Source organism: Lentzea sp. NPDC005914 (assembly GCF_040629405.1).
Taxonomy (GTDB): Bacteria; Actinomycetota; Actinomycetes; order Mycobacteriales; family Pseudonocardiaceae; genus Lentzea.
In genome coordinates this window covers 27,621-142,963 of record NZ_JBEXVQ010000003.1, presented here as the reverse complement: position 1 = coordinate 142,963, position 115,343 = coordinate 27,621, and the positions used below count along the sequence as shown (strand labels likewise).

General features: G+C 69.3%; 92 protein-coding genes and 2 pseudogenes (1 of these 94 only partly in view). 62 read left to right on the top strand and 32 right to left on the bottom strand.

Translation table 11 applies throughout. The features are described 5' to 3' along the window. Positions 1 to 136 carry the 5' portion of an AraC family transcriptional regulator gene (locus ABZ345_RS05795; RefSeq protein WP_359843363.1) on the bottom strand. 815 nt of this gene lie to the left of the window's left edge, so the window shows 136 of its 951 coding nt (coding positions 1–136); it begins with the start codon at positions 134 to 136; its stop codon lies off the left edge, out of view. 85 nt (positions 137 to 221) lie between these two features. Between ABZ345_RS05795 and ABZ345_RS05790 the strand changes: the two genes are divergently transcribed. Beyond that, on the top strand, positions 222 to 1,064 hold the full coding sequence (locus ABZ345_RS05790) for a patatin-like phospholipase family protein (RefSeq protein WP_359843361.1): 843 nt from the start codon (positions 222 to 224) through the stop codon (positions 1,062 to 1,064). 88 nt (positions 1,065 to 1,152) lie between these two features. Here ABZ345_RS05790 and ABZ345_RS05785 read toward each other — a convergent pair whose 3' ends face one another. The 6 genes from ABZ345_RS05785 to ABZ345_RS05760 are packed head-to-tail and all read right to left on the bottom strand — an operon-like array spanning position 1,153 to position 7,178. Continuing rightward, positions 1,153 to 2,337, bottom strand: a complete 1,185-nt coding sequence (locus tag ABZ345_RS05785; RefSeq protein ID WP_359843359.1) for an alpha/beta fold hydrolase — start codon at positions 2,335 to 2,337, stop codon at positions 1,153 to 1,155. Between the two features lie 37 nt (positions 2,338 to 2,374). Next, on the bottom strand, positions 2,375 to 3,121 hold the full coding sequence (locus tag ABZ345_RS05780) for an SDR family oxidoreductase (protein WP_359843357.1): 747 nt from the start codon (positions 3,119 to 3,121) through the stop codon (positions 2,375 to 2,377). After that, entirely contained in the window at positions 3,118 to 4,089 is a 972-nt protein-coding gene (locus ABZ345_RS05775) for a fumarylacetoacetate hydrolase family protein (protein WP_359843355.1), read from the bottom strand. The genes ABZ345_RS05780 and ABZ345_RS05775 overlap by 4 nt, the downstream gene beginning before the upstream one ends. Next, complete coding sequence (locus ABZ345_RS05770; protein ID WP_359843354.1) at positions 4,089 to 5,027, bottom strand: VOC family protein; 939 nt, start codon at positions 5,025 to 5,027, stop codon at positions 4,089 to 4,091. The genes ABZ345_RS05775 and ABZ345_RS05770 overlap by 1 nt, the downstream gene beginning before the upstream one ends. A 23-nt stretch (positions 5,028 to 5,050) precedes the next feature. Continuing rightward, entirely contained in the window at positions 5,051 to 6,181 is a 1,131-nt protein-coding gene (locus tag ABZ345_RS05765) for an FAD-dependent monooxygenase (protein WP_359843352.1), read from the bottom strand. 16 nt (positions 6,182 to 6,197) lie between these two features. Then, positions 6,198 to 7,178 carry a cyclase family protein gene (locus ABZ345_RS05760; RefSeq protein WP_359843350.1) on the bottom strand — a complete coding sequence of 327 codons (981 nt, stop codon included), beginning with the start codon at positions 7,176 to 7,178 and terminating at the stop codon, positions 6,198 to 6,200. An 88-nt stretch (positions 7,179 to 7,266) separates the two neighbouring features. On the opposite strand from ABZ345_RS05760, the gene ABZ345_RS05755 reads away from it, so the two are divergent. The 3 genes from ABZ345_RS05755 (at position 7,267) to ABZ345_RS05745 (ending at position 11,428) form a co-directional block, all read left to right on the top strand. Next, positions 7,267 to 8,223 (top strand): LysR family transcriptional regulator, encoded by a 957-nt coding sequence (locus ABZ345_RS05755; RefSeq protein ID WP_359843848.1) that lies wholly within the window; start codon positions 7,267 to 7,269, stop codon positions 8,221 to 8,223. 84 nt (positions 8,224 to 8,307) lie between these two features. Further along, positions 8,308 to 9,534: an MFS transporter gene (locus ABZ345_RS05750; protein ID WP_359843348.1), complete on the top strand. Its 1,227-nt coding sequence runs from the start codon at positions 8,308 to 8,310 to the stop codon at positions 9,532 to 9,534. A 136-nt stretch (positions 9,535 to 9,670) separates the two neighbouring features. After that, positions 9,671 to 11,428, top strand: a complete 1,758-nt coding sequence (locus tag ABZ345_RS05745) for an ABC transporter ATP-binding protein (protein WP_359843346.1) — start codon at positions 9,671 to 9,673, stop codon at positions 11,426 to 11,428. A gap of 22 nt (positions 11,429 to 11,450) precedes the next feature. Here the strand turns inward: ABZ345_RS05745 and ABZ345_RS05740 are convergent, their stop codons facing one another. Further along, positions 11,451 to 12,353 carry a LysR family transcriptional regulator gene (locus ABZ345_RS05740; RefSeq protein ID WP_359843344.1) on the bottom strand — a complete coding sequence of 301 codons (903 nt, stop codon included), beginning with the start codon at positions 12,351 to 12,353 and terminating at the stop codon, positions 11,451 to 11,453. A gap of 74 nt (positions 12,354 to 12,427) precedes the next feature. Here ABZ345_RS05740 and ABZ345_RS05735 point away from each other — a divergent pair, with 74 nt between their 5' ends. From ABZ345_RS05735 to ABZ345_RS05680, 12 genes are all read left to right on the top strand, one after another. Continuing rightward, on the top strand, positions 12,428 to 13,723 hold the full coding sequence (locus ABZ345_RS05735) for an ArgE/DapE family deacylase (protein WP_359843342.1): 1,296 nt from the start codon (positions 12,428 to 12,430) through the stop codon (positions 13,721 to 13,723). A gap of 87 nt (positions 13,724 to 13,810) precedes the next feature. Next, positions 13,811 to 14,557 carry a DUF2306 domain-containing protein gene (locus ABZ345_RS05730; protein ID WP_359843340.1) on the top strand — a complete coding sequence of 249 codons (747 nt, stop codon included), beginning with the start codon at positions 13,811 to 13,813 and terminating at the stop codon, positions 14,555 to 14,557. A 199-nt stretch (positions 14,558 to 14,756) separates the two neighbouring features. Further along, entirely contained in the window at positions 14,757 to 16,802 is a 2,046-nt protein-coding gene (locus ABZ345_RS05725; protein WP_359843338.1) for a BTAD domain-containing putative transcriptional regulator, read from the top strand. Between the two features lie 95 nt (positions 16,803 to 16,897). Continuing rightward, positions 16,898 to 21,784 (top strand): amino acid adenylation domain-containing protein, encoded by a 4,887-nt coding sequence (locus tag ABZ345_RS05720; RefSeq protein ID WP_359843337.1) that lies wholly within the window; start codon positions 16,898 to 16,900, stop codon positions 21,782 to 21,784. Positions 21,785 to 21,789: 5 nt separating this feature from the next. Next, positions 21,790 to 24,765, top strand: a complete 2,976-nt coding sequence (locus ABZ345_RS05715; protein ID WP_359843335.1) for a type I polyketide synthase — start codon at positions 21,790 to 21,792, stop codon at positions 24,763 to 24,765. Further along, positions 24,762 to 24,959, top strand: a complete 198-nt coding sequence (locus ABZ345_RS05710; protein ID WP_359843333.1) for an MbtH family NRPS accessory protein — start codon at positions 24,762 to 24,764, stop codon at positions 24,957 to 24,959. The genes ABZ345_RS05715 and ABZ345_RS05710 overlap by 4 nt, the downstream gene beginning before the upstream one ends. After that, the gene (locus ABZ345_RS05705) at positions 24,956 to 31,078 is read left to right on the top strand and encodes a condensation domain-containing protein (protein ID WP_359843331.1); all 6,123 of its coding nucleotides are present in this window, start codon (positions 24,956 to 24,958) and stop codon (positions 31,076 to 31,078) included. Before ABZ345_RS05710 ends, ABZ345_RS05705 begins: the two co-directional genes overlap by 4 nt. A gap of 35 nt (positions 31,079 to 31,113) precedes the next feature. Next, positions 31,114 to 32,475 (top strand): MFS transporter, encoded by a 1,362-nt coding sequence (locus ABZ345_RS05700; protein WP_359843329.1) that lies wholly within the window; start codon positions 31,114 to 31,116, stop codon positions 32,473 to 32,475. Further along, the gene (locus ABZ345_RS05695) at positions 32,472 to 32,720 is read left to right on the top strand and encodes an acyl carrier protein (RefSeq protein ID WP_359843327.1); all 249 of its coding nucleotides are present in this window, start codon (positions 32,472 to 32,474) and stop codon (positions 32,718 to 32,720) included. The genes ABZ345_RS05700 and ABZ345_RS05695 overlap by 4 nt, the downstream gene beginning before the upstream one ends. Further along, positions 32,717 to 35,233 (top strand): 3-oxoacyl-[acyl-carrier-protein] synthase III C-terminal domain-containing protein, encoded by a 2,517-nt coding sequence (locus ABZ345_RS05690; protein WP_359843325.1) that lies wholly within the window; start codon positions 32,717 to 32,719, stop codon positions 35,231 to 35,233. Before ABZ345_RS05695 ends, ABZ345_RS05690 begins: the two co-directional genes overlap by 4 nt. Positions 35,234 to 35,246: 13 nt before the next feature. Further along, on the top strand, positions 35,247 to 37,118 hold the full coding sequence (locus ABZ345_RS05685; protein WP_359843324.1) for an HAD-IIIC family phosphatase: 1,872 nt from the start codon (positions 35,247 to 35,249) through the stop codon (positions 37,116 to 37,118). Continuing rightward, positions 37,111 to 37,359 (top strand): acyl carrier protein, encoded by a 249-nt coding sequence (locus ABZ345_RS05680; RefSeq protein WP_359843323.1) that lies wholly within the window; start codon positions 37,111 to 37,113, stop codon positions 37,357 to 37,359. The genes ABZ345_RS05685 and ABZ345_RS05680 overlap by 8 nt, the downstream gene beginning before the upstream one ends. A gap of 17 nt (positions 37,360 to 37,376) precedes the next feature. Here the strand turns inward: ABZ345_RS05680 and ABZ345_RS05675 are convergent, their stop codons facing one another. Next, positions 37,377 to 38,066 carry a hypothetical protein gene (locus ABZ345_RS05675; protein ID WP_359843321.1) on the bottom strand — a complete coding sequence of 230 codons (690 nt, stop codon included), beginning with the start codon at positions 38,064 to 38,066 and terminating at the stop codon, positions 37,377 to 37,379. Positions 38,067 to 38,300: 234 nt separating this feature from the next. Here ABZ345_RS05675 and ABZ345_RS05670 point away from each other — a divergent pair, with 234 nt between their 5' ends. Both ABZ345_RS05670 and ABZ345_RS05665 read left to right on the top strand, forming a co-directional pair. Then, positions 38,301 to 39,161: an SAM-dependent methyltransferase gene (locus tag ABZ345_RS05670; RefSeq protein WP_359843319.1), complete on the top strand. Its 861-nt coding sequence runs from the start codon at positions 38,301 to 38,303 to the stop codon at positions 39,159 to 39,161. Positions 39,162 to 39,214: 53 nt separating this feature from the next. Beyond that, entirely contained in the window at positions 39,215 to 39,457 is a 243-nt protein-coding gene (locus ABZ345_RS05665; RefSeq protein ID WP_359843317.1) for a hypothetical protein, read from the top strand. Here the strand turns inward: ABZ345_RS05665 and ABZ345_RS05660 are convergent, their stop codons facing one another. Beyond that, complete coding sequence (locus tag ABZ345_RS05660; protein WP_359843315.1) at positions 39,458 to 42,355, bottom strand: substrate-binding domain-containing protein; 2,898 nt, start codon at positions 42,353 to 42,355, stop codon at positions 39,458 to 39,460. A gap of 174 nt (positions 42,356 to 42,529) precedes the next feature. Here ABZ345_RS05660 and ABZ345_RS05655 point away from each other — a divergent pair, with 174 nt between their 5' ends. After that, positions 42,530 to 44,797: a glycoside hydrolase domain-containing protein gene (locus ABZ345_RS05655; RefSeq protein WP_359843313.1), complete on the top strand. Its 2,268-nt coding sequence runs from the start codon at positions 42,530 to 42,532 to the stop codon at positions 44,795 to 44,797. Continuing rightward, on the top strand, positions 44,794 to 46,071 hold the full coding sequence (locus ABZ345_RS05650; protein ID WP_359843311.1) for a glycosyltransferase: 1,278 nt from the start codon (positions 44,794 to 44,796) through the stop codon (positions 46,069 to 46,071). The genes ABZ345_RS05655 and ABZ345_RS05650 overlap by 4 nt, the downstream gene beginning before the upstream one ends. Positions 46,072 to 46,083: 12 nt before the next feature. Here ABZ345_RS05650 and ABZ345_RS05645 read toward each other — a convergent pair whose 3' ends face one another. Continuing rightward, positions 46,084 to 46,656 carry a hypothetical protein gene (locus ABZ345_RS05645; protein WP_359843310.1) on the bottom strand — a complete coding sequence of 191 codons (573 nt, stop codon included), beginning with the start codon at positions 46,654 to 46,656 and terminating at the stop codon, positions 46,084 to 46,086. A 32-nt stretch (positions 46,657 to 46,688) separates the two neighbouring features. Continuing rightward, the gene (locus ABZ345_RS05640) at positions 46,689 to 49,907 is read right to left on the bottom strand and encodes a hypothetical protein (RefSeq protein ID WP_359843308.1); all 3,219 of its coding nucleotides are present in this window, start codon (positions 49,905 to 49,907) and stop codon (positions 46,689 to 46,691) included. 197 nt (positions 49,908 to 50,104) lie between these two features. Between ABZ345_RS05640 and ABZ345_RS05635 the strand changes: the two genes are divergently transcribed. Further along, positions 50,105 to 50,569 carry a hypothetical protein gene (locus ABZ345_RS05635; RefSeq protein WP_359843306.1) on the top strand — a complete coding sequence of 155 codons (465 nt, stop codon included), beginning with the start codon at positions 50,105 to 50,107 and terminating at the stop codon, positions 50,567 to 50,569. 161 nt (positions 50,570 to 50,730) lie between these two features. Continuing rightward, positions 50,731 to 51,534: an SDR family oxidoreductase gene (locus tag ABZ345_RS05630; protein WP_359843304.1), complete on the top strand. Its 804-nt coding sequence runs from the start codon at positions 50,731 to 50,733 to the stop codon at positions 51,532 to 51,534. A 15-nt stretch (positions 51,535 to 51,549) separates the two neighbouring features. Here the strand turns inward: ABZ345_RS05630 and ABZ345_RS05625 are convergent. After that, positions 51,550 to 52,418 (bottom strand): IS5 family transposase gene (locus ABZ345_RS05625; protein ID WP_359843302.1). Its coding sequence is split into 2 segments (ribosomal slippage): positions 51,550 to 52,038 and positions 52,041 to 52,418, totalling 867 coding nucleotides; the frame shifts between segments, so codons are not numbered across the junction. 122 nt (positions 52,419 to 52,540) lie between these two features. On the opposite strand from ABZ345_RS05625, the gene ABZ345_RS05620 reads away from it, so the two are divergent. After that, on the top strand, positions 52,541 to 53,434 hold the full coding sequence (locus tag ABZ345_RS05620; protein ID WP_359843300.1) for a helix-turn-helix domain-containing protein: 894 nt from the start codon (positions 52,541 to 52,543) through the stop codon (positions 53,432 to 53,434). A gap of 58 nt (positions 53,435 to 53,492) precedes the next feature. Here the strand turns inward: ABZ345_RS05620 and ABZ345_RS05615 are convergent, their stop codons facing one another. From ABZ345_RS05615 to ABZ345_RS05590, 6 genes are all read right to left on the bottom strand, one after another. Continuing rightward, the gene (locus tag ABZ345_RS05615) at positions 53,493 to 53,738 is read right to left on the bottom strand and encodes a hypothetical protein (protein ID WP_359843298.1); all 246 of its coding nucleotides are present in this window, start codon (positions 53,736 to 53,738) and stop codon (positions 53,493 to 53,495) included. Next, positions 53,735 to 54,670, bottom strand: a complete 936-nt coding sequence (locus ABZ345_RS05610; RefSeq protein WP_359843296.1) for a hypothetical protein — start codon at positions 54,668 to 54,670, stop codon at positions 53,735 to 53,737. The genes ABZ345_RS05615 and ABZ345_RS05610 overlap by 4 nt, the downstream gene beginning before the upstream one ends. A 4-nt stretch (positions 54,671 to 54,674) precedes the next feature. Further along, the gene (locus tag ABZ345_RS05605) at positions 54,675 to 54,983 is read right to left on the bottom strand and encodes a WXG100 family type VII secretion target (RefSeq protein WP_359843294.1); all 309 of its coding nucleotides are present in this window, start codon (positions 54,981 to 54,983) and stop codon (positions 54,675 to 54,677) included. An 86-nt stretch (positions 54,984 to 55,069) separates the two neighbouring features. Continuing rightward, positions 55,070 to 57,583 (bottom strand): hypothetical protein, encoded by a 2,514-nt coding sequence (locus ABZ345_RS05600; protein WP_359843292.1) that lies wholly within the window; start codon positions 57,581 to 57,583, stop codon positions 55,070 to 55,072. Between the two features lie 55 nt (positions 57,584 to 57,638). Further along, positions 57,639 to 57,980, bottom strand: coding sequence for a hypothetical protein (locus ABZ345_RS05595; protein ID WP_359843290.1), 342 nt, complete (start codon positions 57,978 to 57,980; stop codon positions 57,639 to 57,641). 119 nt (positions 57,981 to 58,099) lie between these two features. Further along, positions 58,100 to 59,503 (bottom strand): alpha/beta hydrolase, encoded by a 1,404-nt coding sequence (locus ABZ345_RS05590; RefSeq protein ID WP_359843288.1) that lies wholly within the window; start codon positions 59,501 to 59,503, stop codon positions 58,100 to 58,102. Positions 59,504 to 59,760: 257 nt separating this feature from the next. Between ABZ345_RS05590 and ABZ345_RS05585 the strand changes: the two are divergent. From ABZ345_RS05585 to ABZ345_RS05555, 7 genes and pseudogenes are all read left to right on the top strand, one after another. Then, positions 59,761 to 60,935: pseudogene (locus ABZ345_RS05585) on the top strand (aromatic acid/H+ symport family MFS transporter). Next, positions 60,932 to 61,566, top strand: a pseudogene (locus ABZ345_RS05580) (nuclear transport factor 2 family protein). The pseudogenes ABZ345_RS05585 and ABZ345_RS05580 overlap by 4 nt, the downstream one beginning before the upstream one ends. A gap of 11 nt (positions 61,567 to 61,577) precedes the next feature. After that, complete coding sequence (locus ABZ345_RS05575) at positions 61,578 to 63,377, top strand: maleylacetate reductase and hydroxyquinol 1,2-dioxygenase domain-containing protein (RefSeq protein WP_359843286.1); 1,800 nt, start codon at positions 61,578 to 61,580, stop codon at positions 63,375 to 63,377. Further along, positions 63,260 to 63,607, top strand: coding sequence for a hypothetical protein (locus ABZ345_RS05570; RefSeq protein ID WP_359843284.1), 348 nt, complete (start codon positions 63,260 to 63,262; stop codon positions 63,605 to 63,607). The genes ABZ345_RS05575 and ABZ345_RS05570 overlap by 118 nt, the downstream gene beginning before the upstream one ends. 64 nt (positions 63,608 to 63,671) lie before the next feature. Continuing rightward, positions 63,672 to 64,151 carry a DoxX family membrane protein gene (locus ABZ345_RS05565; RefSeq protein ID WP_359843282.1) on the top strand — a complete coding sequence of 160 codons (480 nt, stop codon included), beginning with the start codon at positions 63,672 to 63,674 and terminating at the stop codon, positions 64,149 to 64,151. A gap of 15 nt (positions 64,152 to 64,166) precedes the next feature. Continuing rightward, positions 64,167 to 64,934, top strand: a complete 768-nt coding sequence (locus tag ABZ345_RS05560) for an IclR family transcriptional regulator (protein WP_359843280.1) — start codon at positions 64,167 to 64,169, stop codon at positions 64,932 to 64,934. A gap of 227 nt (positions 64,935 to 65,161) precedes the next feature. Further along, entirely contained in the window at positions 65,162 to 66,193 is a 1,032-nt protein-coding gene (locus ABZ345_RS05555) for a S1 family peptidase (RefSeq protein WP_359843278.1), read from the top strand. Between the two features lie 26 nt (positions 66,194 to 66,219). Here the strand turns inward: ABZ345_RS05555 and ABZ345_RS05550 are convergent, their stop codons facing one another. Next, the gene (locus ABZ345_RS05550; RefSeq protein ID WP_359843276.1) at positions 66,220 to 69,744 is read right to left on the bottom strand and encodes a CHAT domain-containing protein; all 3,525 of its coding nucleotides are present in this window, start codon (positions 69,742 to 69,744) and stop codon (positions 66,220 to 66,222) included. Positions 69,745 to 69,816: 72 nt separating this feature from the next. Between ABZ345_RS05550 and ABZ345_RS05545 the strand changes: the two genes are divergently transcribed. Next, positions 69,817 to 70,167, top strand: coding sequence for a hypothetical protein (locus ABZ345_RS05545; protein ID WP_359843274.1), 351 nt, complete (start codon positions 69,817 to 69,819; stop codon positions 70,165 to 70,167). Beyond that, positions 70,164 to 71,021, top strand: a complete 858-nt coding sequence (locus ABZ345_RS05540; protein ID WP_359843272.1) for a hypothetical protein — start codon at positions 70,164 to 70,166, stop codon at positions 71,019 to 71,021. Before ABZ345_RS05545 ends, ABZ345_RS05540 begins: the two co-directional genes overlap by 4 nt. Here the strand turns inward: ABZ345_RS05540 and ABZ345_RS05535 are convergent. Then, positions 71,018 to 71,710, bottom strand: a complete 693-nt coding sequence (locus ABZ345_RS05535; RefSeq protein WP_359843270.1) for a ferritin-like domain-containing protein — start codon at positions 71,708 to 71,710, stop codon at positions 71,018 to 71,020. The genes ABZ345_RS05540 and ABZ345_RS05535 overlap by 4 nt on opposite strands. Before the next feature lie 77 nt (positions 71,711 to 71,787). Further along, positions 71,788 to 71,997, bottom strand: coding sequence for a hypothetical protein (locus ABZ345_RS05530; RefSeq protein ID WP_359843268.1), 210 nt, complete (start codon positions 71,995 to 71,997; stop codon positions 71,788 to 71,790). Positions 71,998 to 72,439: 442 nt separating this feature from the next. Here ABZ345_RS05530 and ABZ345_RS05525 point away from each other — a divergent pair, with 442 nt between their 5' ends. From ABZ345_RS05525 to ABZ345_RS05495, 7 genes are all read left to right on the top strand, one after another. Then, positions 72,440 to 72,919 carry an AAA family ATPase gene (locus tag ABZ345_RS05525; RefSeq protein ID WP_359843266.1) on the top strand — a complete coding sequence of 160 codons (480 nt, stop codon included), beginning with the start codon at positions 72,440 to 72,442 and terminating at the stop codon, positions 72,917 to 72,919. Between the two features lie 406 nt (positions 72,920 to 73,325). Further along, positions 73,326 to 73,730 (top strand): hypothetical protein, encoded by a 405-nt coding sequence (locus ABZ345_RS05520; RefSeq protein WP_359843264.1) that lies wholly within the window; start codon positions 73,326 to 73,328, stop codon positions 73,728 to 73,730. Positions 73,731 to 73,782: 52 nt separating this feature from the next. After that, positions 73,783 to 76,311 (top strand): CHAT domain-containing protein, encoded by a 2,529-nt coding sequence (locus ABZ345_RS05515; protein WP_359843262.1) that lies wholly within the window; start codon positions 73,783 to 73,785, stop codon positions 76,309 to 76,311. Between the two features lie 7 nt (positions 76,312 to 76,318). Beyond that, a complete protein-coding gene (locus tag ABZ345_RS05510) occupies positions 76,319 to 77,422 on the top strand; it encodes a hypothetical protein (protein WP_359843261.1) in 1,104 nt (367 codons plus the stop codon). Between the two features lie 12 nt (positions 77,423 to 77,434). Further along, complete coding sequence (locus ABZ345_RS05505) at positions 77,435 to 78,295, top strand: hypothetical protein (RefSeq protein WP_359843259.1); 861 nt, start codon at positions 77,435 to 77,437, stop codon at positions 78,293 to 78,295. 244 nt (positions 78,296 to 78,539) lie between these two features. Next, the gene (locus tag ABZ345_RS05500) at positions 78,540 to 79,100 is read left to right on the top strand and encodes a snapalysin family zinc-dependent metalloprotease (protein ID WP_359843257.1); all 561 of its coding nucleotides are present in this window, start codon (positions 78,540 to 78,542) and stop codon (positions 79,098 to 79,100) included. A gap of 257 nt (positions 79,101 to 79,357) precedes the next feature. Then, a complete protein-coding gene (locus ABZ345_RS05495; protein WP_359843255.1) occupies positions 79,358 to 79,966 on the top strand; it encodes a DUF4360 domain-containing protein in 609 nt (202 codons plus the stop codon). 68 nt (positions 79,967 to 80,034) lie between these two features. On the opposite strand, the gene ABZ345_RS05490 is transcribed toward ABZ345_RS05495, so the two are convergent. Both ABZ345_RS05490 and ABZ345_RS05485 read right to left on the bottom strand, forming a co-directional pair. Then, positions 80,035 to 83,340 carry a CHAT domain-containing protein gene (locus ABZ345_RS05490; protein WP_359843253.1) on the bottom strand — a complete coding sequence of 1,102 codons (3,306 nt, stop codon included), beginning with the start codon at positions 83,338 to 83,340 and terminating at the stop codon, positions 80,035 to 80,037. Positions 83,341 to 83,344: 4 nt separating this feature from the next. Continuing rightward, positions 83,345 to 83,683, bottom strand: a complete 339-nt coding sequence (locus tag ABZ345_RS05485) for a hypothetical protein (protein ID WP_359843251.1) — start codon at positions 83,681 to 83,683, stop codon at positions 83,345 to 83,347. A gap of 153 nt (positions 83,684 to 83,836) precedes the next feature. On the opposite strand from ABZ345_RS05485, the gene ABZ345_RS05480 reads away from it, so the two are divergent. Together ABZ345_RS05480 and ABZ345_RS05475 are read left to right on the top strand one after the other, a co-directional pair. Beyond that, positions 83,837 to 84,673 (top strand): alpha/beta hydrolase, encoded by an 837-nt coding sequence (locus ABZ345_RS05480; RefSeq protein ID WP_359843249.1) that lies wholly within the window; start codon positions 83,837 to 83,839, stop codon positions 84,671 to 84,673. Continuing rightward, positions 84,666 to 85,247 carry a WHG domain-containing protein gene (locus ABZ345_RS05475; protein ID WP_359843247.1) on the top strand — a complete coding sequence of 194 codons (582 nt, stop codon included), beginning with the start codon at positions 84,666 to 84,668 and terminating at the stop codon, positions 85,245 to 85,247. The genes ABZ345_RS05480 and ABZ345_RS05475 overlap by 8 nt, the downstream gene beginning before the upstream one ends. A gap of 22 nt (positions 85,248 to 85,269) precedes the next feature. Here ABZ345_RS05475 and ABZ345_RS05470 read toward each other — a convergent pair whose 3' ends face one another. Then, complete coding sequence (locus ABZ345_RS05470) at positions 85,270 to 86,373, bottom strand: hypothetical protein (protein WP_359843245.1); 1,104 nt, start codon at positions 86,371 to 86,373, stop codon at positions 85,270 to 85,272. Positions 86,374 to 86,412: 39 nt separating this feature from the next. Further along, positions 86,413 to 86,631 (bottom strand): hypothetical protein, encoded by a 219-nt coding sequence (locus tag ABZ345_RS05465; RefSeq protein ID WP_359843243.1) that lies wholly within the window; start codon positions 86,629 to 86,631, stop codon positions 86,413 to 86,415. Positions 86,632 to 86,977: 346 nt separating this feature from the next. Here ABZ345_RS05465 and ABZ345_RS05460 point away from each other — a divergent pair, with 346 nt between their 5' ends. Further along, complete coding sequence (locus ABZ345_RS05460; RefSeq protein WP_359843241.1) at positions 86,978 to 87,931, top strand: trypsin-like peptidase domain-containing protein; 954 nt, start codon at positions 86,978 to 86,980, stop codon at positions 87,929 to 87,931. 29 nt (positions 87,932 to 87,960) lie between these two features. After that, on the top strand, positions 87,961 to 88,221 hold the full coding sequence (locus ABZ345_RS05455) for an iron-sulfur cluster biosynthesis protein (protein WP_359843240.1): 261 nt from the start codon (positions 87,961 to 87,963) through the stop codon (positions 88,219 to 88,221). 72 nt (positions 88,222 to 88,293) lie between these two features. On the opposite strand, the gene ABZ345_RS05450 is transcribed toward ABZ345_RS05455, so the two are convergent. Both ABZ345_RS05450 and ABZ345_RS05445 read right to left on the bottom strand, forming a co-directional pair. Beyond that, complete coding sequence (locus ABZ345_RS05450) at positions 88,294 to 88,446, bottom strand: hypothetical protein (protein ID WP_359843238.1); 153 nt, start codon at positions 88,444 to 88,446, stop codon at positions 88,294 to 88,296. 55 nt (positions 88,447 to 88,501) lie between these two features. Next, positions 88,502 to 88,684: a hypothetical protein gene (locus tag ABZ345_RS05445; protein ID WP_359843236.1), complete on the bottom strand. Its 183-nt coding sequence runs from the start codon at positions 88,682 to 88,684 to the stop codon at positions 88,502 to 88,504. Between the two features lie 30 nt (positions 88,685 to 88,714). On the opposite strand from ABZ345_RS05445, the gene ABZ345_RS05440 reads away from it, so the two are divergent. The 7 genes from ABZ345_RS05440 (at position 88,715) to ABZ345_RS05410 (ending at position 95,704) form a co-directional block, all read left to right on the top strand. Further along, positions 88,715 to 89,851: a glutathione-independent formaldehyde dehydrogenase gene (locus ABZ345_RS05440; protein WP_359843234.1), complete on the top strand. Its 1,137-nt coding sequence runs from the start codon at positions 88,715 to 88,717 to the stop codon at positions 89,849 to 89,851. Positions 89,852 to 89,999: 148 nt separating this feature from the next. Next, on the top strand, positions 90,000 to 90,329 hold the full coding sequence (locus tag ABZ345_RS05435) for a hypothetical protein (protein ID WP_359843232.1): 330 nt from the start codon (positions 90,000 to 90,002) through the stop codon (positions 90,327 to 90,329). A gap of 73 nt (positions 90,330 to 90,402) precedes the next feature. After that, entirely contained in the window at positions 90,403 to 91,677 is a 1,275-nt protein-coding gene (locus ABZ345_RS05430; RefSeq protein WP_359843230.1) for a glycosyltransferase, read from the top strand. A gap of 406 nt (positions 91,678 to 92,083) precedes the next feature. Further along, complete coding sequence (locus tag ABZ345_RS05425; RefSeq protein WP_359843228.1) at positions 92,084 to 93,577, top strand: sialidase family protein; 1,494 nt, start codon at positions 92,084 to 92,086, stop codon at positions 93,575 to 93,577. 253 nt (positions 93,578 to 93,830) lie between these two features. After that, complete coding sequence (locus ABZ345_RS05420) at positions 93,831 to 94,676, top strand: hypothetical protein (protein WP_359843226.1); 846 nt, start codon at positions 93,831 to 93,833, stop codon at positions 94,674 to 94,676. A 171-nt stretch (positions 94,677 to 94,847) separates the two neighbouring features. Next, positions 94,848 to 95,609 carry a phosphatidylinositol-specific phospholipase C/glycerophosphodiester phosphodiesterase family protein gene (locus ABZ345_RS05415; protein WP_359843224.1) on the top strand — a complete coding sequence of 254 codons (762 nt, stop codon included), beginning with the start codon at positions 94,848 to 94,850 and terminating at the stop codon, positions 95,607 to 95,609. Next, positions 95,546 to 95,704: a hypothetical protein gene (locus tag ABZ345_RS05410; protein WP_359843222.1), complete on the top strand. Its 159-nt coding sequence runs from the start codon at positions 95,546 to 95,548 to the stop codon at positions 95,702 to 95,704. Before ABZ345_RS05415 ends, ABZ345_RS05410 begins: the two co-directional genes overlap by 64 nt. 49 nt (positions 95,705 to 95,753) lie before the next feature. On the opposite strand, the gene ABZ345_RS05405 is transcribed toward ABZ345_RS05410, so the two are convergent. The 3 genes from ABZ345_RS05405 to ABZ345_RS05395 form a co-directional block, all read right to left on the bottom strand. Continuing rightward, positions 95,754 to 98,012, bottom strand: coding sequence for an FG-GAP-like repeat-containing protein (locus tag ABZ345_RS05405; RefSeq protein WP_359843220.1), 2,259 nt, complete (start codon positions 98,010 to 98,012; stop codon positions 95,754 to 95,756). Positions 98,013 to 98,383: 371 nt separating this feature from the next. Continuing rightward, positions 98,384 to 99,715: an RICIN domain-containing protein gene (locus ABZ345_RS05400; RefSeq protein ID WP_359843218.1), complete on the bottom strand. Its 1,332-nt coding sequence runs from the start codon at positions 99,713 to 99,715 to the stop codon at positions 98,384 to 98,386. Between the two features lie 410 nt (positions 99,716 to 100,125). Next, the gene (locus ABZ345_RS05395) at positions 100,126 to 101,154 is read right to left on the bottom strand and encodes an AraC family transcriptional regulator (protein WP_359843216.1); all 1,029 of its coding nucleotides are present in this window, start codon (positions 101,152 to 101,154) and stop codon (positions 100,126 to 100,128) included. Between the two features lie 126 nt (positions 101,155 to 101,280). Here ABZ345_RS05395 and fabG point away from each other — a divergent pair, with 126 nt between their 5' ends. Both fabG and ABZ345_RS05385 read left to right on the top strand, forming a co-directional pair. Then, on the top strand, positions 101,281 to 101,985 hold the full coding sequence (gene fabG, locus ABZ345_RS05390) for a 3-oxoacyl-ACP reductase FabG (protein ID WP_359843214.1): 705 nt from the start codon (positions 101,281 to 101,283) through the stop codon (positions 101,983 to 101,985). Beyond that, the gene (locus ABZ345_RS05385; protein ID WP_359843212.1) at positions 101,985 to 102,617 is read left to right on the top strand and encodes a response regulator transcription factor; all 633 of its coding nucleotides are present in this window, start codon (positions 101,985 to 101,987) and stop codon (positions 102,615 to 102,617) included. The genes fabG and ABZ345_RS05385 overlap by 1 nt, the downstream gene beginning before the upstream one ends. On the opposite strand, the gene ABZ345_RS05380 is transcribed toward ABZ345_RS05385, so the two are convergent. Next, on the bottom strand, positions 102,601 to 103,881 hold the full coding sequence (locus tag ABZ345_RS05380; protein WP_359843210.1) for a beta-ketoacyl-[acyl-carrier-protein] synthase family protein: 1,281 nt from the start codon (positions 103,879 to 103,881) through the stop codon (positions 102,601 to 102,603). The two genes, ABZ345_RS05385 and ABZ345_RS05380, sit on opposite strands and share 17 nt — an antisense overlap. Positions 103,882 to 104,027: 146 nt before the next feature. Here ABZ345_RS05380 and ABZ345_RS05375 point away from each other — a divergent pair, with 146 nt between their 5' ends. From ABZ345_RS05375 to ABZ345_RS05330, 10 genes are all read left to right on the top strand, one after another. Then, complete coding sequence (locus ABZ345_RS05375) at positions 104,028 to 105,710, top strand: fatty acyl-AMP ligase (RefSeq protein WP_359843208.1); 1,683 nt, start codon at positions 104,028 to 104,030, stop codon at positions 105,708 to 105,710. Further along, positions 105,710 to 107,455, top strand: coding sequence for a fatty acyl-AMP ligase (locus ABZ345_RS05370; protein WP_359843206.1), 1,746 nt, complete (start codon positions 105,710 to 105,712; stop codon positions 107,453 to 107,455). The genes ABZ345_RS05375 and ABZ345_RS05370 overlap by 1 nt, the downstream gene beginning before the upstream one ends. 457 nt (positions 107,456 to 107,912) lie before the next feature. Next, positions 107,913 to 108,380, top strand: a complete 468-nt coding sequence (locus ABZ345_RS05365) for a CBS domain-containing protein (protein ID WP_359843205.1) — start codon at positions 107,913 to 107,915, stop codon at positions 108,378 to 108,380. Next, complete coding sequence (locus tag ABZ345_RS05360; RefSeq protein ID WP_359843203.1) at positions 108,377 to 109,675, top strand: ArsB/NhaD family transporter; 1,299 nt, start codon at positions 108,377 to 108,379, stop codon at positions 109,673 to 109,675. Before ABZ345_RS05365 ends, ABZ345_RS05360 begins: the two co-directional genes overlap by 4 nt. A 101-nt stretch (positions 109,676 to 109,776) precedes the next feature. After that, positions 109,777 to 109,908 carry a hypothetical protein gene (locus ABZ345_RS05355; protein ID WP_359843201.1) on the top strand — a complete coding sequence of 44 codons (132 nt, stop codon included), beginning with the start codon at positions 109,777 to 109,779 and terminating at the stop codon, positions 109,906 to 109,908. Then, complete coding sequence (locus ABZ345_RS05350) at positions 109,905 to 110,816, top strand: ABC transporter ATP-binding protein (protein ID WP_359843199.1); 912 nt, start codon at positions 109,905 to 109,907, stop codon at positions 110,814 to 110,816. The genes ABZ345_RS05355 and ABZ345_RS05350 overlap by 4 nt, the downstream gene beginning before the upstream one ends. Then, positions 110,813 to 111,592, top strand: a complete 780-nt coding sequence (locus tag ABZ345_RS05345) for an ABC transporter permease (RefSeq protein WP_359843197.1) — start codon at positions 110,813 to 110,815, stop codon at positions 111,590 to 111,592. Before ABZ345_RS05350 ends, ABZ345_RS05345 begins: the two co-directional genes overlap by 4 nt. Positions 111,593 to 111,859: 267 nt before the next feature. Continuing rightward, positions 111,860 to 112,198: a YciI family protein gene (locus ABZ345_RS05340; RefSeq protein ID WP_359843846.1), complete on the top strand. Its 339-nt coding sequence runs from the start codon at positions 111,860 to 111,862 to the stop codon at positions 112,196 to 112,198. Beyond that, positions 112,195 to 113,406 (top strand): DUF6596 domain-containing protein, encoded by a 1,212-nt coding sequence (locus ABZ345_RS05335; protein ID WP_359843195.1) that lies wholly within the window; start codon positions 112,195 to 112,197, stop codon positions 113,404 to 113,406. Before ABZ345_RS05340 ends, ABZ345_RS05335 begins: the two co-directional genes overlap by 4 nt. Positions 113,407 to 113,591: 185 nt before the next feature. Further along, positions 113,592 to 115,244 carry a choice-of-anchor B family protein gene (locus ABZ345_RS05330; RefSeq protein ID WP_359843193.1) on the top strand — a complete coding sequence of 551 codons (1,653 nt, stop codon included), beginning with the start codon at positions 113,592 to 113,594 and terminating at the stop codon, positions 115,242 to 115,244. Positions 115,245 to 115,343 lie beyond the last annotated feature (99 nt).

Sequence of the window (115,343 nt, the reverse complement as noted above, 5' to 3'; positions counted from 1 at the left end):
GCGCGTACGGGTCGACGCCGTGTGAGCGCGCCCTGGCCAGAAGCTGCGGGAAGTCGAGCACCTCCATCCCCGGCGGCACACCGACGCCGGCGCGGTAGGGCAGCGTGAAGATCGAATCGTGTCCGATTTTGCCCATCACCCGTCTCCAAAATGCCATTTGGACAGCGATGAACGACCCTAGCCTCGACTTCGGCAGACCGAAAAAGTCGAGGAGCGAGCACATGGACCGGGACATCTCTCGCAACGACCCAGCCTCGCGTCGCGCGGTGGTGCTGGGAGGCGGCGGGCCGGTCGGCGCGTCGTGGGCGGCGGCGCTGGTGAACGGTCTCGTGTCGGCCGGAGTTGCGCTTCCCGAAGCCGATGTGGTGCTGGGTACCTCTGCCGGTGCCGTCGTCGGTTCTTGGCTGACGATGCACCCCGAAGGTCTCTCCACGATTCCGGAACGGATGCGTGAGCGGGCGGCCTGGCACGCTCAGGCCGGAGGAGCGGGCAAAGCCCCGTTGCGACGCACGGCCACAGCGCGCCCGGACGACCCGCGCGCCATCGGGCAGGCCGCGCTCGCCGCGATGCCGCCCATCTCCGCCGAGCAGGCGGAGGGGTTGTGGAAGGCCGCCCTGCCGCAGGGACGGTGGCCCGACCGGCTCGGCGTCTTCGCCGTCGACACGAGCACGGGGACCGCGCGCCAATGGGGTGCGCGAGACGGCATCCCGCTGCCTGTCGCGGTGGCTTGTTCCACCGCCGCTCCCGGCGTCGCGCCCCCGGTGACGGTCGGCGATTCCGTCTGGGTGGACGGCGGTGTCCGTTCCGGCACCAATGCCGACCTGCTCGTGGGCGACGGTCCGGGCCGAGTGCTGATCGTGGCGCCCATGTCGTCGCCCAGCATCGCCCGCGAGGAGGCGATCCTCACCGAGCGCGGCCACAGCGTTCGCGTGATCATCTCCGACCCGTTCATCACCAGGCCGGCCGACCTCATCGACGCGAACTTCATCGAAGCCGCGATCGCGGTAGGCGCGAGGCAGGCGGAGGACCTCGCCGCGGACCTGGTGGAGTGGTGGCGAGCGTGATGTTTCCACTGTGGACAGAGCCGTCTGCATGCCACTTGCGTTCGTGGCGCACTTGAACGACGAGCTCAGCAGGCACCCAGGGCGCGGCTCACGGTCGTCGTGAGAGGCGATCAGCCGCCAACTCGGCGAAGGTGTCGGCGACCCAGTCGGCGATGAACGTGCTCGCGTGCGGCAGGTGGTCCAGCCCGATGTGCTCGGTCGCGCCTTCCTCCGGCGTGAACACCCGCAACTCGCGCTTGGGGGAGTTGACGGCCTGGTCGTAGGAGCGGTGCGCGTGCTCGAGAGGGATCTGCCGGTCGTTGGCGCCGTGGGCGACGAGGAACGGAACGGTGATCTCGGCGACGACGCCGTCGAGGTGCACGTCGTCGGCGAAGGCGATGAACCGGTCCAGGTCGGTGTGCCCCCACACCCACAGCACGTGCTCCCAGTAGTGGGGGACGGGGCGCTCACCCTCGCGCTCCAGGCGGCGTCGTTGCACGGCGCCCCAGTTGTGGTTGGCGCCCCAGGCGACGACCAGGGCGAAGCGCTTCTCGAACGCGGCGGCGCGCGGGGCGTAGTAGCCGCCGAGCGACCAGCCGACGATGCCGATGCGCGACGGGTCGACGTCCTCACGCGTCTGCAGGTGGTCGACTGCGGCGCCGGCCCACGCCTCGGCGTCGATGCGGGCGGGAATGTTCTGCAGGCGCAGGGTTTCCCCGGTGCCTGGTTGGTCGAGCATGAGGCACGAGATGCCGCGGGCGGCGAGTTCCGCCCAGTGGCGGGAGGTGTACTGGTGCTCCTTGCTCGAGTCCAGCCCGTTGACGAGGACGACGACCGGGGCCGGACCGGTGTCGGCGGCCGGAGCCTGACTGAAGTAGGCGGGCAGTGTCGTGCCCTCGTAAGGGATCTCCACCCGGCTCACCCGAGGACTGTGCAGGTCGAACGCCTTCTGCGTCAGGTGCAGCAGCCGCTGGTAGGCAGGGATCCGGTTCGGATCGGAATGGGCCAGCATCCGCTCGGCCTGGGAGAGGTAGTTGGTGGCGCGGAAGTACAACTGCCCGGCCGTGCGGGTGTGGCCGGCTTTCTCCGCCGCCTCGGCCTGCCCGACGAGCTGGTCGGTCAGCGCCGTCCAGGCCCGCAGGAACTCGGGCGTTCCGGCGTCCTCGCCGTTCGCGGCGGCGTCCCGGATCGGCCGGCAGGCGCGGTCGACCTCGTCGATGAGGCCGCCGGAGTTCAGCGTGGCGACCACGGCCAGGTTGTAGGTGTACGGGCCGTCGGAGAAGTACTCGAACACAGCCTGTCGTTCCTTTCAGTTGACGGATGATCCGACGCTACGACCGCGGGCCGACGACAGCGTCGCGAATGGACTTGACGCCACCGTGCGCAGTGAGGCCGCCGTCGACGGTGATCTCCGCACCGGTGATGAACGAGGCTTCGTCGCTGATCAGGAAGACGACCAGCGGCGCGACCTCGTCGACGGTTCCGGTGCGTCCCAGCGGCGTCTCCGCGATGTTGGCGGTGCGAAACGCCGGGGAGGCCGACGCGGTCATCGGTGTCTCGACGTAGCCGGGGTGGATCGTGTTGACCCGGATCCCGCTCGGGCCGAGCTCGAGACAGGCGGTCTTGGCCAGGCCGCGCAGCGCCCACTTCGAGGTCGTGTACGCCACGGGGAAGTGCCCGGTGAGCGCGGCCGCCGAGCCGACGACGACCACCGAGCCCCCGCCCGCCATCAGCGGCGTGAGGGCCTGGATGCCCAGCAGCGTGCCGGTCACGTTGACCTCGCAGACCCTGGCGAGGTCGGCCGGGGCGAGGTCGGCCAGCCGGGCCCGCCACGTGACGCCGGCGTTGGCGACCAGCCCGTCGACTCGGCCGTACCGGTTCGCCAGGTCGTCGGCCAGGGCGGCCCATCCGGTCGCGTCCGCCACGTCGAACTGCCGGCAGTCGAGGTCGTTCCCGGGCTCGAGGTCGCAGCCGATGACGGTGGCGCCCTCGGCGGCGAGCAACCGTGCCGCCGCGGCGCCCTGCCCTTGTCCGGCACCGGTCACGACCACGACCTTGCCGGCGACGCGGCCTGTCACGTGGAGCGCTTTCGCCGGCGCGACCGGGGGCGCGCAGGTTGCACCGGGGGAAGATCGGCCCCGGCCACGACGCGGTTCCGGATCGTGCCGAGCCCTTCCACGGTCATCTCGACGACGTCGCCGGGGCGCAGCGGTGGCGGATCGAGCCGGCCGCGCCGGCCCCAGAGCTCGGCCAGACAGCCACCGTTGCCGCAGGTGCCCGAGCCGAGGACGTCACCGCTGCGCACCCAGGTGCCCCGGGAGGCGTAGGCCACCAACTCCTCGAACGGCCAGCCCATGTTGGACAGCAGGTCCTGGCCGACCTCGGTGCCGTTGACCGACACCCGCATGTCCAGCGCCAGAAACCCCTCGTCGTCGCGGTAGGGCTCCAGTTCGTCGGCGGTGACCAGCCAGGGGCCGAGCGTGGTGGCCGAGTCCTTGCCCTTGGCCGGCCCGAGATTGACCTTCATCTCCCGGCTCTGCAGGTCGCGGGCCGACCAGTCGTTGAGGACGGTGTAGCCGAAGATCGCCTGGCCGGCCTGCTCGGGCGTGAGCGAGGTGCCGTCCCGGCCGACCACCGCGGCGACCTCGAGCTCGAAGTCGAACCGCTCGCACCCCGGCGGCACCGGCACGTCGTCGTAGGGGCCGACTGTCGCGTACGGGTTGGTGAAGTAGAACGTCGGTGCCTGGTACCACTCGGGCGGCACCCCGCCCACGCCGTCGACGCTTCTGCGCACGCCCTCGACGTGTTCCTCGAAGGTCACGTAGTCCCGGACGGTCGGTGGCGTCAGCGGCGGCAGCAGCCGGATCCCGCCGTCGAGCGGTGTGGCCGGCTCCCCGAGGGCGGCGGTGCCGGCGTCGCGCGCGGCCGGCAGCCCGGCGCGCACCAGATCGAGCACGGTGGTGCCCTCGGGGAGGGGGTGCAGTCCGGCGTCGGAGACGACCGCGGCGCGCACCTGCTCGCCGGCGGCGAAGGTCGCGAACCGCATCAGACCGGCGGGGCCACGAACAGGCCCTTGTCCACGTCGTTGAACGACTGCTTGGCGACGAACTCGTTCATCGCGTTCGCCGTTCCCCACTGGTCGGCCACCTCTGGCTGGCTGATGTCGTAGAGGTGCGGGTGCCAGGTGTCCTCGTCGACGTGCTCCAGCTCGGTGGTGTACTCCATGGTGTTGCCGCTGGGGTCGAGGAAGTAGCTGAAGGTGTTGTTGCCGGCGAGGTGCCGGCCGGGACCCCAGATCTTCTCCCCACCGGCGCGCAGCACCCGGCCGGTGCCGCGCATGTACTCGTCCAGACCGCGCATCTCGAACGAGGCGTGGTGGAGTGAGGGATGGGGGCCGCGTGCGATCGCCATGCTGTGGTGCCAGCTGTTGACGCGCATGAACCACATCATGTCGCCCATGCGCGGATGCGTCAGCGTGTCGGACAGGGCGAACGACAGGTGCTTCTCGTAGAAGGCGCGAGTGCCCAAGGGGTCGGCGGAGTTGATGACCACATGCGACAGTCGCACCGGGATCGACTCGCCGAGCTCGATCGCACGGTGCCGGCGGACCGCGACGTCGGCGGAGATCTCGACGGTGCGCCCTTCGTTGTCGAAGAAGCGGAAGCCGTAGCCCGCGCCGGGGGTCTGCAGTGAGCCGGGCTCGGTGATCAGGCGAACGCCGTCGCGGGCCAGCCGGGTGGCGAGCGTGTCGACGTCGGCGGTCGTCGCCGCGCCGAAGGAGATCAGGTCGAGGCGCTTCTCGGTGGCCTCGCGGAGCCGGACGACGTACTGCTCGGGGGAGCCCTCGGCGGCCAGGAAGGTCAGCCCGGTGTCGCCGGCCTCGGCCTTGAGGCCCCAGGTGGAGGTGAAGAAGTCGAGTTGCCTGGCGTAGTCGGGCACGGCGAGGTCGACGTGTCGCAGGTGGGTGATCAGGCGCTGGGTCATGGAAACGGGCTCCCCGAGTGCGTTCAGGCGGGTTGGCTGACGAGGACGGCGATGTCGCGCATCAGGCTGGGCAGGTCGCCCTGCTCGTGGTCGAGCAGCCACCGGGCAATCTGGTTGGAGGCGTTGACGACGGCTCGCACGCGGTCGTACCGGCGGGCGTGGAACGCGGCCCACAGCCGCGGACCGAGGACGTCGAGTGTGAGCAGGAGATCGGCGAGAACCGCGGCGTCCTCGAGTGCCTGCGCGCCGCCCTGGGCGATGGTGGGCGGGCAGGTGTGCGCGGCGTCGCCGATCAGCACCACGCGACCCCGGTGCCACGGAGGATCGAGCAGGTGGGTCTCGAACCAGGTGTAGTTGACGCGCGAGGAGTCGGTGAGCGAGGCCCGGATGTCGTCCCACGGCCCGTGGTAGGCCCGGGACAGCTCGATCATGGTGTCGAGCCGCTGCTGCGGGGTCAGGGCGGACCGGTCCTGTGCGGGCTCGACGATGTAGGCGTAGAGCGAGTCCTCGCCGGTGGGGCAGTAACCGGCGATGTAGGACGGGCCGCCGTAGTAGAGGTCGGTGCGGGTGACGCCGGCCGGCCGGGGACCGAAGGCGCGCCAGATGCCCATGCCGACGCGTTTGGTCTCGAGATCGGCGCCGATCAGCTGCCGGGTCTGCGAGCGGATGCCGTCGGCGCCGATCACCAGGTCGTACCGGCCGGTCGAACCGTCGGCGAAAGCGACGTCGACGCCGGCGTCGTCCTGCCGCAGCTCGGTGAACGTGGCGCCGAACCGCGTCTTGACACCGACGAGCGTGGCGCGGTCGTGCAGGATGCGGGCCAACTCCGGCCGGCTCATGCCCATCACGGCGGGATAGTCCGGGCCACCGGTCCTGGCGTCGGGCACCTCGAACAGCACCCTGCCCTGGGGATCCGGCGCGCGGATGCCGGTGACGTCGAACGGGAACCCGCGTTCGCGCGCGGCCTCCCAGACACCCAGCCGGTCGAGTTCGCGCAATGCGTTGCCCTGCAAGGTGATCCCGGAGCCCAGCGCCGTCACCTCGGGCTTGACCTCCACCAGATCGACGGCGACACCACCCCGCGCCAGGTGGATGGCCGCGGCCGTGCCGGCCAGGCCGGCGCCGACCACGAGAACGTTGTTCACGGCAGGCATGTCGGGAACTCCTCGGTCATTTCACGGCGATGGGGTTGACGGGGGCGCCGACGGCCCCGGTCACCGGGAGCGGGGCCGCGGTGAGCAGGAACTCCCACACGCCGTCGGCCGCGCAGTCGGCGGCGAGCGCGTCCAGGTCCCACATCTCGCCGAGGAACAGCCCGATGTGCGGGATGCACACCTGGTGCAGCGGCTGGAACGCGTTGTCGAACTCGTTGGGGCGTACCTCGAAACCCCAGGTGTCGGTGGCGATTGCGGCGATCTCGCGGTCGTGCAGCCACTCGGCGGTGGTGAACGACAGGCCGGGGGAGTCCCCGCCGGCGTAGTCGCCCCACCCTTCCCGGCGGGCCCTGGCCAGCCGGCCCGTGCGCACCAGCACGAGATCGCCTCGGCCGACCTGGGCGGTCTGTCCCTGGGCGGCGATGGTGGCGTCGAGGTGTGCGGTGGTGATGGCGAAGCCGTCGGGTAGTTCGCCGTCGTGGCCGATCGCCCGGCCGACGTCGAGCAGCACGCCGCGGCCCACGATCGGCGACGCCGCGGTCTCGATACCGGTCACCTGGTCGCCCTCACTGGTGACCACGTCTCCGGCGCGCCGGCCGTTCCAGGCCGTGCCGTGGTCGAAGATGTGGCCGAGACCGTCCCACTGGGTCGAGGCCTGCAACGGCATGAACACGACGTCGTCGGCGCCGCCGATCCCGTGCGGAAATCCCTGCGTGCCGCGCTCGGCGTCGACGCCGGTGTCGAGCATGGTGTGCACCGGGTTGGTGCGCCGGCGCCAGCCCATCTGGGGGCCGTTGGCGTCGAACGACTGAGCCAGGCTGAAGCTCACGCCGCGGCGCACGCAGGCGGCGCCGGCGAGCCGCTTGACCTCGTCCAGGAAGTTGAGCGTGCCGAGCACGTCGTCCGCGCCCCAGCGTCCCCAGTTCGAGCAGCGCTTCGCCGCCGCGGCGATGGCTGCCTCGGGGTCGGCGGGGTCTGGCCGCGGGGTTTCCGTCATGTTTCCCACCGTCGACAATCCGGAGACTTCCGGGAAGACGAGATGTGTGATGGCGGCTATCAGCGGCACTGATACTGGGCACGTGAACATGGCCAGCCTCGACCTCAATCTCATGGTGTCGCTCGACGCGTTGCTCGAGGAGCGCAGCGTCACCAGGGCCGCCGCCCGCATGGGCCTGTCCCAGCCGGCGCTGTCGGCGTCGCTGGCTCGGTTGCGCCGCCACTTCGACGACGAACTCCTCACCCGCGTCGGCAACGACTACCGGCTCACCCCGTTGGCGGTGCAGCTCAGAGAGCTGGTGCGCATCGCGATGACCGGCGCGGAGCGGGTCTTCACCGCCCAGCCGCTGTTCGATCCCCAGTCGTCGACGCGCGAGTTCGTCCTGCTGGTCAGCGACTACGCGACCGTCACCCTCGGCGACACGGTCGCGGGTCTGCTCACGGCCGAGGCGCCGCACACCCGGTTGCGGATGTCCGCTCACACACCCGCGGTCATCGAGCGTGCCGAGCAGGCGCTGCTGAGTGCCGATCTGCTGCTGATGCCACACGGGTTCGTCACGGACCTGCCGCACCGCGACCTCTACCGCGACGAGTGGGTCGCCGTCGTCGCGTCGGACAACCCGATCGCCGAGCGCGGCCTCACCGTCGCCGACCTGCACCGCCTGCCGTGGGTCGTCACCTATCACGGGCAGACGGCCTCGACGCCGGCCGTGCGCCAGATGCGCATGCTCGGCATCGAGCCGCGCATCCAGGTCGTCGTCGAGAACTTCCTGGCCGTGCCCGCACTCGTCGCCGGCAGCGACCGGATCGCGCTGCTCCAGCGCCGTCTCGTCGACCTGCTGCCGCTCAACGTCGGTGTACGCGCGCTCCCACTGCCGTTCGACGTAGCCCCGTTGATCGAGGCGATGTGGTGGCACCCCGCCTACGACCACGATCCCGAGCACCTCTACCTGCGCGACGTCCTGGCCCGGGCAGCGCGACAGGCGGTCGGCGACCCGGCGGCAGAGGACATCAGCCCGGTTGATAGGGGACCTCAGAACAAGTGATTTCCGCTCGACCCGTTCGCTGCCGAGACTCTCCGCAGTGCTGCAGGTCGTAGGCGATCGGCAGCCCGACCGCCGGAGGGCACAGTGTCGGAATCCCTCGCCAGTTCCAGACCCGTCCAGCGGCTCGCGCAGACCCGCGGTCCCGGCACGGCACAGCTGCTCGTGCTGCTGGCAGCCAGCTGCCTGTCGGTGCTCGGCGCCGTGCTCATCGCCCCGGTGCTGCCGCAGATGCAGGCGGCCTTCGCCACCGTGCCCGGCGCCGACGTCCTCGTGCCCGTGGTGCTGACCGTTCCGGCGCTGATGATCGGCCTGGCCGCGCCGTTCGCCGGTCTGATCGTCGACCGGGTGGACCGCAAACGGCTGCTGCTGATCGCGTTGGCGGTGTACGCGGTCGTCGGCACCGCCCCGCTGTATCTGGCGTCGCTGCAAGCGATTCTGATCAGCCGCGTCCTGGTCGGCGTGTGCGAGGCAGCGATCATGACCTGCGCCACCACGTTGATCGGTGACTACTGGTCCGGTGCCCGGCGCAGTCGTTACCTCGGCTTGCAGACCCTGGTCGCTTCGCTGTCCGCGACGGTGTTCCTGGGTCTCGGCGGCGTCCTGGGCACGCTCGGCTGGCGGACGCCGTTCTGGGTGTACGCCGTCGCCGTCGTGCTGGTGCCGCTCACCGCGGTGCTCATCCGGCAGCCCGCGGAACACGGCCGACGGCCGGCCTCGCGCCGCCTGCAGCCGCTGCCGTGGCGCTCCCTGCTGACCCCGTGTGCGGTCAGCTTCGTCGGCGGCATCGTCTTCTACACCTTGATCGTCGAACTGTCCTTTGTGCTCACCGGCGTCGGCCTCACCTCTTCGGCGGCGATCGGCGGTATCAGCGCGCTGATGTCGGTGGCCACGGCCGCCGGGTGCGTCGTGTTCGCCCGGCTGACGCATCGGACGCCTCGCGCGCTGCTGCCCGTGGAATTCCTGTTGTCCGCCATCGGCTTCGGCCTCGTGTTCGCCACCACCTCGGTACCCGTGATCTCCCTCGGCGCGGTCTTCGCCGGCTTCGGCACCGGCATGCTCCTGCCCACGCTGCTGACGTGGGCGGTCAATCGCCTGGACTTCGAGCAGCGCGGTCGCGGCACCGGCCTGTGGACGGGCACGCTGTTCGTCGGCGAGTTCGTCTGCCCCGTGCTCATCGCGGCGATCGGCACCGGCGTCGGCGGCCTCCGTCCCGCCATCGGTGTGCTCGGCGTGCTCGCCGCCGTCATGGCGGTGGTCTGCGTGCTGGTCACTCGCCGCACCAACGTTCCGCTCGACATCACCAACGACTGACGTCGACAGTCCGATCACTGGCACGCGATATTCGATCGCCGCCACCCGGCCCTCTGCGGCAACATGAGGAGGCCGAGGTGTCCGGAGGGGGCGGATGGTCTTGCCAGGATCGGAAAGGCCTGTCCGCAGGAACGCGGTGCCGCTTGCCCTGCGCCTGTACGGAAAAGAACTGCGGCGCCACGGATTCCACTCCGCGGGCGCACTCGGGTTGCCCGCGCTGGGCGTCACGTGTCAGCTCTATCTCGCGCCGTTGGCGGTGGGCGGGCTCGTGGGAAAGCTCGCGGGTGGTGGCGACACGAGCCTCGGCACCGTCCTGCCGTACGTGCTGGCCTTCGGCGGTTTCATGCTGCTCTCGGAACTGTTGTGGCGCATCGGCCTGCACTGCCTCAACCGCGTGGACGGCCGCGGGATCGAGAACCTGTCCGCCCTCGCGATGGACGAGCTGCTGAAGAAGGACGCGGCGTTCTTCCACGACAACTTCGCCGGGTCGCTCACCAAGCGGGTGCTGAGCTTCGCGTTTCGCTTCGAGGACTTCGTGGACACGCTGACGTTCAAGATCTTCGCCAACCTCATCCCGCTGGGTTTCGCGTGCGTCGTGCTGTGGAGCTACAACCCGATGCTCGTCGTGGTGCTGGTCGGCCTGATCCTGGTCACGGGATGTGTGGTCGCTCCGCTCATCCGCCACCGCCAGCGGCTGGTCGACGAGCGCGAGGCCGCCATCGCCCACGTGGCCGGCCACGTCTCGGACACACTCACGAACATGGACACGGTGCGGGCGTTCGCCGCCGAGCGGCGTGAGGGCGCGGAGCACCGGTCCCGTGCCGCCAAGCAGCGAACGCTGGCACTGCGGTCGTGGGACTACAACAACCTGCGCATCGACACCGTGATCGCGCCGCTGTCCGTGCTCACCAACGTGCTCGGCCTCGTGGTCGCGATCGGGGTCAGCGGTGGGCTCGCCGTGGAGGCGATCGTGGTGACGTTCACCTACTTCGCGAACGCGACGCGGATCATGTTCGAGTTCAACCAGATCTACCGGCAGGTGGAGAGCGCGCTCACCGAGGCGGCTCAGTTCACCGAACTGCTGCTCGACCCGCCGACCGTGCTCGACCTGAAACTCCCGGAACCGTTGCGGGTGAAGGATTCCCGGGTCCAGTTCGAGAACGTCGTGTTCACGCACGGCGGCGGCGAGCCGTTGTTCGACGGGCTCGACCTGGACATCCCGGCGGGTACGCGGCTGGGGCTCGTCGGCCGTTCTGGTGGCGGCAAGACCACGCTCACCCGGCTGCTCCTGCGGCTGATGGACGTCGACCGGGGCCGCGTCCTCATCGGCGGACAGGACATCGCGCGCCTGAGTCAGGCCGACCTGCGCGGCCTGATCGCGTACGTGCCCCAGGACCCGGCCATGTTCCACCGGACGCTGCGCGAGAACATCGCGTTCGCACGGCCAGGCGCGACCGATGCCGAGATCCACCGCGCCGCGCAGGCCGCGCACGTCACGGAGTTCGTGGACGCGCTGCCCGACGGCTTCGACACGATGGTCGGCGAACGCGGCATCAAACTGTCCGGTGGACAGCGGCAGCGGGTCGCGCTGGCCCGCGCCATCCTGCGTGACGCGCCGATCCTGCTGCTGGACGAGGCGACCAGCGCGCTGGACTCGGAGAGCGAGATGCTGGTCCAGGAGGCGCTGTGGAGGCTCATGGAGGGCCGCACCGCGATCGTCGTGGCACACCGGCTGAGCACGGTCGTGCGGATGGATCGGCTGATCGTGCTCGACCGGGGCCGGATCGTCGAACAGGGCACCCACGCGGAACTGCTCGACATCGAGGGGACGTACGCGAAGCTGTGGCGCCACCAGTCGGGCGGCTTCCTCGACGAGACGGTCGGTACTCGGTGAGCACTCCTCGAGTTCGCCGCCGTCACGCCTGCTGTCGTGGCAGAAGCTCCATCAATATCTGCTGAAGCTCGACGACAGCGGGTGGGACGGCGCTGCCACCGTGTACAAAGGACGTTCGTCGCAGTCCGAGCTCCTGGACGGTCGGGCGCGGTTCTACGGCAAAGCGGGTGTCGACGGCCGAGAGGGTGGTGAGGGTGCAGCCCAGTCCTTCGGCGACCAGGCCGTGGATCATGTTCAGGTCGTCGGTGCGCATCAGGACTTTCGGCTGGAACCCGAGCAGATGACACGCACGGCGCAGCACCCGGTCGGAGGCTTCGTTCTCGTCCCGGCTGCAGACCCAGTCGGCGTCGGCGAGCTCGGCCAGGTCTATCTCGGGGAGATCCGCGCAGGGGCCGTCGCGGGCGACGAGCACCCGGTAGTCCTCTTCGAGCAGCACCGTGAGCTCGAGGTCGGGGGAGGTGAAGGCGGGATCGTCGGCGGAGTCGTAGATCAGGCCCGCGTGCAGGTCTCCCGCGTGCAGGAGCTCGACGACGTCGGTGGGTTCGGCTTCGACGACTTCGACCTTCACCTGCATCCGTGCACCCAACTGCCGGATGGCGCGGGGCAGCAGTTGCGACCCGATCGACGCGAACGTGCCGACCCGGATGGTGGCCAGCCCGAGATCGCGCTGTGTCGTCACGAGGCGTTCGGCCTGGTCGAGCCGGATCAGGATCTGTTCGGCCTCGGCGACGAAGACCGTGCCCAGCGCCGTGAGCCGTGCGCCGCTGCGGTCGCGCTCGACGAGCTGAACCTTGAAGTGCCGTTCGAGCGCCGCGAGGTGGTGGGTGATGGTCGGAACCCCGTACCCCAGCGCCCGCGCGGCCGCGGTGAGCGATCCGTGGTCCCGGACGGCGACGAGGACTCGGAGCTGCTGAGGCTGAATCACCTCATAGATTCTATGAGGCCCTCCCCGATTTCGTGCTATATCCGCGGGGTCGAACGATCGCTACTTTCAGCGTCGTGAACCGAACCCACGGGGCAGACGCCGGCTTGTCGGCCGCGGAAGCACGCGTTCTCGACGCCATTGACGACCAGGCACTCGTCGACGAACTGGTCGCGCTGATCCGGGTTCCGAGTGTCACCGGCAGCGACGCCGAGTCCGACCTGCAGCACTGGCACGCCGGCCGGCTCACCGAGCTGGGCTTCGACGTCGACACGTGGAAGCTCGATCTCGACGACCTCGCCGCCCACCCGGACCACCCCGGCACCGAGGCGGCCCGCACCGAGGGCTACGGAGTGGTGGGCGTCCTGGGACCGGCCGGCGTCCCGGCGCTCGTGCTGCAGGGGCACGTCGACGTGGTGCCGACCGGCGACCTCGACAACTGGGCTGATCGGGACCCGTGGAGCGGCGCGATCAAGCAGAACGTCGTCCACGGGCGCGGTGCCTGCGACATGAAGGCCGGCGCGGCCGCGAACCTCGCCGTCGCCCGAGCGCTCGTCTTGTCCGGGGTGAAGCTGGAGAAGCCGTTCGCACTCCACGCGGTGATCAGTGAGGAGGACGGCGGCATCGGCGCGTTCGCGACCATGCTGCGCGGTCACCAGGGCGAGGCAGCGGTGATCACCGAGCCCACCAGCGGCAACGTCGTGGTCGCCAATGCCGGAGCTCTGACCTTCGCGCTGCGAGTGCACGGCCAGGCGACCCACGGAAGCTCCAGGCTCGCCGGCCACAGCGCTCTCGACGCGTTCCTGCCCGTCCACGCCGCGATCAGGGAGCTGGAACGGGAACGCAACGCGCACCCCGACGCCCTGTTCGACGGCAACGTGCTGCCCTACCCGATCTCGATCGGCACCGTCCGCGCGGGGGACTGGGCGAGCAGCGTTCCCGATCTCCTCGTCGCCGAAGGACGGCTCGGCGTCCACCTCGGCGAACCACCGGCCGAAGCACGGGCCGCGCTGGAACGAGCGATCGCCGACGCCTGCTCCCGAGACCCGTGGCTGCGCGACCACCCCGTCGAGGTCACCTGGCCGGGCGGGCAGTTCGCCAGCGGGCGCATCGACACCGGGCATCCGTTGGTGGACGAGGTGGTCGACTCGATCCGGGTCGCGGAGGGTCGTGACGCCGGCCTCGTCGCAGCGCCGTACGGCAGCGATCTGCGCCACTACACCGGCATCGGTGGCATCCCCACCCTCCACTATGGACCGGGTGACGTCCGCCTGGCGCACGGACCGCGGGAGCAGGTGGACATCGGCGAACTGCTGCGGGCCACGCGCGCCCTCGCCGTACTCACGGCGCGCCGCTGCGGCGTGCACCTGTAGTTCACCGTTCGCACCGGCACAGACCGAAAGGCTGCCGTCAGCCTTCGCTAAACCCGCTCTAAGGGCTGGTTTCTAGCGTTGCGCAGCATGACACAGCACGTTGACAACGCGGATACCGCGGTCGAGCGGATACATACGCCAGGTGTCGCGACGCCTCCGGTTAGCAGACGTTGGCGTCGTCCGGCAATGATTGTCTTCGCGGTGGCCGCCATCGCTTATGTCGCCTATAAACTGCCGCCATACCTCGGTCTTGATCCGAACGAGGCTCCGATCCCGACAGACTCCCCGGCGCACTACGCGGTTCTCGTCGGCCATGTGTTCGCCGGCTCGATCGCGCTCCTTACCGCAGTGCTTCAACTTTGGCCATGGCTACGCCGGAAACATCCCGCTGTCCACCGATTCACCGGACGGGTCTACCTCGTCGCGGGCGCGTTACCTGCCGCAGTGCTGGCCGTCAGCGCCTATCCACAGGTGCCCGGGGCCGGTCGTGTCGCCGTCGTCGTAGCAGGCACATTGTGGTCGGTGACAGCCGTTCTCGGCTGGATAGCCGCACGACGGAAGCGGTACGCCGAGCACCGTCGGTGGATGGTCTACAGCTTCGCGATCATGTGGGGCTACGGGGTCTGGGTCTTCGTGTTCGCCAACGCGTTCTACTACGTCGTCGGGTTGGACGAGGCCACTTCCATGGAAGCGGCCCGCTGGGGCGGTTGGATAAGCAACCTCGTGATTGCCCATTGGTGGATGGAACGAACCGCGGGCCGGACGATCATCGGCACGCCGAGGCGGTCACGTAAGCGCAGGGAAACCGTCGAGTCGGCACCTGACGTGCGATGACGTACTGGTTGCGTGGCTTGGCGGATGAGCCGAATCCGGGCCATTGCCCGGACGGCTGCCCGTTGGTGCATTGCCGGCGGAGCCGTTGTATCCAGACGGGACCACCGGGGTCCTAATGTCCCGTGACCAACCAACTTCTGTGTTCACGAACGAGAACGGCCTTCCTTCGAACGGTGTTATTCCTCTTGAGGTTCTTGCCGTGTCTGAGGTAGCGCACGGCGGGGAACCGTTGTCCGCTGGGGACGTCCGGTCGATCCTGTCCGGCGATGTCGCTCGGGGCGACCGGGTCGCGGCGGAACTTTTGGTTCTGTGCACCGACGATTTCGCTGCCACGGCGTTGATCCCGTACGTGGCCAAAGGTGTGTCGGACGCCCTTGCCGCACTGGAGAGGGCACGGCCCGACGAGTCGGCGACCAGGGACGCCGTGCTGAGCATGTGTTTCGCGACCGTCTGGTACCGCGCCAAGGGAAACGCGCGCTGCAGCAGGGAACTGGCGCTGCGCGCGCTTGAGCTGGCGCAGGACGTGGACGACGACGTGCTGGCCATCTGCCACCGCAGCATGGCACTGGTCGCCAGCCGGGACGGCGACCACGCCAAAGGCGACACGCACTACCAGATCGCCCTCAACCTGGCGCCGGGCAACGTGGACAACCTGCTTGCTCTGATGATGACGTTGCACAGGGCCAAACACGCCCTCGCGCACGAGCAGTTCGCCGAAGCCGTGGCCGAGTCCGAAGCCGCTGTCCGGCTCGGCAGGATGGCCGGACACGCCGGATACGAGCCGTTCGCGCTCAGCATCGGGGCCGCGGCCAAAAGTCACCTCGGCCGACTGGACGAGGCGTTGACTGACGCCGCCGGCGCGCTACGGCTGCGGCGGTCGCTGGGAGTCCGGCACGACGGAGTTTTCGTTCAGGTCGTGCTCGGCGTGATCCATCGCAAGCGCCGGGAAGTGCGGCAGGCCCGCGAAGTCCTGGAAGAGGCCGTGCTCGAGGAGCGCGAGAAACCAGGTCTGCGGGCCATCGCACTGGCTGAGCTCGGCCGGGTGTGTGCCGCGGACGACATATCACTCGCCCTGCACTACGCCGAACGCGCGGTCACGGCGAGCGAAGGGGCGGGCCGGATCGGTGCTCTGCTCGCCCGCGCCTGGGTGTCGCTGGTGAGCGGCGCCGCGGCGGCCGCCACGTTCGACGCGGAGGAGGCCAGGACCGCCGCGACGATGACCAAGCGCCCCGCCGCCGCGGCAGAGGCGGTGGAACTGCTGGGACTGGTGACGTCGGACCCGAACGCCGCGGCCGCCCTGCTCGACGACGCCGCCGGCTACTACCGCGACGTCGGCGACCGTCCTGGTGAGGCACGGGTCCGGATGGTGGCCGCCGCGATTCCCGGGTCGCGCGAGACCCGCTCGACGCGGTTCGAGGAGGACACGTTGCGGCGTTACGGCGTCCGCCTGGAAGCGGGTGTCGCCGACGCCCTCACCGTGGTGGCGAACCGGGCTCCGCTGATCGCCGTGCACAGCCTGGGCGGGTTCCGGGTCGTTCGCGGTGGGGTCGAGGTCCCGGCGAAGGAGTGGCAGTCCAAGAAGGCGCGTGACCTGCTGAAGATCCTGATCAGTCATCGGGGCGTCCCCGTGCCCCGCTCCCGTCTGATGGAACTGTTGTGGCCCAACCAGTCACCGGCCACCGGAGGCAATCGGTTGTCGGTGTTGCTGTCCACGCTCCGCCGGGTGCTCGACCCGGATCGACGTGGTCAGCACCCGCCCTTGACCGCGGACCGCGCGGCGGTCGCCATCAACCTCGAACTCGTCGACGTCGACGTGGAACGGTTCATCGTCGCGGTCTCGGAAGCGTGTGACGCACACCGACGTGGGGATGACGACGCCACGACGTTGTTGTCCGCAGCGGAAGCGATGTACGTCGGCGAGTACCTGCCCGATGACCCGTACGTGGACTGGGCACTGGAGTTGCGTGACGAGGCCCAAGGCGCCTACATCAGGGTGCTTCGCGCCCAGGCCGCGCGCGTGTCGGACATCGACCAGAAGGTGTCGAGTCTGCTGAAGATTCTCCGGTGCGACTCGTACGACGAGGAAGCACACGTTGAGCTGATACGTGTTCTGGGTGAGGCCGGCCGGCACGGTGAGGCGCATCGGCGTTATCGCGTGTATGCGCGGTGCATGTCCGAGATCGGTGTCACGCCGATGCCTACGAACGTTCTCCAGCGCGGCGGTGCTCCTTCACCTGCGGCTTGAAGGAGCACCACAGATCGCCCGCACGAAACCTGAAGGCAACTGAAAGCCGTCTGTGGAGACTAAGTCCCACAACACATCCAGCAGGAGGGACCGCGGTGAGTGACCGGCTGTATCCGCGTGAAAACACCGTCCACGAGCTGTTCGAGCAGTGGGCGGACCGGACACCCACCGCCACGGCGATCCTGAGCGGCGGCGTCGAACTGTCCTATCAGGAGCTCGACAAGCGGGCGAACCAGCTCGCGCATCACCTGCGCCGGCACGGGATCGCAGACGAGGCACGCGTGGGGTTGTTCCTTCGTGACACGGCCGACTGGGTTCTCGCGGCGTTGGCGACGTTGAAGGCCGGTGGTACTTATGTGCCGCTCGACCCGTCGTATCCGTTGGAGAGACTGCGGTTCATGAGCGAGGACGCGGACGTTCAGGTCGTGCTCACCGCCCGCGATGTGTTCGCGGAACTGCCGGGGACGAAGCTGGCCGTCGACGATGACGCCATCGCCCTCGAACCGGTTTCCCGCCTGACAGGGAAGATTTCGCCGAAGGCGCTGGCCTACGTGATGTACACGTCCGGATCGACCGGCGTTCCGAAAGGTGTCGCGGTCGGTCACCGCAACATCGTCCGGCTGGTGCGCAGCCACGACTCCATCCCCATCAGCGAGAACGACACCGCTGTCCAGGCGGCCAACATCTCGTTCGACGCCGCGACCCTCGAGGCGTGGGGCGCGCTGCTCAACGGCGCGCGACTGGTCGGTCTCGGCCTGGACGACGTGCTCGTCCCGGAACGCTTTCAGGAAGCGCTGCGCCACCACGAGGTGAGCGTGCTGTTCCTGCCGACCGCGTTGCTCCGGCAGATCGCGATCGACGACCCAGGAGTTCTCAGCACCGTTCGCCATCTTTCGTTCGGCGGCGAGCAGGCGGACATGCGTGCGGTGACGAGCCTTTTGCGACACTGCCCGGACACCGAGCTCGTCAACCTGTACGGCCCGACGGAGATCACGACCTACGCAACGGCCTATCGGTGCAACGACCTCGCCGGCACCGAGACCACCGTCCCGATCGGCCGGGCCGCCGCGAACAGCCGCACGTACGTGCTGGACGACGATCTGGAGCCGGCCGCGACGGGCCAGCTCCACATCGGCGGCGACGGGGTGGCCAGAGGATATCTCGACAGGCCAGGGCAGACCGCGGAACGGTTCGTGCCCGACCCGTTCGCCGCCACGCCGGGGGAGCGGATGTACGCCACGGGTGATCTCGTGCGCACGCGAGCGGATGGCGAACTGGAGTTCGTCGGCCGAGCCGATCGTCAGGTCAAGATCCGCGGCCACCGGATCGAGCCGGCCGAGATCGAGGAACACCTGCGGGGTTTCCCCGGACTGGCCGAGGTGGTCGTCCGGGCGGACCGAACCGGGGACGTGCGGCTCATCGCCTACGTCGTGCTGGCCGACGGTGCCGAGGTCGACGATCTGCGGACATATCTGGCCGGCCGGGTGCCGGGTTATCTGGTGCCCGCGGTCTTCGTCGAGATGTCCCGCCTGCCGCTCAACCCGAACGGCAAGATCGACACGGACGCGCTGCCGTTGCCGGCCGCCGAGGACCCGGTGGCTGACGACCCTGAGACTGACGATTCTGAGACCGGGGGGACACCGACCGAACAGGCCGTCCGGGCGATTTGGCGCGAGGTTCTCGGCCACGGCCCGGCCGACGGGAACTTCTTCGAGCTGGGTGGGCACTCACTGGCGGCGGCACGGGTGCGGTCCCGGCTGTCGGCGGTGTCCGGAGTGGACGTTCCATTGCGGCTCGTATTCGACCACCCGACGATCACCACGCTGGCGGCGGCGGTCGACGGGCTGGCGGGGAACGCCCCGGACAACCGGCCCCTGCGGGCCGCACACCGGTTGTGCGACAGGGACCTGTATCCGTTGACCCCGGCCCAGCGCCGGATGTGGCTGCACGACAAGCTGATGCCCGACAGCCCGATGTATCTCGTGACCTACCGGATCGAACTCGCCGGCGCGCTGGACGTGCCCGCGTTCACTCGTGCGTTCGACGAGGTGCTCGCCCGTCACCAGGCCCTGCGGACCGTTGTCGTGGAGAAGGACGGCGATCCGCGGCAGCTGATCCTGCCGGAGGCGCCGGAGATCACCAGGCTGCACGTGACCAGTTCTCCCTCGTCCCCGCCTCCGGGCCTGCACGGCGCGCCACCCGTACGGGCGACGCTCACCGCCGAGGGACCGGACCGGTGGCTGTTCCAGTTGACCCTGCACCACATCTTCTGCGACGGCTGGAGCATGGGCCTGATCTTCGACGACCTGTCGCGGATCTACTCGGACCTGCCCGTCGAGCCGGCGCCGCGGCACGTGGACGTGGCCACACCGCCGGTCGACGAGAGCCTGGTCGCGTTCTGGCGGGACCAGCTCTCCGGTGCACCGGCCACATTGGACGTCCCAGCAGACCGTCCCCGGCCGGAGGTCCTCGACGAGCGCGGGGACGAGGTGTCCTTCGACTGGCCCGCGCGGCTTGCGCAAGGCGTGACCGGCTTTGCTCGCGAGCTCGGCACGACACCGTTCGTGGTCCTGCTCGCGGCGTGGGAAGCGGTACTGCACCGGTACACGCGGGAGAACGACTTCGTCGTCGCTACTCCGGTAGCGGGACGGAACGCGCTGGCGACCGAGAACGCGGTAGGGCTGTTCGTCAACACGCTCGCTCTCCGGGCAGCCGTGGACGATCGGATGACCTTCCGGGATCTGGTGAACCGGGTCCGCGACACCACCCTCGCCGCGCTGGCCCGTCAGGATCTCCCGTTCGACGCGCTGGTCAAGGAACTTCGGCTGGACCGCGACCCGAGCCGCACTCCGCTCGCGCAGGTGATGTTCGCGGTCGAGGACCGCTGGGAGGACCGGCTCCAGCTCCCCGGTGTGATCGCCCGCTGCGTCGAACAGCCCACCGGCACCGCCACTTTCGACCTGACCCTGACGCTCACGCCTCGGCCGTCGGGGATCGCGGGGCGGTTGGAGTACCGGACATCGCTGTTCGACCGGACCACGGCCGACCGCGTGGTGGACCATCTCGAGACCCTGCTCACCGCCGCGGTGGCCGAGCCGGAATGCCTGATCGCCGACCTGCCGGTGCTGACCGAGCCGGAACGCTCTGACATCGAAGCCTGGAGCGGCACCCGGCCGCCACTGGACGACCGGTCCGCGCACGCACTGATGTCGGACGTCGCGAGTGATCGCGTCGCGATCGTCTGCGAGGACCGTCGCGTCACATACGGCGAGCTGGACCACCGGTCCGGCCAGATCGCCTCGATCCTGCGGGGCAGGGGAATCACCGCGGAGACCCCGGTGGGTGTGTTGCTGCCGGTTTGTTCCGATGTGGTCGCCGCGTTCCTCGGTGTGCTCAGGTCCGGCGGGATGTACGTCCCGCTCAACCCGGAGCTTCCCGCCGACCGCCTCCGGTACATGGTCGAGGATGGCGGGGTCGAGGTCGTCCTCGCGCACAGCTCCACGATGTCGTTGGTGCCGGCGGGAACGAGCGCCATAGCGCTGGATCGGCTGGGCGACGAGACGGGCCTGCCGATGGGTGACGCGGGCGTGTCTCCCGACCAGGCCGCGTACCTGATCTACACGTCCGGCTCGACCGGCCGGCCCAAGGGCGCGGTGGGCACGCACCGCGGGCTGGCGAACCTCGCCAGGGCCAACCGCGACCTGCTCGGCGTCCGTCCGGACGACCGGGTCCTGCAGTTCCACTCACCGGGCTTCGACGTGATGGTGTCCGACATCATGACCGCGTTGTCCGCCGGGGCCGAACTGCACCTGGCCTCCCGGCACGACCGGATTCCCGGTCCGGACCTCGTCCGCACGCTGCGAGACCGGCGGATCACGGTGGCCGACCTGCCACCGGTCGCGCTGCAGGCGATGGATCCGGCCGACCTGCCCGATCTGCGTGTGCTGGTCGTCGGCGGCGAACACTGCCCGGCCGACGTGGCCGCGGCCTGGTCGCGTGGACGGGAGTTCTACAACGCGTACGGACCGACCGAGACGTCGGTGACGGTGACGTGCGGCCGTTACGTCGACGGCCCCACTGTCCCCATTGGACGACCGCTGGCCGGTTGCCGGATCTACATCCTGGACGACGAGGAGCGGCCCGTGCCGGTCGGGGTGACCGGTCAGCTGTGTGTCGGTGGAGCGGCGGTGGGACGCGGGTACCTCGGCCGGCCGGCGTTGACCGCGGCCGCGTTCGTGCCGGACCCGTTCGCCGGAGCCGGGCAACGCATGTACCGCACCGGAGACCTGGCGTGCTGGCGTCCGGACGGGACGGTGATCATCCAGGGCCGGGCCGACACGCAGGTGAAGATCCGCGGCCACCGGATCGAGCTCGGTGAGGTCGAGGCGCGGTTGCGTGAATGCGCCGGTGTGAGCCGTGGAGTCGTGATCGTGCGGGAGGACCAACCGGGGGAACGGCGACTGGTGGGCTATTTCGTGGCCGATCCGTCGCACGATGTCGGCACGGACGGCCTGCGGCGTGAACTGAAGGGCCTGTTGCCGGACTACATGGTTCCCACCGTGTTCGTCGAGGTGCCGGACCTGCCCATGACGCCGAACGGCAAGTTGGACCACCGGGCGCTGCCTGTTCCGAGTGCGAGCAGGCCGAGTCTCGGCACGGCCTACAAAGCACCGCGCAGCAGCATGGAGAAGGCGGTGGCAGCGGTGTGGCAGTCCGTGCTGGGGCTCGAGCGGGTCGGTGTGGAGGACAACTTCTTCGATCTGGGTGGCAGTTCCATGCTCCTGGTCAAAGTCCACACAGGACTAAGGGAGACCACGGGCGCGGAAGTGGCGGCAGCGGAGCTGTTCCGGTTCCCGACCGTCGCGCAGTTGGCGCGCTTTCTGACCGAGGGCGAATCGAGTCCGGTCGCGGCCCGCCCGGTACCGGGCGGCAGACGGGCACTTGCTGAGCGCACCCGGCGGGTGCGCGGGGGACGGGGGTAGAGGAGATGGTGGACGACGAGGGGCTGGACATCGCGATCGTCGGCATGGCGGGCCGGTTTCCCGGTGCCGCCGACGTCGACGAGTTCTGGCGGCGTGTCCTGCGGGGCGAACCGACCGTGTCGACGTTCACGCCGGAGGAGCTCGCCGCCGATGGCGTGCCGCGGGCGGAGTACGAGCATCCCGACTACGTGCCGGTGTTCGGCGTGCTCGACGACGTGGACCGGTTCGACGCCGGCTTCTTCGGCTACACACCGAGGGACGCTCGGCTGCTCGACCCGCAACAGCGCGTGTTCCTCGAATGTGCCTGGCACGCACTGGAAAGCGCCGGGCACCTCACCCGGATCGGCGACGAACTGGTCGGCGTCTACGCGGGTGCGTCCCTGAGCACGTATCTGCTGCGCAATCTGATGACCCCGAATGCCGCGTCCGAGTACGAGCTCTTCATGGCCAACGACAAGGACTCGATCGCGACCCGAGTGTCCTACCACCTCGGGCTGCGAGGCCCGGCGGTGGCGGTGCAGACCGCGTGCTCTTCGTCCCTGGTGGCCGTGCATCTCGCGAGCCAGGCACTGCTGGCGGGCGAATGCGACGTCGCGCTGGCCGGCGCGGCACACGTCAGGCTGCCGATGCGGAGCGGATATCGGTACGAACCCGGCGGGATCATGGCCCGCGACGGTGTGTGCCGGCCGTTCGACGCGCAGGCCTCTGGGACCGTCGGCGGCAACGGCGCGGCGATCGTCGTGCTGCGGCGGCTGGCCGACGCCGTCCGGGACCGCGACACGATCTACGCGGTCGTCAAAGGGTCGGCGATCAACAACGACGGCTCGTCGAAGGTCGGCTACACCGCGCCGAGCATGGACGGTCAGGTCGCCGTCATCCAGATGGCACAGCAGGCCGCCGACGTCGACCCGGCCACGATCGGCTACGTCGAGACGCACGGCACGGGGACCGCTCTCGGCGACCAGATCGAGTTCCAGGCGTTGACGCGGGCGTTCCCCCGTGAAGGCAAGCGTGCGCTGGGGTCGGTGAAGGCCGTCACCGGGCACCTGGACGTGGCGGCGGGGGTGACCGGGCTGATCAAGGCCAGCCTGGCCGTGCACCACGGGGTGATCCCGCCCAGCCCGTACTTCACCGCCCCGCATCCCGATCTCGCGTTCGACGGCAGTTCCTTCTTCGTCAACACCGAACCGGTGAACTGGTCCGAGCCCAGGCGGGCCGCGGTGAGCTCGTTCGGGATCGGTGGGACCAACGCGCACGTCATCCTCGAACAAGCTCCGGACGCGGGTCGGCGGCCGGCCGAGCGCGGAGAGTATCTCCTGCCCTTGTCGGCACGCACGCCGGGCGCACTGGCGAAGGCGGGCGATGACCTGAAGGAACACCTGAGCTTCCACGACGTGCCGCTGGCCGATGTGGCGCACACGTTGCAGACCACTCGCCGCAAGTTCGAGCACCGGCTCGTGGTGGTCGGCCGTGACCGGGACGAGGCCGTCGCCCGACTCGCTCTGAAGTCCGATGTGGACACAGCAGTTGGCGATGCCACGGACGGCACGGTGGCGTTCCTGTTCCCCGGGCAGGGTTCCCAACACCCGGACATGGCGCGCGACCTCTACCGGGCCGAGGCGGTGTTCCGACGCCATGTGGACGAGTGCGCGGAGGCACTGCGTCCGCATCTGGAACTCGACCTGCGTGACGTGGTGTATCCCCGAGGCGATCGGGAACAGGCCGAGGAGTTGTTGCGGCAGACCTGGCTGACTCAGCCCGCTCTGTTCGTCGTGGAGTACGCGCTGGCCCGGTTGTGGCAGAGCTGGGGTGTCCGGCCGAGCGCGATGCTCGGGCACAGCATCGGCGAGTACGTGGCGGCAACTCTGGCCGGAGTCTTCGACCTGCCGGACGCGTTGGCCGTCGTGGCTGCTCGCGGCCGGCTGATGCAGTCCGTCCCGGCCGGCGCGATGCTCTCGGTTCCGTTGCCCGCGGCGGAACTGGCCGACCGGCTGCCGCATGATGTCGAACTGGCAGCGGCGAATGCACCGCGACTGTCCGTTGTGGCCGGTCCGCAACCTCAGATCGCCGCTCTGGCCGAGGTGTTGCGCGGCGACGGCGTGAAGTGCCGGGAGCTGCGCACCTCGCACGCGTTCCACTCGTCGATGATGGAGCCGGTCACCGCCGAGTTCGCCGAGTACGTGAGCCGGTTCGAGCTCCGGCCGCCCGCGGTGCCGGTGCTGTCCAACGTGACGGGGGACTGGCTCGACGCCGCGGACGCCACGGACCCGAAGTACTGGGCACGGCAACTGCGTGAGCCTGTGCGGTTCAACGAGTGTGCCGAGCGGCTCGTGCGGGAACCGTGCGCGGTGCTGGAAGTCGGGCCGGGCACCACCTTGACCACACTCATGCACCAACACCCCGGCGCGCTGGGGCGGAGTGTGGCTTCGCTCGGCGGCCCGAAATCCGACCAGACGGCCGGTATCACGGTGGCCCGTGCACTGGGCCAGCTCTGGCTGGCCGGCGTCGAGGTCGACTGGGACCTGATGTGGGGCGCGGAACGTCCGGGGCACGTGGCCTTGCCGGGCTATCCGTTCGAGCGGGACCGGCACTGGGTCGACGCGCGCCACGAAGACACGCCAGTGGAACAGGTCGTCCAACCGGAACCTGAACGGCTGTCACCGCTCGAGACGATCCGGCGGATCTGGGTGGAGCTGCTCGGGATTGCGGACATCGGCCTGGACCAGGACTTCTTCGAACTGGGCGGTCACTCGCTGCTCGGTACCAAGGTGGTGGCCCGGATCCGCGAGGCCCTGGACGTGGACCTGCCGGCGAGCGCCATGTTCACCACGCCGACCATCGGCGGTCTCGCCGCCGCCGTCGAAGATCTCCGCGCCGACCAGCCGGACGAGCTCGGCGATCTGCTCGCCGAGATCAAGGCGATGTCACCGGCGCAACTGCGCGAACAGCTAGCCGAGACCAGGAGAGACGAAAACCCATGACGCAGCAACCGAACTACAGGGTCGTGGTGAACGACGAGGAGCAGTACTCGATCTGGCCCGCGCACAAGCAGAACCCGGCCGGCTGGTCCGACGCCGGGCACGAGGGAACGAAGGCCGACTGCCTCCAGTACGTCGACCAGGTCTGGACCGACATGCGTCCGCGAAGCATCCGTCAGCGGGAGACGACACCATGACGCACGACCTTTCGCCGGAGATCGCGGACCTCACGGACGAACAGCGCGAACTTCTCGCGATCCGGCTGCGGGAAGCCAAGGCACGCCGTGACGGCGAGCGCCGGACGGAACGGCTTCCGCTGTCGTTCACCCAGGAACAACTGTGGTTCCTCGACCGGGCACAACCGGGCACCGCCGTCTACAACGTCCCGTTCGCGCTGAGCCTGCGCGGACCGCTCGATCTCGCCGCGCTGCGATCGGCGATGAACGCGGTGGTGGCCAGGCAGGGCGCGCTGCGCACGGTCTTCGTCGACGACGAGGACGGTCCGCGGCAGGTGATCCAGTCCCATGTGGACGTTGAGGTTCCCTTGGCAGACCTGAGTTCGCTTCCTGCGGATGAGCGGGCCGCGGCGGCGGAGCGGGAGTCGGCCGAGCACGGCCGGGTCTCCTTCGACCTGCGTGCCGGGCCACTGCTGGCCGCACGACTGGTCCTCCTCGACGCGGAAGAGCATCTGCTGCTGGTCACCGTGCACCACATCGTCTTCGACGCGTGGTCGGGCGCGATCTTCATGACCGAGCTGATCGAGTACTACGGGCAGTTCGCCGGCGGGACACCGGCCGGGCTACCTGTCCTCAAGGACACTTTCGCCGACCACGCGCGCCGCCAGCGGGAACCGGCCGCGCTGGCCGAGGTGGACAGGCAGATCGCCCACTGGAGTGCGAAACTCGCCGGCTCGCCGCCGACCTCCACGCTGCGCGCGGACCGGATCCGGCCCGTGGTGCAGACCCATCGCGGCGGGCGGCACGTCCAGGCGATTCCGGCCGCGCTGAACGACGCCGTGAACCGGCTGGCCCGGGAATCCGGTGCCACGCTGAACGCGGTCGTCCTCGCCGCGTTCTCGCTGGCGCTCCGGCAGGCCACAGGCCAGGACGACCTCCTGTTCGGGATGCCCGCCGCGGGTCGCCCCGCAGTTGCCCTGGAACCGCTGATCGGTTCGTTCGCGAACATGCTCGTGCTGAGGATGGACCTGTCCGGCGACCCGGCGGTCAGTGACCTGGTCCGTCGCGCGCACCGCACGGTCGGCGAGGCGTACCTGCACCAGGACGCGCCGTACACGCGAGTCGTCGAGGAAGTCGCCCCCGTGCGGGATCCCGGGATCAACCCGCTGTTCCAGGTGCTGATCACGGTCGCGGACGCCGAGGAGGGGGAGCGGTCGGCGGCCGGAGTGCGGTTCGCCCAGGTGCCGGTGGACAACCAGCTGACGGACTTCGACCTGTTCGTCACCCTGACCCGCGGCGACGACGGAAGCGAGCTGGTCGTCGACTACAACGCCGACCTCTATCTCGCCGAGACCGTCGAACACCTCGGCACCACGCTGGTGGCGGTTCTCGCCGACATGGCGGACAACGCCGGCGAGCCCATTTCGTCCGTCCCGTCGCTGCGTCGCGACACGATCGCGGTCACCGCGACCTTCACGGCCGATCTGGCGGTCGCGCCGCTGCAGTTCTGGCTGGACTTCCGCCGAGCGCCGGCCACCGCCGAGCGGGTCCCGTACGGGCAGATGCTCCAGCACCTGCTGACCGGCGGCGGGGCGGGCACCACGATCGCCTTGCTGCGCTGGGAGGACTGGCTGCGGCATTCGGACGGTGCGACAGAGGCAGGGGTCGTCCTCGACACCGCCATGAACGACCTGGAAGCCGCGGTCACCGCGTACCGGAGGCCGTTGGTCCTGGTGCGGTGCCCCAGCTCCCCGTCCGCTCGCGGCTGGGCCGGCCTGTTCGCCCGGCTGGATGACCGGCTGGCCCAGTTGCAGGCCAGGACTCCTGGAGTGCGGGTGGAGTGGGCGGACGACACCGCGTCTGGTCACGACCCGGCAGCGGACGACCTCGGGCACATCCCGTACACGCCCGAGTACTTCGCCTCGCTGGCCACCCTCGTGGTGCGCCACCTGCCCGCCCCGGAGACGGGGCCGGAACGAGAGGCCTACGTCGCCGCGCATCTCACCGACGCGGCCGCCGTGGCGGAACGCGTCGCGATGCGTGCGAAGTCCACCGTGGATGGACACGCGCCGCGAGTGGCTCCGGGCACACCGACGGAGAAGCGGCTGGCGGCCATCTGGAGCGACGTCCTCGGAGTGGCGGAGGTCAGCGTCAACGCGGACTTCTTCGCCCTCGGCGGACACTCGCTGCTGGCCACCCAGCTGCTGTCCAGGCTGCACCGAGACCTCGGGCGCGAGGTGTCCCTGTACGACCTGTTCACGCGTCCGACGATCAGCGGGCTGGCGGCGTTTCTCGACGAGGACTCCGGCGGACCCGCCGTCGAGTCGATCCGACCGGCGCCGGACACGGCAGAGCCGGTGGCGTCGTCGATCCAGCAACGGGTGTGGGCGACGAGCCGGATCGACAGCGAGGACGGGCGCAACAACACGATGTACGCCGTGATCCTGCGCGGCGAACTGGACGAGCCGGCGATGCGCCGCGCGGTCGAGGAGATCGTGCGCCGCCACGCCGTGCTCCGGACGACGTTCATCGAGCAGCGAGGCCACCCGGTTCCGGTGGTGCACGAGGACATGACGTCGTGGTGTGAACCGATCGACATCGCGGACGAGGCGACGAGGTACATCGAGCAGCACAGCGCGTTCCGGTACGACCTCGCCGAGGGTCCGCTGCTGCGGGTCCGGTTGCTGCGATCCGCGCCGGACGAGCACTACCTGCTGATCGGCATGCACCACATCGTGTGCGACAACGTGTCGTGGGGAATCTTCCTGGACGAACTCGAGACCCTCTACGACGCGTACTCCGCGGGCCTCCCTTCGCCGTTGCCGCAGCCCGCGCTGCAGTTCGGCGACTACGCCCACTACGAGCGAAACTGGCTGGGCAGCGACGAAGCCGAGTCACGTGGCGCTTACTGGAAGGAGAAGCTTCGTGGTGCGCCGGTCCCGGTCGAGCTGCCGGGCGACGACCCAGCTCCGTCCACTGAGGACGCCGCACGCCAGGTCGTGCTGTTCCCGGCGGCCGCGGGTCAGGCGGTCCGGGAGCTGGCCCGTGCGGAGAGCGTGACGCCGTTCAGCGTGCTGCTGGCCGTCTACGCTGTATTGCTGTACCAGGAAAGCGGCCAGCCCGACGTGGTGACCGGGATGACGGTCACCGGCCGGGACAGGGCGGAACTGGACGGCATGATCGGCCTGTTCGCCGGCCTGCTGCCGCTGCGGCTCGACCTCTCGGGCCGGCCGTCGTTCCGGAGGCTGGTGCGCCGCCTGCACTCGGCCGTCCAGGACGCGCAGGCACACCGGCTGCCGTTCCCAATGATCATCGACGCGCTGCGGCTGCCCCGCGATTCGTCCCGCCATCCGGTGCGGTGCGTGCTGAACTACGCCGACCTGCCCGACGAACCGCCTGCCTTTCCCGGGCTCGAGGTCACGCCCGTGCCGGTCGAGGCGACGGGCGCCGGCTTCGACGTGCTGTTCACGCTGGACTGGCGGGACGACCGGCTGCAGGCCGACCTCACCTACGCGACGGACGTGTTCAGCTCTGACCGCGCCGCCGACATCGTCGCCGCCTTCGGTGACCTGCTGACCAAGCTCGTGACCAGTCCCGACGAGCCGATCGGCGTCGTGTCGCCGGTTGTCGCGATGGAACCCGAGGCGAACGCGATTTCGGTGGCGTCGTCGTTCCCGGCAGACGAGATCGTCGACACGCTGGCGTTCTGGTCGGACCTGCTGGGTGAGCCGGTCATGTCGGTGACGGCTGCGCCGACCGGTCAGGTGCTCCGCCCGCTGCTCGACCCGGACGGGCCGTTCGGAGCGGACCTGAACGTCGTGCTGCTGCGCTGGGAGGACTGGCTGTACAGCGCGGATCCGGCCGTGCCCGCCGCGGTCGCCGTGCTGGAACGGGCGTTGTTCGACCTGTGCGAGGCGATCTCGGCATTCCGCGAACGCGGCGACGCGGAACTCGTTCTCGCCGTGTGCCCGGCGTCCCCGAAGTTCAACGCGATCCATCGTGGCCTCACCGCGCGACTGCGTGCGTTCAGCACCAGCCATGAGCGAGTGCACGTGGTGGAGATGGACGAGTGGGCACGACGCTATGGCGCCGACGCGGACACCGGCACGACGGAATTCCAGATCGCGGCGGCCACCATGATCGTCCGCCGGTCCCGGGCGAGCTCGCACCCGGCGCTGGTGCTGGACCCGAACCAGTTCTCCGCCAAGGAGGAACTGGCGGACGTCGTCCGAAACCAGATCGCACGCGGACGGAAGGTCGTCTTCACCTCCCAGCCCACTGAGCCGGAGCTGGCCGCGCTGGTGACGGTCGGCGCGGCCCGAGTCGCTCCGACCGCGGACGCGGGACTGCTGCTGACAACGCGACCGGCGGAGCACCCGCACCTCACGGTGATCACCGCACCGGCAGGGGAGGGCCTGGCGAGGTTCGCCGACCACCTGTGGCTGCTCGACGAGCCTGGCACGGGGTCGCCGATCCCGGCGGATCTGCTGACGGACATCGCGACCGAGCTGACCACTGCCGAACGGATCGCCGTCGCGACGCGGACGGGGTTCCGCGTGTCACACGAGCGGTCCTCGCCGCGGACCGACCGGGAACGCCGTTTGGCCGCGATCTGGGCGGACGTGCTGCACCTCGGCGAAGTCGGGATCCACGACGACTTCTACGAGCTGGGCGGCAACTCCCTGCTGGCGATCGCGATCGTGTACCACGCCGGTGAAGCCGGGATCCATTTGGTGGCAAGGGAACTCACCGAGCGGCGCACCATCGCCGCGCTGCACCTGGACAGCGACCAGCGAACCCGGACCAACACCACCCACGAGATCGTCGCCGGTGAGGTGCCGCTCACCCCGGCGCAGCTGTGGTGGTACGAGACGGTGGCGCCCACCATGAGCCGACCGGCCCTGTTCAACCACCCGTACTACCTTGAATTGCGCTGGCCGATCGCGGTGGAGCACATCGCCGAGGCCGTCCGGCGCCTTGCCGCGCATCACGACTCGCTGCGGCTGCGGTTCCGCCGCGACGAGGACGGGATGTTGTGGCAGCACCACGCGGAGTCCGTCGACGCGGTGCCGTTCACCAGCCACGATCTGAGCGGCCTGTCCATTGACGAGCAGGACGCGACGATGGAGTCCCTCGCCGCGCGGGAACAGCTCGCGTTGAACCTGACCGACGGCCCCACGTGCCGGGTGGTGCACTTCGGGACCGGCCCGCGGCGCCGGGACCGGCTGCTGATCGTGACCCACCACCTGGTGACCGACGCCATCTCGCGCGGAACGCTGCTGGGCGACCTGCAGTCCCTGTGCGCTCAGCTGGACCGGGGCGAGGAACCGAGGCTCCCGGCCAAGACCACCGCGTACAGCACGTGGGCCCAGCGATTGTCCGAAGTGGACTTCCGCGACCAATTGGCGTTCTGGCTCGACCAGGCGGCAGGCGAGAACACCGCGCTGCCGCCGGACAACCCTGGCGCTGTCACCATCATGGGCGCGTGGGGAACCCTGGACACGACGCTGACCGTCGCCGAGACCTCCGGGTTGCACGACGTCACCCGGCGGCTGCGGGTCAACGTCCGTGACCTGATCGTGTGGGCCATGGCCGACACCGTGGCGGCGCGGACCGGCGGTGCATGCGCGATCGCCACCACCGGGCACGGCCGGGAGGACCTGTTCGACGACGTCGACCTGAACCGGACCACCGGCTGGTTCCAGGTGATGTACCCGGTCCTGCTGCGGTTGCCCGCCGGCGCGACACCCGCCGAGTCGATCACCGCCGTGGCCGCACAGCTCGACCGCGTGCCGCACAACGGGATCGGCCACGGGCTGCTGAAGTACGCCTGCCAGGACGGGGAAGTGCGCCGCCGGCTCGCCGCGAACCCGGAGCCGCGGATGGCGATCAACTACATGGGCAACTTCGGTTTCGACGAGGTCTCCCAGGCAGAAGAGCTCTTCGACGTCTGCCACGTGCCCTTCGGACCGACCGAGGACGAGACCGGGCGCTGGCCGTACGACCTGGACGTGACCGGGACGATCGTCGCCGGGCAGCTCCGGATCGACGTCGGCTACGGCACGGACGTGTACCACCACGACACCGCGGCGGCCTTCCTCAGTGAGGTGCGGACGCGACTGCTCAGCCTGCTCGGCTGAGTGACGGCCAGGCACACCAACACAAAAGGACCTGAATGACCATGCAACGCCCACAAGGGTTCGCCGCGTTCACCACACTGTGGTTCGGGCAGTTCCTGTCGGTGATCGGCACGCGGATGACGAACTTCGCGCTGAGCATCTACGTCTGGGACGCCACCGGCAACGCCACCGACTTCACCTTCATGCTCTTCTTCGCCTTCGCCGCCACCATGATCTTCAGTCCGATCGCGGGCGCGGTCATCGACCGGTGGAACCGCCGGGTGACGCTCCTGCTCAGCGATCTCGGCTGCGCCGTGGCCACCGCTGTGCTGCTGGTCGTGTTCATGACCGGTTCGGTCAGCATGTGGCAGCTCTACCTGATCAACTTCGCCACCGGCGCGTTCGTGGCCTTCCAGGTTCCGGTGTTCCAGGCGACCATCACCCTGATGATGGAACGCGCGAAGTACACGCGGGCCAACGCGATGATGTTCCTGGTGCGGTCCACTCCGGAGCTCTTCGCGCCCCTGATCGCCGCCTTGCTGCTCGCGGCGACCACCATCCAGACGGTCCTGCTGATCGACGCCCTGTCGTACGTCTTCGCCATCGCCTCGATCCTGCTGGTCGCCGTTCCGTCGGCACCGAAGCGACCTGACGGCGCACACCAGTCGAAGTTCTGGCAGGACTGCTTGTTCGGGTTCCGGTACATCCTGCGCATCCCGTCCCTGCGCAACCTCCAGCTGTTCCTGATCGCGATCAACGTGCTGGCGTCGATCGGCTTCATCCTGCTGCGCCCGATGGTGCTCGCCAGGACCGGCAACAGCACCACCGCGCTCAGCCTGGTGCTGGCGACCGGTGCCATCGGCGGTGTCGCGGGCGCATTGATGCTGGGCCTGCTGAAGTCACCGCGCGACAAGATGATCCGCATCCTGTGGGCGACCGTCGTGTTCAGCGTCATCGGCCGCATCGTCTACGGGGTCTCGGACATGTGGATCTTCCTCGGGGTCGCGCTGGTCGTCGTCCACCTGTGCATCCCGATCGTCGACGGGTACACCAACACGATCTGGCAGGAAAAGGTCGAACCACACGTGCAAGGCCGGGTCTTCGCCGCGCGGCAGTTCACCGAGGAGCTCACGGTTCCGCTCGCCGCGCTGATCGCGGGCCCGGTCGTGGACAACCTGCTGACGCCGTGGATGCAGCCGGGGCACTCGGGCGCCACCCTGTTCGGCGGCCTGGTCGGCACCGGCCAGGCGGGCGGGCTCGGGCTGACGTTCGTGCTCATCGGGGTGCTCGGCACCGTGCTCGCGGCCGCCGGGTTCCTGATGCCGAGCATGCGGCGGATCGAGACGATCCTGCCCGACTACGAGGAGCCCGCCCTCGTGACGGCGTCCGGAACCGAGAGTGTGGGAGCCCCGCGGTGACGACCAGCGAGAACACCACCCAGTTCGCCGAGATCGTGGCGGACGTGCTCGAGGTGGGCACCGAAGCCGTGACCGACACCGCGGGGCCGGAGACCCTCGCTGCCTGGACGAGCCTGCGCCACCTCGAGCTGATCGTGACCCTGCAGGAGGCCTATGGCGTGGCGTTCACCTACCAGGAGGTCAGGGACACGATGTCCATCGGTCACCTGCGGTCGGCGTTGCGAGCGAAAGGAGCGCCGGTATGACCGGGAATCTGCACAGCGTGCGGTCCGCGTGGCGGCAACTGTCCAAAATGGATGGACTGGTGACCTTGCGGGTCGGTGTCGTCGCCAGTTACACGGCCGACCCGCTCGTGCCGTACCTCGGTATGGCGTTGCACGACGCGGGCTTGCCTGCTCGGTTCGCTCTCGGCCCGTACGACCAGATCATGCGGCAGTGCCTCGATGACGGCAGTGCGACCGCGTTGAGCGAACCTGACGTGCTGATCGTCGCGCCGAGGTTCGAGGAACTGGGCGGCGACCATCCACGGTGGACGCCGAACCTGGTGGAACTCGCGGACGCCGCGGTGAGCACCGTGGGCTGCTGGGCCGGCTGCCTGGCGTTCGTTCTGCCTGCGTTGCCGGAGACACGGGAGTTCGGCGTCGGCGACTCAGGGCAGGTCGCCGGGGTCGTCGCCGAGGCGACCAGGGCACGGGAGGCTGTGCGCGCGAAGCTCGCTGGCCTGCCCAACGTTCTGGTGGCGGACGCCGAGGAGGCGGTCCGGGCCGTCGGCGCCGGCAACGCGTACTCGCCGACGATGTTCCGGGTGGCCAAGGTGCCGTACACCGAGGAACTGTTCGCGTGTCTCGCCGATCAGCTCGGCCGGTTGCTGCGGGTGCGCCACGGCCTGAGCCCGCGTGCCGTGGTGATCGACGCGGCCGGCCTGCTGGCCGACGAGAACGCGGCCGCCGCACTGCGAACACCCCTGCTGACGTTGCATCGTGCCGGCGTCAGGCTCTCAATGCGGGGTGAGCCCGACTGGACCTCGTTGGCCAAGGGAGCGCCGGAGCTCGTCGGAGTGTTGCGCCGGTCTGATGTGGACGATCTACACGCGCTGCTGCTGACCGCGGATCCCGGCCTCGCCGACTCGTCGACCGTGGTGCTCGGACCGCAGCCGGAGTCCTGGGCCGCACAGTTGGGCGACGCCGGGTTGTTCGACCAGCCCGCGCCGCCGATGCGAGCCCACGAACCGGTCGCGCCTCTTCCCGCCGTCGCCCCGGTGGTCGCGCAGGCGTCGCTCGCGGACTTCGTGGCGGGCCTGGACGTCGTCGTCAGCTACCAGCCCGCGCAGGACCATCTGCGCAAGGTGGCCGAGGTCGTCGAGCGGGCCAAGGACTTCACCATGGGCGTCGCGCACACCGCCGCGGACATCGTCGCGCGCGCCGACGAGGCTCTCGCCATTTCGGTGCGCGACCGGTTCGGCGACTACGGCGTCAGCGGCGCCGTGGCACTGCGCCGGACGGACGGCGAGTGCGTGGTCGACCTGTTCTCGCTGTCGTGTCCCGTGCTGGGCAAGGAGGTGGAGGACGAGGTCCTGCGGGAGATCGTGCGCCGGGCAGGCGGCGCCGACGTTGTGTTCCGGTTCAAGCAGACCGAACACAACGCCGTCACCGCGGCCTTCCTCGAGAAGGTGGCGTCACCGACCGTGCGAACCGAGCGCTGGGACGCGCCTGCGCCGAAGCCCGCCCAGGTCGAGCCGGTCGTTCCGTTCGGGATCGTCGCGTTTGGACAGTCTCTGCCCGAACCGGTCGATGTGAACGCGGCCGCCAGTGCGTACACCGAGGATCCGGACCGGCTGGCCGGCTGGGGTTACCGTCGCTTCCATCGAGCCCCGGACGACGTCGGCCTCACCGACCTGGCCGTGGCCGCCGGCGCGAAAGCCCTCGCCGAGGCGGGTCTCGACGCCGGCGACGTGGATCTCGTCGTGCTGGCCATCCCCGACCTGGCCGAGTACCTGTACTGGGACCCCGCCGCGGCGACCCAGGCCCGGCTGGGCGCGCACGGCGCCGAGGCGGTTCTCGTGAACCAGGCGTGCGGCGGGGGAGTGGCCGCGTTCGACGTCGTGGCGGGCAAGTTCGCCGTGCATCCCGAGTACCGCACCGCACTGCTCATCGGGGCCAACCGGGTGTGCGAACCATACTGGAACCGGATGGAGATCAACACCAGCGTGTACTCCGACGGCGCTGCCGCCGCGGTGATCCGCCGCGACCACGGCACCTGTCGCTGGTTGGCCACCGAGATCATCACCGACGGCACGTACGCCGACTTCATGCGGATGGAAGTCGGCGCCACGGCACGGCCGTTCACCGCGGACTGCACCGAGCAGCCGCATGTCCGCGGTCCACAGGACCGGCTGGAGGAGTTCTTCCACGGCGACGTCCGGCAGATGTTCAAGTTCGTCTCGACCCTCCGCGCCCGGAGCCGTGAGGTCGTGGACGCCGCGTGCGCCCGTGCCGGCGTCGCGCGCGAGGACATCAAGCGGGTCCTGCATTTCAACGACAACGTCAAGCAACTCACCGAACTGGCCGGGGACCTCGGCATTCCGCTCGACCGGACCAACGTCGAAACAGCGCTCGACCACGGCCACGTCGGCTGTGCCGACCAGCTGCTGGCACTGGACCGCCTGCTGGCGGACGGCGAGCTGGCCGACGGTGACCTGGTGGCGCTGACCAGCACGAGCAGCGGCATGCACTGGATCTGCACGCTGCTGCGGGTATAGGAGACGGAGAACTGTGAACGACGCGAAAGATGTGCTGGCCCGGATCCGCGCGGTCCGCCGACCGGAAGCCCCGCCCGACAAGGACCTGCTCGCCGCCGTGTCCACTCTGGACGGTCTCGCCGCGCGGCGGGACGCGGGCCGCCTGCTCGCCGGGGTGGCCGCCGACCGCATCACGGACCGCGCGCTGCGCCCGTTGCGGGTGGCGATAACCGGGACGTTCACCGCGGAGAACGTGGCGCCACTGCTGCGAGTCGAGCTGCTCAGCCGCGGAATCGCCCCGGAGATCCACGTCAGCGGGTTCGACCAGCTGCTCGTGCAGCTGAGCGATCCCGGCTCGGAACTGGCCCGGTTCTCCCCGGACGTCACGCTGTGCCTGCTGCACGACCATGCGCTGCTGCCCCAGGCGTGGGACCCGACGGACCTGCCTGGGTTCAGCGAGCGAACCAGCGGCAAGCTGGCCATGATCGAACAGGCGGTCGCGGGCTTCGCGAAGCGGACCGAGAGCGCTGTGTTGCTGCACACCGTGCCCCTGTCACGGTCTGAGCACCGCAAGGTGATCGGACTGGCGGGCCGGGCGGTGCTGGGCAGAGTCTGGCGTGAGCTGAACGAACGGATCCTTGAACTCGCCGACCAATACCCGGCAGTGCACGTCCTCGACCTGGAAGCCTCGCTGATCGACCACACCGGCCCAGTTCGCGACGACCGGCTGTACCAGTTCGCCGGCATGGCGTGGACACCCGACGTGGAACGGCACTACGCCGGTGAAGCAGCGTCGTTCTGCCGCGCGGTGTCCGGGCTGTCCAAGAAGTTGCTGGTGCTCGACCTGGACAACACGCTGTGGGGCGGCGTGCTGGGCGACGATGGACCGGAAGGCATCCAGATCGGCGGACGATACCCCGGCAACTGCTACACCGACCTGCAACAGGCGCTCGCCGGACTGCGCCGCCAGGGCGTCCTGCTGGCCGTGTGCAGCAAGAACGAACAACAGGCCGTCGACGACGTGTTCGCGAACCACCCCGACCTGGTCCTGCGCGCGGACGATTTCGTCGCGCGGGTCGCCAACTGGGGCCGCAAGGACCACAACATCCGCCAGATCGTGCAGACCCTGAACATCGGCCTGGACAGCGTGGTGTTCGCCGACGACAGCGCCTTCGAGTGCGAGCTGGTCCGCCAGGAGATCCCCGAGGTCGAGGTGGTGCACCTGAACGGCGACCCCGCCCGGCACCTGGCCGCCGTGCTCGATCCCGGCTACTTCGACACCCTCGCGACAACTGCCACCGACCAGACCAGGACCTCGATGTACCGGGCCAAGGCCGACCGGGAGAACTTCGCCGCGTCGTTCACCTCGGCCGAGGACTACCTGACCAGCCTGGAACTGCGGGTGACGGTCGGACCAGCCGACGAGTTCAGCCTGCCCAGGCTCATCCAACTGGGCTTGCGCACCAACCAGTTCAACGCGAACCCACGGGCGCACTCGGAGAGCCGCACCCGCGAGATGGCCGCGTCACCGGACCACCTGGTCCTCGGCTTCGAGGTGGCGGACAGGTTCGGCCGGGAGGGCCACGTCGGCGCGGTGTGGCTGGCCAAGAACGCCGACCACTGGCTGATCGAGAACTTCGTGATGAGCTGCCGGGTGTTCTCCCGCGGCATCGAGGACGCGGTCCTCGCGCACATCGCCGACGAGGCGCTGCACGCCGGCGTTTCCTCGCTGCGGGCGATCTATCGACCCGGCGAACGCAACAAAGCGGCCGCGAACCTCTACCCACGGGCAGGTTTCGCGCCGCTCAACGACCCCGAGTACTACGACCTGCGGCTGCGCGCAGACCACGCGCTGAAGCCGGACTGGATCGTGCTGGACCGAAAGGTGGAACCCGCCCATGCCTGACATCGCCTCTGACATCACCGTCGACCTCGTCGACCTGGTCGAGCGGATCACCGAGGTCCCCGACGTCACCTCGTCCTCCCGCTTCGACACCTTGGGAAACTGGACCAGCCTGGCCGCCCTGCGGCTGCTGACCGACATCGAGGACCACTTCGGCGTCAAGCTGGACCTGCGCACCTACTTCTCGATCACCGACGTCGGCCAACTGTCCGCCTTGGTCACCGAGGCGGTCGCCGGCACCTGACTCGCGGGCTGAAGTGGCTAGATCCGGGGGAGGTAGGCGGAGACTTCGGCGATCGCGTCCAGGGTGTCGTGGTCGATGCTGCCCGTGGCGAGCTCGGCCTCGGCGATGGTGACGTTCTTGCCATTCCGGTCGCTGCCGTAGCGCAGGCCGGTGAACCGGATGTCGGCCATTCCCAGCAGGGAGGAGCCGAGCGGGTAGATGTCACCGCTGCCCTGGATCCTCATCACGGACTCGAACCTGTCGGCGTCGCGCGCGGAGGCCAACCCCACCCAGGCCACCGACACCACCGCTGAGTTGCCCGCGCCGTCGCCGACCAGGAACAGCGCCCGCTCCAGCGAGGTGCAGCGGGTGCGGGTGAAGAAGTCGCGGATCTGGCCGAACGACGACGCCACGCACTCGGCTTGCTGGCGTGCGGTTCGCTTGAGCTGCCGCACGCCCAGCCGCTGCCAGGCCGCGTCGGCATCGCCTTTTCGCGCCGACTTCTGCCCCTCGGACTTGCGCGCCTTCAGCTGCGGTGTTCCTCCCGAGCCCGCACCCTGCGAACCAGCTCCCACCTCCGACACCGCGCCCGACCCGCCGAGTGTCAGGCCACCACCCCCGATTCCGGCGGACAGTCCGACCGCCAGCACGCCGGCCGCCACCACCGTCCCCGCACCGCCTCCGGTCAGCGGAATGCGCTTGCCGTTCTTGGTGATCCAACGCGTCATCTCACCCTCAAAAGATTCCTCACGAAGCGGTCATGTCGGCCCCACATCGCGAACACGCACGCTGGGACTGCCAACCCTGCGCGGGATGCGACGCTCCGACAACGCCGCCGTACCACGTCCCGTTGACCAACGAACGGGTGATAGAACGGACACGCACCGTAATAGGAGGTGTCGTTCTCGTGTGTCACCGCGAAGTGCCCACCATGTAGCGACTTCGTCGGTAGCGTCGTGGACATGGAGAACGGCGGACCAAGCCGCACAGCGCTCGTAACCGCGTACGCCCGCGCCTACCACCAGATCGCTGACCGGGCACAGATCTTCACCGATCCTCTCGCGGCACGTCTGCTCGGCTACGCCGCGGAAGAACTGCCGAGACTGGGCACCGCCGCGACCGATCGCCTCGGCGGGGCCGTGACAGAACGGCCCCGCCGCCTGTTCTTCGCCTCCAGGGCTCGCTTCGCCGAGGACGCCGTGACCGCAGCCGTCGCCGCTGGTGTGCGGCAGGTCGTGATCCTGGGCGCGGGCCTGGACACCTTCGCCTACCGCAATCCGCACAGGGACCTGCGCGTCTTCGAGGTCGACCACCCCGCCACCCAGGCCTGGAAGCGAGAACGCCTTGCCACGACCGGAATCGACAGCCCCGAGACGCTGACCTTCGTGCCGGTCGACTTCGAAACTCAAACGCTGGCAACGGAACTGGAGTCCGCCGGATTCAGCAGGACGGACGCGGCCGTGTTCGTCTGGCTCGGCGTCATCTACTACCTGACCCCGGACGCCGCCCACGACACCCTCGCCTACATCGCCGGTCAGGCCCAGCCGGTCGAGGTGGTCTTCGACTACCTGCGATCCGCGACCACCGACGCGGAACGTGCCTACCAGCAGGCACGTGCGGATCGGCTGGCCGCCGTCGGCGAACCCCTGTTCAGCTACTTCACTCCCGACGGCATCGCCGCACAGTTGCGAGCTCTCGGGTTCACTGGAATCGAGGACCACTCCGCTCCTGACCTGATCGCCGGTTACCTCGGCAGCTCCGCGGCGTTCCTGAGCGAACCATCGCCGCTGCACGCGCTTCGCCTGCTGCGCGCGAGCCGCTGATCATCCATTGTGGCCGGACAGCGACCTGGCTGATCGCCCAGTACGCGTGCCGCTTGATCGACTACATGGACGACAACCGCCACACGGCGGTCACCCCGATGCCGCCGGCGAACGGCCGGCTGGCTCCGCTGATCGACCTGCGCTCCGGCTACGTCCAGCGCGGCATCGACCTCTTTCCCAAGCAGGGCGAGGAGGAGCCGTGGCGTCAGCAGCAGAACTACCTCCGCGACCGGCGCCTGCTCACCCGAGGCCCGGTGGACGACCACGTCGTGTTCACCTCGCCGTCGCCGAGTTGATCACTCAGCTTGGGTGTGTGCGGTCATGAGCTCGCGCATCCGGCGGGCGAGTGCGGCTGCGGTGAACGGTTTCTGCAGCAGGGCGACGCCGCGGCGGGACAGGTGTTTGCGGACGTCGGCGTTGTCCGCGTAACCGGTGACGTACAGGACGGGCAGACCGGGGCGCAGGTGCTCCAGCTTCTCGCCGAGTTCGCGTCCGCCCATCTCCGGCATGACGACGTCGGTGACGACCGCGTCGATCTCCGCGGTGGCCACGACGAGGTCGAGCGCTTCCGCGCCGGTCTCCGCTTCGATGACGCGGTAGCCGTACTGTTCCAGGAACACTCGGGTCGCGGTGCGGACCGATGCCTCGTCCTCGACCAGCAGCACGGTCTCCCGTGCCTCCGCGGTGGGCGCGGGTGGCAGCGATTCGGGTGCCGGCATCAGTTCCTCGTCGGTCGCGTGAGGCAGGTGCACGTCGAAGCTGGAGCCCGCCCCCGGTGCGCTCGTGACGGTGACATGGCCGCCGCTGCGCTCGACGATGCCGAAGACCGTGGAGAGACCCAGTCCGGTGCCCTGACCGGCCGGTTTGGTCGTGAAGAACGGCTCGAAGATCCGTTGCTGCGTCTGGGCTGACATGCCCACGCCGGTATCGGTGATCGACAGGAGCGCGTAGCGGCCGGGCGCGACGCCGACCCGTTCACCGTCGGCCAGGTGGACCTCCGTCGTCTCGACGGTCAGCCGGCCGCCGCCGGGCATGGCGTCGCGGGCGTTCACGACCAGGTTCACCACCACCTGCTCGAGCTGGCCGCGGTCGGCGAACACCGGGCAGGGCAGCGGTGCGAGGCGGGTCGTGAACCGCACGTGCTCGCCGATGAGACGGCGCAACATCGCCTCGACGCCGGTCACGACGTCGTTCAGGTCGAGCAGTGCCGGCTGCGGGACCTCCTGGCGGCTGAAGATCAGCAACTGCCGGGTGAGCGCTTCCGCCCGCACTCCGGCGTTGCGGATCTCCTCGGCCGCGTCCCGCAGCTCCTCGTTGTCCTGCAGGCGATTCCGGAGCATCTCGCTGTAGCCGTTGATGACCACGAGCAGGTTGTTGAAGTCGTGTGCGATGCCGCCTGCCAGCCTGCCGACCGCCTCCATCTTCTGGGCGTGGCGGAGCTGCTCCTCCACGTGTTCGCGCACCTTGATCTGTTCGCGCAGCTCGGCGGTCCGTTCGGCGACGCGGTCCTCCAGCTGCCGGCTGCTCTCCTCGACCGCCGCGAGCGCGCGTCGTTCCCGTTCGACGAGGATGACGCCGGCCAGTGCGCTCGAGATCTGGCCGCGCAGGGCCTCGTAGATCCACCCGACCCGCACGCCGGCTTCGAAGAGCACGAAACCGAGCCGTTCGTCCTTGAAGTACAAGGGCAACGCGACGAAGTTCGAGGCGGCGTCACGCTCGAGAAAGGAGCCGGGCGCGAGATCGAGCGCGGGAAAGGACGGCTGGTCGCCCGCGTCCAGACGGCGGCCGCGGTCGCAGGCCAGCGCGAGCACGGCCTGGTCGGGGATGCCCGCTTCGGTCAGCGGCGGTTCGTACAGGGCGACCGCACAACCGGGGATGCCGACGTGGGGCAGTTCCGCGGTGAGCACGTCACCGAGGTCGCCGACCTCGCGGGCGGTCACCAGCCGCTGCCCGAGTGTGCGGACGACCTCGTCGCGTTTCTCGCCGACCTGGTGCTCGAACGTGCGCTGCTGCCCGATGATCTCGCCCAGCAACTGCCGCGCCTGCCACCAGAGCTCGGGGGCGGGCGGCAGCCGGCGGTCCCGGCGCAGCGCGGCGAGTGCGGCCCACGCGTGGTCGACGCCCTCCGTCCGCGCGAACGAGTCCAGCTCGGTCAGGAACCTCTCGTCCCCCTCCCCGCCGAGCGCCTGGCGAGCGGCCTGGTACAGCCGTTCCGCCACCTGGCCGCCGGTGTCCTCGACCGGCGTCGGGAGACACCCGCACGATCGGCGGACCACGAGTTCCGGCGACAACGTGACGACGTCCGGAACCTGATCGCCGCGCAGCCTCGCGAGCAGCAGCTCCACCGCCTTCGAACCGAGGTCCGCGAACGGCATCCGCACCGTCGTCAGCGGCGGGGGAGCGGAACCCACGTTCACCGACCGCTCGACCGACCGCCCGGCCACGGCCGGGTCGACGTTGTCCAGCCCCAGAGCGAAGTGTGCGGTGTTCGGCAGATCGTCGAAACCGATCACCGCCACGTCGTCGGGTACGCGCAGCCCCGATCTCCGCACGCCCACGATCACCGCCTGGGCGTAGAAATCGCTCGCGGCGATGATCGCCTGGGGCTCGCGCGCGCAGACCTCGGTCGTCATCGCGACCGCCCGGCCGGCGTCCCACCCCTCCGACGGCGCGGGCACGAGCGTCTCGTCGAACGGAAGTCCGCTCGCCGCCAGCCCGTCGAGGTAGCCGCGGTACCGCAGTTCGGCGCCGGGGTGCGTCGCCGGACCGCGCACGAAGGCGATCCTGTTGTGCCCGTGGACGTTCACGAGGTGCTCGACGGCTTTGCGGATCCCGCCGGCGTCGTCGAAGAGCACGCTCGGATGCCCGGGCAGCGGGTGCTCGACGCTCACCAGGGGCAGCGCCAGCCGGTCGCAGAGCGCCTCCACAGCCTCCGGTCCCGCGTACGAGCTGAGCGCGGTCGTCCAGACCACCAGCCCGTCCAGCCGGGCGCCGCGGGTGAGCTCGTAGACCGAGTTCGCGGACCTGCCGAAGTCGGCGGGATCACCGAGCTCGCGGCCGATGAACGTGACGAGGTCGGCGTCGAGCGCGCTTGCCGCGTCGGCCATACCGAGCCATTCGAGCTCGAACAATCCGGCCAGCGACATGTTCAGCGCCCCGATGCGCGGCCGCCGTGCCCGATCTCCCTCGATCACGGTGACACCATAGGCCGCAGAGACCGAACCTCTGCACCTTCCGGCTGGAATGTCCGGAGGCCGTCCCTTTCGTGGCGCGTCCTGGTCCCGCCGGCTGGACCTGGTGCGCGTGGCGGCGTTGAACGTGTCGGCACTCCGCGTACCTGGCGACATGTTCATCTGCTTGAAACCAACGTGGTGCCCGCACTGACTTACTGTCGCGTCATCCTCGACGAGATTGATCCTTTCATCGGAACGGCTGCCACCTCCTTGCCTGCGGCGCAAGGGCTGGCGGCCACTTGGTGGTGGCCGAAAGCTCAGGTCGGCAACACCCACCCCGGCGCGACGTCTCCGCTCGGCATGGTGTCCGCCTGCGCCTACTCCGGTGCCTATCCGACCGGCTACGGCCTCTACATGAAGAACACCGAGGGCCAGCCTGAGGAGCTGTTCGACCAGCTGCAGGCCTCCGGTTTCACCCACTTCCAGCAGTCCGGCACCGGTGCGATCCGCAAGTACTACAACTACGTGCGGGTAACCCCGATGGTGCAGCAGCTGGACGTCCTCGGCCAGGCCTGGCCGCTGCACGACGAGGCCGCTGAAGCCGGGTACTACGCGGCCACTCTCGACACCGGCATTCGATGTGAGGTGACTGTCGGCGCCAAGGTCGCCGTCCACCGGTACGCCTTTCCCGAGCATCGCAGCGCACGGGTGGTCGTCGACCTGTCCTGCGGCGGGCTGGCCATCGACCTCGGCCGCACGGTGCCGCTGCGGGCGCACGTGGAAAGCCTCGGCAACGGCTGCGCCCAGGGAACGGTGGTCGTCGAAGGCGTGCCGCTGTCGGTGTACATCAGGGTCGACAGTCCGGGTTGGCGGCAGATGCTCTGGCACGACCGCCGGCTGATCGAGGGCGGCACGCGGCTCGACTTCGACCGCATCAGGCAGACCACGTTGCGCCCGTTCGGGATGCTCTACATGGGCCCCACCTCCGCCGGGCAGAGCGTCGAGATCCAGATCGGGTTCTCCCTGCGCGGCTGCGAACAGGCTCGGGAGAACCTGTATCGCGAATGCGGTGACGGGGCGCCGGCGTTCGACGTCGTGAGGGCGCAGACCAAGGCTCGGTGGCGCGACCACGTGGACCGGGTCGAGGTCGAGGGCGGGTCACCCGCCAGGCGGCAGGTGTTCGCGACGGCCCTGTACCACTCTCTGATCAAGCCGTGCTTCGGCGACGACGAGAGCCCGTTCTGGCCGTCCTCGGGGCCCTTCGTGTTCGACATCTGCACGATGTGGGACATCTACAAGACCCAGTTGCCGTTGCTCATGGCCATCTGCCCGGACCGGGCGGTCGATCTCCTCGAGTCGCTGATCCGTGTCTGCGAGGAGGAAGGCAACTTCCCCATCGGGTATCGGATGGCTCGCGGCGCGGACCGGTTCTTCCGTCAGGCGAGCGCGTTGGTCCACACCGCGCTGGCCGACGTGCACGCCCTCGGCCTCGGCGACCTGGACTGGACCTGGGCGCTGGTGCACATGTACGACGACCTGCGCCGGATGTACGGCGAAGACTTCTACGAGCACGGCATCGTGCACCCGATCTCGCACACCCTCGACCTCGCCTACGCCGCCCACTGCACCTCCAGCATCGCCAGGGCGCTGAACGACGTCCAGCTCGCCGACGACCTCGACGCGCGCAGTCGCCTGTGGTCCAACGCGTTCGACCCGGACACCGGTCTGCTGCTCGACTCGTCGTTCTACGAAGGCGGCAAGTGGAACTACTCGTTCCGGCTGCTGCACGACATGGCAGCCAGAATCGCGATGGTCGGTGGGAACGAAGCCTTCGTCAGTACGCTCGACGCGTTCTTCGGCTACGGCGCTCCGCGTGTGGAGCAGCCCGGTAAGCGGCCCGGCTCGGCGGAGATGGCGGCCGGCTACCTGCTGAACCGGTTCGAGGGGCTGAACAACGAGCCGGACATGGAAGCGCCGTGGTCCTACCACTACGCGGCGCGGCCGGATCGCACAGCCGAGATCGTGCACGCGGCGCTGACGTGGCAGTTCGGCACCGGTCCGGGCGGCTTGCCGGGCAACGACGACTCGGGCGGGCTGAGCTCCTGGTACGTGTGGGCCTCGCTCGGTCTGTTCCCGGTCGCCGGGCAGAACCTGTTCCTCGTCAACGCGCCTGCCTTCAGCCGCGCCACTCTGCACGTAGGCGACCGCGATTTCGTCATCGAGACCCGCGGCCACCGCGAGACGTCGATCAGCTCCGACGGGCTGGAGACGGACCCGCCGCCGCAGTACGTGCAGTCCGCGCAGCTGAACGGCAAGCCCCTGGACGCGGCGCACCTGCGCGCGACCGACGTCCACGCGGGCGGCCGGCTGCTGCTCGAACTGGGCCCGCACCCCTCGGAGTGGGGACGCAAGATCCTGCCGCCATCAGTGTCCGACCCGCTCGGAAAAGGGGCTCGCACATGAGCAGGCCAAGCCGCCGTCTCGTCATCGTGGTCCGGGCCGACCCGGTCATCTGCGGTCACTCAGGAGAGGCCCGCAACCTGGCCGAGGTCGCGCTGACCCGCGGCTTCGACGACGTCCGGCTGCTGACCTGGCCGATACCCGTGCTCCAGGCGGCAGGCCTGCCGCTCAAGCCGCTGGACCGGATCATGCCCTACAGCGAGGGCATCACCGTGGAACGCCCCGAGCCGGTCGGCGACTACCGAGTACCCGACGGCCGATACCTGGCCGGGCTGACGGGACGCCTCGTCGAACTGCTGGCCGAGCCGATCCCGACCACGTGCGTGTCGATGTACCTAGCTCCCCACGACGCCGTGGTGCGCGACGCCGTGGACGCGGCCCGCGCGGCCGGCTACGCACCTGACGTCCGCACCATCGCGAAGGCGGTCGGCTCGGACGTCACCAACGTGATCCGCTCGTGCCTGCACGAGAGGCGCTTCGGTGCAGCCGTGGTCCTGTTCACCCGGTTCCTCGCCAACGACGAGGTGATCGCCGTGTCGGAGTACACGAGGCAGGAGATCATCGCCTGCGCAGAGGCCATCGACGCGCACTGCGGCACCCGCTTCGCCCGCCAGTGCGTGCGCCGGATCTCGGTCAGCTACCCGCCGATCGACACCTCGGCCTACCTCGACCTCGATCCCGCGCTGGTGGACACCGCCCTCGAGCGCCGCGGCCTGGAACGCGACGGGTACGTGTTGTTCCTGTCCCGGGTGACACGGGCCAAAGGCATCTACGACCTGGTGGACGCGTTCGCCCAGTGCCAGGCGCAGTCGAAGGTGAAGCTCGTGATCGCCGGCAAGGGCCCCGAACTCGAGCACCTCCAGGCCATCACTCGGGACAACGACCGGATCCTCTTCCTCACCGACGTGGAGGACGAGGAGAAGCCGCTGCTGATGAACGGCTGCGCCGTGTACGCGCTTCCGACCAAGCCCGAACCGGACTTCGTCGAGACGTTCGGCATCGCGCTGACCGAGAAGATGCTCGCAGGCGGTGGCCCGGTGATCACGACCACCACCGGAGGCGTCGGCGAAGCGGTGGGCTCGACGGCCATCGTCGTCGAGGCCGGGAACACCACCCAGATCGCTGCGGCGATCGACCGGGTGGTGCTCGACATGTCAGCCGAGGAACGGCAACTGATGGCGGATCGGGCACGCGAGCATGCCCTGTCTTTCGACCGCGTCCGGGTGTTCGACAGCCTCTTCGCCACGTCGAACCCGCCGATCGTCCTAACGGGATGATCCCTTGAGGTTCTACAGCCCCGACGGGTGAATGGAGAGCCAGTCGGTGTGCCGCGCGCGCAGTTGGTCGCGTTCAGCGCTCGTGGTGAGGATGACGTCGGCGCCACCGTCGTAGGGGTGGTAGATCCGTTGCAGACCGATGTCGGTGATCAGCACTCCTGCAGTGGCATCGTCGGCGACGGCGCGCAGCAGTGTGTCGACGCGGCCGCGTTCCCACGGGATCCGGCTGACGTACACGTGCGTGTAGATCGGGTCGTCCGGATCCGGATCTGTGCAGATCGACGTCCAGTGATGGGCTCCTGGGTGCCACTGCGTCTGGTGGTGCGGGCGTTCGGGCGGCACCGGGGTGCCGGACCAGTCCGACGTGGCGACGTGAACGTCCAGACCCGCGAACAGTTCGTCGAGGACCGTGTTGTAGCGGTCCAGCACGATCGCCCACTCGCCCTCGGTGGCCGGATAGCGCTTGGACTCCGGCAGGCTGTGGAAACGCACCCACCGATCCCGCTCACAGCGCAGTTCGTGGCCGATGGGCGGGCAGTCCGGCCAGTTTTCTTCCCATCGGCGCAGCAGTTCCTCGTCGGGCACCGGGACACGCTATCCCGCTGGCGGTCGCCTGCTCACCGGCGCGACCCTTGTCCTTCTATCCGGTCGAGTTCGCAGATGATGGCGGCGTAGACGTCGGGGTCCTCCTCGACGATCCGGTCGACGATGTCCATCCACCCGCCGATGGCGAGCGCTCTGGCGAATTGCGTGCGGAAGGGGAGAGGCGACGAACCCACGAAGAACGTCGGTGCTCCGGAACGAACGCTGGGTTCTTCGTCGTCCCGCAGGTAGCTATGGGGGAAGCGCCCCAGTTGTTCCGCGAGTTCGGTCAGTGTCCGCAGGCGTTCGGGCAGGTATACCGTCCGGGCGTGGCCGCCGTTGCGTTTCGCTTCGGCGGACAGCTGGTCCTGGACGAGGTGCAGCCTGCGAAGCAGGAGTTCGGCGGTGGCCCGGTCGCCCAGGTCGGCGGCGGTGCGGAGCGCTGCATCCAGGATCCCTGCCTGTTCGTCGAGTCCGGTCGCATCTGTCGCGAGTGCGATCACCTCGTCGAGCATCTCCCGGTCGCGGGTGGCTCCCGCGATGAAGTCGAGCGCCTTCGCGCGGTGACGAATCACGTCGGAGGTTCGGGCGAGCCTCACGGCCTCGTCCTTCTCATCATCAGCGAGCAGCACCCGGATCATCTCCAGGCGTGGCCGCTGTTGCAGTGAAGGTTGTGTGATGTGATCGAATGCGGCTTGGAAGCGGCGGAGGTCGCCGGTGGCCGCGATGGTCTCGGCGAGTCGTTGCCAGGCCGCCGCACGGATTTCGGGATCCTGGAGCGTGCGCACAAGCGGTTCGGCGCGGTCGACGTCCCCGAAATCGGTCATGACGTCGATCCACTGCAGGAGCGCGCGTTCATCCACGTTCCGCGATGTCGAGCGGGCGGCGTGTTCGGTTGCCTCGATGACGCGTTCGGCCCGGTCGTTTTCGCCGCGACGCAGTAGAGCGAACGCCACGTACAAGGCTCCGTCGAAGTCCTTGCCGGGAAGCAGTTGGGTGAACACGGTGTTCTCGGCTTGGTCGTGCTGTCCCGCGTCGGCAGCGGCGACGGCGGTCGTCCTGACGGCGATCTGCTGGCAGTCGTCAGGCGGGAGACCTTCGAGGATCGACTCGACCTCGGTGCGGAGCTGGTTCGCCCGCTCCTGTTCGGTACCTCTGCCTGCGGCGAACGCGACGGTGGCGAGCGCGGCGCAGCGGTACCGTGCCTCGGTGGTGGTCCGGGCGAGGGCTTCGGCCTTGTCGAGCTCGCCGTTGTGCGCCAACGTCTGCGCGATGCACAGCAACGCGTCCTCGGGGTCCTCGACATCGGTGTGTTTCTCGGCGACCGACAATGCCGTCTCGACGAAGCCGCCCTGCGCCAACATCTCCACCACGCTCACGACTTGTGCCCGCGTGCGCAGTTCGTAGGTCGATTCGGGATCGGTGGCCGTGGCGGCGAGTTCCGCCGCCCGGTCCTGGCGGCCCAGGGCTGCCGCAGCGGCTGCCGTGGTCGCGAACACGAGGGCGTGCGCCTGGAACTTCGCGGTGGTGCCGAACAGTCCCTTGCTCGCGGGCTCTGACGCCAGCGCTTCCTCGGCGTCCTGGTACCACCTCTCAGCGTGCTCACGGTCCGCGGCCGACAACGCCGTGAGAGCTGCGGAAGCGCAGACCTGGGCTTGGGAGTCAGCGGAGTGCAGGTGGTCGATCACGCGCTGGGTTCTGTCGAGGTCACCTGCCCTTGTGGCCGCTTCGGCCAGTTCGCGGTGCAGCCAGTCGCCCCAGAACTGGTTGAACGCCAGCGTCAGGGCCTCGGCCGTGTCGAACATGCGGGCCGCGAGGTCCGGTTGACCGGCGCGGTGCAGCTCTTCCGCCGTGCCCATGAGCGCACGAGTGCGTGCGATCGGGTCGCTGATCGACGCGATCAGCACCTGTGCGTGGTCGACCCGACCCGCCCTGACCCAGATCCTCGGGAGTGACGCCGGTACCCAGTCCCCGCCGTCCTGAAGGTTGGTCCGGTGCACGGCGAGCCGGGCCAGTGCGGTGAGGTCCGGCTCGTCATCGCCGAGGAAGACCGCCTGTGCGGTCTCGATCTCGGTGACGGAAGCGTTGTTGTTGCCGAACATCGCGTGGGCGGCGTTCTGCCGGCGGAGGTCGATGACGTAGTCCAGCAGACGCTGCCGGTGGCCGGTCGCCGCGAGCAGCGCTGCGTGGCCTTGCAACAGGTGCCGGGGAGTGTCGGGTGGCCATCCACGCGCACGATAGGTGCTCGCCCATTCCGCAAGCCGTTCCTGGTACGAGCGCAACCGCGGACCGAGCATCTCCACAGCCAGGACGTGCAACTGGTCGTGGGCCAGGAGGTAGACCGGTGGTTCCCCTGGTCGGCGGGCGAAACTGCGCCCAGCCGTGGTGCGCAGATCGTCCTTGACCTGCCACTGCGACGCGCCGGTCAGCTCGGCCAGATCTCGCGCGGACAGCCCGCCGCCCGCCGCGGTGACGAAGCCGAGCAGGTCCTGTTGTACCTGGCTGCCGCGCATCAGCCGTTTGAGGTCCCTGGTCATCACGTCGTGCACGGCGCTTGCCTCCGGTGATGGGGTCAGTTGTTCGACGCGCGCCGAGGTGTGGAGCGGGTGGTCCGTGCGCACGTCGGCGGGCAGTGCCGGGTCGGGGCGCCCCGCGACGACCACCCGGACGCCGCGGTGGGGGAGCAGCGCGGCGATGCTGTGGGCGTCGGCGGATCCGTCGAGTCCGCGGTCCTCGTCCAAGCCGTCGACCACCAGCACGAAGTGCTTGCCCTGTGCGCGGATCCGGCTCGCCATGTCGACGAGCAGTTGCCGCAGGTACGGCTCACGGGTGGCGTCGGTGAGATCCGTGCGAGGAGGACACTCGGCCAGGTCGTGGAGTTGTTCCAGCACGCAGTCCACGAAGCCGCGCCGGTCGTTCTGACCCGGCAACCGAGAAGTGACGAAGAACGACACCACGTGGACGTCAGGCGGCGGATGCAGCACGAACCACGCCAACAACGCGGACTTGCCCGACCACGCCTCCGCCCGCCACCACAGATAGCTCTCGGCGGTCGCCTCCGACGAGCAGAACGCTGTCAGGACAGCCAACTCGTAGGATCTTCCTTCGAGGCTGTCCGGCGCGAGTGCCCGTACCTGGGCCAGGTAGGCGGACCGAGTGGGCCGCGCCGTGTCCACGTGCACGTCTCCCACCAGAACGCCGACCTGCACCACAGGACCGTCGACCCGGCCGGAAACCTCGTTGGTCCACGACATGCACCTGATCATCCCGCCGTCCGCCGACCTGTGACAGGGACGTACGGGTGAGCGCTACCACCTGACCATCACCTCGGCCGAACTGCAACGAGTCATCGCCAAGGGTCAAGGCCCGCCTGGTCCGCAGGGCGCTCTACCTTTGAAACGTTTGGGCACTGGCCGGCGACTTACGACTCGGGGCGGGCGGGAGGATTTCGGTGTCCAGGCTCACGGTGTCTGCCGTCGGTGCGGGCGCAACGTTCGTACTGGCCGCAGTCGCCGGCGTGCTGGGAAATCAGCTCAAGGCCGATGCCTGGTGGCCCTGGCTGGCGTTTCTCGCGGTGCTGGTCATCGGCACCGCCGTGACAGCGGTGGCGACATACCGGACGGCGGCTGTCGAGGTACTTCAACCGTCCCCACCCTCACCAACGCCGGACGGCGGAATCGAGCTCGACGGGAACACCGCCGCAAAGGACGGTGTGCCATCGAGTCAGGCCAACGTGGATCTTCGGACGCGGCTGTCGCGTGAGCTGCCCAGGGCCTCGAATCGAGTACTGGACGCGCTCAGTCAAAGTCCGACCCTGTGTCGATTTGTCGCCGACGCCCGATCCGCCGACGCACAGGCCAGGGCTCTGCATTTCGTCGACGCCAACGACATGATCCGCCATTTGCGGAAGCGGTGAAACAGGGTATGAGGGTAGCCCTTGTCAGTGGTCAGCGCGCCAGACGAGGGTGGCTCTGACAGTACCTGTATCACCTGGGTCTCCCAGGCGTCCGAAACCCCTGTCAACCTGGTTGAGGCGGCTCCCACAGCATTCTTCCGCGACAGAAGGAACGGACACCAATGGCGGACAACCAGTTCACCACTCACGCAGAACTTTTCGATCTGAGTGGGAAGTACGCACTTGTCACTGGCGGCACCAAGGGTATTGGGATGATGATAGCGCGCGGCCTTCTCCAGGCGGGCGCCCGCGTCGTCATCAGCTCGCGCAAGGCAGACACGTGCGCGGACGCACAGCGTGTGCTGTCCGAATTCGGCGACGTTCAAGCAATCCCCGCCGACCTGTCCAGGCACGACGAGTGTCAGCGCCTCGCCGATCTCGTCAAGGCCGACTCGGAACGCCTGGACATCCTCGTCAACAACGCGGGAGCGATGTGGCGCGAGCCGCTGGAGACGTTCCCGGACGAGGCCTGGGACGCAGTGCTCGACCTCAATCTCAAGTCGCCGTTCTGGCTGGTGCAGGCGCTGCTCCCCGCACTTCGCAGGGCGGGGACCGCCGATGATCCCGCGCGGATCATCAACATCGGCAGCATCGCCGCCATCCACGTCGCCGAGTCGCCCAACTACTCGTACGCCGGCAGCAAAGCGGCACTCCATCAACTCACCAGGGTGCTTGCCAGGGAGCTGGGCCCACAGCACGTCACGGTGAACGCGGTGGCACCTGGACCGTTCCCGTCGCAGATGATGGCGTCCACGCTCGACGCCGTCGGCGACACGATCGCGGCGAAGGCCCCGCTGCGCCGGCTCGGCCGCGACGACGACATGGCGGGTACCGCGGTGTTTCTCGCCAGCCGGGCCGGGTCGTACCTCACGGGCATCATCATCCCGGTGGACGGCGGCATCGCGACGACTGCAACGGGTACCTAGGGCCTGTCCTGTAAGTCAGCGGAGCCAGAGCACGATGGCGGCGATGGTGAGTTCGGCCTGGAAGTAGGCGACGCGCTTGGCGTAGCGGGTCGCGAGGTCACGGAACTGCTTGAGCCGGTTGAAGCACCGCTCGACCACATTGCGCTGCTTGTACAACTCGGCGTCGAACACGGGTGGTCGCCCGCCGCGTGAGCCTTTGGCCGTGCGGCGGGCGACCTGGTCCGTGCGTTCCGGGCTGACGAACGTGATCCCTCGCCTGCGTAACACGTGTCGCGTCGAGGGATGCGAGTAAGCCTTGTCCGCGATCACCGCGTCCGGGCGTGATCGCGGACGTCCTGGTCCGTCGCGTCGGACGCGGATGCCGTCGAGTAGTGGCAGCAGTTGCGGGTTGTCCCCAGCTTGCCCGGCGGTGAGCAGCACGCGCATCGGCAGGCCACGTCCGTCGACGGCGAGGTGGATCTTGGTGCTCAGTCCGCCTCGGGACCGGCCGAGTCCTTCCCCGTCGACCGCGAAGGCCTCGGTTTCGGCGCCACAGCCCCTTTTTTCCGGGCTCCTGCCGCGTGCTGGTGCGCCCGCACAACGGTGGAGTCCACGCTGATCACCCACTGGACGTCACCGACGGAGTCGTCCTTGACGATCACCTCGTCCAGGATGCGGGCCCAGGTACCGTCCTTGGTCCACAATCGCAGTCGTTCATGCGCTGTCTTCCACGGCCCATAGCGTTCGGGCAGGTCACGCCATGGCGCACCGGTCCGCAGCTTCCACAGGATCGCGTTGATCACCTGTCGGTGATCACGCCACCGACGCCCACCACCCGACACCGGCGGCAGCAACGGCGCGATCGCCGCCCACGCCCGATCCGTCAACTCCCCACGACCAACCACCGCAGAGAAATACCAGACGCCCAGATCAACTACTTACAGGACAGGCTCTAGGCGTCGGCTCGAGGCTTGCCAGGTACCCGCAGTGCCTCCCTCGGACTGCGGGACGGCCTTACGGTGAGGGAGTGGCCTCGATGGATCTGCGCACCGACATCCGGGAGTTTCTCAGTTCGCGCCGCGCCCGCATCGCACCCGAGCAAGCGGGGCTGCCCGCTTACGGCGGCAATCGTCGGGTCAAAGGCCTGCGTCGCGAAGAGGTAGCGCTACTGGCGGGAATATCAGTCGAGTACTACGTGCGCATGGAGCGCGGCAGCCTCGCCGGTGCCTCCGATGGCGTGCTCGACGCGTTGGCCGCCGCCTTGCAACTCGAGGAGGCCGAGCGCGACCACCTGTTCCACCTCGCGCGCCAATCCGGAGCGCCCCGCGGCTCACGCCGGCGCAGGCCTGCCGTGAAGGTGCGATCCACACTGAAGCGGGTGCTCGACGCCATCTCCGATGCGCCGGCCTGGATCTGCAACGGACGTTATGACGTGCTCGCCACGAACCAACTCGCCCGCGCGCTGTTCTCGCCGGTGCTGGCCGAGCCGCGACGGCCCGCGAACACAGCGCGGTTCGTCTACCTGGCTCCTGAGGCGGCCGAAGATTTCTTCGTCGACTACGAGCAAATCGCCGGTGACGTGGCCGCGAAGCTGCGCATGGAAGCCGGCCGCGATCCGCACGACGAGGAGCTGATCGCCCTGGTCGGCGAACTGTCAACGTGCAGTGAGCTGTTCCGGCAGCGGTGGGCATCTCAGGACGTGCGGCTGCACCGGTCCGGACGCAAGCGGGTGCACCATCCGATCGTGGGCCGGCTCGACTTGGACGTCGAGTCCCTGCAACTGCCCGCCGAACCCGGCCTGCACCTCACCGTCTACACCGCACCTGCGGGCACGCCGACCGCTGACAATTTGGCGCTCCTGGCGTCGTGGGCGGCCACCCAGCAGACGCTGGCGACCGAGCTCGAAGCACACAACGGATAGTTCTGTTCGGACTGTCCTTTTGCGACAAATCCGGACAGGGCAGGCGGTCTTCGGCTGTTCACCAGCTGTCTTCGAGTCGGACCTCGTAGCCGTCGTCGTCCTCGGGCCGACGACCGGCCGGCCGGGGCGCGGGCTCGGCAGGGCGTTGCTGGGCCCTGAGCCGTTCCGCGCGTTCCTCCGCGTCGCGCCCCTGTGCGGCCAGGGTCGACGTGCGCTCCCGCAGCGCCGCGAACGATCGCATCCCGTGCTGGGTCGCGTCGGCGATGCGGGTGCGAAAGCGGGCGAGGTCCGCGTCGTCGATCACGCGCCCATGTCCTGCTTCATCTTGCGGAACATCTCCGCGTCGGTGTGCGTCGACAGCAGTTCGAGCATCGCCTGGTAGTTCTCGGACATGGTCTGCTTCACGCTCTCGGTCGCCGTGTACCAGAGGTTGACCAGCATCGGGATTCCGCTGACCTGACCCTCTGACTCCCGCATCGCGGTGGTGATGTCCTGCTGGTGGTCGACGCCTTCGGTCCATTCCCACCCGTACCAGCGGAACCACTTCTCGGTGGCGATGTGGTTGCTGGCGTAGGCGTGTGCCGTGGCCCTGCGTCCGTAGGCGCTGGGGTCGAACCCCATGGGGATTTCGTAGATCTGGCCCTGGCCGGGCTTCTCGCCGTGGCAGTCGATGCCGCACAACGGGATCTCGTCGATCTTCTCCCCGTCGAGGAGGTGGATCTCGTGCGGCTTCGGCACGCCCTCGAACTTGAAGAAGTCCTCGCAGAACGCGCGATAGCCCTTCTCGTCGCGGCCGTAGAGCTCGCGCGCCTTGTGCATGGTCTCGTCGACTGCCTTCGCCGCGCGCTGCAGTGAGCCGCTGTACTCGGTCAGCCGGGCGACCAATTGCCCGGCGCGGTCCTGGAAGGCGTCCGCCGCGTCACCCTCCCAGGCGTCCTTGATCTTCGTCGATCCCTCTCGCACGCAGCGGGCGATGTCGGCGAGGCCCGCGGCCAGGCCCGCCAGCCGGGCGCCCTCGCGTTCGATCTTGCCCCAGTGGAGGCCGGAGATCTCCTTGCGCTTGTCGCCGGGTTTCGGGTCCAGACCGAGCTTCAGCTTCTGGTCGTACTCCGGCAGCAGTCTGTCGACGCCCTCGTCGAGCGGCTGACCGATCTCGTCGGAGCTGTCGCCCGTTCCTTCGGCGTCGAGCAGTGTCCGTTTCATCTCGTCGACGGCGTCGGGCTTGGTGAACTTCATGCCGTCACCCCTGTCCCGGTCGGTGCACGGCGTCCAGCCGGACGTGCGAGGCGTCGTCGGTGCCCTGCATGGTCTCGGCGGATTCGGTCATGGCGTCGCGCATGTGCTCGAGCACGTCGGCCAGGTCGCCGAGGTCGAGCTCGATCTTGTCGAACTGCCGCGCGAACGCGGTGCCCTGGTCGTGCCAGGACTCGCCGAACTCGGCCTCGGTCAGCTCGGGCTTCATCAACGACGAGCGGATCTCCTCGACCTGTTCGCGGGCCGAGTCGAACACCTCGGCGAAGGCGGCGATGGCCTCTTTGTCGTACTTCACCTGAGTGAGCATGACAGCGGGCACCGAAGTTTTCCGGGCTTCCACACAAACACCCGACCGGGTGGATGGGCAGCCGAGATTCCGGCCTAGTCGAACTTCCACGCGGAGCGGAACGCCGCCACGTCGTCGAGCGCCATCTGCGGGCACGTGGCCAACGTCTGCCTGGCCTGGGCCAGAAGGGCGAGCGACTTCGCCGGTTCCTGTTCGGCCTCCCTGAGCCGCCGCGCGATGTCCTTCGGGCTGAAGAACTCGAGCACGGTGGAGGCGAACAACATGAACGCGCCGAGTTCGAGCGCGAGTCTGGCAGCGGGGCGCCCTGCCTCTTCCTGGATGTTCTGGGCCCACTCGACCAGTTCGGTGTGGTGGGTGCGGAGCCTGCCGGGTGTCACGTCGGCCTCCGTGCGGCCGGAGATCATCTTGAGGAGGTCGGTGGAGCGGGAGGTGTCCGGAACGCGCAGGAGTTCGTGCCGGACCGCGCGCAGCCTGGCGAGAGCTTCGCGGCGGTACAGCAGGAGAGCGGCCTCACCCAGTTCGATCCTGTCGTCCTCGTCCCGGTGCCCGACGAGGTCGCGCGCGCAACGCATCAAGTCGCGGGCGAGGCCGCCGGAAGTGACGTAGCAGAGCGCGATGAACGGCTGGGTCCATCCGTTGAGCAGTCCGTAGAGAATGCTGCGGGCCGCGCTGAGGTTCATGTGCGGCAACGAGATGACGTCGTCGAAGGCGCTGTCGAAGACGTCGCGGAACGGCACGCCCTTGCGTTCGAACCCCGCCGCGGCGTCTTCGGAGACCGACACGAGGAACAAGCACCCCGTGACGCCGAAGACGGCCTTGACGTCGTTGAGGAAGTCCTCGACCTTCTCCGGCTTGGCGAGCTTGTCCAGCTCGTCGATGGCGATGACCATCTTGTGCTTTTCCTGAGCGATGGTCAGGAACTCGCGCAGGCTCGCGACCAGTTCGGGATGCCCCTGAGGACGGTCCTGTCTCGTGACACCGTGCTTGCCGCCCGCGTCGAGGCCCACAGGCAACGGGGCGGCGTTGAGCTTGAACGTGACCGACTGCTCGACGGTGTTGCTCTGCTGGGTCCGGATCTCGTCGCGACGCTCCAACGCCGCCTCGACGACCGAGTCCTGGACCGGGGGATTCTGCCGGAGGGCGCTCGTGATGCGGATCCTGCGCGCCACATCCAGGAGGAGCATCACGCCGAGCCCCAGCAGTGCGGCGCCACCGAGGACCAGCGACCAGCTCGACTGCCAGGCGCCGTTGCTCAGGAACAACACCAGACCGGCCGTTGTGACCATCGCCGGAACACTCGTGGTCAGCACCGAAGACCGGGTGAGCGGACTTCGGCCGGCGAACATCAGCGAGACCGATATCGCGAGCACACCCACGACGAGCAGTCCTGCGCCCACGTCGGCCCAAGGAGTCCGGCTCACGGCTGTCAGACGTCGAATCAACGCGACGGCGAGCAGTCCGGCACCTCCAGTGCCGGCGGCCGCGGCGACCGCTCCCCACCACGCGAAGTTGTTCGGCGGGACGCGATGGCGGACGGTCGGTCCTCCGTGCCTTTCCACACTGCCGCCGGCCGCCTTGATGACCGCTTCGCAGACCTGTGCGTACAGGTGAAGCACAAATTCCCGCGCGTCGTAGTCGACAGGGGCGGACACCAGGACGCCGAGCCGTGCGCGGTCCGTCTCTCGTTGTCGTCCAGGCAGTCCCTGGCGCGACGTGAAGTAGTTGATCAGTGTGCTCTTGCCCGCTCCGCGAGGCCCCGCGATGCCGATGCTGCCCTCGCGGACGCGCACGAGATCGTCCACGTGCGAGTACGTGGGAGTGATCACGGTCTTCTCGGTCGTCAGGGTCTGCCACAGGGAGTCGAAGCTCGACACCTGCATGAAGGGGGAGGTCGCCGCCTCCCGCGCCTTGTTGAACTCGGTGTTCACCAACGCGAGCAGCGCGGACTCCACGGATGCTTCGAGCTCGCGCTTCTGCACTTCGTGGCTCGTTTCGAGCGCGCGGAAGTGCCGCTTCTCCCGTGCCGCCGGTTGTACTTGCTTCAGCACCGACATCTGTTGGTCGTACAACTTGGCGATGAGTTCTCGTGCGCGATCCACGACACCGGGCCTGGGCAGGAACCCGAGCCGACTGCTGGCCGGCAGGTCCGGACGAGGAGAACCAGGTTTGCTGAGCCACTGCGTTATGGCTTCGCAGAAGTCCTGGAGGCCCGCGTCGAATGGTCCATCACGGAACGAGGGCATCATCTCGCGCAAGGTGCTCGCGACACTGACGTAGTCGGAGAGCAGAGCGAGTTGCTTGGGGTGTGAGGCGACCATCTCGACCAAGGCGTCGTGGAGTCCTGCTGTGAGGTTGTCGATCAGCTCGATCTGCAGCTTCTGGTCGGCGCGGATGGCGTCGCGCTTCGCGGTCAGCACCTCTCTCAGGTCCAGCGTGAGCTGCACGTCGTCAGGAGGAGTGACCACCTCGGGTCTGGTGAGCACCTGCTCGAGCACGTCGTCGAAGTAGCGGTCCCACGACCAGCTGTACGGCCCCCACTGCGGTCGAGGCAGGACGATCTCGCCGGCGGAACTGGGTGGAGCGGCCATGACGCCTCCGACTACTTGCGTGTAAGGGGACGTCGGGATGCGGCGAGCGGACGTTTCAGCGAGTACCCGTTCGGCCCAGCCGCTGCTCGCCGCCGAGGCGATCAGCCACTCCCACGCGCAGGATGTAGGCGAAGGCGAGTGCGGCGAGACCCGCGGCGGCGGACCACTCGGGGAACCTCGCTCCCCATTCCTCGGCCCAGTCGACCGTCAGGCCGAAGCTGGAGCTCGACGACGACAGCGACACGACCTCGACGAGGACGCAGACAGGTCCACCCAGGAGTGAGAACCAGCCGAACCTCGACAGGGCCTTCGGCGCGGCCGCGTCGTACGGGCCGCGTCGCGCCGCCGTGCTGAGGAACCGCAGCAGCAGGAACAGCGCGCCGAACGCGAACAGCACGCCCGGCAGCTGATCGCCGATGTCGGCCCAGCGCTGGGCGGTCGTCGGCTGATCGTCATCAGCAGCGGCAGTGGATTCCAGTTGTCGCGCATGAAATGTATCGACTCCTTCGAGGGTTCCTAGACGGCAGGGCAGCTCAGGCCGTCTCGCGGCACCGTGAGGTCCAGCAGGTAGGCGTCGGTGACCGCGCGGGTGCACGGAGTCCGGTCGTACACCCCGTGCCCCGTGCCGTCGTAGGTCAGCAGCGTCGCTTTGCCGCCTGCCTGACGATGCACGTTCACCGCGTTCTCGTAGCCGGTCGAAGGGTCGTGCCGCGAGTTCAACATCAGCACCTGCGGCGCCTCGACCGGCTGCCACGGAGCGGCCGGATTCAGCGCGGGGCCCTGCCACCCGACGCACTTGGTCAGCGCGAGGTCCCAGATCGGGGAAGCCTGGATCGTCGGGGCGGCCGCCCGCACGCGGGCGTCCACTGCCGCCACCTCAGCCGCGTTGCGCGGATGGCCTGAGACGTCCTGGCACAGCACCGCGAAGCTCTGGCGGCTGGCCGTGGCGGCACCGAAGCCCGCGGCCGGTTGCGCGGACAGGGTGGCGAAGTACTGGGCCATGCGCGGGAAATCCGGTGCGTAGCCGTGCCGCACGGTGCGGCTCGCGAGCTCTGCGGGCGTCAGCGGTTGGTTCGGCAGGTCTGGTACGTGCAGGTCGCCACGCGCGGCGCGGGCGCGAAGTTCGGCGTACAAGGCGCGGATGTCCTTGCCGTGCAAGGCACACGACGGGGTGTCGCCACACCAGCGCACGAACTCCGCGAAGATGTCCTCACCCGCGCGGGCGCCCGCCTCCATCAGGTCGGGAAGCGGGATGCTCGCGTCGACCACGCTGTCGATCACCATGGCGCGCACGTTGCGGCCGAACCGCTCGGCGTACTTCTGGCCGTAGAGAGTGCCGTAGGACATGCCGTAGTAGGTGATCTCGCGTTCGCCCAACGCCTTGCGCAGGTCGTCCATGTCCTGCACCGCGCTCTGCGCGTCGACCTGGTCGAACACCGGTCCGGTGCGGGAGCGGCAGTCCTCGGTCAGTGCGCGGTTGTAGGCCGCGAGCTCGCCGAACCGCTCCGGGGTGTCCGGGCGGCCGGCCGGGTGCGGCAGTCCCACGGCCGAGGTGTCGCAGTAGATCGGATTGCTGCCTCCGATGCCGCGGGGGTCGTAGCCCACGATGTCGAACCGGGCGAGGATCTCCGCGCTGAAGAGCTTCGGGGCGTCCTTCGCGAACTGCGCCGCGGACCCGCCGGGACCGCCCGGGTTGACCATCAGCACGCCGATGCGCCGGTCCGGATCGGCGGCCGCGCGGCGGGCCACGCTGAGATCGACCTGCGGGCCGTCCGGCCGGGCGCGGTCGACCGGCACGCGCAGGGTGGCGCACCCGGCTTCGGGAACGTCCGCGCAGGGCTCGAAACGCAGTCCGGGAGATGCGGTCGCCGGGGCGACAGGTATCAGCAGCAGGACTGCGGCGAGTGCGAGTTTCCTCATGTCCCGCAAGACGGAGAGAATCCGGCTGAGGTTCTGACTGTGACGCCGAACACACAGAGAGTCCACATGGGACGCACAATCGCGGATCTCGGGCCGTTTCCGCCGGGCGGAAACGCGACCTGGTCTCCCGGCCGCGGCGGTTCCTACTGTCGGGACCCGCAGCCGGAGAACGCGGCACCCCCGACGAAGCGGAGGCCTTTGTGGACACGACGCGAGAGAGCACCAGATGGGTTCGGCCGCTGTGCTGGGCCGCGGTGATGCTCGACGGGTTCGACATGGTCGTCGTGGGCGTGGTGCTTCCGGTCCTGCTGAGCGACCACGTGTGGGGACTGACGCCGGCGACCGGGTCGCTCGTGTCGACGGCGGGGCTGATCGGCATGACGATCGGCGCACTCGCGATCGGCACGATCACGGACGTCTTCGGACGCCGCAAAGCGCTCATGCTGTCGGTGGCGATCTTCTCGGTCTTCACGTTGCTCTGCGCCTTCTCGCCGTCGGCCGAGTTCTTCGGGCTGATGAGGTTCCTCGCCGGACTCGGGCTCGGCGGCTGCCTGCCCTCCGCCATCACCCGCGTGACCGAACATCAGGCGAGCCGAGGCAAAGGCGCGAGCGCGGCCACCTTCGTGATGACCGGATATCACGTCGGCGCCGTGCTGACGTCGTTGCTGGGAATCGTGCTCATCGCGGACTTCGGCTGGCGCTCGATGTTGTCGTGGGCGCTCTGCCCGCGCTGGTGCTCGTCCCCGCGATGGCCAGGCACCTGCCCGAGTCGGAAGACCACGAGCGGCGTCGCGACGAGCCGGCCAAGTCAGGACGTGACGCCGTCGCGAGCCTGTTCACCGGTGGGCTGCTGCGGGCGACGCTGGCGTTCTGGGTCACCACGTTCTTCGGCCTGGTGCTGGTGTTCGGCCTCAACACGTGGCTGCCGCAGATCATGCGACAGGCCGGATACCCGCTCGGCGCGGCACTGGGCCTGCTCCTGACGCTCAACCTCGGCGCCGTGATCGGCATGATCGTCGCGGGCGCACTGGCCGTGCGCCGCGGGCTGCACGGCTCGACGATCGCGTGGTTCGCCGGCGCCGGAGCGTTCCTCGCGCTGCTCAGCATCAGGCTGCCCGGTGCGGGGGTCTACGCGGTCGTGTTCGCCGCGGGGTTCTTCGTCTTCAGCGCTCAGGCGCTCGTCTACTCCTACACGCAGCGGGTCTACCCCGTGCACGCGCGGGCGACCGGCCTCGGCTGGACCGCGGGGGTCGGCAGGCTCGGCGCGATCTGCGGACCGTTGCTCGGCGGCGCCCTGCTGTCCGCGGGAATCGCTTATCCGTGGGGCTTCTACGTGTTCGCGGGAGTCGGCTTCCTCGCCGCGATCAGTGCCGCGGCCGTGACCGGCGGGCGGCAGGCGCACAACGAGATCACCTTGCCAGCAGGCCGATGAGGGACGGGGAAAGCATGAACGACAAAGCGCAGATTCGTGAGGTCGTCGAGAACTGGGTGGTGTTCCGGGACGCCGGTGACTGGGCGCGGTTCGCGTCCGTGTGGCACGACGACGGCTGGATGACCGCGACCTGGTTCCAAGGCCCCGCGGAGAGGTTCATCGAAGCGAGCAGGGCGGCTTCGAAGCAGGCGTGCGGATCCTGCACTTCCTCGGCGGACACACCAGCGAGGTGACGGGTGACCGCGCGGTGGCCCAGACGAAGATGAAGATCCACCAGCGTGGCTCGATCGACGTGCTCGTCGACGTCACCTGCACCGGGCGGTTCTACGACTTCTTCGAACGCAGGGACGGCCGCTGGGCGGTGGTGCGGCGTCAGCCGATCTACGAGCACGACCGCCTCGACGTCGTCACGCCCGGCGAGACGCTCACCCTCGACGCCGGCGTCCTGGCCGAGTTCCCCGAGGGCTACCGGCACCTCGCGTACCTGCAGGAGAGCTCGGGACATGACGTCATGCGGGGACTTCCCGGTCTGCAAGGGCCTGAGGTCGACCTGCTCTACCAGGAGGGCGGCTCCTGGCTGCTCGGCTCGGCGACGGCGGGGATTCCGCTCTGCGCCACCAGCTCGGTCTGAGAGGAGTCGTCGTGACGACTACACGGGTGAAATCAGCTTCGGTACGAGTGGTCTTCGGTTCGGGAACGCTGGGCGAGTTGCGTGAGGAGATCGAGCGGCTGGGCAGGCACCGCGTCCTGCTGCTGGGCGGGCGCGGTGCCGGGGCGGCCGCCGCACGCGCCGAGTCGGTGCTGGGCGAGCTGGTCGCGGCCCGGTTCGACGGCGCGGCCCAGCACACCCCGGTCGAGGTCTCCGGCCAGGTGATGGGGCTGGTCCGCGACCAGGCCGTCGACTGCGTGGTCGCCGTTGGCGGCGGCACGGTGACGGGACTCGCCAAGGCCTTGGCCGCGCGGGCGGGCATCGAGCAGGTGATCGTGCCCACCACCTACGCCGGCTCCGAGATGACACCGGTGCTGGGGAAGACCGTCGACGGTGTGAAGGCGACGAGGTCGTCGGAGAGCATCCGTCCCGGCACGGTCATTTACGACGTGGAGCTGACACTGGGCCTGCCGGTGCGGTTGTCGGTGACCAGCGCGATGAACGCGCTGGCTCACGCGGTCGAGGCGCTGTACTCCGAGGACTGCGACGACCACATCGCGGAGATCGCACTGGAGGCGGTCGAACGCATCGTCCGCGCCTTGCCGGTCATCGTGCGCGATCCGGCCGACCAGGCCGCGCGCGAAAGCCTGCTGAGGGCGGCGTGGCTGGCCGGGACCTGTCTCGGCTCCACGGGCATGGGTCTGCACCACAAGCTCTGCCACACGCTCGGAGGCTCGTTCGGGCTGCCCCACGCCGAGACGCACACCGTCCTTCTCCCGCACGTGATCGCCTTCACGGCACCGGCCACGCCTGGCGTGATGGCTGCCATCGCGAAGGCACTCCAAGCGGAGGACGCCGCCACCGGTGTCTTCGACCTCGTCACCTCGGCGGGTGCGCCGACCTCGTTGAGCGAGCTCGGCCTGCGGTTCGACGATCTGGAGGCCGCCGCGGCCGCAGCCGTGGCCGCGCCGTACCCGCACCCGCGACGGCCGAGTGGGGCGGAGCTCGTGGAGCTGCTGAAAGCGGCCTGGCGAGGCACGCGCCCGGCAGCCGCGGGCTCGGACCTCTCCACGCTGACCGGCCAGGTCGTGGCCAGCTTCGACGCCACCCCCGACCCGCGGCGACGGCGGCTGCTGACCGATCTCGTGCGCACCCTGCACGACTACGTGATCACCAATGACGTCACCGAGCAGGAGTGGCAGTACGCCATCGACTTCCTCACCCGGACCGGGCAGACGTGCGACGACACCCGGCAGGAGTTCATCCTCCTGTCCGACGTTCTCGGCGTTTCGAGCGTGGTCGACCTGCTCGCCAACTCGCGGACGCCCGACACCACCCCCTCGGCCGTGCTCGGCCCGTTCTACGTCGAAGGGCCACCTGAGCTGGACGACGGCGCGGACCTGTCCGGCGGCCTGCCCGGCACTCCACTGTGGATCGGCGTCCGGGTCGAGGACACGGCGGGAAACCCCGTCGGCGACGCCGTCGTGGACGTCTGGCAGTCCAATGAGGACGGTTACTACGACGTCCAGCTGCCCGACCTCGACGGCCCGGTGCTGCGCGGGCGCTTCCGCACCAACGACGACGGCAGGGTGCGGTGCTGGTCGATCCTGCCGCACCAACGACGACGGCAGGGTGCGGTGCTGGTCGATCCTGCCGCACCAACGACGACGGCAGGGTGCGGTGCTGGTCGATCCTGCCGCACGAGTACCCCATTCCCACCGACGGCCCGGTGGGCGAACTGCTCGCCGCGGCGGCCAGGCACCCCTACCGGGCACCGCACGTGCACTTCCTGATCCAGGCGGCAGGGCACCGCAGGCTCATCACCCAGCTGTTCGTCCGAGGCGGCGCGTACCTCGACCTGAGCGGTGGCCGCGGTGACGCCGTCTTCGGCGTGAAGGACGGGCTCGTGGCCGACTTCACCGAGCACATCGGGCCGGCTCCTGACGGCCGGGGCGTCGACGGGTCCTGGCGCTCACTCGAGTACACGTTCCACATCGCCCCGGAGGCAAGCCATGATTTTTGAGAGCGCGCGAGAACGAGCGAAGAGCATTACTTCCGCGGAAGTCGAACCGGGAGGCAGCCGGGACGTGGGGCTCCTGGTCCTGCGCGTGGGCCTGGCCGCGGTCGTGGGGGCGCACGGCCTGCAGAAGCTGTTCGGGCTCTTCGGCGGTTCGGGCATCGGCGGCTTCGCCCAGACCCTCACCGGATACGGCTTCGCCAGGGGCACAGACCTGCTGGCCTGGGTGACCGCGCTGAGCGAGACCGGCGGAAGCCTGTTGCTGCTGTTGGGCTTCCTCACCCCACTGGGGAGTGCGGCACTGCTCGGCGTCGCGTTGAACATCGTGTACGTCCGCGCTCCCACGGGCTTCTTCCTCAGCGGCACGAAGGACGGTTTCGAGTTCCAGCTCGTTCTCGCGGTGGTGGCTTTCGCACTGCTCTTCACCGGTGCCGGCCGCTACGCGGTGGACGCCAGGACACCCTGGGGCCGCAACCCGCGATGGTTCGGCCTCGCGGCGCTGGCCGTCGCCGTCGTCACCTCCGCGGGAGTGGTGATCTTGTTCCGGTGACGGGAGGCTGTGCGCATGGGAGGCAACACCCGCGAGGCGGGCCGGACCACGGCCGACCGGCTGCTGTCGATGCTGGCCGCGTTCTCCTCGGCACGGCCGCAGCTCACGCTCAGCGAGCTCGCCGAAGCCTCGAACCTCCCCGTCGCGACGGCGCACCGGCTGGCGGGGGAGCTGGTCACCTGGGGCGCGCTGGAACGACTGCCCGACGGCCGGTTCCAGATCGGGCTCCGGCTGTGGAACGTCGGCGCGCTCGCACCCCGGCATCGTGACCTGCGCGCGGTCGCCATGCCGTACATGGAAGACCTCTACGAGGCGACGCACGAGAACGTGCAGCTGGCGGTGCGGGACGGCACCAATGCCCTCTACCTCGACAAGCTGTCCGGCAACCAGTCGGTCGGCACGCTGACCGAGGTCGGCGGTCACCTGCCGCTGCACGCCACCGGCGTGGGCAAGATCATCCTGGCGTTCTCCGAGCCGGAGCTGCTGACGCAGGTGGCCTCCGAGGGCCTGCGGGCGTGCACTCCGCACACGATCACCCTCCCCGGAGTGCTCGCGCGGACGCTGCACCAGGTCCGCCGCGACAAGCTCGCCTACTCCCTGGAGGAGATGACCGTCGGCGCGGCGTCCGTCGCGGCTCCGATCTTCGGACCGGACGGCGGTCTGCGCGCCTCACTCGCGCTCGTCGTGCGCTCGTCCACCAACGTGAAGGCGCTCGCGGCGGCCGTGCGCACCGCGGCGCTCGGAGTCACCCGAGCACTCGGTCAGCAGGCGTACCGGGAGTGAACGGCGCAAGGGGCCGGAACCGTCCGATGTGGACGATCTCGACCGATCGTTGACAAGAACGGACAGACTGAGCTGTCAGGCGCCGGTTGCGGCGTTCGCCGTAATCCGGGCAGACGGACCGGTCGTAGACTCGAGGTGTGGTCGCGCTCTCACGGGTGACCTGTAGTGAGGTCTTTTCCTTGGCACGCCTAGAAAAGACGTGTTCTCCTGCACCAAGGAGGATCCTGATGAAACTCCGTCTCGCCGCCCTGACAGCCACTCTGGTGCTGGGCGCCGCTCTCACCCCGCCCGCTTCCGCCGGCGTCGCGGCGGAAGCCACCACCGATCTCGCCACCGCGGTCGCCGACCGGCTGGGCGACCGCACGGCGGGGGCCTACCAGGACTCCGCGACAGGCAGGCTCGTCGTCGCGGTGACCGACACCGAGACCGCTCACGCCGTCCGTGCCGCCGGCGCCGTGCCCCGGTTCGTCACCCGCGGCGCCGCGGTGCTGAAGGCCGCGACCGAGAAGCTGGAGCGGTCCGCGGCGATCCCCGGCACGTCGTGGGGGATCGACCCGAGGACGAACCAGGTCCTCGTGTCCGCCGACAGCACGGTGACCGGTGAGAAGCTCGCGACCCTGCGCGGCGTGCTCGCCGGGCTCGGGGACACCGCACGACTCGAACACGTACCCGGCGCGTTCACCACGACGATCACCGGCGGCGACGCCATCTACGGCGGCCCCTACCGCTGTTCGCTCGGGTTCAACGTGAACCGGCCGGGCAGCAGCACCGCGTGGTTCCTGACCGCGGGCCACTGCGGCAACGCGGCGGCCACCTGGTCGGCCGCCGGAGGCCAAGTGATCGGCACGCGCGAGGGCAGCAGCTTCCCCGGCAACGACTACGCCCTCATCCGCTACACGTCCGGCATCGCGCGGCCCGGCGCGGTGAACCTCTACAACGGCACCACCCGTGACATCGCCAACGCCGCCGACCCGTACGTGGGCCAGTCGGTCGGGCGCAGCGGGAGCACGACCGGGTTCCGCACGGGCCAGGTGACCGGGCTCAACGTGACCGTGAACTACAGCGACGGCACCACGGTGTACGGATTGATCAGGACCACCGTGTGCGCCGAAGGCGGTGACAGCGGCGGTTCCCTGTTCGCCGGCAACACCGCGCTCGGTCTCACCTCGGGCGGCAGCGGCAACTGCTCCAGCGGCGGAACGACGTTCTTCCAGCCCGTGGTCGAGGCGTTGAACGCCTACGGCGTGCGCGTCTACTGAACCCGCTCACCAGGCGCGGGCGCGTTCTAGTCACCGACGTGCACATGAGCCGCCCATCGGGTCGGCACGGCCGGATAGGCGTCTCGCATGCGCCGCAACGTCTCGTTGAGCGCGAACGCCGTCGCGGCCGTGTCGGCCGGCCGGGTGCCACCCGCGGTCAGCGTCGAGTAGACGGCGGAGGCGGTCTCGGCGCTGTCGGCGGTGTGCCACAACGTGCCGATGACACCGCGGAAGCCCGCGAGGTGGAACGCCGAGGCCAGGTTCAGCGGCTCGTCGACCAGGGCGGGATCGGGACCGGCGGTGTCGCACGCGGACAGGAAGGCCAGTTGTGCCTGAGTGATCCGCAGGTCGCGCACGAACGCCGGCACGAACATGCCGTTGCCCTCGGACAGCACCAAACCGCCCTGGCCGGGGTGCTTGGCGGAGCTGACCGCCCGGCCGTGGCAGGCGAAGTGAGCGATCGTGTGCTCGTGCAGGCCGTTCGTGATGGCCTGGGCGGAAGCGGCGGAGTCCAGCAGGACGGTCGAGCCGGGCACCAACCCGGCCACCAGCTCGGCCTCGGTGCGGGCGTTCGGGAGCGCGGGCACGCCGTCGCCGACGCCGACGACGAGCGCGGTGGGGCGGGAGCGGCGGGGCCAGTGCGTGGACAACGTGTCGGCCAACGCGGTGAGCGAGGGCGTGTAGGACGAGACGACGCGGTCGAACACGCTGATACCGGCACGATGACGGCCCGCCGCGTGCAACGGCAGCTGAGCGGCGATGCCGACCGGGCACCACCACAGCCGTGACGCCGTGATCCGTTCCAGCACCGGACCCGCTGTGGTGTCCCACAGCCACTCCAGCACGGCGTGCACGTCCAGCTGGGCCTGCTCACGCCGGTCGAACGAGCACGCCGGGTCCTTCACGTCGGCCAGCGCCGCGCGGAGCTTGCGCACCTGGCCACGGGCGGCGGTCTCGGTCATTCGCAACGGCACGGCGAACACGGGATCCCGGTGGTCGGCCGGAATCACGAGCGCCGTGCCGGCGGCGCTGACCACCACCGCGGTGTGCCCGTTCAGCCGCGTGCGCAACTCGTCGAGCGTCAAAGGCGTGAGCAGGTCCTCGAATCCGGGCAGGGAACGGATCTGGCCCAGCAACCTATCCCGTTCCGCGGCGAGCTGCCGGATCTGCTCGACGGCCTGCGGACGCGGATCCCACCGGCGGCTGGAGGTCTTGTCGCGGAAGCTCACCTCGACGTGGAACTCGGCGATCTCGACGTGCGAGTCCGCGGAACCCAGCTTCTGCTCGACATCGGCGAGCTTCTCGGCGTACCGCGGCGCGACCTCCCGCAACCGGGCCCAGCCGCGGCGGATGCCCCACGCGTCACCGAACAGCACACCGCGGCACCGTTCGACCAGCTCCACCGCGCGACCGAGCTGACCGGACCGCACGCCCGCGTCCACCACCCGGTCGGCGAGGCCGTCGAGCTGCCGTACGGCCGCCATCCTGCGGTCACCCGGCAACGCCCGGCTGACCGACGCGGGGATGGCGGCGATCACGCGTTCCTGGGCGGCCAGCCAGGTCGTCGGGTCCGCCTCGGCGAGCATGGCGGCCTGCGCCTGTTCGGACTGCAGGCGGAAGCTTCCGCTCGCCGGGTGCGCGCCGACCGCCCGGTAGTGCGTGATCGCGAGTTGGCGCAGCTCGTCGGCGCGGGGCCCGCCGAACTTCGCCAGCTCACGAGCCGACCGCGCGAGTGCGAACGCCCGGTTCGGCCACCAGTGGTGATCCTGCGGTGTCTCGCTCACCGCTTTCTGGGCCAGCTCGAGCGAGTCGTCGAGCGCGTCCAGGTCGCCGCACTGCTGGTAGCGGTAGTAGAGCAGGTCGGCGATCGTGCTCTCGATGCGTGGGACGTCGGGGTGTGCCGGCCCGACGAGCGCGAGTGCGGCGCGATAGGCGCGTTCGGCTTCACGGAACGGTTCCGCGTCCGTCACCTCGGTGCAGACCGCCTGGACCTGTACGGCGGCGGCGTAGTTGTAGAGCATCCCGATCCGGCGCACGTCGTCCGCCGGGATGGTGGCCACGGCCTGCGCGCCCGCGTTCACGGATTTGGCGAACATGGCGTGGTCACGAGTCGTCTCCGCGACCTCCTGGGCCGCCGTCGACAGCGTCGTCCAGCGCACCGGCAGGTTCTCGTCGCCGGGTTGCGTCAGCGCGATGGCCTCCTCCACCGCGGTGACCGCTTCCTGACCGGCCGCGGGGTTGCCGCCGAGCTTGAACTGGGTGATCAGCGCCGAGCCCAGCGCCGAAAGCCGCAGCGGGCGTTGATAGGCGTCGGTGACCGGCAGCTCGAGCGCGGTGCGGGCCGCGTCGACACCCAGCCGGGCCTCGTAGGCGGAACCGGTGCGGAGCGCGGCGACGCCGGCGCAGTGGGAGAAGGCCCGCAGCAGCCTGGCCCGGTGCAGGTCGTCCGGCGATGTCGTGAGCAGCGCTTCGGTCACCGCGTCGTAGGCGAACGTCGCGGCGTCGGTGTCGCCGGCGATCTCCCACAGGTCGATGTCGGCGTGGTAGAGATCGAGCAGGGCGTCGATCCTGCCTTCGTGGTCGAGCGGCAGCCCGACGGCGAGGATCCACGCCTCGTCACGCCGCCCGACGAGCACGTCGCCGGTGACCTGCCGCCGTTTCAGGTCCGCGACGAGGTCCTGCTGGGCCTGGAGCACGCCGGGATCGCGGTGGCACGTCAGCAGAAACCGCGCGACCGAGGGGCTGACCCGGTGGCTGACCTCCTGTTCGACCTGGGCGAGCGCGGGCAGCGTGTTGACGTTGCCGAAGTCCCGTTCCAACGCGTCGGCGAGATCGCGGCTGGTGGCCAGTGCGCCGCACAGGTGGATCGCCGGCCCGCCGTTCGCGTAGAGGTCGTACTGGTACTGGGCGAGTTCGAGCAGGATGTCGCGCCACACCGGGCGTTCGCGCAACGCCAGCCGGGCGGCCTCGCGATAGTCGGCGAGCACCTCACCCGGCCGGCGGCCCGCGGTGATCAGAGCGCGGGCCCGGTCGAGGTGCCTGCGGGCGCGTTGCGGATCGTCCCGCGGGGTGTGCTGGAGAACCCAGTTCATCCCCTGGACCGCGATGTCACGGTAGGTGGCCGTGCCGTTGAGTTCGTCGAGCAGCAGCAGGAACTTGGCGTGGTCGGCGGTCATCGCGGCCTTCATCCGCTCGTCGCCGACCGCGTCGATCAACGTCGTGCAGGCGTTGGCCAGGAACGTCAGCGAGCCGCTGTCCTGGTAGTCCAGGAACTCCTCGTACGCCGCAGCCAACGCGGCGTACTCCGGCATCAGCCTGACCGCGGCGACCACCGGGTCGCCAGGCCGTCCGGCGATGTCCGTCGCGATCTCCCGGTCGATCAGGCCGAGAAACCCGCTCTGCGCCTGGAACTGGTACCAGTGCGCCTGCGCGAGGTGCGTCAGCAGGTGAGGCGGACACTCGTGCGGTGGCGGCAGGTCGGCGGTGAGCAGCGCCTCGATGTCGCCGGTGTACTCGAACTCCTCGACCACCGTCCGGACGTCGTCGTACACGAGCAGCCCCCTGATCCGTCCCGTCCACGGTAGCGTGATCGCGATCGTGGCGAGGGGAGTTCGGAGATCGGCATGGCAGCGAAGACCCGGGTCGAGGCCCTGTGCGAGCAGTCGGGCGAGGCGCTCACCGAACGCGCCTCCCGGTATGGCGTCGCGGACGTCCTGGCCAGAGTCGCGGCCGGAGCGTCGGGCGGTGAAGTGTCCGAAGTGGACCTCGACCTGCTCGACGACGCCTTCGCCCGCAACGGCATCGACAACCTGACGCGGCGACCGCGCGGGTTCGAGCCGTGGAAGGGAGCGCGGGGCGTGACGGTGACGGCGTTCGTGTGCCCGACGGACGCGTGCACGCGTTCTGCGTTGGATGAGCGACCGTCGTGTGCGCTGACCGGGTTGCGGTTCCGCGAGATCAAGGTCGACCTGTGACCACGTTCCTCACCGAGCTCGGGAAGAGCCTGGCCACGCGCTGGGCGTCCGCGCTCGCGTTGCCCGCCGCGGTGTTCGTTGCTCTGGTGTCGGTGGCGGTGGTGCTCGGTCACTCGCACGCGCTCGACTTCGCCTTGCTGCAGAGACGGGTCATGGTGGTCTCGACCGGGCCCGCACTCGTGTGGGCCGCGGCCGGGTTCCTCGCGGCCACGGCCGCGGTCGGGTTGACGGTGACCGCACTGGGTGGCGTGGTGATCGCGGCCTGGGGCGCGACGGGCACGCCGTTGGCAGCTCTCCGGCGCTGGAGGTGGCGGCGAGCGTCGGGGAAGGCGGAGGCCGCGGTCAAGGCGGTGCTGGCGGATCGGTCGAACCGGAAGGCGAAGGCCAGGGCGCGGCGGGCGGTGTTGCGGCGGGACGGGATCGCCGAGATCGAGCCGGCCTGCCCGACGTGGGCCGGTGACCGGCTGCGGGGCGTGGACGACCGGGTCCGGCGGACCGGGCTCGACCTGACCACGCTGTGGCCGCGGTTGTGGCTGGTGCTGCCGGATCCGGTGCGCGCCGAGGTGACGACGGTCCAGGAACGGTGTGCGTCCGCCGCCAGGACTCCGGTGTGGGGCTTGGCTTGTCTGGCCGTGGGCGTCTACTGGTGGCCTGCCCTTGTGCCCGGGGTGTGGGCGCTGGTGGTGTCGGGGCGGCGGATTCGGCGCGCGGTCGGGGTGTACGCGGATCTGGTGGAGGCCGCGGTCGACCTGCACGCCCGTGACGTCGCCGGCCAGCTCGGGTTCGAGCTGACCGGGCGGATGACGCCGGAGATCGGAGCGCAGGTGACCGAGGCGCTGCGGAAACGGATCTAGGGCCGCGTCGAAGTCTCTGTTCGCTCTGGCTGCGAGTCGCCGCCCATGATTCCTTGCCGTCGAACGATTTCGAGCGTCTGCACGACGAACTGCCACGGCCCGAGGCCGAGCTGCCGCAACCCCGGCGCGTGATCATGCGCGACCGTCACCACGGCCCCGGCGAACAGCAGCCACCAGAACGCCCGTGCGGGCAGGCGAACCCGGCCGAGCCGGGCTTGGTGGAACGGAACGTGCCGCTCCTCGTCCCGCAGAATCCGATCCGCGACAGCAGCGGTGAGCGGGTCCCGGCTGCCGTCCCGCAACGCCCGGTAGTACCGCAGCGCAACGGTTTCCGCGATGAGCAGCACCATCAGCTCCAGTCGCAGTCCCAGCGCACGACGCAACCGCACGAACACCGCGTCCGTCCAATGCGAACTGATCGTCGGCTGGCCGGCCGCCCGCAGCAGATGCTCCAGCATCCGCGCGTGGTTCTGCTCCTCGGCGACGAACAACCGCACCGCCGCGCCGTACGTTCCGCCGCCAGCCTTGGCGATGAGGTTGGCGCCGTCGCCGGACTCGCCGACCTGGAACCGTTGCACGCTCCTGACGACGTCGGGGTGCAGCCGGGCGCCGACGGTCCAGTCGGGGTCACCCATTTGCTTCCGGCGCGCGGCTTCGGCCTCGAAGTTCTCGACCCATGTGGTGAACATGACCGGAAGACGGCCGGCTCACCGAAAGCGTTGGCCGGGTTGTGGGGAGGTTCTGTGAAGATTCGGCGGTCTTGAGCTCAGACCAGGTCTTTCCAGAACGTCACGGTGGCTTGCGGATTCCAGGACGCCCCGTCTGGGAACCGGTCGGCGTTGGCGAATTCGCGGTCGATGTAGTCGGCGATGTCGAGGCCGTAGTAGATGATGTCGGTCTGCCACATGGAAAGCACGGGATGGCCGTAGGTTCCTGTGCCTGCCGGAAGGTATCGGTGCCCGTAGATCGGGATCATGGCCGGCGCTTGCGCCAGAGCCCGTCGCGCGATCTCGGTCGCCTGTTCGGCCCGGTCGGGGCGTTTCCCCCACGACTTGGCCCAGAACTGGTTGTTCTCGACGTCGAACAGGACACCGTCGACCGGCCGCTCGAGGCGGCTGCGGAGCTCGTCGTGATCATGATGCCGCCAGTCGGGCCAGGGCTGCGAACTGGTGGCGGCAGCTGAATTGACGGGCAGTCCGGCGGCCAGGAATGCTCGATGGTCATCAGCGAACTGGAAGCCGAAGGCCTTCTCGATGCGGGCGAACTCGTCGTCGCTGAGCCCGTCGTCGATGACGCTGACGTCGGCATGGGGAAGTCCCGGCTGGTGCGCGAGGCCACCGCGACCCTGAGGGCTGAGGGTGGCGGGTGGTCACCGGTTTCTGCCACTCGCTGCGCGAGCCTCTGCCTACGGACCGGTGGTGAACGCGCTCGGCGAGGTCGGCCCGTGGCTGGGCGCCGGCCTTCCGGCGACGGCCGGTGCGCTGGCCCCGCTGCTGCCCGACCTGGCCGACCGCCTGCCGCCGGCACCGTCCACACCGGAGGGTCCGGGTGCGGCCCGCCATCAGCTGCTCCAGGCCGTGCGCTCGGTGGTGGCGTCGATCGGCCGGATGGTCATGGTCGTCGAGGACCTGCACTGGGTCGACGACGCGACCCGTGAGCTGCTCCTGCTGCTCGCCCGCGACCTGTCCGATCAGTTCGCCCTGGTGGTCACCTATCGGGCCGAGGACCTGTCCGGTGCCGCGGTCCTGGGCGCTGCCTACCGTCCGCCGCCCGGTGCCAGTGGCGCGGTGATCCGGCTGTCTCCACTGACCGAGACCGACGTGGCGGAACTGGCCGGCGCCGCACTCGGCCTCGGCGGTGTGCCGGGGCCGGTGACCTCGACGGACGGTGCGATGTGACCACCCGCGACCCCGCAGAGCCGTTGCTTTCGCCAACAATGCTTTCACCAGCGGAAATGTGAGCATCAACACCCGCCTGTGACGTTCTCGTGCTCATTTCGTAACATGGCCCGCCGTGTGAACATGCCCCGTCCCCGACGCAAGGTGTTCCCGAATGCCGGGCCGACATAGAACGAAGCCGACAGCCAGCCGCAAGTTGCCCATCGCCGTCGCCGCCACCCTCACCGCGGGCTTGGTCGGGACCTTCTGGGTCGTCCGCGTTTCGGACCAGCCGGTCGATCCAGCCGGAGCAGCCGCCCTCCTGGCCGCCTCGTCGACCCCCGTCAGCCAAGACTCGCGGCCTGTCACGTCATCGACCACGGCGCCGCCGCCGTCGCTGCCTCCGGCGACCACCACGGAGCCTCCGGTGACCACGACGCCACCCCAGACCACCACGCCGCCCCCACCGCCGCCGCCCTGTCCGACCACCCTGGACGGAGTCAAGCCGCATGCGGCGCAGGTGGGTCACCACGTCGCGGGCAAGTTCGGCGTCACCGACATCGGCGGCGCCGCCGGCCGGGGCGGCTCCGGTGACCACCCCGCCGGCCTGGCGCTGGACTTCATGGTCGATCCCGCCACCGGCAACGCGCTGGCCGACTACGTGCTGGCCAACCGCCGGGCGTTCGGCGTCACCTACGTGATCTGGCGCCAGCGCTACAACGACGGCAGCGGCTGGTCGGCGATGGAGGACCGGGGTAGTCCCACGGCCAACCACATGGACCACGTGCACGTGTCGTTCCAGGCGACCGCGACCGTCAACGTCACCTGCTGATACGCCCTCGCGGGGGCTGGCCCGGTGGGACACGATCCCAGGCTGGCCGACCGTGGGGCGCGGCCTGCTCGCCACCGCTCCCGCGTGGGTGTTCACCCGCTCGTGCGCCGACGAGTGCCACGTTGTTCGCGAGTACCCCGAGCTGCTGTCGTCAGCCGCCGACCGTCCGTCAGGTTGGTGGGGGAACTCTCGCTGGGGAGACGACGTGGATCCTGAGTCCGGTCCGGACATCGGGGGCATCTTCGGGATGGTCAGTCCCGAGGCGCTGTCCTCGCTTCAGGACGCGCTCGCGTTCGCGCGTGCCGGGCTCGATGGCCGGGTGTCGGCGATCGGGCGGGCGGGTTTCGACCTCTCCCGCTTGGACATGCCCGGCACGGACTCCGCAAGCCGACGCCAGGCAGCCGAGATGTTGCAGGAGGTCTGCTCGCTCAAGGCCGCGAGAGCGCGAGGTAACGAGGCGGGGGCCCGCGACCTGACGGCACGGATCCTGGCGCGGCCGGCGCCGCTGTCCCGGCCAGGCCTGGACCCGGACGACCTGGCGGTGTGGATGTTGGCCGTAGCGCGGGCATACCAGGCGTCGTTGCTCCTGGGGGACGATGTCGCGTCCGTGCTCGAGCCTGCGGAGATCACTCTGCTGGAACGCCTGGCCGCACGTGCGGACATGCTGCCCGCCTACAGCGCCATCTTCCACCTCGTCCTCGGCCAGGAGCGGCTGAACCAGGCCGCGCGGCGGGAAGTCGGCGGGATCGAGGCGGCGATCCGGCATTTCGAGCAGTCGCTGCGGCTGGGCGGGCCGGCCGATCCGGCCCGAGTGCTGAGCCTGACCTGGCTGGCCACCGCGATGATCCAGCACGTCGAGATCACGGCGGACGTCGCACTGCTGGACGACGCCGTGGCCGCGTTGGAGGAGGCCCGGAAGATCGCCGGCGGGCCGACGCACCCCGATTGGGCGGTCATCAGCTCGCTGCGCTTCCGGGTCGACGATCGCCGGGGTCAGGCGGCCGCACACCTGATCGCGGCAGATGGCCTGCGTCAGCGTGTGTGGCAGGTGCTCCTCGAAGACGATCCGCACGTGGCGCTCACGGCAGCGCGTCTCGCGGCCCGGCAGTCCCTCGCCACCGCGTACGCGTGCCTGACGGGCCACGACCCGGAGGCGGCGATCCGCGCCCTGGAGTCGGGCCGCGGCCTGATGTTGTTCGCCGCGGCCGAGTTCAGCCAGGTGACAGACCGCCTCGAGGAGGCCGGGCGAGTGGATCTGGCCGAGCGCTGGCGTCGCCGGGCCGCGTCCGGTGAGCCGGATCCCCCACTCGACGACCTGCGCCGGGAGGTGCTGTCCGTGATCGCGCACACCACGGATGGGCTCAGCTCACCCAGCGCGGCGGAGATCTCGGCAGCGCTGCGCGACCTGGACGCCGACGCCCTGGTCTACCTCGTTCCGGCGACCGGGAGCTCCGCGGGTCACGCGGTGGTCGTCCCGTCGCGCGGCGATCCCGGCTACATCCGGCTCGGGGACGGGCTGAAGGCGGAGGGAACGGGGCGACTGGCGGAGTATCTCGGGACCCTGTCCCGATCGCCGCGCGAGGTCGAGCCGGCCGGGGGCCCACCGGAGTTCGGCGGAGTCCTCGACGCGCTGTGTGCGTGGGCGTGGAACGCCGTCGTTGGACCGCTGCTCGACGAGTACATCAGGTTCCTTCCGCGCCCGGCCGGCCGGCGGACGTATCGGCTCTACCTGATCCCGGTGGGAGAACTCGCACTCGTACCCTGGCACGCCGCCCGACGCCCAGGGGGCGGCTACGCGCTGTCCGAGGCGGCGTTCTCGCTGGCCGGATCCGCCCGGATGCTCTGCCGCACCGCGAAGCTGGCCCCGGTGAGCCCGAGGCCGGTCGCCCTCGTCGTCGGTGATCCGGACACCGGCGGTGTGACCGCGCCGCTGCGTGGCGCCCGCGCTGAGGCGTATGCCGTCCACGAGTCGTATTACCGTGCTGGCCGCTATGTGGGCACCCGGCCGAACGGCACGCCAAGCCGGTGGGGCCCCGGCACCGCCCACCAGGTCCGCGACTGGCTGGCAGGGGACGAACTCGGTGCGGGCGGCGTGCTGCACCTGGCCTGCCACGGTGTCGTCGAGACCGGATCCGGGGCGATCGGCGCCCATCTGGTGCTGGCCGACGGCGAAACCCTGGCCGCCGACGAGATCGTGCCCCTGCTCGCCCGGCAGGCCGATCGGAGAATCGCGCTGGTCGTGCTGGCCGCCTGCCACACCGGCGTCTCCGCATACGGCTACGACGAGGCGTACAGCCTCGGTACCGCCTTTCTGACCGGCGGTGCCCGCACCGTTGTGTCCACCCAGTGGGCGGTCCCGGACGAGACCACCAGCGTGCTGATGTTCATGTTCCACCACTTCCTGATGGACCACCGGCTTTCGGCCTGGGAGGCGCTTCGCCGAGCCCAGCTGTGGATGCTCGACCCTGGCCGCACACCACCGCCGGCCATGCCCTCCGCACTGCGCCGGCAACTCGGCGAAGCGGGGGACGCCCTGAGCCGAGTCGAGGCCTGGGCGGGTTTCGTCCACCTCGGCCACTAGGACATCGATGAACGATCAGGAAATCGCCCGGCTGCGCGAGCAGATCGCCGCGGCACGGGACGGAGAACGCGCCGTCGCGCTGACCAAGCTCGGCTGGGCGTACCTGCAGGCCTATGTGGACGCGCGGCCGGGATCCGGCCTCATCCTCCACTACCTCGAGGAGGGCGTCGCGGCTCTCGACCAGGGGCGTCTCCTGCTGAGCACGGCAGACCCGGCCCGTGCCCAGGCCGAGGCCACCCTCGGCAACTACCACGCGTCGCAGGGAACGTCCTACTGGTGCGAGGGCGACCACGTGGACAAGGCGTTCCGGCTGTTGCGGGCCGCACTGGACTCCGGCTCGCTCGTGCCGGTGATGGCCGACATCGTCCGGTTCCATCTGGCCAGGGTCCACCTCTCCCGCCTTCTCGCCGCGGCACCGAGCTCGGCGGAGGCAGAGCTGGGCCCCGCACGTGAGCTGCTGCTCGGGGTCGCCGAACGCAGCATCACCCAAGCCCTCGGCACGGATTCGAAGATCCTTCTCGCCGCTCTGGCCAGACCTTCGCGAGCCAGTCTCGACCTCGCCGTGGCGGTGCTGAGATCCGACGGCGAACACTTGCCGCTCGTCGGCAACGCCGAGTTCGACCCCAAACTCACCGGCCGGGTCACCAGGCGCTATCCCCACACGCTGGTGGCGCGTGGATCCACACCGGCTGAGCCTCTCCCATCCGCCCGACGTCGTGCGGCACCGGTCGACGTGCAGCTGCTGCGTCGTGAGGCCTGGAGTCTGTTGCCCGCCACCTACTGGGACGATGCCCACGCCGCCGTGCAGCGCCTTCTCGCCGACGATGAACTGCCTTGGCTGGACCGCTTCCTCGCTGTGGCCGCCGTACTAGTCGACTCGGCACAACCGGCTACGACAGACGACCACCTTCTCCTCGCACTCGGGTACCTCCTGCGCAGCAGACACGACACCGACGGCTGGGCCGAAACCGCCGGCTCCGTGACCGCGCCGGCACCTGCGGTGAACGGCGATCTGCGGTCTGCATTGGCGAACCTCCTCGCCGCTCTGGCGAAGTTGGTTCGACTGCCTGTCCTCCAAGGGGACGTTGAAAGCACCACAGCCACCGGCTGACACAATGGACGAATGGCTCTGGGTTACCTCCTCGCCGTGCTGGCGACCCTGGCGTCAGGCAGCGGTTCGATCCTGGAGTCCATGGGCGTCCGGCGCGCGGGCGCGTACGGCGGAAGGTCTCTGGATCTCATCGCTCTGCGGCGTCAGTGGCTGTACTTCCTCGGTCTCGGTGTAGACCTGCTGGGATTCGCCTGCGCGGCTGCCGCGCTGCATCGGCTGCCGTTGTTCCTCGTCCAGTCGATGCTCGCGTTCAGCGTCGGTGTGACCGCCACGATCAGCGCCTTCCTGGGCCACCACCTCCGTGCTTCGGGATGGGGCGCGCTGGGTGTCGGCGCGATCGGCCTGGTTCTGCTGGGCGTGTCCGCGGAGCCGGGCCCCGCACAGACCCTGCCACCGCAGTGGCGCTGGATCCTCGTGGGCATGGCGATTCCTGTGACGGCGATCGCCCTCTACGCCCGGCGCCACCACCACGCCTGGGCGACGGTGGCACTGGCATTCGGCTCTGGCGTCGCCTACAGCGTCGTCGGCATCTCGGCACGAACCCTTGAACTCCCGGACGCCGCCTGGCGACTCGTCCTGGAACCGGCGGCCTGGGCCATCGTCCTCAACGGAGTGACCGCGGCGGTGCTGTTCGCGATGGCGCTGCAGAAGGGCGGCCCGACCGGGGTCACCGCGGTCATGTTCACCACCAACACCGCGCTTTCGTCGTTCGTCGGACTGATCTACCTCGACGACCGCGTCCGCGAGGGATACGTGATCGCCGCGACCATCGGGTTCGTCCTGGCGATCGCCGGAGCGATCGCCGTCGCCCACTACGCGGCCGACACCCGGCAAAAAGAGCCCGCGACGACGCCGGCCGGTACGCGAGCGTGAGGGTCTCGTGTCAGTACAGCTGTCCGAGGCGTCGGCCGGCGAGCGTGCCTGACGCACCGTGACTACGATTCGTCTCCTTTCTATGTCTTTTCCCGCATTCGACCGAATAGCGAGCATCGTCAACCGTCAAGAGCGCTGAACCCCTTCACGCCAATGGCGGGCGAGTGGGCTCGACGACCTTCCTTACGTTGAGTGGCGGAACCCTCAGGTTCCATTCTTCGCACCCTGCAAGCGAGGAGCACCCATGTTCAGGAAAGTCGTCCTGTCCGTCGCGCTAGCCGCGGCCACGACCTTCGTCGCACCCCTGACCGGTCAGGCGTCGGCCTCCGAGGCCCCGCCCACCGCGGCGGCGGTCAACGTCTACTACGACACCAGCAGCGCACCCACGTTCGCGAGCGCCATCCGTCAAGGCGCGGCGAACTGGAACGCGCGGGTCAGCAACGTGAAACTGGTGGAGAACCGCAGCGCGGCCACCCTGCGCTACCGCGAGGGCAACGACCCGCGTGGTTCATACGCCTCCACCAACGGCCACGGCAGCGGCACCATTTTCATCGACTACACGCAAGCGCGGCAGTACTACGTCACCCGTATCACCGCCCACGAAACCGGGCACGCCCTCGGCCTGCCCGACCACTACAGCGGCCCGTGCTCGGAGCTGATGTCGGGCGGCGGTCCAGGCACGTCGTGCACCGTCGCCTCGCCGAATGCCACTGAAGCGGCCAGGGTGAACCGCCTGTGGGCCAACGGGTTCGTCGGCACCTTCGAGTGGAAGGTCATCTACGAGCAGGTCCCCGTCCACTCCTGATCGCGCATGACCGCGAGGCCTGGGTCCCCCGTGGACCCAAGCCTCGCCCGTTACTGCCTGGGCACCGTCAAGGACCGGATGGCGGCCCGTCTTAGGAGCGCTCCCAGAACGGGCTTGTCGGTTCACACGGGTGAACAGGACACGGGAGGGCAAATCGTCAAGTAATCGCAAGGTGGCAGTAAACCCACCAAGCCGCCGTCATCGGGTTGGGTACATCTTCTCCGCCGCTGCCCAGCGTACGAGCCGGAAGGTATCCAATGATCCACGCGATTGTCGCCGCGGCCATGGCGATGTCCACCGTCGTCCTCCCACAGGCCGACGTCCCGCCGCCCGGCGCGGTCACCGTCGACACGATCAACGGAAGTGGCTGTCCCCGAGGCACGACCTCGGTGTCGGTGTCACCGGACAACTCCGCGTTCCACGTCGTGTTCAGCAGCTATGCCGCCAAGGTCGGCCCCGGTGCGTCACCGACGGACTTCCGGAAGAACTGCCAGCTGAGCATCAGAGTGAACGCGCCGGCGGGCTGGGTCTACGGCATCTCCAAGGTCGACTACGCCGGCTACCTGCACCTCGAACGCGGTGCCACCAGCACCCTGAAGTCCAACTACTACTTCCAGGGCATGACGGACACCGGCTCCCGCAGCCACAACTGGCAGGGCCCGGTGGATGACGAATGGCAGGCCACGGACGTGGGCTCGCCGATCATCTACCCGCCGTGCGGCGTGAACAGGAACCTCAACATCAACACCGAGCTGCGGGTCAACGTGGGCACGTCGGATTCGAAGAAGGCGAGCTTCATGGCGATGGACTCGCTCGACGGCCACGCCAAGACGGTTTACCACTTCTCCTGGAAGCGTTGCCCGTAACCGAAAAACCTGGTCGCAGGCCCGGAACCGTTGCGGCTCCGGGCCTGACGACTGATCGCGACGAGCGATCAGTCGGCCAGCCGCTCGCGCATCCGAGTCACGAACGCCGACATCAGCCCCGGTGACAGCTGGTCGAGCGGGAGCAGGCGGGTGAAGCGTCGCCGCGCTTCCTTTGCGCCACCGATGTCCAGCCAGCACTCGACGAGGGCCATCAACGCCTGGGCGGCGCGCTCGTCCGACTTCAGCTCGACCAGCCTCAGGACCACCGACTCGCCCAGCTGGGACGCCCCAGACAGATCTGCCTTGCGGTGCAACAACCGTGCAACCAGCGCGTCGGCGTCGAGCGCGTACAGCATCATGCCGAGCTCGACGTACAGCTCTCGCGCGGCCGAGAGTGCGTGCAGTGCGCCGTCATCGTTGCCGCGCTTGGTCTCCACGATGGCGAGCTCGTAGTGGGCGTTGGCGGTCAGGAGGTCGTGCGCCGACGGCAGTTCGAGCACGAACCGGCACCACGACGCCGCGTCGTCGAGGTTGTCCGTCTCCTCCTCCAGGACGGCGAGGTGCATGGCGGTGCGGGCCGGGTCGCCGATCCCCGGCCTGGCCCGCTCCAGTTCGAAGGCCGCCGTCAGCCACTCGCGGGCCTGGTCGAAATCGCCGCGTTCGCGGGCGGTGGTGCCGAGGATCCGCTGGAGCTCGGCCGCCCTGGTGAACCTGTTGTCCAGCAAGGCTTCCCGTGCCTCGGTGACCAGCTCTTCGGTCGACCAGGTGTCCTCGCCGCCGGAGGGCGGTTCGAGGACCAGGCCCAGCTCGTGGGCCAGGCCGGCGGCTTCGGTCGGTGGCAGTTCCAGTTCCCGCACGGCCTCGTGCAGCACCGCCTCGCACCTGTCGAGCTCGGCGGAGTCGCGGGCCTGCCGCACCGCCTCGGCCAGCGCCGTGCGGACCTCGTCCGGCCGGCCCATCTTCAGTGCGATCTGGCTGCGCCACAACAACAACCGCACCAGGTCCAACCGAAGATGCGGGTTGTCGCGGTGGTCCAGCATGTGCTCGACCTGGTTCCTCGCCTGCTTCCAGTCGGAGCGGGCCATCGCCGCACTGGCGGTGATGTGGCGCAACGTGAGCAGCAGCCCTGTCGCGTCCGGGTCGGCCTGCAGTTGCTCGTAGCTCAGGCCCGCGATGTGCGTCACCACCTCGGTGGCGGTCCACCAGCCCGGCGAACCTTCCGGCTTGCCCTTCTGATAGGCCGTGACGAGGCTGGTGGCGAGGGCGTAGTTGCGGTCGTCGATCGCACGCAGCGTCGTGATCCAGACGTGGGAGTCCACGACGGCGGTCAGGAACTCGCGGGTCACGCGCGTCCAGTAGGGGTGTCCGCTCGCCGGGGCGGGGAACGCGTGCTCGAGGATCACGAGGATGCTCGACGCCGCGGAACGTTGCAGCCTTCGCAGCTGGTCCCTCGTGAACCGCCGCGCCAGCTCCCCGCGCAGGGCGTACGACACCACCGGCGAGACGCGGTAGCCCAGTTCGGCGTCCAGGACCGGTCGGACCACGCCCGCTCGGTGGGCTTGGGCCAGCAGGTCGCGCCATTCGCCGGGGGTGATGTGCAGGTCGGCGAGCTCGCCGAAAGTGTCGCCGGCCAGCCCGCCGTCGGTCATGATCGCGAGCTCCGCCGGGCCGAACTCGTAGCCGTAGAGGCCGATGAACGGCAACGCCGTTCGCAACGGTGGTGACAGGCCGGCCAGCAGTCGCGTGACGGACGGGTCCAGGAGGGGATCGTCGTCGCCCTGGGGGTAGCCGACGTCCAGCCGCCGGGGAACCTCGACCAGGGGGAGGCGGCGCCAGGCGCGCAGAAGTGCCGCGAGGGTGCCGGGATGCCACCCCGTGCTCCGGATCAGCCACTTGAACTCGGCCTCGTTGAGCGAGAGCTGCGGCCCGTCCATCAGCTCCGACACCAGCTCGCCCACGGCCTGCCCCACCAGGTCGTCGGGCAGGTCGCCGGTGGCGTGGGAGTGGTGGGGGAGTGGGAACGAGTCGTAGCAGCTGCTCATCAGCACGCGGTGCTGGGAGGGCAGCTTGCGGATGGCCGCCGCGCACTGGTCCACGTGCTGGTCGATGTCGTCCCACACGTGCAGCACGCGCTCGTCCGAGTCCCCGTCGAAACGCAGGTCGGCGACCTGCGCGCCGGAGGCGAGCGCGACGCGGTCGAACCCGCGACTGAGCAGGGCGTACTGGGCGTAAGCCTGCAGCAGCACCGTTTTGCCGCCCGCGACCGGTGCGTGCACGACGACCGGGTTGCCCTGGTGGAGCTGCCGGTCGATGTCGGCCAGCTCGCCGTCCTGGTGCAGCAACGGCCGCACCCAGACCGGTTCCTGGTCGCGTGACCTGTCGGCGCGCGGTACGGCGTCGTGGAAGCGCAGGTCGACCGGTTGCTGTTCGTAGAGGACGGGGATGACGTGGAACGGCAGACCGCTCCTGGCCGTGAGCAGCGCCCGCCTGCCCCTGGCCACGGCCGCGGCGAGCGTGCTTCCGTCGGTGAGCGCGTCGTAGAACGCGGTGATGAACCTCGCCACCACGCGCGGTGCGACGGAGTGCGTCATCGCCAGCACCGCCGGGGTGCCCCGGTCCAGCAACGCGGACGCGACCGACGTCGTCTCGCCCGGCACGGGGTGGTAGGCCGAACGGCAGGCGTTGAGCACGACCAGCGGCACCTGGCCGGAGAAGCTCGCGAACTCGTGCGCGGAGACCCGATGCTCTTTGCCGTCCGCGTCCTCGAAGACCAGCCCGCAGTTCGCGTCGCCGGCGAAGCCGTGGCCGTCGAAGTGCAGGATGTCGTAATCATCCGCGAGCGCCTCGCGGAGTCGCTCGCTCGTGGCCGGTCGCAGCAGGTCGACCTGCACGTTCCCGCGAGTCAGGCCGGCCGCCCGGAGCAGAGGTCCGCTCACGGTCCCGGCGCGCACGTCCTCCGGCCCGTACGGACGCGGCGAGATCAGCAGCACCCGCAGCGGACCGGCGACGGGACCGCGCACGGCCGTGGGCCGCGGACTCGCTCGGCGGCGCATCCACTCTGCCTCGGGGTGCAGCAACTCCCACGGCAGACCGAGGAAGCCCACCTCGTCCGACACGACGTGCACCACCGGCCGCTCGACGTCCGGCAGCGGCACCTGCAGAGCCTTGCCCAGTGCCTCGACCACCGCCTCGGCTTCGGTGCGGCGACGGTGATCAGGCCCGACGGCAGGCTCCGGGCAGGCCTCCAGCAGCCAGCGCAGCGCCTCGGCGTGCTCGGGCGTGCACGGGTTGCGGAACGGGACCACCACCTCGCCCGCCGCCGTGGTCAGGACGACGTGGCCGCCACCCCGCGACGCGATGACCAGATCGGGCAACGCCTCAGCCGCGGTCTGCGGTGCCGTCGTCGGACAGGCGGATCTCGGTGATCGTCTTCCCGTCCGGTTTCTCGATCTTCTTGAAATACATCTGCCGGCCCTTGGCATTGCGCTTCAGCACGCGCTTGAGCAGGTCGTAGATGCCGTTGGCGGCGACTCCCGAAGCCAACGAGCCGAGCACGACCACGGCGTGCCCCATCAGCTCCGCCGCGTTGTAGTGCTCGGCGGGCGGTGCCGCGCGGGCCACGGCAACCTTCGTGCTCGCCTCGTCCAGGTTCCACGAGTGCGCCACCTGCTCGCCGGTCATCTCGAATTCAGGCGACACCGCCAACACCAGTTCCACGAACCCGACATCGATCGGACGCGGGATCGCGTTACAGTCCTTTGTGGACAGTAGGTGCGAAATCCGAACATGTGACCCCGAGGGTGGTTGACACGCCTGGCTAATGTCATTAGCTTTGGAGCTATCAGCAGTAGCCACCTGAGGGAGATGGACATGACTGAGTTCCTGGAGCTCGACGGCGGACGGCTCGCCTACGACGTGATCGGTGAGGGGCCGCTGATCGTGCTGGCCCACGGCATGGGTGACAACCGGGCCGCCTACCGCGACGTGGCCGCTTCGCTGTCCGACGCCGGATACCGCGTCGCCAGCGTGGACATGCGCGGCCACGGTGAGTCCAGCACCGGCTGGGCCTCTTACACCCGCACCGACTCGGCGGCAGACCTGCTCGCCGTGGTCCGGCACCTGGGCGGCCCGGCTGTGCTCGTGGGCCACTCGTTCACCGGCGGCTCCGTCACCATCGCGGCGGCCCAGGAGCCCGAGTTGGTCAGCGCCATCGTGCAGATCAGCCCGTTCACCCGCGCGCAGAAGCTCGACTTCGGCGGTCTCTTCTCCCACGCCCGTTACCGCAAGGGCATGGCGCTGCTCATGGGCGCGGGGATGTTGCGCAGCGTCGGGCTGTGGAAACGCTATCTCGACCACGCCTACCCCGGCACCAAGCCCGCAGGGTTCGCCGAGCACCTCGCCGCGCTCGACGCCGACCTGCGCAGGCCCGGCCGGATGGCGGTGGTGAGCGCGATGGGCATGTCCGCGCCCACCGACGCGGGCGCCGTGCTCGGTGACATCCGGTGCACCGCGCTGGTCGTCGAGGGCTCGCTGGACCCCGACTGGACCGATCCGCGCGCCGAAGGCGAGGGCATCGTGGCGGCCATGCCGTCAGGGCTGGGCCGGGTCGAGGTGATCGAGGGAGCCGGCCACTACCCGCACGTGCAGTTCCCCGCCGAGGTGGTCACGGCGGTCCTGGCCTTCCTCGGAGCCGACGCCCGTGGCTAGGGCGGCGCTGTCCGCCGACGCGGTGGTCGACGTCGCGCTGCGCCTGGTCGATCAGGAGGGTGCCCCCGCACTGACCCTGGCGGCGGTGGCCTCACGCGCGGGCGTGGCCACGCCGTCGCTCTACAAGCACGTCCGCAACCTGGCCGAACTGCACGCGCTCCTGTCGGCGCGGATCATGGACGAGCTGGCCGAGCAGATCCGTGGAGCGGTGCTCGGCCGATCCGCCGACGAGGCGATCCGTGCGCTCATGACGGCCTGGCGCGATCACGTGCTGCGCCACCCGTACCGCTATTCCGCGCTCGACCAGACACCCCACCCGATGGTGGCGCAGGCCGCGGAAAAGGTGGCCGGCATCATTCTGGCCGTCCTGCGCGCGTACGGCCTGGAGGATTCCGAAGCCATCCACGCCGCCCGCTGCCTGCGCGCGGCCATGCACGGTTTCGCGTTGCTGGAAGCGGAAAACGCGTTCCAGCGACCCGAGAAACCGGACGAGACCTACGACCTGCTGGCCCACATGGTGATAACCGGGCTGCGGACGCCTCTGCGCACCGCGTCGTCATCGCAGTCCTGGTGAGCCGGCGCTCTCACCGTGCGAACTAGGGGAGCGGTGGGAGTGGAAACCTGAGATGAGCGGCCACGACGTGTTCGCGCAGCGGTGTGTCCGCCCGTACGTGCTCGACCGATCCAGCCTCGTTGACCACCGTCTCGACCAGTTCGTCGAGCACGTCGGCTGTCCGGCGCAACTTCCTCCCGCACAGAGGGCAGTCCGCTCCCTCGGTGGCGAGCCAGTGGTTCTCGTCGCACACCACACCCGGCGTCATGACGTCCTCCTGCACCAGCAGCAGGTCCACGGCGGCGGTCGCTCCGGCCCACAGGCAGTCGCGCAGTCCCACGGCCGCGAACCCGCCCGTCGCGTGCTTCTCCAGGACCTCCGCGACCTGCGTGCGCTCCTGTTCGCGCTCGTACCGTTCGAGGATCCGGCCGGCTTCCGTCCGGACGGAAGCGTCCGTGGCGCGGTCGAGGTCGACGTGGAACTCACCGGCGATCTTGTTCTCGAGCTCCTTCGAGAGCATCTGGACGAGCCCGTCGATCTCCTCGTGCACACCGCCGAGCACGAGAACCTCGAAGTGCTCGGCACGCCACAGGTCGTGCACGGTGCCGGCGACCCGGCGGAAGTGCCGTCTGTCCAGCTCCTCGTCCCGGTGGTCGTCGAGTTCGGGCGTGACCGGGTCGCGGAGCTTCTCCAGTTCCTCCATCTCGTCTTGGTACAGGGCCCACAGCCGCGCCTCGCGTCGCGTGGTCACCACGACCAGAGCCCGGTGGTACTCGTCCAGCACGCCGAGCACGGGACGCACCCACGGCGTGGCGTCCACGACCACCCGATCCGCGACGTGCCGCGGCAGCTCGACCTGTTCGAACAAGTCCCTGCCGCTGCAGGAGAACATCGCGACGGCCGTCGAGTTCCTCCAGTCGCCGCTGCGGATCTCGTTCTCGATCCGGTCGAGGTCGTCCCGGACGGACAGTCGCGCCTCGCGGTCCAGATCGTCGTCCTCGGCGAGCGGCTTGACCTCGTGCACCATGCTGGACACCTTCGACACCACGGCGCCGGGTTCACCCCGGACGTCCACGTAGATCGAGGTGATCGGCAACCCGTCACCGCGAAGCCTGATGATGCGGTCGATCGTCTCTGCGGTCAGCATGTGTTCAGCCATACCCGTGTTTGGCCCGGACATGCACGGCTATCTGGAACCATGGCCCACTTCAGTCTCGACCCGGCCCTGGTTCGCGAGTTCACCGAGGACCGGCTGGCCCCCGCGGACGAGCAGGAGCTCGCCGACCAGGTAGCCCGCGTCCTCCCGTTCCACGCGGAACTGCCGCACGCTGTCGCCGCGGACCTGCTGCGCGTGGTGAAGCACGTGGGCGGCGACAGCGCTCTGCTGTCCTGGCTGGACAGTCATCCCGGCCGTCCCCGTCTGGTCGCGAGAGTGTTCCGCGTGATCGGCGTGCTGGACGAGCTCACCGCGCGTCCCGACGTGGTGTCCGCTCTGCGTACGCTCCGGTCTTCCGAAGGCGATCCTCCTGAACTGGCAGGTGTTCTGCCGCCCGCCACCGACGACTCCACACTGGCGAGCCTGTCGTGGCGGATCGAACGGTTGCTGGGGGACGCGCGCGACTCCGAGGCCGTGCGGCTCGCAGTCGCGGCGGTGGACCTGGTGCGCCGGATCGTTCCGTCGCTGGACCCGGATTTGGTGCGACTTCGGGAGAATCTCGTGCAAGGCGGATTCCGGCGGGTCGCCGCGCGCCATGGTTGTCAGGATTCTGCTCGCTTTGGTGCGGCCGATGGGGTTTGCGGCGTGCCGGGACAGCCCATCCGCGCCGCCGGTCGAGCGTTCGTCCTACGCCGATGTGGTCACGCGTACCGCGCCGTCCGCGGTGACGGTGAGGGTCGAAGGAGGTGTCGGCAGCGGCGTCGTCCTGCGTTCCGATGTCGTGCTGACGAACGAACACGTGGTGACGAACCACCGTCAGGTGCGCATCCGGTACGCGGACGGGCAGGACTCGGCTGGTGACGTGCTCGCCACCGACCCCTTGGCGGATCTCGCGGTGATCAGGACCGAGCGCAAGAACCTGCCCGCCGCCGAGTTCCGCACCGAGTTGCCCCGGCCCGGTGACGCCGTGCTGGCGATCGGCAGTCCACTCGGGCTGGAGTTCACGGTGACCGCCGGGATCGTGTCCGGACTGCACCGAACGCTGTCGGAGGGGTCTCAGGTCGAGCTGATCCAGACCGACGCGCCGATCTCACCCGGCAACTCCGGTGGTGCTCTGCTCGATTCAGCGGGGCGGGTGATCGGGATCAACGAGGCCTACATCCCGCCCGCGCAGGGCGCGGAGTCGCTGGGATTCGCGATTCCGTCCGGTGTGGCGGTGGACGTCGCCGAGAAGTTGTTGTCGTCCGGGCGGGTTGAGCACCCGTACCTCGGGGCGTCCCTGGGTGAGTCGACTCCGGAGATTCGTTCCCGGCTCGGCATCTCCGCCGAGCGCGGAGCTTTGGTGCTGGCGGTCGAGCCCGGTGGGCCCGCTGAGGCCGGTGGGATGCGCGCCGGGGACGTGATCGTGCAGATGAAGGACCAGGACGTCGACGGGGTGCAGGACGTTCAGTCGGCGTTGAGGTCGTCTCGCGTCGGAGAACGAGTTCCCGTGTCGGTGCAGCGCGCGGAACAGCGGGCTGACCTGACAGTCGTCCTGGCAGGCCGGTGATCGAGTGATCGGAGGGTGCTGTGTTGGAGATGACGCCAGTTGCCGCGGCGGTGATTCGCGAGTTGACGGAAGGAGAAGGTCCGTTGGCCGGGCTGCGGCTCGACTTCGCAGACGGCGACCTGCACGTCACGCGGGCCGCCGCGCCCGAGGAAGGTGACGAGGTGGTCACCGCCGACTCCGGTGAACGCGTGTTCGTCGCGCCGGAGTCGGGTCCCTACCTGGATGACAAGGTCCTCGACGCCCGCAAGGACGCCGACGGCACGCCCGTTTTCGCGGTGTCCGGCCGATAGGGCTCACACCAGGGCGTGTCGTTCGACGCGCAGGCCGGTGCTGTCCAGCCACCGGCCTGGAATCGTTTCCTCTCAAGCATCTTCGGTGGACCCGAACGATTCGGCGGCAGCGCGCAGGGACCGGAAGACGCCGACCACGGCGACGTCCTGCGCGTCCTCCTGCAGAGCGACGAACACGGACTCGTCGCGCTGGGATCGTGTCGTCTCAACGGTTTTCGTTGTCATGCCACACCTTCGGACCGCCCGAGTACCCCACTGCAGAGCGGGTATCCAACAGAGGTCAGGGCTTGTCGGAAGCGGCGCCCTCGGAGAACTCCCACCACGCGAGGGGGATCCAGTCGCCGTTGATGAACGCGTCGACGGCAGTGCCGCCGCCCCGGACGACCACCTCCGTGCCGGCCGGGTACGTCGTGCCGGACAGTCCCTGCACAGAAACAAGCAGCGTGCCAAGACGTTGCGACATGAATCGAATCTACCTCCGAAGGTAGTGACCATGAAGGCTGTCGTTTACAAAGAGCCGTACAAGGTTTCAGTCGAAGAGGTACCGGATCCACAACTCCAGCACCCCAACGACGTGATCGTCCGCATCACCTCCACCGCGATCTGCGGGTCGGACCTGCACATGTACGAGGGCAGGACCGCCGCCGAGCCGGGAATCGTGTTCGGGCACGAGAACATGGGTGTGGTCGAGCAGGTCGGCGACGGTGTCACCTCGATCGCCCGGGGTGACCGGGTGGTGATGCCGTTCAACGTCGCGTGCGGGTTCTGCGTCAACTGCGTGCGCGGCTACACCGGATTCTGCGTCACCGTGAATCCCGGGTTCGCCGGCGGCGCCTACGGATACGTGTCGATGGGCCCGTATCCCGGTGGGCAGGCCGAGAAACTCCGCGTGCCGTACGCGGACTTCAACTGCCTCAAGCTTCCGCCGGGCAACGACAACGAGCTCGACTTCGTGTTGCTCGCGGACATCTTCCCCACCGGTTACCACGGGTGCGAGCTCGCCGAGGTGTCGCCAGGAGAATCGGTTGCCGTGTTCGGAGCCGGACCGGTCGGCCTGATGGCCGCCTACTCCGCACTGCTGCGCGGCGCGTCCAAGGTGTTCGTCGTCGACCGGGTGCCCGAGCGGCTGCAGAAGGCGCGGGAGATCGGTGCCACGCCGATCGACTTCACCCAGCGCAACGCGGCCGAGCAGATCGTCGACCAGTGCGCCGAGCTCAACGGCGTGGACAAGGGCGTCGACGCCGTCGGATACCAGGCGCACTCGGACAGCGGCGACCGCGAGGAACCGGCCGTCGTGCTGAACGCGTTGATCGACTCGGTGCGCGCGACCGGCATGCTCGGCGTGCCCGGACTGTACGTGCCCGCGGACCCCGGCGCGCCGGACGAGCAGTCGGGGAAGGGCATGCTGCTCGTGTCGATCGGGCGCATGTTCGAGAAGGGCTTGCGGATGGGCACGGGACAGTGCAACGTGAAGCGCTACAACACGCAGCTGCGCGACCTCATCATCGCGGGCCGTGCGAAGCCGAGCTTCGTGGTGTCGCACGAGCTGTCGCTCGAGGAGGCGCCCATGGCGTACGAGAAGTTCGACAAGCGGGTCGACGGCTTCACCAAGGTCGTGCTGCACCCGTGACCGGAAAACGGCACCCGGTTCGTTCTGAGAGGACGAAAAGCGCCGTGTCGTGAGGGCGCACGATGGTCGTCGAGCCGGTGTGCCCGGTCGTGCCGGCGGCAGACCCGCCGGCACGACGTCTCGTCCTCGAACACGTGGAGCAACCTCGATGATCGTCGAGAGCGCCGTCGAGCGGTACCGTTTCGAGTGCGCCAACTGCGGCCATGCCTGGAGCGCCGACTACGACGTGCAGTACCTCCAGGACGCCGACGGCGGCGTGTTCGCGTTCTACCGGCTCGACGGCGTACCCGTGCCCTCACCCGCCGAGGACGATGTGCTGTGCCCGGTCTGCGGGCACGGACTCGTCTTCCGCGGTCTCGAAGCACGCAGGGACGTGCCGATCGCCTCGCTGGACAGCGACCAACCACGCCGCGAAGTCACCGAGACGCCCGAAGAACGCCGCGCCTCCGTTCCGCACCTCGCCGGCGCACAGGTGTGAACCGACAGGGCGAACCGGAGTCACCGAGTTCGTCCTCTCCTGCTGACGCGGCACCACGGTCAGTTTGCCCACGATGGCTTCTCGCAGTCGAAGCGAGGAGGCCGACGTGGAGCACGAGCGGATGCGGATCGCGATGGTGGTGGCGGCACAGGTGCCCGGCGTGCACGTGCACGTCTCAGGGCTGGCCGCGGCACTCGCCGGCAGCGGCCACGACGTCACGATCTACACCCGCAGAAGCGATCCTCGTCCGCCGACCAGAGAATCCACCGACCACGGCTACGAAGTGGTGCGCGTGCCCGCCGGTCCCGCACAGCGGATCGATGAGGAAGGGCTGGTCCCGCACCTGGGCAGGTTCGCCGACCACCTCCGCCGCGAATGGCGGCACGACCCGCCGGACGTCGCACACGCACACCACTGGACCTCCGGGCTGGCGAGCATTCTCGCTGCCCAGCACGGAATGCCGGTGGTTCAGACGTATCACGGGCTCGGTGTGGTCGAGCGCGGCTGTGGGGCGAAGAGACTTCCGGGCGAACGCATCGTCGGCCGCGAGGCGACTCGGGTCATCGCGACGTCCTCCGAGGAGGTGGTCACGCTCGTTCGGATGGGTGTCGCCAGGTCACATATCTCGGTCGTGCCCACCGGTGTCGACCTCCGGATGTTCACGCCGTTCGGGACGAACGCCGAACGTGGCGGCCAGCGCCGGATCATCACCGCGGGCGAACTGATGCCGCACAGGGGTTTCGCCGACGCCGTCCTCGCCCTGTCCCGAGTGGACGAAACCGAGCTGCTGATCGTGGGCGGTCCGAAGAAGCGCCGGATCAACTACGAGCCGGAGGTGCGCCGGTTGCGCGAGCTCGCCGGGCGCGTAGGTGTCGCGGACCGCGTCGCGTTCACAGGTGGCGTGCCACGTGAGGAGATGCCCTCGTTGCTCCGTTCCGCGGACGCCGTGGTGTGCACTCCTTGGTACGACCCGGCAGGCCTGGCGTCCCTCGAGGCGATGGCATGCGGTGTGCCGGTGGTCGCGACGGCGGTCGGAGGGCTGATCGACACGATCGTCGACGGCGTCACGGGCCTGCACGTGCAACCCGTCCAGCCGCGACGTCTGGCCAAGTTGCTGCGCGGGCTTCTCGCCGACGGGACCCGCCGCCAGGAGTTCGGCATCGCGGGCTACGACCGGACGTGCGCGCGGTACTCGTGGGAGCGGATCGCGGCCGACACCGTCCGGGTGTACCAGGGGGCGGGCGGTGAGGATTGCCGGCCCAATGCCTGTGGGCGGCGACGCCGGGTGAGCGGTGTTCCCACATCTGCCACACCGGCCTGGCTGTCCAGAGACCGTCGGCGTCGGTGACCTGCTTGTGCAGCAAGGCATTGCGTCGCCGCGGCCGTGGAAGCCCGCACCGACGTAGACCTCGGCGATCGGTGACAGGTCACCACCTGGCGTCCAACAAAAGTGCGTGGTTCCCAGCCGTCGAAAACACATCTCATTATTGCTTCAGTGTCGACTAAAAACTCCTGACTCCGTTCACGTAGCGCGAGACGGCAGCCACCAAGGGCAAGGCGCCTTCACCACGAGGAACGGGGCACGGGAAACCACCGCGATTGGCGCAGCGAATGCGCCAGCTGCCGGTCGAGGTGTCCTTCGACTCCGGTGTGCGCGACGCGCCGACTCCGCCGGCGTGAACGGGAGCGCAACGATCGGGCTCGTCCGGACGATTCACCCATGAGGGGGAAAGCAGACATGCGGAGGTACCCTCATGCGTGCGACCAGACGGCTCACCGCCGCTGCGGCGGTCGTCCCTCTGATTCTGTTCAGCCTGGCACCGGCAGCCTCGGCGGCGCCGTTCTCCGTCGGTGCTGACGTGCTGGTCAGCGGCCCATCGGCGCTGACCGCCTGCCCGTTCGGCGCCTCGGCGGACTTCGCCGCCGCCTACGACAACACCGAGGTCGAACCCCAGGTCGCGGTCAACCCGGTCAACCCGGCCGAGATGATCGGCGCGTCCCAGCAGGACCGCTGGCCGGACGGCGGCGCACGCGGCCTGACGTCGTGGATCACCCACAACGGCGGCGCGTCGTGGACCAAGCTGCCGGACGTGCCGTGGAGCGCCTGCCAGGGCGGCCCGACCCGGTTCGGCCGCGTCACCGACCCGTGGGTGACCTACGACAAGGTGGGCAACGCCTACTTCCTCGGCCAGCCCATCGACTCGGCCGCGCTCGGCCAGTCCGCGGTCTCGGTGACCAGCCTCGACCGGTCCACCGGCACCTGGCGGCCGCCGCAGATCCTCCAGGAGGACCCCGGCGACCGCGGCGTCTTCAACGACAAGATCTCCATCACCGGCGACCCGACCCGCGCCGGCTACGCGTACGCGACCTGGATCCGCGGGGACTACCCCAACAACGGCAAGCAGAGCCCGATCGCGGATCTGCACTCGTTCGCCTACCGCGGCCAGCCGATGTTCTCCCGGACCACCAACGGCGGGCTGACGTGGTCCACCCCGGTGCCGATGCGCAACTCGAACACCTACATGCAGGGCAACCAGATCGCGGTCGGCCCGGACGGCACGCTGTACGACGTCGCCGCGAACCTCTTCACCGGTGGAACCCTCAACGACAACGGCGTCTACATGGGCGTCATGACCTCCCGTGACGCCGGCCTGCACTGGTCGGCTCCCGCGAAGATCGCGCCGATCCGGTTCGCGCAGCTGTTCGTGCCCGACGACAACTTCCCGATCCGCGCGGGCGACTACATCCCCGACATCGCGGTCGACATGACCAGCGGCGCGATCTACGTGGTGTGGGCCGACGGACTCGGCACCGCGCTGAACAAGGTCGTGCTGGCCCGCTCCACCGACGGCGGCCGGCACTGGAGCGGCCCGACCGTGGTCGCCACCGGCGGACCCGGTGTGCAGTCGTACAACCACGCGATCGACGTGTCGGACACCGGCATGGTCACGCTGACCTACTGGGACGACCGCAACAACGTGCCCGGTGACGGCGTCGCCACGACCGACATCTGGGTCCGCCACTCTCACAACGGGACGCTGAGCTGGGAACCCGAACAGCACCTGCACGGCCCGTTCGACCACTACCGGGCACCGATCTCGTACTTCGCACCGGGCGATCCGAGGGGCTTGTTCCTCGGTGACTACTCGGGGCTCGAAACGGTCTCGGGCAACAACACCATCGCGTTCTTCCCCTCGACGAACGCCGACGGAGCGGACGTTCACGCGGTACGGCTGAACCACAGCTGAGCTGCTGCGAAAAGCAACGGTTCACGGCTGCACCGTCAGCTCCGGCGACCACACGTAGGAAGGAGGACCGTGCGGGTCGCGGGAGTGGATGCTCGTCACCCCCAGGTGCCGACGCCGCCGTCCAGGCGGATTCGCACCTGGGGTTCCCGTTTTGACACCATCCTGTCGGCACGCCTTCGCTCTCTGGACACCGGAGCCTCGAAGCCGCCGTAAACGGATGGTCGACAGCTTCCCGCCCGGTCATCCTGACCCAATGGGAGACAGAGCCAACGTCATCGTGGTCCGCGAGAACGGCACACATGAGCTGTACCGGACCGGCTGGGCGGTCGGAATCGACCTCGACCTGGTGGACGGGCCGACGCCGGTTCTCGCCATGCTTCCCGGACTCCGCCAGGACGGCTGGTTGGACGACACCACGGCCCAGGGCGGGATGCTGCTCGACCTCGGCCGGAAAGTGCTCCTGTTCTTGGCCTGGGAGGGGCGTAGCACTGAGCTCCGCCACCGCGCGGCCGTGTTCGAGCTGATCCGAGCCGCGTGGCCGGGCTGGGAGGTCCGCTGGCTGTACGACGGCTCGGCCGAACTGCGTGAGTACGTCGGGCTGGACCCGGAGTACGTTCGCTGCCGCGATTCGGGCCTCTCTTCGGCCCCGTTCCTGGCCCCCGACGACGAGGACTTGGCCGGGCCCGACCCAGGCGGTGTGGTGATCACGGTGGGCGCCGGCCGCTGCCACGTCGCCTCTGACGCGTTCGACCACCCTGTCCGCGAGGGCGTCGCCCTGCTCGACCGCCTGGCAAACGCCCCTGGGCACGGGAGCTGCAGCCTGCACGTCAATGCCGGTATCCACCTCAACCCGGAACGCCTGCATCTGGGCTGGTGGTCCCTCTACTCCTCGCCACAGGCTTACCAAGTACCGGAGTTGTGGCCGGGCTGGACTGTGGAGTTCTGGCAGGACGACTGGGAACGACACATCAGAGCCAGCGACCGCTTCGCTCCGGCGGCGTTCGACGCCGGAGAGAAAGCCAGAGCCGCAGTGCTCGCCGAGGCCGGGGAGCGCCGGGCTGTCCGGGCCCGCAACGACCGATTGCAGCTGTGGCGGTAGCTCGTCAAGCACCGGGCCTGCCGCTGTCCTCCTTGGCGCAGCTGGATTCGTGGAGCTGCAACCACGACCCGCACGCCCTGATTTCCACGACAGTTCCCCCAATCGTCGATCACGAAGCACGCCGGTGGTGGCAGCATCGCCCGTGCCCGGTGAGCAGAGAAAGGGAATCAGATGAGGCGATCGACGCTGTCCGTTCTCCTGGCGCTGCTCGGAACCGTTGCCGCCGGCGCGCAGTCGCCCGCAGTCGCCGCAGCGGCTCCCGTGCAACCGCTTGAACGCGCGCATGCGCACAACGACTACGAGCACGCTCGTCCGCTGGCCGACGCCCTCGACAACGGGTTCGGGTCGGTGGAGGCCGATGTGTGGCTGGTGGACGGCGAACTCCGCGTGGCACACGACCTGGTCGGCACGCGACCGGGCCGCACCCTGCGCAGCCTCTACCTCCAGCCGCTCGCCGAGCGGGTGCGTGCCAACAGGGGCAGTGTTTACCCGCACTGGCGCGGTTCCCTGCAGCTGCTCGTCGACGTGAAGAGCGACGGGCCCTCCACCTACCGTGCGGTGGACGAGGCGCTGCGCGAGTTCCGTCCCATGCTCACCCAGTGGACCTACGGTCACGAGCGGCGCGGCGCGGTCGAGGTGGTCATCAGCGGGAACCGGCCGCGTGAGGACATGCTCGCCCAGTGCCGCCGCCTCGCCGGATACGACGGGCGGTTGAGCGATCTGGGTAGCGGCACACCGGCCACGTTCATGCCGCTCGTCAGCGACAACTGGACGAACAACTTCACGTGGCAGGGAGTGGGCCCGATTCCGGTGCAGGAACGGGAAAAGCTGCGCCGGATTGTCTCGCAGGCGCATGCCGCCGGGTACCGGTGCGGTTCTGGGCCACGCCGGACGTGGCCAGAGCACCGCGGGAGGCGGTGTGGCGCGAGCTGATCGCCGCCGACGTCGACCAGATCAACACCGACGACCTGGTGGGACTGCGCGAGTTCCTCCTGGCGAACGACCCGGCGGAGCACCACGCGGCCTGAGCGGATCGCGACGAGCCCAGAGCGTGGCCTGGGCTCGTCGCCTCCTTGGTCAGAGGATCGACGCCGCCGGGGTCGCAGCCCAGATCGGGAAGTCCGTCACGCCGGCGTTGGTGACGCCGAACGTGCCGTTGCCACCTGAGAACGCCACCGGGATCGAGCCCCAGCCGGCTACACCGGTCAACGCCAGGTCCGTCCTGCCGTCGCCGTTGAAGTCACGCGCCACGAGTTCGACACCCGCCGAGCTCGCCCAGGTCGGGAAGTCCGCGACACCCGCGTTGGTGACGCTGAACGAACCATCACCGCCTGAGAACGCGACAGGGATCGAACCCCATCCCAGGCCACCGGTCAGCACGATGTCCGTGCGGCCGTCGCCGTTGAAGTCCTTGGCCACGATCCGGACGCCCGCGGTCGTCGCCCACGTCGGGAAGTCCGCGGCACCCGCGTTGGTGACGTTGAACGTGCCGTTGCCGTTGGAGAACGCCACCGGGATCGAGCCCCAGCCGGCGACACCGGTCAACGCGAAGTCCATCCGCCGGTCGCCGTTGAAGTCGCCGGTGAGCACCTTGACGTTCGGTGTCGCCGACCATCCGGGGAAGCTCCCGACACCGTTGTTGGTGATGCCGAACGAGCCGTCTCCGTTGGCGAACGCGACGGGGATGGAACCCCAGCCGGGCACGCCGGTCAATGCGATGTCGGTACGGCCGTCACCGTTCACGTCGCCGGTCACCAGCTTCACGTTCGGCGTGTTCGCCCAGGTCGCGAAGTCCCCGACACCCGCGTTGGTGACGCTGAACGTGCCGTTGCCGCCTGAGAACGCGACGGGCACGGAGCCCCAGCCGGCACCGCCAGCCAGTGCGATGTCGGTGCGTCCGTCGGCGTTGAAGTCACCGGTGACGACCTTGACGCCCGGTGTGGTCGCCCAGACCGGGAAGTCGGGCACCCCGGCGTTCGTGATCGTGTAGGTGCCGTTGCCGTTGGAGAACGCGACAGGGATGGAGCCCCAGCCGGCGGGACCGGTCAGTGCGATGTCCGTGCGTCCGTCGCCGTTGAAGTCGCCGGTCAGCAACTTCACGCCGGGCGTGCTCGACCAGGTCGCGAAGTCCGGCACACCCGCGTTGGTGACGCCGAACGCGCCGGTGCCCGCGGAGAACGCGGTCGGGATCGAGCCCCAGCCGGGTACACCGTTCAACGCGATGTCGCCGCGTCCGTCGGCGTTGTAGTCCGCCTTGGTGTCCGTCACGCCGTCGGAGACAGGCGCGTACAGCAGCAGGTTCGGCGAGCCGGCCGGGTCTGTGATCACGTTCGGGGTCGCGTTGGTGAGCAACGCGTTCGCCACGAGCGGCGGGGTGTCGTACGGGTGGTTCGCCAGCCACAGCGCCGCCGCGCCCGCCACGTGCGGGGTCGCCATCGATGTGCCGCTGATCGTGTTCGACGCCGTGTCGCTGGTGTTCCAGGACGACGTGATGCTCGTTCCTGGGGCGAAAAGGTCGGTGCAGGAGCCGAAGTCGGACGAGGAGGCGCGGCGGTCGTTGATGTCGGCGTTGTTGACGGTCAACGCCTCGGTCACCCTCGCCGGCGAGTAGTTGCACGCGTTCGCGTTGTTGTTGCCGGAGGCGATGGCGTAGGTGACGCCCGACGCGATCGAGTTCCGCACGGCCTGGTCGACCGCCGCGTTCGCACCACCGCCCAGGCTCATGTTCGCGACAGCGGGCCGTGCGGCGTTGGCGGTCACCCAGTCGATGCCGCTGATCACGCCCGCGAACGATCCGGAACCCGAGCAGCCGAGCACCTTGACGGCGACCAGGTTCACGCTCTTCGCGATGCCGTACTCGGCGCCGCCGATGGTGCCGGCGACGTGCGTGCCGTGGCCGTTGCAGTCGGTGTTGTTGTTGTCCCCGGTGGTGTTCGTGCCCCAGGTGGCCCGGCCGCCGAACGTGGAGTGGCTCGTCCTGATGCCGGTGTCGATCACATAGGCGCGCACGTTCGCCGCACGCGACTCGAACGTGTACCGGCTGTCCCGCGCGTTCTGCCGCTGGTCGACCCGGTCGAGGCCCCACGACGGCGGACTCTGCTGCGAGTCGGTGAGGTGGACCTGGCCGTCCTCCTGGACGTAGGACACGGCCGGGTCCTTCGCGAGCCGAGCGGCCTGGCCTGTGCTCAGCCGCGCGGCGAAACCGTGCAGGGCGTGCTGCCAGCTCGCCGTGACCGCGCCGCCGTACCTGCTTGTCAGCGCGGCCGAAGTGGTGACCGCATTGTCCTTCAGAACAACGACATAGCTTCCCGGAATCGCTTCGGAAACAGTCCGCACGGCCGCGGGTTCAGCATTCGCCGATACCGCGGAGGCGCCGATCAGAGCAATGGCAACCGCACTTGCTCTGACCAGGCGCAATGATCTCAGCGTAAGCATGAAGATCTACTTTCGTTCGGGTGACGAACAGGGCTCACCCAGTTGATCCTGCTGATTCGATCGGTAGCGCGGTAGTGCGGTGAATTACCATTGCGGGAATACGTCAACGGCTTCGGCCGGCCGGGGAGTGGACACAGGTCCGGATGGATGCGGGCCAATCGCGCAGCGCTGCGCGATTGGTAATAGGCGAAATTGCCGAGCCGCATGCCGATGCGTCTTTCGCCTGAGTCGTGCCCGCCTGACGTTCGCGTCAGGCGGGCACGACTACGAGATCAGGACACTCGCCAGATCTGGCTGGTGGCGTTCGTCCCGGGGAGTTGCTGAACCTGCGCGCCACTGCCGGTGGACGAGCCCGCCACGCCGATCTGCAGGCCGCTGTTGATGTTCACCAGCACGTAGTCGTTGCCGCTCAGGCTGCCGACCAGGTCGGCCGCCCACTGCTGGCCGGGGCGGCCGTCGCAAGTCCACTGCTGCAGTTGCACACCGCCCGCGGTCGACTGGTCCGGCACGTCCAGGCACAGGCCGCTGTTGACGTTGGCGACGGTGAAGATGTTGTCGGCGAGCTTGCTCACCCTCCACTGCTGGTTGGCGCCGCCGTTGGCCTGCCACTGGATGACCTTGCCGCCGTTGGCGGTGGAGGCGCCCGAGGCGTCCATCAGCATCGAGCTGTTGCGGTTGGCCAGGGTGTGCACGGCGCTGCTGGGCAGTCCGGAGTTCGGTGACCAGGTGCCGGTCTGCGCGTCGAGGTTCCAGCTCGGGTACTGGCCCAGGTTGACCGTGGTGCCGCGAATGGTGAGAGGCAGCCAGATCAACGGTGAATCGCCCATGTTGTTCAACGTCCACCGGTCACCCGCGTAGAGGTAGGTGGTCGCGGCACTGCCCTGGACCGTGATGATGTTCGCGGTCTGGCTGTTGTAGGTGTTCGTGCCAGGAGCCGCGAAGTTCCGGAACGCGGACCACGGCCCGGCGAGCGACGGTGCGGTGGCGTACACGTTGTCGTTGGTGTTCCAGCCGGTCAGGTGCGACACGAGCAGGTAGTAAAGGCCGTTGGCCTTGATCACGGCAGGCGACTCGTAGTTGGGCAGCACCGCCACCGAGCTCGCGACCGAGAGGTAGTCGGACGAGAGCCGGTAGATGCGCAGGCTGCGGCCGGCGTTCTCGCTGAGCAGGTACGCGCTGCCGTCGGTGTCCTGGAACAGGCCGATGTCGCGGCTCTGGTTGCCCAGCGGCTGGAAGCTGCCCCGGTAGCTGTAAGGGCCGCAGGGGGTGGTGCTGGTGGCCACGCCGACCCGCTGGTCGGAGTAGCTCGTGCTGTCGATGTGGAGGTACATCACGTACGTCCGGGTGCTCGCGTTGTAGATGACCTTGGGACGTTCGACGATCCGGTTGGGGCCGAGATCGCCGCTGCCCTGCCTGGCCAGCGCGACACCCTGACGCGTCCAGTTGGCCAGGTCGGTCGACGAGTAGCAGGGGATCTCCTGGAACGCGGTGTTGGAACTGTTCTGACCGATCTTGCCCTCGCCGAAGCCGAACCAGGTGGCATCGACTTTGACGATCCCCAGTCCGTGCAACTGCAGGGAGCGGCCGCTGGTGTCGGTGCGCACGGCACCGAGGGTGAAGGTGTTCGGTGCGGCTTGCGCCCGACTCGCCGGCGCCACGAACCCGACGAGACCGGCGATGAAGGCTATGAGTACCGCGAGAGTCGTGCGCGAGCGTCCGGCTACGAGGTGAGGCGACTTGCTCGACATCGGATCCCTTTCCTGGGCAGTGCTGCGGCTGCGGCGGCGGCTCGATGTCATTGCCCAGGGACAGCTGGGAGCGCTCCCAATCTCGAAGGGCCTCGATCGGTCGAACATGATCGAATTGGCGGTGCCCACCCTGGGACACCGCAGTGTGGCACTACGTTGTTAGCGCTCACAAGAGGAAGCGCCGCAACGTCAGGTCAGCTGTCCTGGGAGACGATCATGGCGCGGGTCGATCAGCGTCCCGCCCACCTGGAGTCTCACCCGCGAGATCAGCGGCGGGTGTACGCACCGGGAGTGGTACCGGTCCATCGGCGGAACGCGCGGATGAACGTCGCGGCGTCGGTGTAGCCGAGCCGCAGTGCGACCTGCTCGACGCCGAGGTGGTGCAGCGTGATGAGTTCGATGGCCTTGACGCGCCTGGCCTCGTCCACGAGGTGGCGCAACGAGGTGCCCTCTGCGGCGAGATGCCGGCGCAACGTGCGGGCCGACAGGTGCAGACGCGCGGCGATGAGGCCGGCATCGGTCACACCTTCGGCGATGACCGCCCGCACGGTCTGCGCGACGCACGGGGCGCACCGTTCGCGCAGCAGGAAAAGGCACGTGCGCTCGCACGCCGTCAGGGTGAGCGGATCTGCTTGGGGCAGCGGGAGATCCAGCACCGCGCTGCTCGTGACGATCGCGTCGTGCGGGGTGTCGAACCGCACTGGTGCACCGATCGCCTTCTCGTAGTCGGCCGACGGCCGGGAACGGCGTAGTTCCACGCGCAGCGAGGGCGGTGACTCACCGAGGATGGTGCGCAGAATGCCTGCCGTGACCGCGATCTCCCGCTCGGCGAGGAACGGTCTCAGCGCCGCCGGGGAGCCGCGGTCGTCCACGATCAGGTGAGCCTCGTCCTCGCACACCCGCAGGCTCAAGCCGGTCACCGCACAGGTGAGAGGCAGGTAGTGCAGGCCGAACTCGACCGCCCCCAGCACCGTCGGGCAGGTCAGCAACGCGAAGCCCCAGATTCCGTAGGCGCGCAACGAGATCCGCTCGCCGACCGCGAACCCGACCCCGGCCGCGTGGCCGGTCGCGGTGAAGAGGTTGGCGGCCACCGCGAGTTCCTGCGCGTCACTCACCACCGCGCCACCGTGCAGCATCTCGGGGGAGATCCCGGTGCTGTGCAGACACTCCTGCACACCCACGCCGTGTTCGGCACCGACCTCGACCATCGCCCGCACTCCGGCCGTGCCCCGGCGGAACCCGGACGCATGGCCGGAAAGGTCAACACGTCGGCCGTGACGGCCATCAGGCGACACCGTCGATCTCCCTAACCTCGAACCAGGTTGAGGGCGACGGTGCCCGAATCCGACCCCACGATAGGGGCGGCCGGGACATCGACCTGTGGCATCACCCGGACGCCGATGAACCGAAAGGAGCACGTCATGACGCGCACGGTGCTGGTGACCGGAGGTAACCGGGGGATCGGCCGGTCGATCGCCGAGGCGTTCCTGTCCGACAGTGCGAAGGTGGCCGTGACGCACCGCGGCGGTGACTGCCCGGCGGGGGCGTTCGCGGTGAAGTGCGACGTGACCGACAGCGAGCAGGTGGACGCGGCGTTCACCGCGGTCGAGTCCGAACTGGGACCGGTGGACGTGCTCGTGGCCAACGCCGGGATCACCGACAGCACTCTCATCACCCGCATGACCGAGGAGAGGTTCACCTCGGTGCTGGACACGAACCTGACCGGGGCGTGGCGTTGTGCCCAGCGGGCGGCCACGCCGATGGCCCGTGCCCGGAACGGCCGGATGATCTTCATCTCCTCGGTGGTCGCGATGTACGGCAGCGCCGGTCTGACGAACTACGCCGCGAGCAAGGCGGGGCTGATCGGGCTCGCCCGCTCGCTCGCCCGCGAACTGGGCAGCCGCGGTGTGACCTCGAACGTCGTCGCGCCGGGGTACGTCGACACCGACATGACCGCCGCGCTGCCCGAGCAGTACGGCAAGCAGTACCGGGAGTCGATTCCGTTGCGGCGCTTCGCCGAACCCTCGGAGGTCGCGGCCGCGGTCGTGTGGCTGGCCGGCGACTCGGCGCGGTACGTGACGGGCGCCGTGATCCCGGTCGACGGCGGGCTGGGGATGGGGCACTGATGCCTGTCTCCGTGTTGTTGATCGACGATGAAGTCCTGGTGCGCAAGGGGTTTCGCCACACCCTCGAGGAAGCGGCGGACGTCGTCGTGGTGGGTGAGGCCGGTCGTGCTGCCGATGGCCTGCTCCTCGCACGACGACATCAGCCCTCGGTGGTGCTCACCGCGGACGTCGCCGACCTGGCGCGCTTGAGGACGTGTGTCACGGGTGGCGTCATCGCGCTGGTCGGCGAGTGCACGGACGAGCAGCTCCACCGGGTGCTCACCGACGGCGCGAGAGGGCTCCTACTGAAGCGCGCGAGCCGCGAGGAACTCGTGGCCGCGGTGCGTGCCGTGGCACGGGGTCACGCCCACCTCGGCGCCGAGGTGGCGGGACGCCTGCTGGACCGGTTCGAGATCCTGCCTCCGCCCGAGGAGGCGGACCGCGGGCTGAGGCTGCTCAGCGATCGCGAACGTCAGGTTCTGGTCAGGATGGCCCGTGGCCGCAGCAACGACGAGATCGCCAGGGAGCTCTATTTGACCTGCGCCACGGTGAAGTCCCACGTCTCGCACATCCTCGCGAAACTCGGCCAGCCCAACCGGATGCACGCGGCACTGCTCGCCCAGCGGCTGGGACTGCTCACCCGGACCGGGTGAACGCGAGCACGACGTTGTGCCCGCCGAAGCCGAACGAGTTGGAGATCGCCGCGCCGACCCGCGCATGCCGCGGCCGGTCCGCGACGATCTCCAGCTTCACGTCGGAGTCCTGGTCGTCGAGGTTGCGCGTCGGCGGGATGACACCGTCGCGCACGGCCAGCACGGTGAAGATCGCCTCGACCGCACCCGCCCCGCCGATGAGGTGACCGGTCACGGACTTGGTCGCGGTGACCAGCGCGTGCGGGCCCAGGGCCTCCAGGACGGCGGCGGCCTCGACGCGGTCGCCGACCTGGGTGCCCGGTGCGTGCGCGTTGACGTGCGTGACGTCGTACGGGCTCAGCGCAGCCGACCGCAACGCCTGCCGGATGGCGCGGATCTGGCCGTCTGGTGAGGGCGCGGTCATGTCGTGGGCGTCGGAAGTCATGCCCACGCCGGCGAGCCGGGCGGCGACGCGGGCGGCCCGTGCGCGGGCGAACGAGGCCCGCTCCAGCACGAGCGCGCCCGCGCCCTCGGCCATGACGAACCCGTCGCGACTCGCGTCGAACGGACGCGACGCGGCCCCGGGGTCGTCGTGCCTGCGGGACAACGCTCCCATCCTGGCGAACGCCGCGATCGACAGTCTGCCGAGGCACGCTTCGGTGCCACCGGCGACGACGACGTCCGCGAGCCCGCGGCGCAGCAGCGCGGCGCCGAGCGCGATGGCCTCCGCACCGGAGGCGCACGCGCTCGTAGGGGCGTGCGCACCACCTCGCGCACCGAGATCCATGCTCACGGCGGCAGCCGGGCCGTTCGGCATCAGCATCGTGACGGTGAACGGCGAGACGCGGCTGGGCCCGAGCTCCTGACACCGGTCGTACTGCTCGACCAGCGTGCCACCACCACCCAGCCCGGTGCCGAACACCACCGCCAGTCGTTCGGCCTCCACCTCCGGCGCTCCCGCGTCCGCCCACGCCTGCCGCGCCGCGACGACGGCGAGCTGCTGACAGCGGTCCATCCGGCGGCGCGCCACGCGGTCGAGCAACGACCCGGGATCCTCGAGCACCGGAGCGCCGAGCCGCACCGGCAGGTCGGCAGCCCACGGAGCGTCGAGCACGCGCACGCCGGAGGTACCCGCGAGTAATGCGTCCCAAGTGGACACGACGTCACCGCCCTGAGGGGTCGTCATGCCGAGGCCGGTGATCACGACTTCCTCCTCTTCCCGCGGCAGCGGAGGCAACGAAGCATGGGACAGGGCGAAGTCGAGGAACGTGTGTTCATGAGGCATGCGTCGAGCAGAACACCGCGACTGCCCCGGCGGCAGCGGTCGCGGGACTGATTCCGGCCTCCGTCTCGCGACTGATCACAACACCGCCGACGCTCCGTAACGTCCGCACCGCAAGGGAAATCTCCGGAGACGGGAGTTGATGCGCGGTGTCAGCGGAAACGGCGGCCGGCGTGGCGAACCTGGCGGAACTGTGTCGCAGGCAGGTGGCACTCAGAGGCGAGGAACGCGCGTTCGTGTTCCTGGAGAGCGGCGTCGTGGAGTCGGCCACGCTCACCTACGCGGAACTGGATCTCCGGGCGCGCGCGATCGCCGCGCGACTGCGGTCGCTCGCGCGGCCGGGATCTCGCGCACTGCTGTGTCATCCGCCCGGGCTGGAGTTCGTGGCGGCCTTCCTGGGGTGCCTGTACTGCGGCATCATCGCGGTGCCGGCACCGCCGGTGCGCAGGGCGTCGGGGGACGCGCGGCACACTCGGTTGACGGCCATCGCCGACGACTGCGGACCTGAGCTACTTCTGTCCACAAAGGACACGTTGGCCGGACTGCAGGCGGTCCTCGGTCACCAGCCCGTCACTCCGCTCGCCACCGACACCGTGACCGAGGGTGGATCCGAGTGGTGCGTCACGGACGAACAGCACGAGATCGCCTACCTGCAGTACACCTCCGGCACGACGGGCAGGCCCAAGGGCGTCGTGCTCACCCACGCGGGCGTGCTGCACAACCTCGAGCTCATCGTCCGGGGCGGCTCCCGGCCGGACGAGGACTACGGGCGCATCGCGCCGACGGTGTCGTGGCTCCCGGTGTTCCACGACATGGGTCTCGTCGGCGGCGTCCTGCAACCGCTCTTCCTCGGCCAGCTGTCCGTGCTGATGTCGGCGCAGTCCTTCGCACGGGTGCCCGCGAACTGGCTGCGGGCGATCTCCCGCTACGGAGCGGAGATCGCGGCCGCGCCGAGCCTGGGGTACGAACTGTGCCTGGGCCGGGTCACCGACGACCAGCGGGACGAACTCGACCTGAGTCGCTGGCGGATCGCCGCGATCAGCGACGAGCCGCTGTACGCGTCGACGATCGACCGGTTCGCCGCGCGCTTCGCCCGGTGCGGGTTCCGCCGCGAGACGTTCTTCCCCAGCTACGGCATGGCCGAGTCGACCGTGCTGATCAGCGGCGGTCCGCTCGAGGGGCAGCCGGTGGTGCGCCCGTTCGACTCGGTCGCGCTGGAGCGCGGCAGGGTCGAACGGGCGACCAGTGGCGCTGGTGCGCGCAGCTTGGTGGGTTGTGGCGAGCCGGATCCCTCGCTCGAAGTGGTCATCGCCGACCCGGAGACCTGCGCGCCCCTCGGGACCGGCGAGGTCGGCGAGATCCTCGTGTCCGGTCCGAGCATCGGGGCGGGGTACTGGAACGACCCGGCCGGTACCGAACGCACCTTCGGCGCGCTGGTGGATGGCCGCCGGTTCCTGCGCACCGGGAATCTGGGGTTCCTCTTCGAGGGCCAGCTCTTCGTGACCTGCCGGATCCCCGACCTGCTCGAGGTCGACGGCCGCCAGCTCTACCCGTACGACGTCGAGAAGACCGCGACGGACAGCCACGCCGCTGTGCGGACGGCGTGCGCGGTGATGGACGGCTCGGACGTCGTGGTGTTCGTCGAAGTGGACCACCGGCACCGAGGCACGTCCCAGGACGAGATCAGGTACGCCGTCTCCACGGCGGTGCACGCGGTGAACGGAGTGGTGCTCAGCCGGGTGGCACTGCTGTCACCGGGCGCGCTGCCGCTCACCACGAGCGGAAAGCTGCGCCGTGCGGCCTGTCGTTCGCTCATGTTGGGAGGCAAGTGATGCAGCTCCGCGACGGAGTTCGGCTGCCGAAGGGTGTCGCGGGTGGCCGGCGGAAGTTCACCACGCTGGTCGACCTGTGCCGGGCCCGCAGTGCGGCCGAGCCCGACATGCGCACGTACTCCTTCTACGCCGACGGCCGGACCGAGTGGGACGCGCTGACGCTGGACGACCTGGACCGCCGGGCGCGGGCGCTGGCCACCAGGCTCGGTGAGCTCGCGCCCCGCGGCACCCGAGCGCTGCTGTGCTTCGAGCCCGGCCTGGACTTCCACGTCGCGTTCCTCGGCTGCCTCTACGCCGGGCTGATCGCCGTGCCGGTCGCGCCGCTCGACGGCACCAGGACGAGCCTGAAGGTGAGCCGGATCTCCTCGATCGCCGCGAGCTGCACTCCCGAACTGCTGCTGTCCACCGGCCTCACCTTCGCCAAGTGCCTCGCGATGGTCGAGGAGTCCCCGGCACTCGCCGGCCTGGTGCGCGTCGCGGTCGACGAGACCGACCCGGCGCTCGCCGACCGGTGGACGCCGCCCGGCATCGGCATCAACACGCCGGCCTACCTGCAGTACTCCTCCGGATCGACCGGTGAGCCCAAAGGCGTGACCCTGACCCACGGCAACGTCCTGCACAACCTCGCGCTGATCCACGACAACCTGTACCGCCCGTCCGACGAGGAGGGGCTGCTCCGCCCGCCGAGCGTCTCGTGGCTGCCCTCGCACTACAACATGGGTCTGATCGGCGGTGTGCTCGACCCGCTGTACGCGGGGCGGCCGGCGGTGCTGTTCCCGGCCGGGATCTTCGTCCGCAGCCCCGTCAGCTGGCTGCGGCTCATCTCGCAGCTGGGCAGGGCCGACAGCTGCGCGCCGAACTTCGCGCTCGACCTGTGCGTGCGACGCATACCCGAGGCCCAGCTGGCACGGCTCGACCTGAGCGGCTGGGAGATGGCCCTGATCGGTGGTGAGCCGGTCAGGGCCAGGACGCTCGAGCGTTTTCTCGAGGTGTTCGCCCCGGTGGGCCTGCGCAGGGGCACGCTCGTACCGGGCTACGGCCTCGCGGAGTCGACCGTCATGGTCACCAGCGCCCAGGTGGGGGAGGGGCCGGTGATCCTGCGCTGCGACGGCGATGCCCTGACCAGGGGGCGCGCCCGGCCTGTCGACCCTCCCGGTGGCAGGCGGCTCGTCAGCTGCGGTCCTGTCCCACCGACGGTCACGCTCGTGATCGCCGACCCCGGCACTCTGCGGGAGTGCGCGGAGAGCGAGGTGGGGGAGATCTTCGTGCAGGGCCCGAGCGTGGGCACCGGATACTGGAACCGTCCAGACGAGGTCTTCCACGCCGAACTGCCCGGCAGGCGCGGCACGTTCCTGCGCACCGGTGACACGGGCTTCCGCTGGGACGGCGAGCTGTTCGTCACCGGAAGGGCCAAAGAAGTGATCATCGTCGCGGGCGCCAACCATCATCCGCACGACCTCGAGGCGACCGCGGAGACCGCGCATCCGGCCGTGCTCGCGTGTTGCGTGCTCGGTGTCGAAGACGGTCAACGGGAACAGGTCGTCGTGCTGGCGGAAGTCGTCGGCGAGGTCGACGCGAACGAGATCATGACCGCGGTGCGCCGCACCGTCCACAGCGGACACGGAGTGCGGGTCGACGAGGTCGCGGTGCTCGCGCCGGGTACGTTGCCGCGCAGCTCCAGCGGCAAACTGCTGCGAGCGGGTTGCCGGGACGCCTACGCGGCGGGTGTGCGCGGTCCCGCCTGAGGACGTTGTCCCCGGGGTTCTCGTCCGGTCGCGGCCGTCACCGAGCAGTACGTCTCCCAGCGCTGAACGCCTGGGACGAGGGGCGGCCGGGTGAGTTCGCGCGGCCGCTCCGACCCGGTGTGGTGGCCTTGGCGGCGCTGCGGGCGATCACGGGTTAGTCTTTCGCACGGTGTGCCGGGAAGCCTGGTCGGCGATGTGGCGGAGCTGTCTTTCGAGACCAGGACGACCAGGAGATCGCATGGCGTCGCACACCGAGTCGAGGGTCGGCACCCGTCAGCGCCGTTGGATCGCGCGCACGGTCAGTGCCGCCGCGAGGAAGCTCCCGATGAGCAGCAACGCCACTGCGAGACCGGACATGGGCGGTGCTCCTGCCCGTTGCGGATCACGTTCGACGGCAATGTCATGGTAACGCCGCCTGTGACCGCGGCCGCGCCAGCGCACTGTGAAGGAGTACGTCATGCGAGCACGTGACCTCGCCGAGGATTACCCACTGGTCCAGCTGACGGACGACGCGTTGACGGCGGCCCAGCTGATCGCCGAGCAGCGCCGGCCTGGCGTCGTCGTGGTCGATGCCGAGGGGCGGCCGGTGACCGTGTTGCCGGGTTCGCAGGTGTTGCGCTTCATCGTCCCGGGCTACGTGCAGGAGGATCCGTCGCTCGCCCGCGTGTACGACGAGAAGGGCGGTGCGCAGGCGTGCATCAGCAAGCTCGAAGGACGCACGGTCAAGGAGCTGTTGCCGCCCAAGGAAAAGCGCTACGAGTTGCCCAAGGTGTCCGGTGACGCCACGGTGATCGAATGCGCCGCGATGATGGCGCGGCTGCACAGTCCGCTCCTGCTCGTCAGCGACAACGACACCATCCACGGCGTGGTGACCACGTCCCACCTGTTGCAGGTCATCCTGTCCGCGACCGGGAAGGCGCCGTGAGCACGAGCCAGATCCTGTCCGTTGTCGTCTTCGTGGGCGCGTACGTCCTGATCGCCACCGAACGAGTGCATCGCGTGGCCGCTGCTCTCGGTGGCGCGGCGCTCATGCTCGCACTGGGCCTGACCAACGGTCAGACCGCGTTCCACTCGCTCGACGCCGGTGTCGACTGGAACGTCGTGTTCCTGCTGCTCGGCATGATGATCATCGTCGGAGTGATCAAACAGACCGGCCTCTTCGAGTATCTGGCCATCGCCGCCGCCAAACGCGCCAAGGGCAGACCGTTCACCGTGCTCGCGATGTTCGTGGTCATCACCGCCGTCGCGTCGGCCGCGTTGGACAACGTGACCACGGTGCTGCTGATCGCGCCGGTGACCTTCCTCGTGTGCGACCGTCTCGGGCTCAACCCCATCCCGTTCCTGATCGCCGAGGTGCTCGCCGCGAACATCGGCGGTACCGCGACGCTGATCGGTGACCCGCCGAACATCATCATCGCCAGCCGCGCCGGACTGTCCTTCAACGACTTCCTCGTCCACCTCGCCCCATTCATCGTGGTGCTGATGATCGTGTTCGTGGTGGTCTGCCGGTGGATGTTCCGCGACACGTTCCACTACGACGAGGACCGTGTCGCCGAGGTGATGGCCCTGTCGGAACGCGAAGCCATCCGCGACAGGACGCTGCTCGCGCAAAGCCTGATCGTCCTGGCGCTGGTTCTCGCCGGTTTCGTGTTGCACAGCACGCTGCACGTCGAACCGTCCGTGGTCGCGTTGCTCGGCGCGGGCCTGCTGGTGCTGATCTCCAAGGTCACCACCGAGGAGGCCATCGCCGATGTCGAGTGGGAGACACTGGTCTTCTTCATGGGGCTGTTCGTCATGGTCGGCGCCCTGGTGAAGACCGGCGTGATCGACGAGGTGTCCAAGTCCCTAGCGGACGCGGTCGATGGCGAGCCGCTGGTGGCGGTGATGGGCCTGCTGGTCATCTCCGGGTTGTTGTCCGCTGTCGTGGACAACATTCCTTATGTCGCAACGATGTCACCGATCGTCGGTGAACTCGTGGCAGCGCAGGGCCACACGCCGCAGGCGGAGTCGATGTGGTGGTCGCTCGCGCTGGGAGCGGATCTCGGCGGCAACGCCACCGCGGTGGGCGCGAGCGCGAACGTGGTCGTGCTCGGCCTGGCCGCTCGCAACGGCACACCGATCAGCTTCTGGCAGTTCACCCGCTACGGCGCCGTTGTCGCGGGCTTGTCGATCCTGCTCGCCGCCCCGTACATGTGGCTCCGCTACTTCGTGCTGGCGTGAGTTGGGATTCACTCGGCGGTGCCGGTGGTTGTAAACTCCGCTGCAGGTGTGCCGGGAAGCCTGGTCGGCGTGGTGGATGACGCCGTCTTCGAGGAGCTTCCATGGGCAACGCTGTCGCAGGTACCGCCATCGGCTCGGAGGAGCTCGCCGTGCGGTACGGAGCACCGTCCGGGCGACAGCGGTCTGTGCCGGAGATCGAGCGGACGTTCCACTGCGTCGAGGTCGAGGCGTGACAACGCCGGCGATCGACGCGCGTCGCCTGACGAAGCGCTACGGCGACATCGCCGTGGTGGATGATCTGTCACTGGAGATCGCGCCGGGGGAGATCTACGCGTTGCTCGGCCTCAACGGCGCGGGCAAGACGACGACGATTCGGATGCTGCTGGGCATGGTCCGTCCCACCAGCGGTGAGGCCACCGTGCTGGGCACGACGCTGCGCCCCGGCGTGCACACCGTGTGGTCGCGAGTCGGCTACCTGGTGGAGACGCCGGCCGCATACCCGGAGCTCACCGTCGCGGAGAATCTCGCGGTCGCCGCACGCCTGCGCGGACTGCGCGCCCGCCGTCACGTCGACGACGTCATCGACCGGCTGCGCCTGACTCCGTATGCGCGGCAACGCGCGGGCACCTTGTCGTTGGGCAACGCGCAACGCCTCGGTCTGGCGAAAGCACTGCTGCACAAGCCGGAACTGCTGATCCTCGACGAACCGGCCAACGGGTTGGACCCCGCCGGCGTCGCGGAGATCCGGGACCTGGTGCTGGAACTGAGCCGTGAGCACGGCGTCACGGTGCTGGTGTCCAGCCACATCCTCACCGAGGTCGCGCGGCTCGCCACCCGCGTGGGCATCATCGACCGGGGCCGGCTCGTCCGCGAGTTCGCGGCCGACCACCTCGCCCAGCACGTGCAGCGGCGGCTGAGCCTGTCGGTCCGCGACCGGGAGTCCGCCGAGAAAGCCTTGCTCACCGCGGGACATCAGCCAGTCCGGACCGAAGGCGACGTCATCGTGCTGACCGATTCCCGCGCGGTCGGCGAACCCGAGGCCGTGGTGACCGTTCTCGTCGCGGCGGGTTGTCCGCCGTACCGGCTCGTGGTCGAGCAGGACGACCTCGAAACGCTGTTCCTGCGGGTGGTGCAGCCGTGATCAACGCTCTCGCGACGGAGTTCCTCAAAGCGCGCCGCTCGCGCGTGCCGTGGGTGACCGCCCTCGCGTTCACCGTGGTCGCGCTGGTCGGCGGCCTGTTCATGTTCATCCTGCAGGACCAGGGCCGTGCACGGTCCCTCGGCCTGCTCGGCGCCAAGGCCGCGCTGGTGGGCGGCGACGCGGACTGGCCGACCTACCTGTCGTTCCTGGCCCAGGCCACCGCGGTGGGTGGGATGGTCGTGTTCGGGCTCGTCGAGATCTGGGTGTTCGGCCGCGAGTTCAGCCAGCACACCGCGAAGGACCTCCTGGCTCTGCCCACCGCGCGCGTCACGATCGTCGCCGCCAAGTTCGCCGTGGTCGTGGGCTGGTGCCTCGCGTTGGTGGTGCAGTTGCTCCTGCTCGGCTTGGTGATCGGCGCGCTGCTCGGGTTGCCGGGCTGGTCGGCGGCAGCAGCGCTGGGCGGGCTGGTCCGGATCGGAGGGATCGCGGTCATGGTCGCGCTGCTCACGACGCCGATCGCGTTCGCCGCGAGCGCCGGACGCGGCTACCTGCCCGGTGTGGGTGTGCTGATCTCCGCTGTGTTCTGCGCGCAGATCGTCGCGGCCCTCGGCTACGGCCAGTACTTCCCGTGGTCGGTGCCGGCGTTGTTCAGCGGCCTCGCGGGGCCTGAGCAGTCCACGCCTGGCGGGCTGGGCGTCACGCTGGTCCTGCTGGCCGGTGTGGCAGGGGCGGTGGCGACCGGGATCTGGTGGCGGCAGGCCGATCAGGACCGCTGAGCCCGGCTCGCGTGCCCGGCGGTCCGGCCGGAGGCGTGCATCGACGATCTTTTCCGAGGTCCCGCACCGCGACGCGCACCCCGTCCGCGTCGGCGTGCGACCCGAGCATCCGGTGGCAGTGCACGTGCGGGCGAGCAGATCGCTCATCTGGCCACCGCAGACGGCGGGAGTGGCAATTTCGGGCTTGGATGTCGAGAACCGGGTGACCGCTCCGACTACTGGCGAGCACCTGGACCGGGTGCCGGTGAAGGGAGCGACGTGAAGTACATGATCATGATGTTCGGCGGGCTCGGCGCCACGCTGGAGAACCGGACGCCCGACTGGATAACGGGCATGCAGGAGCACATGATGAAGCTCGACCAGGAGCTGCGGGACTCCGGCGAGCTCGTGGTCAGCAGCAAGCTCATCGACTCGAGCCAGGCGAAGACCGTGCGCTTCCAGAACGGCGTGACCGTGCCGACCGACGGACCGTTCGCGGAGATCAAGGAGTCGCTGGCCGGCTACTGGATCATCGACGCCACCGAGGAGCGGGCGCTCGAGGTCGCGGCGCGGGTGGTCGAGTACACGGAGTTCCCGATGGAAGTCCGTCAGGTCATGCACCTGTGACTCGGAACCACCGTCTGGAGGGCCTGCTGCGCGGACTCGCGCCGCAGGTCCTCGCCGCGCTCGTGCACAGGCACGGCCAGTTCGACGCGTGTGAGGACGCCGTGCAGGAGGCCCTGGCCGATGCCGTACGACAATGGCCGGTCGAAGGCGTCCCGGAGAATCCGCGGTCCTGGCTGCTGACCGCCGCGGGCCGGTCCCTTGTGGACGGATGGCGCAGCGAGAGCGCCCGGCGTCGCCGTGAAGCGACGGCCGGCGCGCTCGAACCGGTGGTGGTGGCCGACCAGGACGACACCCTCGTGCTGCTCTTCCTGTGCTGCCATCCGGTTCTGTCGCCACCTTCGCAGCTCGCGTTGACATTGCGCGCCGTGGGCGGGCTGACCACCGCCGAGATCGCGACGGCCTTCCTGGTGCCCGAGACCACGATGGCCCAGCGCATCAGCCGGGCCAAGCAACGAGTCCGCGGTGCGCGGTTCGCACTGCCGTCGGAAGCGGAACGGCCGGAACGCCTGAGTGTCGTGCTGCACGTGCTCTACCTGATGTTCAACGAGGGCTACACCGCCAGCAGTGGACCGGAGCTGGGTCGCGCCGACCTGACCGGCGAGGCGATCCGGCTGACCCGTGTGCTGCACCGACTGCTGCCCGGCGAGTGCGAGGTCGCCGGACTGTTGGCGTTGATGCTGCTCACCGACGCACGCCGAGCGGCACGGGCGGATGCTGCCGGCGCGATCGTGCCGCTCGCTGAGCAACGCCGGGACCTCTGGGACACCGCGATGATCGCCGAAGGCGTGGCGCTGGTGGAACGGACGCTCGGCACCGGCCCGGTGGGGCCGTACCAGCTGCAGGCGGCCATCGCCGCGGTGCACGACGAGGCCGCCACCGCGCAGGCCACGGACTGGCCGCAGATCCTGGCGCTGTACGACGTGCTCGCCCAGATCGCGCCAGGCCCCGTGGTGACCCTCAGCCGCGCGGTCGCCTTCGCCGAGGTGCACGGCCCGCGGTCCGGGCTCGCCGTGCTGGGCACTCTCGACGAGGACGACCGGATGGCGCACAGCCACCGGCTCGAAGCGGTCCGGGCGCACCTGCTCGAACGAGCAGGAGACCTCGTCGCGGCCGGAGAGTCGTACTCGCGCGCGGCGAGAATGACCGCCAGCCTGCCCGAACAGCGCTATCTCACCCTGTGTGCCGCCAGGCTGCGAAGTCGTCAGTAACGCACGCTGGGTGCTCGGGCACGTCGAACGCGTCGTCCGTGAGGCGTGACGAACCGTCTGGTACGCCGAGTCCCGACGAACGAAGGTTCACACGAACCGTCCTCTCCTCCTACCTTCAGCAGAAGATCGGAAACCCTGCTCCCGTCCGCCTCGGCGGCCGGGATTTCCGTGAGGAGCCCAACTTCATGAAACCCCTGCGCTTGGGGGTGCTCGCCGTGCTCACCGCATCGGCGGTCGCCCTCACGATGTCGGGCGCGTCCGCGCACGACCCCGACACCCCCGAAGGACAGGCGGCGGCCAGAGCGTTCATGGCCGACTACCAGCCGGCCGAGCGGCACGCGGTGACGAACGCCGCGGCCGGTGTGCCGTGCGTGAACGGCAAGGCCGACATCTATCCCTGCAAGAACGTGGACCTGCTCAGCGTCCTGCCGCTGTCGGCGATGGGCGGTGGCAACGGCAACGACATCTGGGGCTGGACCGACCCGTCCTCCGGCAAGGAGTACGCGATCGTCGGCCGCACCAACGGCACCGCGTTCGTCGACGTCAGCGCCCCCACTGCGCCGAAGTACCTGGGCAACCTGCCGTCCAACGGCGGCAGCAGTTCGTGGCGTGACATGAAGGTCTACAAGGACCACGCGTTCATCGTCGCGGACGCCATCACCGGCCACGGCATGCAGGTCTTCGACCTGACCCGCCTGCGGACCATCACCACCCCGCAGACGTTCACCGCGGACGCGCTGTACAAGGAGTTCGGCCCGGCGCACAACATCGCGATCAACGAGGAGACCGGGTTCGCGTACGCGATCGGCTCCAACACGTGCAGCGGTGGCCCGCACATGGTCGACATCCGCACGCCCAAGTCGCCCAAGAACGCGGGCTGCGTCTCGCAGGACGGCTACACGCACGACAACCAGTGCGTGATCTACCGCGGACCGGACGCCGCCTACCGCGGCAAGGAGATCTGCTTCAACTCCAACGAGGACACGCTGACGATCGTCGACGTGACCGACAAGGCCAACCCGGTCCAGATCGCGCGCAAGGGCTACTCCGGCGCGCAGTACTCGCACCAGGGCTGGCTGACCGAGGACCAGCGGTACTTCCTGCTCGACGACGAGCTCGACGAGTCACGCGGCACCGACAAGCACACCAAGACCTACATCTGGGACCTGGCGAGCCTCGCCAACCCGGTCCACACGGGCGTCTACAACTCGCCCGCGACGGCGATCGACCACAACCAGTACATCAAGGGCAAGTACTCGTACCAGTCCAACTACCAGGCCGGTCTGCGCATCCTGGACGTCAGCGGCGTCGCCTCCGCACAGCTGACGGAAGCCGGGTACTTCGACATCTACCCGGCAGCCGACGAAGCGAAGTTCAACGGGTCGTGGAGCAACTACCCGTACTTCGCCAGCGGCATCGTCCTGGTCAACGGCATCGAGCAGGGCCTGGTCGTGGTCAAGCCCAACCTCGGCAGCGCCGAACCGCCGCCGGCGGGCGGGAAGTTCGAGAACACCGCGGACGTCGCCATCCCGGACAACGGTGCGGCGGTCACCTCCCCGGTCACGGTCTCCGGTGTCGCGGGCAAGGCCCCGTCGGCGCTGAAGGTCAACGTGGACATCAAGCACAGCTACCGCGGTGACCTCGTCGTCGACCTGGTCGCGCCGGACGGCACCTCGTTCCGTCTCAAGGCATCGAGCAACGACTCGGCGGACAACGTGATCACCACCTACACGGTCGACGCGTCGGCGAGGACGGCGGAAGGCACCTGGAAACTCAAGGTGCAGGACGTCGCCAGCGTGGACACCGGCTACATCGACGCGTGGAGCCTGCAGTTCTGACGGCGTGGGGGGGGGGGCCGCGCGCGGGGGCCCCCCCCGGGGGGGGGGGGGTGGGCGAAGAAGAGATAAGCGTAAGGGTGTAGGAGCCGGTGTGCGGCG

Excerpts from the sequence above, each read along its gene's own strand:
- ABZ345_RS05790 (WP_359843361.1), top strand. The coding sequence starts at position 222 with ATGGACCGGGACATCTCTCGCAACGACCCAGCCTCGCGTCGCGCGGTG.
- ABZ345_RS05775 (WP_359843355.1), bottom strand. The coding sequence starts at position 4,089 with ATGCGGTTCGCGACCTTCGCCGCCGGCGAGCAGGTGCGCGCCGCGGTC.
- ABZ345_RS05770 (WP_359843354.1), bottom strand. The coding sequence starts at position 5,027 with ATGACCCAGCGCCTGATCACCCACCTGCGACACGTCGACCTCGCCGTG.
- ABZ345_RS05765 (WP_359843352.1), bottom strand. The coding sequence starts at position 6,181 with ATGCCTGCCGTGAACAACGTTCTCGTGGTCGGCGCCGGCCTGGCCGGC.
- ABZ345_RS05760 (WP_359843350.1), bottom strand. The coding sequence starts at position 7,178 with ATGACGGAAACCCCGCGGCCAGACCCCGCCGACCCCGAGGCAGCCATC.
- ABZ345_RS05755 (WP_359843848.1), top strand. The coding sequence starts at position 7,267 with ATGGCCAGCCTCGACCTCAATCTCATGGTGTCGCTCGACGCGTTGCTC.
- ABZ345_RS05730 (WP_359843340.1), top strand. The coding sequence starts at position 13,811 with ATGACACAGCACGTTGACAACGCGGATACCGCGGTCGAGCGGATACAT.
- ABZ345_RS05715 (WP_359843335.1), top strand. The coding sequence starts at position 21,790 with ATGGTGGACGACGAGGGGCTGGACATCGCGATCGTCGGCATGGCGGGC.
- ABZ345_RS05710 (WP_359843333.1), top strand. The coding sequence starts at position 24,762 with ATGACGCAGCAACCGAACTACAGGGTCGTGGTGAACGACGAGGAGCAG.
- ABZ345_RS05705 (WP_359843331.1), top strand. The coding sequence starts at position 24,956 with ATGACGCACGACCTTTCGCCGGAGATCGCGGACCTCACGGACGAACAG.
- ABZ345_RS05700 (WP_359843329.1), top strand. The coding sequence starts at position 31,114 with ATGACCATGCAACGCCCACAAGGGTTCGCCGCGTTCACCACACTGTGG.
- ABZ345_RS05690 (WP_359843325.1), top strand. The coding sequence starts at position 32,717 with ATGACCGGGAATCTGCACAGCGTGCGGTCCGCGTGGCGGCAACTGTCC.
- ABZ345_RS05680 (WP_359843323.1), top strand. The coding sequence starts at position 37,111 with ATGCCTGACATCGCCTCTGACATCACCGTCGACCTCGTCGACCTGGTC.
- ABZ345_RS05675 (WP_359843321.1), bottom strand. The coding sequence starts at position 38,066 with ATGACGCGTTGGATCACCAAGAACGGCAAGCGCATTCCGCTGACCGGA.
- ABZ345_RS05670 (WP_359843319.1), top strand. The coding sequence starts at position 38,301 with ATGGAGAACGGCGGACCAAGCCGCACAGCGCTCGTAACCGCGTACGCC.
- ABZ345_RS05650 (WP_359843311.1), top strand. The coding sequence starts at position 44,794 with ATGAGCAGGCCAAGCCGCCGTCTCGTCATCGTGGTCCGGGCCGACCCG.
- ABZ345_RS05640 (WP_359843308.1), bottom strand. The coding sequence starts at position 49,907 with ATGTCGTGGACCAACGAGGTTTCCGGCCGGGTCGACGGTCCTGTGGTG.
- ABZ345_RS05630 (WP_359843304.1), top strand. The coding sequence starts at position 50,731 with ATGGCGGACAACCAGTTCACCACTCACGCAGAACTTTTCGATCTGAGT.
- ABZ345_RS05610 (WP_359843296.1), bottom strand. The coding sequence starts at position 54,670 with ATGAAGTTCACCAAGCCCGACGCCGTCGACGAGATGAAACGGACACTG.
- ABZ345_RS05600 (WP_359843292.1), bottom strand. The coding sequence starts at position 57,583 with ATGGCCGCTCCACCCAGTTCCGCCGGCGAGATCGTCCTGCCTCGACCG.
- ABZ345_RS05590 (WP_359843288.1), bottom strand. The coding sequence starts at position 59,503 with ATGAGGAAACTCGCACTCGCCGCAGTCCTGCTGCTGATACCTGTCGCC.
- ABZ345_RS05560 (WP_359843280.1), top strand. The coding sequence starts at position 64,167 with ATGGGAGGCAACACCCGCGAGGCGGGCCGGACCACGGCCGACCGGCTG.
- ABZ345_RS05555 (WP_359843278.1), top strand. The coding sequence starts at position 65,162 with ATGAAACTCCGTCTCGCCGCCCTGACAGCCACTCTGGTGCTGGGCGCC.
- ABZ345_RS05545 (WP_359843274.1), top strand. The coding sequence starts at position 69,817 with ATGGCAGCGAAGACCCGGGTCGAGGCCCTGTGCGAGCAGTCGGGCGAG.
- ABZ345_RS05535 (WP_359843270.1), bottom strand. The coding sequence starts at position 71,710 with ATGTTCACCACATGGGTCGAGAACTTCGAGGCCGAAGCCGCGCGCCGG.
- ABZ345_RS05530 (WP_359843268.1), bottom strand. The coding sequence starts at position 71,997 with ATGATCCCGATCTACGGGCACCGATACCTTCCGGCAGGCACAGGAACC.
- ABZ345_RS05510 (WP_359843261.1), top strand. The coding sequence starts at position 76,319 with ATGAACGATCAGGAAATCGCCCGGCTGCGCGAGCAGATCGCCGCGGCA.
- ABZ345_RS05505 (WP_359843259.1), top strand. The coding sequence starts at position 77,435 with ATGGCTCTGGGTTACCTCCTCGCCGTGCTGGCGACCCTGGCGTCAGGC.
- ABZ345_RS05500 (WP_359843257.1), top strand. The coding sequence starts at position 78,540 with ATGTTCAGGAAAGTCGTCCTGTCCGTCGCGCTAGCCGCGGCCACGACC.
- ABZ345_RS05495 (WP_359843255.1), top strand. The coding sequence starts at position 79,358 with ATGATCCACGCGATTGTCGCCGCGGCCATGGCGATGTCCACCGTCGTC.
- ABZ345_RS05480 (WP_359843249.1), top strand. The coding sequence starts at position 83,837 with ATGACTGAGTTCCTGGAGCTCGACGGCGGACGGCTCGCCTACGACGTG.
- ABZ345_RS05470 (WP_359843245.1), bottom strand. The coding sequence starts at position 86,373 with ATGCTGACCGCAGAGACGATCGACCGCATCATCAGGCTTCGCGGTGAC.
- ABZ345_RS05465 (WP_359843243.1), bottom strand. The coding sequence starts at position 86,631 with ATGACTGTCCAGCCAGGACAGCAGAGCGCTGTCGCCGCCCACGTGCTT.
- ABZ345_RS05460 (WP_359843241.1), top strand. The coding sequence starts at position 86,978 with ATGGTTGTCAGGATTCTGCTCGCTTTGGTGCGGCCGATGGGGTTTGCG.
- ABZ345_RS05455 (WP_359843240.1), top strand. The coding sequence starts at position 87,961 with ATGACGCCAGTTGCCGCGGCGGTGATTCGCGAGTTGACGGAAGGAGAA.
- ABZ345_RS05450 (WP_359843238.1), bottom strand. The coding sequence starts at position 88,446 with ATGACAACGAAAACCGTTGAGACGACACGATCCCAGCGCGACGAGTCC.
- ABZ345_RS05445 (WP_359843236.1), bottom strand. The coding sequence starts at position 88,684 with ATGTCGCAACGTCTTGGCACGCTGCTTGTTTCTGTGCAGGGACTGTCC.
- ABZ345_RS05440 (WP_359843234.1), top strand. The coding sequence starts at position 88,715 with ATGAAGGCTGTCGTTTACAAAGAGCCGTACAAGGTTTCAGTCGAAGAG.
- ABZ345_RS05435 (WP_359843232.1), top strand. The coding sequence starts at position 90,000 with ATGATCGTCGAGAGCGCCGTCGAGCGGTACCGTTTCGAGTGCGCCAAC.
- ABZ345_RS05430 (WP_359843230.1), top strand. The coding sequence starts at position 90,403 with ATGGCTTCTCGCAGTCGAAGCGAGGAGGCCGACGTGGAGCACGAGCGG.
- ABZ345_RS05425 (WP_359843228.1), top strand. The coding sequence starts at position 92,084 with ATGCGTGCGACCAGACGGCTCACCGCCGCTGCGGCGGTCGTCCCTCTG.
- ABZ345_RS05420 (WP_359843226.1), top strand. The coding sequence starts at position 93,831 with ATGGGAGACAGAGCCAACGTCATCGTGGTCCGCGAGAACGGCACACAT.
- ABZ345_RS05415 (WP_359843224.1), top strand. The coding sequence starts at position 94,848 with ATGAGGCGATCGACGCTGTCCGTTCTCCTGGCGCTGCTCGGAACCGTT.
- fabG (WP_359843214.1), top strand. The coding sequence starts at position 101,281 with ATGACGCGCACGGTGCTGGTGACCGGAGGTAACCGGGGGATCGGCCGG.
- ABZ345_RS05385 (WP_359843212.1), top strand. The coding sequence starts at position 101,985 with ATGCCTGTCTCCGTGTTGTTGATCGACGATGAAGTCCTGGTGCGCAAG.
- ABZ345_RS05380 (WP_359843210.1), bottom strand. The coding sequence starts at position 103,881 with ATGCCTCATGAACACACGTTCCTCGACTTCGCCCTGTCCCATGCTTCG.
- ABZ345_RS05370 (WP_359843206.1), top strand. The coding sequence starts at position 105,710 with ATGCAGCTCCGCGACGGAGTTCGGCTGCCGAAGGGTGTCGCGGGTGGC.
- ABZ345_RS05365 (WP_359843205.1), top strand. The coding sequence starts at position 107,913 with ATGCGAGCACGTGACCTCGCCGAGGATTACCCACTGGTCCAGCTGACG.
- ABZ345_RS05355 (WP_359843201.1), top strand. The coding sequence starts at position 109,777 with ATGGGCAACGCTGTCGCAGGTACCGCCATCGGCTCGGAGGAGCTCGCC.
- ABZ345_RS05340 (WP_359843846.1), top strand. The coding sequence starts at position 111,860 with ATGATCATGATGTTCGGCGGGCTCGGCGCCACGCTGGAGAACCGGACG.
- ABZ345_RS05330 (WP_359843193.1), top strand. The coding sequence starts at position 113,592 with ATGAAACCCCTGCGCTTGGGGGTGCTCGCCGTGCTCACCGCATCGGCG.